The sequence below is a fragment of the Victivallis vadensis genome, from assembly GCF_003096415.1.
GTDB classification, from domain to species: domain Bacteria; phylum Verrucomicrobiota; class Lentisphaeria; order Victivallales; family Victivallaceae; genus Victivallis; species Victivallis vadensis.
This window is the reverse complement of record NZ_QEKH01000003.1, coordinates 57672-173014: the sequence shown is the minus strand read 5'-3', so window position 1 is coordinate 173014 and position 115343 is coordinate 57672. Positions and strand designations below refer to the sequence as shown.

General features: G+C 59.2%; 91 protein-coding genes and 1 CRISPR repeat array (2 of these 92 cut by a window edge). Of the genes, 46 read left to right on the top strand and 45 right to left on the bottom strand.

What is annotated here, in order from left to right:
- The 7 genes in view from C8D82_RS03005 to nrdD are tightly spaced (at most 17 nt apart) and all read left to right on the top strand, a layout consistent with a single transcriptional unit that may run on beyond the window.
- Positions 1-123: the final stretch of a leucine-rich repeat domain-containing protein gene (locus C8D82_RS03005; protein ID WP_116882788.1), read on the top strand. It extends 477 nt beyond the left edge of the window; the window shows 123 of its 600 coding nt (coding positions 478-600); the start codon falls outside the window, past its left edge; the stop codon is at positions 121-123.
- Complete coding sequence (locus C8D82_RS03000; RefSeq protein WP_207776056.1) at positions 120-833, top strand: leucine-rich repeat domain-containing protein; 714 nt, start codon at positions 120-122, stop codon at positions 831-833. The genes C8D82_RS03005 and C8D82_RS03000 overlap by 4 nt, the downstream gene beginning before the upstream one ends.
- 17 nt (positions 834-850) lie before the next feature.
- Positions 851-1402 (top strand): hypothetical protein, encoded by a 552-nt coding sequence (locus tag C8D82_RS02995; RefSeq protein ID WP_116882786.1) that lies wholly within the window; start codon positions 851-853, stop codon positions 1400-1402.
- A gap of 1 nt (position 1403) precedes the next feature.
- Complete coding sequence (locus tag C8D82_RS02990; RefSeq protein ID WP_116882785.1) at positions 1404-1898, top strand: hypothetical protein; 495 nt, start codon at positions 1404-1406, stop codon at positions 1896-1898.
- Complete coding sequence (locus C8D82_RS02985; protein WP_116882784.1) at positions 1898-2347, top strand: hypothetical protein; 450 nt, start codon at positions 1898-1900, stop codon at positions 2345-2347. The genes C8D82_RS02990 and C8D82_RS02985 overlap by 1 nt, the downstream gene beginning before the upstream one ends.
- Positions 2344-2793, top strand: a complete 450-nt coding sequence (locus C8D82_RS02980; protein WP_116882783.1) for a hypothetical protein — start codon at positions 2344-2346, stop codon at positions 2791-2793. The genes C8D82_RS02985 and C8D82_RS02980 overlap by 4 nt, the downstream gene beginning before the upstream one ends.
- Complete coding sequence (nrdD, locus tag C8D82_RS22260) at positions 2786-2911, top strand: anaerobic ribonucleoside-triphosphate reductase (RefSeq protein WP_116882782.1); 126 nt, start codon at positions 2786-2788, stop codon at positions 2909-2911. The genes C8D82_RS02980 and nrdD overlap by 8 nt, the downstream gene beginning before the upstream one ends.
- A 344-nt stretch (positions 2912-3255) precedes the next feature.
- Positions 3256-4145: direct repeats of the CRISPR family, unit length 30 nt; unit sequence GTTTCTAATCCACTACGGTTGGAGGGGGAC.
- 129 nt (positions 4146-4274) lie between these two features.
- Here nrdD and cas2 read toward each other — a convergent pair.
- The 10 genes from cas2 to C8D82_RS20990 form a co-directional block, all read right to left on the bottom strand.
- Entirely contained in the window at positions 4275-4535 is a 261-nt protein-coding gene (gene cas2, locus C8D82_RS02970) for a CRISPR-associated endonuclease Cas2 (protein WP_116882781.1), read from the bottom strand.
- A gap of 1 nt (position 4536) precedes the next feature.
- Positions 4537-5580 (bottom strand): type I-B CRISPR-associated endonuclease Cas1b, encoded by a 1044-nt coding sequence (gene cas1b / locus C8D82_RS02965; RefSeq protein WP_165832798.1) that lies wholly within the window; start codon positions 5578-5580, stop codon positions 4537-4539.
- On the bottom strand, positions 5577-6068 hold the full coding sequence (cas4, locus tag C8D82_RS02960) for a CRISPR-associated protein Cas4 (RefSeq protein WP_116882779.1): 492 nt from the start codon (positions 6066-6068) through the stop codon (positions 5577-5579). Before cas4 ends, cas1b begins: the two co-directional genes overlap by 4 nt.
- An 8-nt stretch (positions 6069-6076) precedes the next feature.
- Complete coding sequence (locus tag C8D82_RS02955; protein ID WP_116882778.1) at positions 6077-8458, bottom strand: CRISPR-associated endonuclease Cas3''; 2382 nt, start codon at positions 8456-8458, stop codon at positions 6077-6079.
- A 3-nt stretch (positions 8459-8461) separates the two neighbouring features.
- Positions 8462-9181, bottom strand: a complete 720-nt coding sequence (locus tag C8D82_RS02950) for a type I-E CRISPR-associated protein Cas5/CasD (RefSeq protein WP_116882777.1) — start codon at positions 9179-9181, stop codon at positions 8462-8464.
- Positions 9178-10140, bottom strand: coding sequence for a type I CRISPR-associated protein Cas7 (locus tag C8D82_RS02945; protein ID WP_116882776.1), 963 nt, complete (start codon positions 10138-10140; stop codon positions 9178-9180). The genes C8D82_RS02950 and C8D82_RS02945 overlap by 4 nt, the downstream gene beginning before the upstream one ends.
- Positions 10133-12094 carry a hypothetical protein gene (locus C8D82_RS02940; RefSeq protein ID WP_116882775.1) on the bottom strand — a complete coding sequence of 654 codons (1962 nt, stop codon included), beginning with the start codon at positions 12092-12094 and terminating at the stop codon, positions 10133-10135. The genes C8D82_RS02945 and C8D82_RS02940 overlap by 8 nt, the downstream gene beginning before the upstream one ends.
- A 1-nt stretch (position 12095) precedes the next feature.
- Positions 12096-12920: a CRISPR-associated endoribonuclease Cas6 gene (locus C8D82_RS02935; protein WP_116882774.1), complete on the bottom strand. Its 825-nt coding sequence runs from the start codon at positions 12918-12920 to the stop codon at positions 12096-12098.
- Between the two features lie 226 nt (positions 12921-13146).
- Positions 13147-14241: an SPFH domain-containing protein gene (locus C8D82_RS02930; protein WP_116882773.1), complete on the bottom strand. Its 1095-nt coding sequence runs from the start codon at positions 14239-14241 to the stop codon at positions 13147-13149.
- Between the two features lie 8 nt (positions 14242-14249).
- Positions 14250-15050: an alpha/beta hydrolase gene (locus C8D82_RS20990; RefSeq protein ID WP_165832797.1), complete on the bottom strand. Its 801-nt coding sequence runs from the start codon at positions 15048-15050 to the stop codon at positions 14250-14252.
- A gap of 129 nt (positions 15051-15179) precedes the next feature.
- Between C8D82_RS20990 and C8D82_RS02920 the strand changes: the two genes are divergently transcribed.
- The 3 genes from C8D82_RS02920 to C8D82_RS02910 all read left to right on the top strand — a co-directional run bounded on the left by C8D82_RS02920 (position 15180) and on the right by C8D82_RS02910 (position 18819).
- Positions 15180-16283 carry a TFIIB-type zinc ribbon-containing protein gene (locus C8D82_RS02920; RefSeq protein WP_165832796.1) on the top strand — a complete coding sequence of 368 codons (1104 nt, stop codon included), beginning with the start codon at positions 15180-15182 and terminating at the stop codon, positions 16281-16283.
- Positions 16284-16391: 108 nt separating this feature from the next.
- Positions 16392-16958 (top strand): ribosome recycling factor, encoded by a 567-nt coding sequence (gene frr / locus C8D82_RS02915; protein ID WP_116882770.1) that lies wholly within the window; start codon positions 16392-16394, stop codon positions 16956-16958.
- Between the two features lies 1 nt (position 16959).
- A complete protein-coding gene (locus C8D82_RS02910; protein ID WP_116882769.1) occupies positions 16960-18819 on the top strand; it encodes a glycosyltransferase family 39 protein in 1860 nt (619 codons plus the stop codon).
- Position 18820: 1 nt separating this feature from the next.
- Here the strand turns inward: C8D82_RS02910 and C8D82_RS02905 are convergent, their stop codons facing one another.
- Positions 18821-19423: a MarC family protein gene (locus C8D82_RS02905; RefSeq protein WP_116882768.1), complete on the bottom strand. Its 603-nt coding sequence runs from the start codon at positions 19421-19423 to the stop codon at positions 18821-18823.
- 12 nt (positions 19424-19435) lie between these two features.
- Positions 19436-19570, bottom strand: coding sequence for a hypothetical protein (locus C8D82_RS22050; protein ID WP_261798409.1), 135 nt, complete (start codon positions 19568-19570; stop codon positions 19436-19438).
- A gap of 318 nt (positions 19571-19888) precedes the next feature.
- Between C8D82_RS22050 and C8D82_RS02895 the strand changes: the two genes are divergently transcribed.
- From C8D82_RS02895 to C8D82_RS02880, 4 genes are all read left to right on the top strand, one after another.
- Positions 19889-20935, top strand: a complete 1047-nt coding sequence (locus C8D82_RS02895; RefSeq protein ID WP_165832795.1) for a LacI family DNA-binding transcriptional regulator — start codon at positions 19889-19891, stop codon at positions 20933-20935.
- A gap of 364 nt (positions 20936-21299) precedes the next feature.
- Positions 21300-21752: a type II secretion system protein gene (locus C8D82_RS02890; RefSeq protein WP_116882765.1), complete on the top strand. Its 453-nt coding sequence runs from the start codon at positions 21300-21302 to the stop codon at positions 21750-21752.
- Positions 21753-22145 (top strand): hypothetical protein, encoded by a 393-nt coding sequence (locus C8D82_RS02885; RefSeq protein ID WP_116882764.1) that lies wholly within the window; start codon positions 21753-21755, stop codon positions 22143-22145. It abuts the gene before it with no gap.
- Positions 22146-22159: 14 nt separating this feature from the next.
- Complete coding sequence (locus C8D82_RS02880; protein ID WP_116882763.1) at positions 22160-24634, top strand: glycoside hydrolase family 71/99 protein; 2475 nt, start codon at positions 22160-22162, stop codon at positions 24632-24634.
- Between the two features lie 42 nt (positions 24635-24676).
- On the opposite strand, the gene C8D82_RS02875 is transcribed toward C8D82_RS02880, so the two are convergent.
- The 6 genes from C8D82_RS02875 to C8D82_RS02850 form a co-directional block, all read right to left on the bottom strand.
- Positions 24677-25513, bottom strand: coding sequence for a pyridoxamine kinase (locus C8D82_RS02875; RefSeq protein WP_116882762.1), 837 nt, complete (start codon positions 25511-25513; stop codon positions 24677-24679).
- A 77-nt stretch (positions 25514-25590) separates the two neighbouring features.
- The gene (locus C8D82_RS02870; protein ID WP_116882761.1) at positions 25591-26466 is read right to left on the bottom strand and encodes a hypothetical protein; all 876 of its coding nucleotides are present in this window, start codon (positions 26464-26466) and stop codon (positions 25591-25593) included.
- A 103-nt stretch (positions 26467-26569) separates the two neighbouring features.
- Entirely contained in the window at positions 26570-27640 is a 1071-nt protein-coding gene (gene corA / locus C8D82_RS02865; protein WP_116882760.1) for a magnesium/cobalt transporter CorA, read from the bottom strand.
- A 70-nt stretch (positions 27641-27710) separates the two neighbouring features.
- Positions 27711-30740 carry a DOMON domain-containing protein gene (locus C8D82_RS02860; protein ID WP_116882759.1) on the bottom strand — a complete coding sequence of 1010 codons (3030 nt, stop codon included), beginning with the start codon at positions 30738-30740 and terminating at the stop codon, positions 27711-27713.
- Between the two features lie 10 nt (positions 30741-30750).
- Complete coding sequence (locus C8D82_RS22255) at positions 30751-31542, bottom strand: DUF1559 family PulG-like putative transporter (RefSeq protein ID WP_390621908.1); 792 nt, start codon at positions 31540-31542, stop codon at positions 30751-30753.
- Between the two features lie 457 nt (positions 31543-31999).
- Entirely contained in the window at positions 32000-33073 is a 1074-nt protein-coding gene (locus C8D82_RS02850; RefSeq protein WP_116882757.1) for a substrate-binding domain-containing protein, read from the bottom strand.
- Between the two features lie 178 nt (positions 33074-33251).
- Between C8D82_RS02850 and C8D82_RS02845 the strand changes: the two genes are divergently transcribed.
- From C8D82_RS02845 to C8D82_RS02835, 3 genes are all read left to right on the top strand, one after another.
- Positions 33252-34430 (top strand): MFS transporter, encoded by a 1179-nt coding sequence (locus C8D82_RS02845; RefSeq protein WP_116882756.1) that lies wholly within the window; start codon positions 33252-33254, stop codon positions 34428-34430.
- Between the two features lie 76 nt (positions 34431-34506).
- Positions 34507-35298, top strand: coding sequence for a TIGR00282 family metallophosphoesterase (locus C8D82_RS02840; protein WP_116882755.1), 792 nt, complete (start codon positions 34507-34509; stop codon positions 35296-35298).
- A 29-nt stretch (positions 35299-35327) separates the two neighbouring features.
- Entirely contained in the window at positions 35328-36527 is a 1200-nt protein-coding gene (locus tag C8D82_RS02835; RefSeq protein ID WP_116882754.1) for a bifunctional 3,4-dihydroxy-2-butanone-4-phosphate synthase/GTP cyclohydrolase II, read from the top strand.
- Positions 36528-36638: 111 nt separating this feature from the next.
- Here C8D82_RS02835 and C8D82_RS02830 read toward each other — a convergent pair whose 3' ends face one another.
- The 3 genes from C8D82_RS02830 to C8D82_RS02820 form a co-directional block, all read right to left on the bottom strand.
- A complete protein-coding gene (locus tag C8D82_RS02830; RefSeq protein WP_116882753.1) occupies positions 36639-37256 on the bottom strand; it encodes a flavodoxin family protein in 618 nt (205 codons plus the stop codon).
- A gap of 138 nt (positions 37257-37394) precedes the next feature.
- Positions 37395-40508 carry an efflux RND transporter permease subunit gene (locus C8D82_RS02825; RefSeq protein ID WP_116882752.1) on the bottom strand — a complete coding sequence of 1038 codons (3114 nt, stop codon included), beginning with the start codon at positions 40506-40508 and terminating at the stop codon, positions 37395-37397.
- Entirely contained in the window at positions 40505-41725 is a 1221-nt protein-coding gene (locus C8D82_RS02820; protein WP_116882751.1) for an efflux RND transporter periplasmic adaptor subunit, read from the bottom strand. Before C8D82_RS02820 ends, C8D82_RS02825 begins: the two co-directional genes overlap by 4 nt.
- 358 nt (positions 41726-42083) lie before the next feature.
- Between C8D82_RS02820 and C8D82_RS02815 the strand changes: the two genes are divergently transcribed.
- The 8 genes from C8D82_RS02815 (at position 42084) to C8D82_RS02775 (ending at position 50639) form a co-directional block, all read left to right on the top strand.
- Positions 42084-43436 carry an RsmB/NOP family class I SAM-dependent RNA methyltransferase gene (locus C8D82_RS02815; RefSeq protein WP_165832794.1) on the top strand — a complete coding sequence of 451 codons (1353 nt, stop codon included), beginning with the start codon at positions 42084-42086 and terminating at the stop codon, positions 43434-43436.
- Positions 43423-43896: a tRNA (cytidine(34)-2'-O)-methyltransferase gene (locus C8D82_RS02810; protein WP_116882749.1), complete on the top strand. Its 474-nt coding sequence runs from the start codon at positions 43423-43425 to the stop codon at positions 43894-43896. The genes C8D82_RS02815 and C8D82_RS02810 overlap by 14 nt, the downstream gene beginning before the upstream one ends.
- Complete coding sequence (locus C8D82_RS02805; RefSeq protein WP_116882748.1) at positions 43893-44186, top strand: hypothetical protein; 294 nt, start codon at positions 43893-43895, stop codon at positions 44184-44186. Before C8D82_RS02810 ends, C8D82_RS02805 begins: the two co-directional genes overlap by 4 nt.
- A 268-nt stretch (positions 44187-44454) precedes the next feature.
- The gene (locus C8D82_RS02800; protein ID WP_116882747.1) at positions 44455-45522 is read left to right on the top strand and encodes a GntR family transcriptional regulator; all 1068 of its coding nucleotides are present in this window, start codon (positions 44455-44457) and stop codon (positions 45520-45522) included.
- 624 nt (positions 45523-46146) lie between these two features.
- Positions 46147-46929 carry a prepilin-type N-terminal cleavage/methylation domain-containing protein gene (locus tag C8D82_RS02795; protein WP_116882746.1) on the top strand — a complete coding sequence of 261 codons (783 nt, stop codon included), beginning with the start codon at positions 46147-46149 and terminating at the stop codon, positions 46927-46929.
- Between the two features lie 31 nt (positions 46930-46960).
- Complete coding sequence (locus tag C8D82_RS21510; RefSeq protein WP_207776054.1) at positions 46961-49222, top strand: glycosyl hydrolase family 28-related protein; 2262 nt, start codon at positions 46961-46963, stop codon at positions 49220-49222.
- Between the two features lie 164 nt (positions 49223-49386).
- Complete coding sequence (locus tag C8D82_RS20520) at positions 49387-49602, top strand: hypothetical protein (protein ID WP_133245032.1); 216 nt, start codon at positions 49387-49389, stop codon at positions 49600-49602.
- A gap of 65 nt (positions 49603-49667) precedes the next feature.
- Positions 49668-50639 (top strand): CNNM domain-containing protein, encoded by a 972-nt coding sequence (locus tag C8D82_RS02775; protein ID WP_133245031.1) that lies wholly within the window; start codon positions 49668-49670, stop codon positions 50637-50639.
- Positions 50640-50650: 11 nt separating this feature from the next.
- On the opposite strand, the gene C8D82_RS02770 is transcribed toward C8D82_RS02775, so the two are convergent.
- The 3 genes from C8D82_RS02770 to C8D82_RS02760 are packed head-to-tail and all read right to left on the bottom strand — an operon-like array spanning position 50651 to position 55725.
- Entirely contained in the window at positions 50651-51820 is a 1170-nt protein-coding gene (locus C8D82_RS02770) for a sialate O-acetylesterase (RefSeq protein ID WP_116882743.1), read from the bottom strand.
- A 27-nt stretch (positions 51821-51847) separates the two neighbouring features.
- Entirely contained in the window at positions 51848-52309 is a 462-nt protein-coding gene (locus tag C8D82_RS02765) for a hypothetical protein (protein ID WP_116882742.1), read from the bottom strand.
- A 17-nt stretch (positions 52310-52326) separates the two neighbouring features.
- Entirely contained in the window at positions 52327-55725 is a 3399-nt protein-coding gene (locus C8D82_RS02760) for a sugar-binding protein (protein ID WP_116882741.1), read from the bottom strand.
- 49 nt (positions 55726-55774) lie between these two features.
- Between C8D82_RS02760 and C8D82_RS02755 the strand changes: the two genes are divergently transcribed.
- The 3 genes from C8D82_RS02755 to C8D82_RS02745 all read left to right on the top strand — a co-directional run bounded on the left by C8D82_RS02755 (position 55775) and on the right by C8D82_RS02745 (position 59467).
- On the top strand, positions 55775-56545 hold the full coding sequence (locus C8D82_RS02755; RefSeq protein WP_116882740.1) for a LacI family DNA-binding transcriptional regulator: 771 nt from the start codon (positions 55775-55777) through the stop codon (positions 56543-56545).
- On the top strand, positions 56542-57300 hold the full coding sequence (locus tag C8D82_RS02750; RefSeq protein WP_116882739.1) for a type II secretion system protein: 759 nt from the start codon (positions 56542-56544) through the stop codon (positions 57298-57300). The genes C8D82_RS02755 and C8D82_RS02750 overlap by 4 nt, the downstream gene beginning before the upstream one ends.
- 94 nt (positions 57301-57394) lie before the next feature.
- On the top strand, positions 57395-59467 hold the full coding sequence (locus tag C8D82_RS02745; RefSeq protein ID WP_116882738.1) for a hypothetical protein: 2073 nt from the start codon (positions 57395-57397) through the stop codon (positions 59465-59467).
- 110 nt (positions 59468-59577) lie between these two features.
- Here the strand turns inward: C8D82_RS02745 and C8D82_RS02740 are convergent, their stop codons facing one another.
- On the bottom strand, positions 59578-60015 hold the full coding sequence (locus tag C8D82_RS02740) for a 23S rRNA (pseudouridine(1915)-N(3))-methyltransferase RlmH (RefSeq protein ID WP_116882849.1): 438 nt from the start codon (positions 60013-60015) through the stop codon (positions 59578-59580).
- Positions 60005-61081 (bottom strand): tRNA 2-thiouridine(34) synthase MnmA, encoded by a 1077-nt coding sequence (mnmA, locus tag C8D82_RS02735; protein ID WP_116882737.1) that lies wholly within the window; start codon positions 61079-61081, stop codon positions 60005-60007. Before mnmA ends, C8D82_RS02740 begins: the two co-directional genes overlap by 11 nt.
- Before the next feature lie 128 nt (positions 61082-61209).
- On the opposite strand from mnmA, the gene C8D82_RS02730 reads away from it, so the two are divergent.
- The 5 genes from C8D82_RS02730 (at position 61210) to C8D82_RS02710 (ending at position 70292) form a co-directional block, all read left to right on the top strand.
- Positions 61210-63717, top strand: a complete 2508-nt coding sequence (locus C8D82_RS02730) for an ATP-dependent Clp protease ATP-binding subunit (RefSeq protein WP_116882736.1) — start codon at positions 61210-61212, stop codon at positions 63715-63717.
- Between the two features lie 327 nt (positions 63718-64044).
- Positions 64045-65085 carry a substrate-binding domain-containing protein gene (locus C8D82_RS02725; protein WP_165832793.1) on the top strand — a complete coding sequence of 347 codons (1041 nt, stop codon included), beginning with the start codon at positions 64045-64047 and terminating at the stop codon, positions 65083-65085.
- Positions 65061-65876 (top strand): prepilin-type N-terminal cleavage/methylation domain-containing protein, encoded by an 816-nt coding sequence (locus tag C8D82_RS02720; RefSeq protein ID WP_116882734.1) that lies wholly within the window; start codon positions 65061-65063, stop codon positions 65874-65876. The genes C8D82_RS02725 and C8D82_RS02720 overlap by 25 nt, the downstream gene beginning before the upstream one ends.
- A complete protein-coding gene (locus C8D82_RS02715) occupies positions 65876-67906 on the top strand; it encodes a hypothetical protein (RefSeq protein WP_116882733.1) in 2031 nt (676 codons plus the stop codon). Before C8D82_RS02720 ends, C8D82_RS02715 begins: the two co-directional genes overlap by 1 nt.
- A gap of 91 nt (positions 67907-67997) precedes the next feature.
- Entirely contained in the window at positions 67998-70292 is a 2295-nt protein-coding gene (locus tag C8D82_RS02710; RefSeq protein WP_116882732.1) for a sodium:solute symporter family protein, read from the top strand.
- 92 nt (positions 70293-70384) lie between these two features.
- Here the strand turns inward: C8D82_RS02710 and C8D82_RS02705 are convergent, their stop codons facing one another.
- Entirely contained in the window at positions 70385-71305 is a 921-nt protein-coding gene (locus C8D82_RS02705) for a helix-turn-helix domain-containing protein (RefSeq protein ID WP_116882731.1), read from the bottom strand.
- A gap of 132 nt (positions 71306-71437) precedes the next feature.
- Here C8D82_RS02705 and C8D82_RS02700 point away from each other — a divergent pair, with 132 nt between their 5' ends.
- Together C8D82_RS02700 and dgoD are read left to right on the top strand one after the other, a co-directional pair.
- Positions 71438-72181: an SDR family NAD(P)-dependent oxidoreductase gene (locus C8D82_RS02700; RefSeq protein ID WP_116882730.1), complete on the top strand. Its 744-nt coding sequence runs from the start codon at positions 71438-71440 to the stop codon at positions 72179-72181.
- Positions 72182-72197: 16 nt separating this feature from the next.
- Complete coding sequence (gene dgoD, locus C8D82_RS02695) at positions 72198-73370, top strand: galactonate dehydratase (protein WP_116882729.1); 1173 nt, start codon at positions 72198-72200, stop codon at positions 73368-73370.
- Between the two features lie 66 nt (positions 73371-73436).
- Here dgoD and C8D82_RS02690 read toward each other — a convergent pair whose 3' ends face one another.
- Together C8D82_RS02690 and tkt are read right to left on the bottom strand one after the other, a co-directional pair.
- Positions 73437-74363 carry a DUF6159 family protein gene (locus C8D82_RS02690; RefSeq protein ID WP_116882728.1) on the bottom strand — a complete coding sequence of 309 codons (927 nt, stop codon included), beginning with the start codon at positions 74361-74363 and terminating at the stop codon, positions 73437-73439.
- Positions 74364-74483: 120 nt separating this feature from the next.
- The gene (gene tkt, locus C8D82_RS02685; protein ID WP_116882727.1) at positions 74484-76568 is read right to left on the bottom strand and encodes a transketolase; all 2085 of its coding nucleotides are present in this window, start codon (positions 76566-76568) and stop codon (positions 74484-74486) included.
- Between the two features lie 126 nt (positions 76569-76694).
- Between tkt and ruvB the strand changes: the two genes are divergently transcribed.
- The 5 genes from ruvB (at position 76695) to C8D82_RS02660 (ending at position 82953) form a co-directional block, all read left to right on the top strand.
- Positions 76695-77720 carry a Holliday junction branch migration DNA helicase RuvB gene (gene ruvB / locus C8D82_RS02680; protein WP_116882726.1) on the top strand — a complete coding sequence of 342 codons (1026 nt, stop codon included), beginning with the start codon at positions 76695-76697 and terminating at the stop codon, positions 77718-77720.
- A gap of 190 nt (positions 77721-77910) precedes the next feature.
- On the top strand, positions 77911-78630 hold the full coding sequence (locus C8D82_RS02675; RefSeq protein WP_133245029.1) for a zinc ribbon domain-containing protein: 720 nt from the start codon (positions 77911-77913) through the stop codon (positions 78628-78630).
- Positions 78631-78636: 6 nt separating this feature from the next.
- On the top strand, positions 78637-79902 hold the full coding sequence (locus C8D82_RS02670; protein WP_116882724.1) for an AlbA family DNA-binding domain-containing protein: 1266 nt from the start codon (positions 78637-78639) through the stop codon (positions 79900-79902).
- A 7-nt stretch (positions 79903-79909) separates the two neighbouring features.
- Positions 79910-82015 carry an ATP-dependent DNA helicase gene (locus tag C8D82_RS02665; protein ID WP_165832792.1) on the top strand — a complete coding sequence of 702 codons (2106 nt, stop codon included), beginning with the start codon at positions 79910-79912 and terminating at the stop codon, positions 82013-82015.
- Between the two features lie 41 nt (positions 82016-82056).
- Positions 82057-82953 carry a hypothetical protein gene (locus C8D82_RS02660; RefSeq protein ID WP_116882722.1) on the top strand — a complete coding sequence of 299 codons (897 nt, stop codon included), beginning with the start codon at positions 82057-82059 and terminating at the stop codon, positions 82951-82953.
- On the opposite strand, the gene C8D82_RS02655 is transcribed toward C8D82_RS02660, so the two are convergent.
- From C8D82_RS02655 to C8D82_RS02640, 4 genes are read right to left on the bottom strand one after another with little or no spacing between them, the layout of a single operon-like run.
- The gene (locus C8D82_RS02655) at positions 82937-83941 is read right to left on the bottom strand and encodes a glycosyltransferase family protein (RefSeq protein ID WP_116882721.1); all 1005 of its coding nucleotides are present in this window, start codon (positions 83939-83941) and stop codon (positions 82937-82939) included. The two genes, C8D82_RS02660 and C8D82_RS02655, sit on opposite strands and share 17 nt — an antisense overlap.
- Complete coding sequence (locus tag C8D82_RS02650) at positions 83938-85038, bottom strand: DegT/DnrJ/EryC1/StrS family aminotransferase (protein WP_116882720.1); 1101 nt, start codon at positions 85036-85038, stop codon at positions 83938-83940. Before C8D82_RS02650 ends, C8D82_RS02655 begins: the two co-directional genes overlap by 4 nt.
- Positions 85035-85487 (bottom strand): sugar 3,4-ketoisomerase, encoded by a 453-nt coding sequence (locus tag C8D82_RS02645; RefSeq protein WP_207776053.1) that lies wholly within the window; start codon positions 85485-85487, stop codon positions 85035-85037. Before C8D82_RS02645 ends, C8D82_RS02650 begins: the two co-directional genes overlap by 4 nt.
- Positions 85484-86317 carry a TIGR04325 family methyltransferase gene (locus C8D82_RS02640; RefSeq protein WP_165832791.1) on the bottom strand — a complete coding sequence of 278 codons (834 nt, stop codon included), beginning with the start codon at positions 86315-86317 and terminating at the stop codon, positions 85484-85486. The genes C8D82_RS02645 and C8D82_RS02640 overlap by 4 nt, the downstream gene beginning before the upstream one ends.
- Before the next feature lie 250 nt (positions 86318-86567).
- On the opposite strand from C8D82_RS02640, the gene C8D82_RS02635 reads away from it, so the two are divergent.
- Genes C8D82_RS02635 through wecB form a run of 3 tightly spaced genes read left to right on the top strand, consistent with a single transcriptional unit; the run spans position 86568 to position 89296 of the window.
- Positions 86568-87518 (top strand): Gfo/Idh/MocA family protein, encoded by a 951-nt coding sequence (locus C8D82_RS02635; protein ID WP_116882718.1) that lies wholly within the window; start codon positions 86568-86570, stop codon positions 87516-87518.
- Between the two features lie 12 nt (positions 87519-87530).
- Positions 87531-88184: an acyltransferase gene (locus tag C8D82_RS02630; protein WP_116882717.1), complete on the top strand. Its 654-nt coding sequence runs from the start codon at positions 87531-87533 to the stop codon at positions 88182-88184.
- On the top strand, positions 88181-89296 hold the full coding sequence (wecB, locus tag C8D82_RS02625; RefSeq protein WP_116882716.1) for a non-hydrolyzing UDP-N-acetylglucosamine 2-epimerase: 1116 nt from the start codon (positions 88181-88183) through the stop codon (positions 89294-89296). The genes C8D82_RS02630 and wecB overlap by 4 nt, the downstream gene beginning before the upstream one ends.
- 3 nt (positions 89297-89299) lie before the next feature.
- On the opposite strand, the gene C8D82_RS20985 is transcribed toward wecB, so the two are convergent.
- From C8D82_RS20985 to C8D82_RS02610, 3 genes are all read right to left on the bottom strand, one after another.
- Positions 89300-90025 (bottom strand): glycosyltransferase family 4 protein, encoded by a 726-nt coding sequence (locus C8D82_RS20985; protein ID WP_165832790.1) that lies wholly within the window; start codon positions 90023-90025, stop codon positions 89300-89302.
- A 474-nt stretch (positions 90026-90499) separates the two neighbouring features.
- Entirely contained in the window at positions 90500-91129 is a 630-nt protein-coding gene (locus C8D82_RS02615) for an FkbM family methyltransferase (RefSeq protein WP_116882714.1), read from the bottom strand.
- The gene (locus C8D82_RS02610) at positions 91126-92463 is read right to left on the bottom strand and encodes a flippase (protein WP_165832789.1); all 1338 of its coding nucleotides are present in this window, start codon (positions 92461-92463) and stop codon (positions 91126-91128) included. Before C8D82_RS02610 ends, C8D82_RS02615 begins: the two co-directional genes overlap by 4 nt.
- 376 nt (positions 92464-92839) lie before the next feature.
- Here C8D82_RS02610 and C8D82_RS02605 point away from each other — a divergent pair, with 376 nt between their 5' ends.
- Positions 92840-94951 (top strand): polyribonucleotide nucleotidyltransferase, encoded by a 2112-nt coding sequence (locus tag C8D82_RS02605; protein WP_116882712.1) that lies wholly within the window; start codon positions 92840-92842, stop codon positions 94949-94951.
- A gap of 114 nt (positions 94952-95065) precedes the next feature.
- On the opposite strand, the gene C8D82_RS02600 is transcribed toward C8D82_RS02605, so the two are convergent.
- A complete protein-coding gene (locus C8D82_RS02600) occupies positions 95066-96661 on the bottom strand; it encodes a hypothetical protein (RefSeq protein WP_116882711.1) in 1596 nt (531 codons plus the stop codon).
- A 555-nt stretch (positions 96662-97216) separates the two neighbouring features.
- Between C8D82_RS02600 and C8D82_RS20515 the strand changes: the two genes are divergently transcribed.
- Both C8D82_RS20515 and C8D82_RS20980 read left to right on the top strand, forming a co-directional pair.
- Positions 97217-97489, top strand: coding sequence for a hypothetical protein (locus C8D82_RS20515; protein WP_133245028.1), 273 nt, complete (start codon positions 97217-97219; stop codon positions 97487-97489).
- A 110-nt stretch (positions 97490-97599) separates the two neighbouring features.
- Entirely contained in the window at positions 97600-97779 is a 180-nt protein-coding gene (locus C8D82_RS20980; RefSeq protein WP_116882710.1) for a hypothetical protein, read from the top strand.
- An 84-nt stretch (positions 97780-97863) separates the two neighbouring features.
- Here the strand turns inward: C8D82_RS20980 and C8D82_RS02590 are convergent, their stop codons facing one another.
- From C8D82_RS02590 to C8D82_RS02555, 8 genes are all read right to left on the bottom strand, one after another.
- Positions 97864-98835, bottom strand: coding sequence for an alpha/beta hydrolase (locus tag C8D82_RS02590; protein WP_206212454.1), 972 nt, complete (start codon positions 98833-98835; stop codon positions 97864-97866).
- Positions 98836-98992: 157 nt separating this feature from the next.
- The gene (locus tag C8D82_RS02585; protein WP_133245027.1) at positions 98993-100825 is read right to left on the bottom strand and encodes a hypothetical protein; all 1833 of its coding nucleotides are present in this window, start codon (positions 100823-100825) and stop codon (positions 98993-98995) included.
- A 5-nt stretch (positions 100826-100830) separates the two neighbouring features.
- Positions 100831-103524: a hypothetical protein gene (locus C8D82_RS02580; RefSeq protein WP_165832788.1), complete on the bottom strand. Its 2694-nt coding sequence runs from the start codon at positions 103522-103524 to the stop codon at positions 100831-100833.
- 569 nt (positions 103525-104093) lie between these two features.
- Complete coding sequence (locus C8D82_RS02575; protein ID WP_133245025.1) at positions 104094-106931, bottom strand: beta-galactosidase; 2838 nt, start codon at positions 106929-106931, stop codon at positions 104094-104096.
- A 112-nt stretch (positions 106932-107043) separates the two neighbouring features.
- Positions 107044-107841, bottom strand: a complete 798-nt coding sequence (locus C8D82_RS02570; protein WP_116882705.1) for a DUF1559 family PulG-like putative transporter — start codon at positions 107839-107841, stop codon at positions 107044-107046.
- A 19-nt stretch (positions 107842-107860) separates the two neighbouring features.
- Complete coding sequence (locus C8D82_RS02565) at positions 107861-111820, bottom strand: DOMON domain-containing protein (protein WP_133245024.1); 3960 nt, start codon at positions 111818-111820, stop codon at positions 107861-107863.
- A 28-nt stretch (positions 111821-111848) separates the two neighbouring features.
- Positions 111849-115277, bottom strand: coding sequence for a hypothetical protein (locus C8D82_RS02560; protein ID WP_116882703.1), 3429 nt, complete (start codon positions 115275-115277; stop codon positions 111849-111851).
- Positions 115278-115343: the 3' portion of a prepilin-type N-terminal cleavage/methylation domain-containing protein gene (locus C8D82_RS02555; RefSeq protein ID WP_116882702.1), read on the bottom strand. It continues 1014 nt past the right edge of the window; the window shows 66 of its 1080 coding nt (coding positions 1015-1080); its start codon lies off the right edge, out of view — the gene reads right to left on this strand; its stop codon occupies positions 115278-115280.

Below are 115343 nucleotides of genomic sequence, written 5' to 3'. Positions count from 1 at the left end.
GACAGTGCGTTTGAGAGCTGCATCAACTTAACCGACATCTACTGCGGCTTTGCGGAGGGTGCGGTGTCCGGCGCACCATGGGGCGCACCGGATACCACTACAATACATTACGGAGCGGCATGATGAGCGTTTCAGAAAAATTAACGGCAATCGCCGATCAAATCAGGGCTCACTACGGCATCAGCGGCAGCATGAGCATTGCAGACATGATCCGGGTAATGAATGCCGGTAAATCCCTGGTCGAACGAACTGCGGCTTCGGTCACGATTCCGAGCAGCGTCACCAGCATCGGAAAGTATGCGTTTTGGGGCTGTAGCAGCTTGACCTCGATCACGATTCCGGCCAGCGTCACCAGTATCGGATACGGCGCGTTTTCCGATTGTGCCGCGTTGACCTCGGTCACACTACCGGGCAGCGTCACCAGTATCGGGCCCGTTGCGTTTAGGGGCTGTACCGGCTTGACCTCGATCACGATTCCGAATAGCGTCACCAGCATCGGAAGTTATGCGTTTGACAATTGTGCCGCTTTGACTTCAGTCACGATACCGAACGGCGTCACCAGTATCGAATCCGGCGCGTTCTTCCGCTGTAGCGCGTTGACTTCGATCACGATTCCAAGTAGCGTCACCAGTATTGAAAGCAGTGCGTTTTCCGGCTGTACCAATCTACCCAGTATCACGATACCGGCCAGCGTCACCAGTATCGGGTACTTGGCGTTTCACAACTGTACCAACTTAACCGACATCTACTGCGGCTTTGCGGAGGGTGCAGTGTCCGGCGCACCGTGGGGCGCACCGGATACCACTACAATACATTACAACGCGACCACATAATTCAGGAGCAGACAATCATGGCAGAAGAAACCGACCTCATCGAAGAACTCGACACCGACATCGTCAGGCGCACGCTGGTGGATTCCACCGCCGGCGGCGCGGAGCTGGACATCAGAACCCCGTATGTGATCCGGGAGGTTCCGGTCCCGACCCGGATGCGGATTCCGCTCTACGTCGCGGGCGAACTCAAATCCGCCGAAGAGCTGGCCGAACTCGGACTGACCGTCCGCGAATACACCCGGCTCGAAGTCGAAACCGCTCAGTATGCCGCCGTGTACGCCGCGAACCCGACGCTGGCCGAACGGGTGCGCCAGTACTCCGCGCTGCTTGATGCCCACGGCCTTGCCGCGACCGCCACCAGCGACGAAATCTCCGCCGCGATCATGGGGGACGAAACCAAGACCGATGCGGAAAAAACCGCCGCCGGAGCCGCGCTGCTGACGCTGATCCACGACATCGAAATCAACTATCAGGAGACCGGAGAGCCGGGGCTTGACGCCTGGGCGGCATTGCCGAAGCTGATCAAGTACCTGCCCGTCACCGCCGAAACTCCGGAACAGGGGGCGTGACATGTTCACCGTTTTCGACCTGAAGGACAGTACACCGCTCGCCCCGGATGAACTCCGGGCGGTCCGGCGCGTGCTCGAAGACTACTGCCGCACCGCCGCCGGAGCCTGGCTGCGCGGTTTTCCGCATCGTCGCTTCGAGCTGCGCTGGTGTCCGGCCATAACCGACGACGTGCTCGGCGCGTTTACGCTTCTGCACCCGTGGACGATCTACCTGAAGCCCCCGGATACGGAAGCAACCGGCAGACTGCGCGATTACGCCCGGATCAGCTGGGCCGAAATCATCACCCCGACCGTGATTCACGAACTGCGCCATGCGTGGCAGTTCCGGCGCAATCCGCTGCTCTATGCGGTCTGCTGCCTGCCGCTGCTGCGGGAGATCACATTGGAGCGCGACGCGGGCAGAACCGGCAGTGAAGCCGAAAGCATTGTCGAAAGCACAACCGGCTGGCACACCGGCCGGGAATTTGAAAGGAGGCGGAAAGCGCAGGACAAATAATGGGGTACGATTATACTGCGGAACACATTGAAACGCTCCTGGATCACTGCCGCGAAGTCGGCATCCTGACCGCGCCGGGCTTTTGGGACGCCCCGGTCGAAACGCTTCGAGGTTATTACAATGGAATAGGCCCCGACGCCTGGAGCAGCCGGCTGCGCCGCCTGACGACGTTTCTGCTGCGCCCGTTTGAACTCGCAGCCCTGCCGCACGATTACGAGTACGCGACCGCGCCGCGGACCTATCTGGCGTTCACAATCGCCAACTTGCGATTCGCAGCCAACGCCATGCTGGAGGCTTACCACCGCCACCCGGTGCGCCTCCCGCTGAACCGGGAACAAATACAGGAGGCCAGGCGATTTGCCGCGATGGCCGGTTGCGGTCTGCTGCTCGCGACAGTGTGCCAGCTTTTCGGCTGGCAGGGATATAAAAATACGAAAGTAGAGGTATGAAAATGCGCAAACTGTTTTTCACTTTTGCCGCCGCCGCGGCAGCCCTGTTTTTGGTCGCCGGTTGCGCTTCAACGCACAGCACGATCACGGAATACGACGCTGCAGGAAACATCGTTAAAAAGACCGAAAGCTCCGAAAGCGTGATCCATACCGTCACGAAATCGACGCAAAACAAGACCGTCGTGATGTGGGAGGACGGCTGGGCGGCGTACATCTCCGCCAGCTCCGGAACCACCGAAGATCCCACCCCGCACGGTAAGCTGTTCGCCGGGAAGACCAACAAGGGCGCGATCAGCATCCTGCCGAATCAGCAGGGACTGCCCGGCATCGCCCGGATCGTTCAGGCGACCAAGAGCGATCTTTCCGCCGACCTCTCCGGCGTCAGCTCCAGCAGCTCCGAAATCCAGACCAGGGACAGGGAGGCGAAGGAGGCCGCCAATGAGTAAATGTGGGGAAAAATGTGAAGTTTACAGTCGCGTCTGCGGCTACTTCCGCCCGGTGAGCAACTGGAACAAAGGGAAGAAAGAGGAATTTAAAGAGCGTCGTCATTTTAAGGTAGAATAGCCCGGTCGCCTAAGCGCGCGGCGTTGACGCTTGACGCGGCAGGTCCGGGCTATGAGCGAAGCCGCCTGCCGCCTCCCTTAGCCTGCCGATCCCGGCCGCAGGGTTATCAATGCCACCGGGAAAAAGAAAAGGTTTGCGCAGCACTCCGGCCGCGCAAACCGTCTTTTTTTTACTTGACAAATAGCTCTCGCCTATACCTTATATATAAGAACCGAATAGCCACACAGTCCGACCATTTTTTATAATCGGTTTGCACACTCAATACCGACTACTGCGCAAACCAATTTTCACGCCGCGCGCAAACCGAGTTGCATACTATAATTGGACAAACAGCGTCACCAGTTGTTTCTAATCCACTACGGTTGGAGGGGGACTCGTCCGGAAACCCCATTAAACGCTCGCATTCGCGGTTTCTAATCCACTACGGTTGGAGGGGGACTTCTCACATCGGTTACTTCCAGCCAAATACGGGCAGGTTTCTAATCCACTACGGTTGGAGGGGGACGGGTAAATCCGGCTGCCGAAACAGCAGCTTCACCGGGGTTTCTAATCCACTACGGTTGGAGGGGGACACCTCGATTTGCTTGAACTCAATCACCCATACCCAGTTTCTAATCCACTACGGTTGGAGGGGGACCCATGAGCGCGACGGATTGGCGTAACGGATCATTATGGTTTCTAATCCACTACGGTTGGAGGGGGACGGAGCAGCCGCTCCAATTGTGCCTGACGCACAAGCACGTTTCTAATCCACTACGGTTGGAGGGGGACCGCCGCTACCGGCGATAACAATATTCTTGAAAGAGTGTTTCTAATCCACTACGGTTGGAGGGGGACACCTCCTGCTTGAGATATTCAATCGCTGCTGCAACGGGTTTCTAATCCACTACGGTTGGAGGGGGACACACAGCCTTCCGGCCCGAACGAATCAAACAATTTACGTTTCTAATCCACTACGGTTGGAGGGGGACCCGCGCTCGACAAGCCCGCGGATCTGAATATTGAAGGTTTCTAATCCACTACGGTTGGAGGGGGACTCACGATGCGTTCGACGTGCTGAAGATGGCCTATTTGTTTCTAATCCACTACGGTTGGAGGGGGACCGATCCGGCGCCAGCTTGCCTTGCAGCGCGCGAATGGTTTCTAATCCACTACGGTTGGAGGGGGACGACAGCATGGATGATGCGCTTGACCTCCGCGCGGAGTTTCTAATCCACTACGGTTGGAGGGGGACCCCGTGATGTTTTAATATAGCACACTGTCTTTTTGAGGTCAAATTATTTAGTTTTCAAACAGCTCGAGTACCTTTTCGTGGATTTCCACCTGTCGGTATTCAATCGTGCAACAGACTTTCCGCCAATGCTTAAAGAATATTTGAGATATTCCCTTTGGCTGAACCTTGTTCTTCACGACACAAGAATTTTTCGTTTTCAATGGAATAAAATGTGATGTGACTATTTTCAGCCCGGGTTTCTTCCAGAATATGTTTGATCTTTGCGTACTGCGCTACGGTTACAGTACCTTCAAAGACTGAATTCTGGTTCCAGAACAGGTACTTCTTCAACTGCTTGTGCAGTTTGACGCAGTTGTCGTGTTCCGTGTCATATACAATGATCACATACATATCAGTATCCTATCCGGTACGGAAGGTATTCGCGGCCTTCCAGCAGAAAATTGATCAGTTTATAGCAATCCAGACGCAAAAGCTGCCGATACGAGACGGAACGGTTGAGCGGCGCGTAATGAACCGTCCTGCGCAGTTCCTGATCCCACTCCTGAAGAATCCGCCGCCTCGCGTCATCGGTCAACAGAAAACCGTTGCTGTGTTTCCGAAAATCCCGGTCTCCGATCGCTCTGGAATCCAGCAACCGAAAAATCATCCGATCCACCAGCAACGGCTTGAACGGCTCCACCAGATCCAGCGCCAGCGAGAAGCGACGGGTCTGCGGAGTGTGCAAATAAGAGATTCCCGGATAAAGAGCCGTCCGATACAATTCACTGACACACGCCGTGTAAAGCAGGCTGTTCAAAAACGAAATCAGCGCATTCAACGGATTGTCCGGCGGATGATAGACCCGTTTAAAGTGCTCCGCCGTTTTTCCCAGCCAGACCGGCCATGATTGATAATAAAGCTTTCGCACATTGCCCTCCAGTCCCATCAGGCCTTCCGGCGTATCCTGTTCCGCCAGTTTCTGTTCCAGCTCCTTTACCGCGGCGATCGACTTCTCCAGCCCGCCTTTCCGACGCTGATAGTATTGCAGCACCGAAAGAATATTGTGAAACACCGCCTCCAGCAGATTCCGGCAGATCATCAACCGCTCTTCCGGATTCCGGTAGGCTTCCCCCTGACGGATCACCAGATCGCCGCTGAGCTGTTCCGCATGCGGCAGAAGCGTACCGGTATGATGACCGTACCAGTTGAAGAAATGAACCGGAACTTTTTTACAGTTCAGAAAATTGATCAGCTTCGTATTCACCGAGAGTTCTCCGAATACGTATACGGCGTCAATACTCTCCACCGGCAGCGCCTGAACTGCATCAGCTTTTCCCTCCTCCAGCGCTTCGGCCTCCACTTCCGGATCCTCCGTTTCCGGCAGATTCACCCGTTCAAACCGCAAAGTATTGTCACGCCGCCGCAACCGGCCCGACCGGGTCAGATAGAGATTCATACGAAACAGATCTCCTCGTATGCACATTTTTGGCAGAAAGACCGCCGGACGGCAGCCGGAACCGATCCCGTCACCACCTCTTCGCAATCGGCGAGATCCTGCTTCACCATCTGTTCCGCCGCTTCATCCCAGGGAACCACTACTGTTTCACGGCGGCGCGGATAATGGATCACCGCCTCACGAGCCTGAATCCCGTGGCTGTTCAGCCAAGCCAGATAATAGCGGACCTGTGCCTCATCGCCGCCTCCCGGCGCCCTGCCCCGCTTGGTTTCATGGATCACCCCGTCTTTGAAATCAGCCCAGTCCAGCACACCGGCCTCACCGATCGGAATCTCCTTTTCCTGCCGGGTAAACGTTTCTTCACCCAACAACATACCGAGCTGAACCAGGTCGTTTTCCAGCTCCGGACGGATTCCGTGCCGGAAAAGCCACAGTTTGCGGCGGCACACATGCAGATAATTCAATTCCTTTCCGGTAAATTCCATCATCCTTACCTCTACCAGACCATCGAATCCACGCGAAACACTTCAATCGGCTCCGGGTAGTCGATCCAGCCGCATGGCACCAAACCGAGTTCGCTTCTGATCCGGTCAGCCGGTGCGACGGTCCGGTCGGTTTGCAGCGTGAGAAAACGCTTCCGATCCTCACCGGTACTGGTTTGCGACTTGATCCGGCGGTTCAGTTCACTCAACTCATCGTAAACCTCCTGTGATTCGACGACAATGATTTCCGAAGCCTTTTCGGAGTCGAAAAGCTCCGCGATGAACTGCGCTTTTTCAAAGGTCGCTCCGAGCGACTGCATTCCCACAACGTCAATCCGGAACAGCTGTTCCAGCAATCCGGCAGCGGTCAGCCCGGCAAAAACTTCCCGCTGAAACTCCGACAGGCTCGCAGCCAGCTCAGAATCATGCAGAAATCGCTCTCCCCATTCCTTGAAAAAATCGATTTCCAAATCCAGAAACTTCAATTCCTGTTTGAAAATGGCGTCAAACGGTTTCTGTCTCAGGCGGATGCTGTAATTTTTTCGAACCTCGATCAACTGCTCGAACGAGGTATCTCCGTTGGAGCAGACCAGTGCAAACACGCCGACTTCGCACGGCGTTTCCCGGCCGTTGCGGCCAACCCGCCCGCCGCGCTGCATCGTCGCGGCCAATCCCTGATAATCGATAAACGCGGCGTCGAAGTCGAGGTCTACGCCGACTTCGATCATCTGGGTACTGACCAGCGTCACCGGCCGGTGTCGCATCGCGTCGCGGCAGGCGGTGATCAGATCGCGTCGCAGCAGCGGCGGCACCAATCCGTCCAGCCAGACCATGATGCGCCCGGTTCCGGGAGTTTTCAGCTCCTCCAACTGCCGCCACGGGTTGTACGCCTGTTGAAAACGCTGCCGCAACGGCCAGCTTCCCTCCCCGATCAGGTTGACCACAACCAGCAGATTCCGGTCGGATTCCTGCTGAAACGCCTCTATTTCAGTTTCCAATTCCTGAAGCGTCAAAAAGCCCATCGAGCGATAGAGCCGCCGGTTGTCGATTTCGGCGGCGCGGTAAATTGGAGCGGTCGCCTCCGGCGGAATCCGGCAGGAATCCTCCAGATCCCAGAACTGGAAAGATTCCAGCGGGGTCGCCGAACCGAGGATGAATCTGCACCGGGCCAACCGCGCATACTCCCGCGCGATGCGGAAGAAGAACGGCAGAATCACCTGAGGCAACTTGTGGAACTCGTCGAGAATCACCACCGCATCACGCAGTCCAAGTCCCCGGATACAGCGGTTGCGGTTCGGATGGCACATCGCCAGCAACACCTGATTGAACGTGGTCACATTGTACGGCATCTGAAACGGATGTTCTTCGATGGCAAGAGCTTCGACATCACTGCCGTTGCCGCGGCGATCCTCCGGGGGCGTTTGAGCGTTGCCAATCTCGGTTTTATCGCGCCGGCGGGAGTTCCAGATCTGCGCCCGGCAGTCGGGAAAGTACTCCTCGAACACCTGATCCGCGATCGACAGTTGCGGAACCGCAAAAACAATCCGGCTCAATCCCTCACGCTGCCGCAGCAGTTCCGCCCCGCACAGCATCGCCTCGGTTTTACCAAGTCCGGTCGGCGCATCGATGAAATAGAAAACGCCCTCCTTTTCAACCGTCTGCAAAAACTCCCGCCGCAAACAGGAGCGGAGCCGGTTGACCGGCGTTTCCGCCCCCTTGAATTCCCGGGCCGGGCGCTGCTTGAACTCCTCCGCCGGAAACCGCGCCCGCCATTCGCGTACCTCCACCGGCTTGCCCGACTGGCGGGCTGCCGAAGCGTGGTCCAGCAGACAGAGCCGTCCCAGCAGCGAACGACAGTGCAGATAGATTTTAAGCCGTTCCTCCGGCGAAACCGCCCGTTTCAGCCCCGTCTTGAATTGGAAGCGTTCCCGTGAAGCAGGCGGCGCCATTCTCCGGAACTTCTCCCATGCCCGCAGCAATACCTCCGCCGGAACTTCCGGCAGCAGTGACGCGATGCCGTATTCCGGGTCAAGGATGAATTCCCCGACCTGCCGGTCCACGGCCACCAGAGACAGGCCATTCAGGGAATCCGTGTTGAGCTCCTGCAAGTCAGTATGATGGGCTGCCCCGGCGTGAAGCGCGATCAGCGCCCACTTCTCCTTTTCCGCGCCATTCAGCTCCAACAATACGAGCGCGGCAAAAAGCCCGCCCGCCGCCGCATGACGATGCGGAGACTCCCGGCTGTTCCCGAGAATGTACGCCTGCCACGCGGCAGTCGCCTTGCCAAGATCATGACAGGCGCACAGAACCCGTTCCTCCGGAGTTTCAGCGGCGAGCATCACTTCGGCCAGATGCTCGCGCAGGTCGGAATCCCTGCCGTGACTGTAAAGTTTCACCTTCTACTCCCCGGCCCTCACCCAGCCGCGCACCAGCGGTTCGGCCGCGATCACGCCGGGCTGGTCCGGCGTCGGATAAATCCAGTAGCCGTCACTGCGAATCCGCTCGAAACACGAGCCGGGATTCACGATATGCCGCGAAAACGGTGTAGCTTCCCCCAATGCGCCGCCGTCGGTACGGAACGCCCAGAACGGGGACTCCGGCACCGCGTCTTCGATCCGCACATTCCGCACGATCGCCCGACAGAACGACGCGCCAAGACAGAGCGGGAACGCCGGTTTCCGCAACGCCGCCGCCACCCGTTCCGCCTCATACGCCGGAAGCGCCACCGCGACCTCATACGCCGGATCAAGAATCACCTGCTGCTGGAGACGCAGGTTGTCGCTGCGGTTGATCTCTTTGCAGCCGTTGATATTCCACGGCACACGTTTCGGAAATTTTCCGATCCAGCGGCACGCGACATGAAAATCGTTGGTCTCCTCCCAAGCCAGCAATTCCGGAGAAACCGGCCACGGCAGGCCGGCTTTGTCCCAGTTTTTCAACTGCTTCGCATCCGGCTTTTCAGCCGCCTGCGACCGGGGCGAGGCGAAACCGAGCGCCGCGCCGATGACTCCCGCCAGATTGCCGGGAGCCGGCCCCAGGCAGGAGTACGAGCCCATCGACTCGTAGACGTTGCGCCACATCGCCATCTCTCCGGCGAGTTCAAAGATCAGAATACTCATGCCTCCGCTCCCGGCAGCGCCACCGGGAAGTTGGCCGCCCGATGTTTCACAAACACATTGCTTTCGGAACAGCCCCAGCCGGAAAGGAAATCCGGCAGAACTTTCTCCAGAGCAGTGACCGCGCCGGAATGCGTGTTGATCCGTTTTTCCTCAAGCCGGTCGTAAAGCGATGCCGGATTCGCATAACTGACCTCCCCCTCCGGCATCCAGCCCAGCACGAACTGCGCGAACTGCGACCGCTGGGTGAACGACGGATAGCGGTCGCTCGAATAAGCCCGCCACATGCCGTTGACCAGCGCCTCGAACCACCTGGCCGCCCCGCCTTTTTCCCAGTCGATCAGCTTGCTCGCGGAAGCGTTGACCCGCAGCATGTTGAGGTTGATCTCCCACAAGGCGAGAAAGAAGCCGTATTCCAGGGAGTCGACGGTAGCAGACCCGGCGGAATCCTTGACTTTGTTCTGCTTGTCCAGAGTCGGGAAAGCATTGTTGCGGCCGAGCGAATAGATTTCACAATCATGGAACGTGACCGGCCGGAACAGCGTATTGGCCGCATTCGTCACATTGAAGTTCTCGCCCTTGATCGCATGCACATATCCGAAAAGCGGCAGGTCGAGGGTGTTGTTCAGCGCGTCTTTCATATCCGGCTTGGAGATTCCGGCGGCTTCACGAATCTTTTTGAGGCGCAGATCAAAATTGCACGGATTGCCCGCCTCATCTTCTTTTTCATAAAAAACTGTCTCCGCGGCGTGAGGCAGATTCTCCGCCGCCGCATACGCCTTCAAACCGCGGCGCACATGGTGCTTGATATGGACGTCACTGGTAAATACCTGCCCGGTTTCATCGTTCATGCGTAGCGTACTGCTGTACGGATCGAGATTCGGGCGGGCCTGAATGGCTTCAAAACCGAACAGAATGTAGGCGTTGCCGGTTGCGGGAAGAGTGGACTGGATCTTAATCATGTTTCACCTCGTTATTGTCATCGGATTTCTTTTCAAAATAGGTCATACCGGAAATAAGGCCGCTGTTGAAGGAATCCCGGCGGCTTTCCGGTTCCAGGGACTTCAGGAACGGCAGCAGCCGACAGTTGAAAAGCTGTTCCTTATCAAGATTCATCAGCAGGCCGATTCCCTTGTTGAACACGTTTTGCAGCTCCCGGCCACGAAGCCGCGACGGATGCCGTCCCTGCGTCGCGGAAAAACGCCGTCCTTCCTGCTGTACCGACCAGCACAGCTCATTCAGCAACATCCCGGCCAGGGCGCCTCGCACGAAGATCGGGAACTCCGAATCCGGCACGCCCGCCCACGCCTGCCGGATAAAATTGTCCAGTTTGCTTTTCTGCTTGTCGCGCAGCAGGCCATACGCCTCGCCGATCAGCTCCGCTCCCGAAGGCACTGTTGTACTCATAGGGCCGAACACTCCTCTGCTAATAAGGTTAAATTGTTCTATCCGAACCAATTCCTGTTGAAATTCATTGGTAAGCAGCTTCGCGGGCTCCTCCCGCGCGGTCATGATCAAATGCTGCAATCGCAACAGCTTGCCGATCACCCGGAAGTAACGGCGGGCACCCAATTTGTCGATCAGCGCCTCGCCGGACTGGCTTCTCGCAAACCGTTGAAAATTCGCAAACACCTCCCGCGCCGAAATCGGCTGCCGCTGCAACGCTCTGGTAAAAACCTCTGTCCAATACCGGTAGACACTCGGCGTATCGCCGGTCTGGCCGGTCAGGGCCGCTTTCATATAATCCACGACCGTATTTTCCAAATTGGATTGCAGCAACTCCGCATTCAGCACCTGCAGATATTCCAGTGAAACATCCGGGAAAATCTGCTGGATGATCCGCTTCTTCTTGGTGCTCCCCTCCAGATTGGTCAGAAAAACCGTCGCGGAGTAAGGAGTCGGAATGATTTCCGGGCGCAGCGCCTTGAGTTCCTCGCGTTCCTCCTCACTCTTTCCGCCATTTTTCTTCGCGTCAAAATAGAGGTTCTTTTTCTCGTTTTCCTTATCAATGAACTCTTTAAGCTCACTGTACGTCAGTTCACCCTCCGGCAGAAAAATCAGAGTCGACGTATCAGGCGACGGGGCAACCTTGCGCCGGTATTGCAGTTTTTTGCTCCACAGATCAAGCACATCCGCCCGGGTGTTCTCCGGGGCAACGCCCATCAGGCGCAAATACTCCGAACGACGGATCGCGTCAAGTTTGTACTCTTTTCCGAACGCATTGCGCCCCAAACCGCTGCCGGTCTGAAACTCCTCGGCGATCAACTCCAACTCAGACGTTGCCGGAGCCGTGAGAAACCCCATCAGCTCCCGGGAATGGACTACATCAATTCCCAGCGCCTCCAACGGAAGCGTCCCTTCCGTATCCTTATTCAGCCAGTGAACCAGAAAACGCCCGTCACTGAGCCGGCAGACCACAATCAGCGGCCATTTCTGCGGTGGCGCTTTAAATTTATGCCAAGATGTCGGCAGTTTTTTTGTAGCCCGATTCTCCATCAGCGCTTCAAATGCCGGAATCTCGCTGCGCAACTTTTCCGCCGCAGCAGAATCGAACCCGGCCAGCCAATCGATAAACCCTCTGGAATACCGCAGGTAGATCGCGGATTTTGCGACGCCTCCGAAATTCGGAGAACCGTCGGAAAAATAGATGGAACTGCCGCTGTAAATCACAGCCTCTTCCAACGCAGCTTCACTCACATAAAGGCCCTGCCAACTGCCGTTCAGCTTGTTGCTGCCGTCCGCCGCGTCGTTATAATGAAGAAAATCCGGCGGCACCACACCTTCCCGAACCACCTCCCAGTTGACGATTCCCTCCCCGATCGAGGGTTCCGCGAGATAAACCTCCACTTCCGCCGGGCCGCCGTCGAGATCGTACAATCCCTGCGTCAATGTTTCGTCGATTCGTTTCAAAAGCATACTATCGCCCTCCACAGACCAGTCCGAATCCCATCGAATTCATGCTCCCAACGCCGGTTTCCCAGACCAGACGGTGGACGGCTTCCGGGGCGGTGATGCGCAAAGGAGCGCGGAAAGCGCGCACGTTGATTCCCCTGATCCGGGTCAGCCGCGTCCGGTATGCCCTCCCCTCCATCAGCGGCAGAAATTCCACCTGTATCGGCAGAGCAGCCACCGCGGAGGCATCCAGCCCGCCGATCGACATCAGATTCTCGAAGATATCGAGACGGATTTCACGCAGGCGCAGCAGCTTATGGCGGAGATTTCCGGCGATCAGGTCGGCGCAGGAGGGAATCCCCGGCTCCGAATCGTCCGGCATCCGAAAATAATTTTTCCCGTCCTTCTGATAACGACACACGATGAAATCGGCCTGTCCGAACGGCCGGTAGGTCATGGTCGGCCGGAAATCCGGTGTCGGAACCATTCGGATCTCCTCCAATCGGAACCGCAGCCCCCTTACATTCAGTTCCTTCTGTTTCTGAAGGGCTTCCGCCATGCCGTAGACCAGCTCCGGCCAGATCGATGCGAACCGCATCCAGATCCGGGAACCGAATTTCAGGGCGCGCGTCCCGTCCGGCAGTTCCGCGGCGACCGGCTTCGGATCGCTGTTGAACAGAGAAAATACAAAGAGCTTCAGACGGCTGCGATGGTTTCCGTCGTGAAGCTCTTCGGCCAGTTTCGGTTGTGATCGGCTCAGCGCCTGATACAGTGCAGAGGCGAGTTCATGATGGCAGTCACGGGCAAGAAGCCCGTCACCCACAGGAGAAAGCTGCAATTCGATTTGCATAAACGATCTCTTTCTGTTGAAAATACACTAAAGAAATTGATTATGCAACACATTACTATTATCTCTGCAAAATACAAGCACCTTTCTTATAAAATATCAAAAATTTTATAAATTATTTGATTTCATATACTATTATTAAATTATAAATCTTATTTATATAATCAATTTCAAATATTACTGAAATCTCATCGGCAAAAGATTTTCGCGAGAACCCGCCCGATTACGATCAGGGCAACGGCGGCGGCATCGCCGCGAAAACCGGAGCCAGCGCCGGAACCGTTCCGGCGGCCTGCCAGCCGGACATTCCCTGCGCCCAGACCAGCGTATCGGCTTTGACCTGCCCGGCAAGCACGGCGGCTTTCAACTGCTCCTGCGTATAGGGGCCGGTTGAAGCGCCGTTGATCGCGGCGAAATAGGCCGGAGCGGCGGGCAGCGGCGGCGGCACCGCCTGCGGAGCCTGCTGCGGCGGCTGGACGGAGGCATTGATCGCACCGCCGAGATTCGCGCCGACAAACATTCCGGTCATATTGCCCGCGCCGCCCGGATTGTCGGCGGCGGCTCGCATCGCGTCGGCGGCCTGCATCCGGGTGTACTGATCCATTACACCGCCGAGCGCACCGAGGCTGGAACGCTTGTCCATCGCCTGATTGACCTCGTCCGGCAGCGAAATGCTCTCCACCGTGAAACTCAGCAGCTCGAAGCCGAGCGCCGCAAAGTCCGGCTCCAGGTTCGCCCTGACCCGGTCGCCGATTTCGGTATAGTTCGCGGCGAGGTCCAGCGCCGGAATTTTCAGCTCGCCCAGCGCATCCGAACAGGCCGAAACCACCTTCGTCTTCATCTGCCCCTCGATCGCGTCGCCGGTGAAATCCGCCTGCGCTCCGACAAACCGGGTCAGCAGTTCGTCGCGCAGGCTGACCTTGTACGCATAGTTGCCGCGCGCCCGCAGCCGCACGATGCCGAAATCGGCGTCGCGCATCATCACCGGCGTTGCGGTTCCCCACTTGCGGTCGAGCTGCTCGGTGGTGCGGATGAAATAGACCTCCGCCTTGAACGGCGAATTGAAGTTGTACGGCAAACTCAGCAGCGTGGTCAGAATCGGCAGGTTCTTCGTCTCCAGCGTGTAGGTGCCGGGGCCGAACTTGTCGGCGATTTTGCCCTCATTCACGAACACCGCCGCCTGCCCGGGGCGGACGATCAGCTTCGCGCCGTATTTGATTTCATTGTTGAACCGCTCGAAACGGTGCACCAGCACAGCCGGATTTTCGTTCGGATACTCGATCACGTCGATGAACTGACCGCGGAAAAGATTAAACAGTCCCATACCTTCGATTATTCCTTTTCGTGTTTGGCCCGCGTCAGAAACTCACGCAGATTGTTCCAATATTCCCGCCCGGCGACCAGGAGGATGTTATTGTGCCCGGCCCCTCCGACATTGTAAAAGCTCTTCGGCGCGGCAGCCGCATCGGCCAGCTTCCGGCCGTGGCGCTGCGGAATGACCTGATCCCGGTCGCCGTGAATGATCAGCAGCGGCTGGTTGATCCGCCCGATCCGGTCGAGATTCGGGAAACGGTCGCCCGGCAGCCAGTCCAGCCCGGCCACCGCGAACGTGCTGGTGAACGGCGCTTCCAGCACCAGCGCCAGCGCCCGGCGCCGCGTCGCCAGCCACACGGCGGGGCCGGTTCCGACGGAACGGCCGTAGATCACGATCGACTCCGGCGGGATCTGCTTTTCAACGGTCAGGAACCGCCAGCAGCGTTCGATGTCGCGGTACGCCGCCGCTTCCGACGGAGTGCCGGAACTTTCGCCGTATCCTTCGTAGTCGTACGCGAGAATTCCGTACCCCTCTGCATGGTAAGCCGAAAGCCGGTAGGCGATCGACGACAGGTCCTCGGCGTTGCCGTGGCTGTAAAGCAAGGTGACGCCCCCCTCAGGGGCCGGCAGATAGCGCGCGCCGATATGCCCCGCCTCCTCCGGCAGTTCCAGCCGGAAGCAGCCGGGAATGGAGGCGCGCTGCGGAGGCGGCTGGAAAATGACCCGGTCCACGCATCCCGGCAGCAGCAGCAAGGCGCCAACCAGCCCGGCCGAGAGCAATACGGCACAGCCGAGTGCTTTCCGTTTTCCGTGTTTCATGTCGTCATCCCCTCCGTACAAACCCTGATGCCTGCAAAAAGTTATTATAACGGCAAATAATCGTTTGTCAATCGATGAAACCGGTATTATATTCACAAAACCTGAAAAAAACAGCCAGAGGGAAACGGTATGAGTTCTTCGGAAAACACTCCGCCGCCGGTCAACTGTCCGAATTGCGGCCATCCGCTCGCGTTCGACCCGGCACACGGCAAGCTCTCCTGCGCCAGTTGCGGCCAGACTTTCGAGTCGGGCGAACCGGCAGAGGACGGCGCCCAGTTCCACCGCCACGACTTCCGCGCGGAGTTGGCCAGGCTCGACAGCGAATCCGAAAGCGCCGAAGTGCTGACTTTGACCTGCCCCGGCTGTGCCGCCGAAATCGTGCTGCCGCCCAATGTGACCGCCGCCCGCTGCCCCTACTGCGCGACGCCGGTGAACGGAGCGGCGCAGAGCAGCCGCAAACTCCGCCCGGCTTCGCTGCTCCCCTTCCGGATCACCGAAGAACAGGCACGAATGGAATATGACAAATGGCTCAAAAGCCGCTGGTTCCTGCCGGGCGCGGTGCTGAAGGCGTCCCATCTGACCGGCATCTCCGGGAATTACCTGCCTTTCTGGATCTATGACTTCGACACGCAGACCAGCTACACCGGCATGCGCGGCGATTACTATTACGTAACCGTTTCCTACACCGCACAGGAGAACGGCAAGACCGTCACCAGAACCCGGCAGGAGCGGCGCACGCGCTGGTGGCCCGCCGCCGGAACCGTCTCCAACGGCTTCCGCAACCGGCTGATCACGGCGACCCGGTCGGCGCCGGCCGAGCTGCTGGACGAGCTTGAACCGTGGGATCTCGAAGCGCTGGAACCTTACGGCGACGAATATATCCGAGGCTTCCAGATGGAGAGCTACTCCGTGCCGCTGGCCGACGGCTTCGACATCGCCGCCCAACGGGCCGAACCGGAAATCGAAGCGGCCATCCGCCGCGACATCGGAGGCGACGAACAGCGGATCTGCTCTGCCGACGTCAACTACCGGGATATCCGGTTCCGCCACGTGCTGCTGCCGGTCTGGCTGGCCGGCTACCGCTACCGCGAAAAAAACTACATTTTCACCGTCAACGCCCGCACCGGAGAGGTTCAGGGCGAGAGGCCGTGGAGCGCGTGGAAGATCACCCTTCTGGCTGCGGCAATCGCGCTGATCGCGGGCGGAGTCGCGTTCTTCCTGATGAACCGGTGAAATTTTCCGCCGAAATCCGTGGAAACCGCTTGCATTTTCACCGGATTCCGGCTATTTTACCATTCTGTGGAATTCAGACAGAACCATACCATCAGGAGGATAACACAAATGCAGCTCGATCCCGAAAACCTGCTCGACAGTCTCGAAGAGCATATGATGAAGACCGAAGACGCGCTGAAGAACAGCTTCGCCGCGATCCGCACCGGCAAGGCTTCCCCGGCGCTCGTCGAAGGCATCACGGTCGAATATTACGGCACCCAGACCCGTCTGCGCGACATCGCGGGCATCACCGCGCCGGAACCGCGTCTGCTGGTGATCCAGCCGTGGGACGCTTCGGCGGTTTCCGCGATTGAAAAGGCGATCCTCGCCTCCAACGTCGGCATCACCCCGATGAGCGACGGCCGCACCCTGAAGCTGCCGATTCCGGAGCTCAGCCAAGACCGTCGCGCCGCGCTGGTCAAACAGGCGAAATCCGAAGTCGAAGACGCCAAGGTCGCGCTGCGCAACATCCGCCGCGAAGGCAACGACGCCGCCAAAAAAGCGCAGAAGGACGGCCTGCTGACCGAAGACGAGCACAAGAAGATGCTCGAAGACATCCAGAAATTGACCGACCGGTACATCGCCGGGCTGGACAAGGAATTCTCGGCCAAGGAAAAGGAGCTGATGACCGTCTGATATGGTCAACGCCAAGTGCAAGAACCGAAACGCCGCCGCTTCCTGGAACCGGCGGCGTTTTTTTCGGAACCTGCTGCTGATCGCCGCCGGGGCGCTGCTGCTCCGGCTCGCCGTCTCATGGGAACTGGGCGCGGTCAACGGCGGGCGGAACAGCGTATTCGCTCCTTCCTCCCTGAGCGATCTTGCCACCTATATGAAGCTCGCCCGCGATATGGCGGGCTTCCGCTATGAAGGGGTTTTCTACTACCAGCCTTTCTATTACGCGGTCTTTCTTCCCGCCGTCTATCTGGTTTCAGCGGGTTCCGTCTGGGCGGTGATCTTCGTGCAGTCGCTGCTGGGGGCGGCCACTTCGCTGCTGGCCGGGCTGGCGGGCGGACGGCTGTTCGGCAGAACGGGTGGATACGTTGCCGCCATACTGGTGGCGATTTCCACGCCCTTGCTGCTCTACACCCCGTTCCATCAGAATGAAACGCTGCAAACCTTCAATATCCTGCTGCTCTTTTACCTGACCTTGCGGGCGTGCGACCGCTGGACGCTGCCGCGCTGGGGCTGCGTCGGGCTGGTTGCGGGCGTTGCGATCCTGACGCGGGGCAATATCTGGTTTCTGGTGCCGGGCGTCGCCGCGGCGATGATCCTGTCGGGAATCCGGCTCCGGCGCTCCTTTCTCCGGCAAGCCGGCGCGTTCGCACTGTTTTTCCTGCTGCTGCTCGCGGTGCAGCTGCCGTTCGCAATCCACAATACCCGGCTGACCGGGAAACTCACCGGCCCCTCGACCGCCGCCGATGCGGTGCTCGGGCTGGGCAATTCGGTGGAGGCTCCGGCCGGCGGACGCAATCCAGGGCTTCCCGCCGGGCCGATGGAGTACCCGGAGGCGTACCACCGCATGATGCAGCGCGCCTCGGAAGGGGTCTCCGTCCCGGCCCAGATGTGGGAGTGGATGTGTTCTTCCCCCGGCTCGTTTTTCGAGCTTCAATTCCGCAAACTGCTGCTCTTCTGGGATTACCGGGAGATTCCGAACAACGTGTCGCTGTACGGCGAAGGGCAATTCAGCCTGATCCTGCGCTGTCTGCTGCCGGGGCGCAGCGCCGTGCCGATCGCGCTCGGCATCGCCGGACTGCTGGTCTTCGCCGGAAGGCTCCGGCGGAAGCGGCAGACCGGATTGCTGCTGCTCTACTATTTCATCTGCGCCTACTGGGCGGCGGCGGCGCTGTTCTACATCCTGTCGCGCTTCCGGGCGCCGGTGCTGCCTCTGGTCGCGGTGGCGGGCGGCGGCTACGTCGGATGGATGTTCCGCCGCTGGAAGCGGAATCCCGGAGGCCGCCGCAAACTGCTGCTCTACGGCGGTGCGGCATTGCTGGCGGGCTTCTGGCTCACCAGTTCAAGCTACGATTTCTACCGCGAGAACCTCGAAGCCGGAATCATGCGGCTGGTCCGTCCCGACGGCACGCTCGTGACCGGCGGCGGCAAGCCGGATGAACGGTTCGACTACGGCCCGTTCACCTTCGGCGGCTGGTCGGAGGCGGTGCTGGAGCCGGGCGGCACCCTCGCCAAAAAATTCGTCACTCCGGCAACGGCAGGAGAGCTGGAATGGACCATCCTGACGCTCGTGCCGGGCAGCGTGACCTTCCGGGTCAACAATGGCCCCGAACAGACGCTCGACGCGCCGGAGCGGGGCCTTAACAAGCTCAAATTTCCGGTCGCGCTGTCCGACGGAGTCGTGCGGCTCGATTTCACGCGGGTCAACGGCGAACATCATCTGCTGTACGACAGCCAGCGCGACTACCGCCGCAGCAGCTTCGGAGCTTCCCCCCTGCCCGGCGAATGGATCATGCGGCTCCTGACTCCGCCCGCCCATCCCTGAGCTACTTGGACAGAAAAGCGTATTTGATCCCGGCGATGATCATCTCGACGGCCATCGTGGTCAGCAGCAGCCCCATCAGCGACTCCAGCGCGGAAAGCGCCTTGGCGCCGAGGAACTTTCCGGCATAGCGGCCGCTCAGCAGGATCGCCGTGCAGATCGCCCACGCGGCGGCCAGCGCCCCGGCGGCTTCGAGCGTGTGCATGAAACCGCCCCTGCCGCCGACCAGAATCGCGGTGGACATCGCCGCCGGACCGGCGAACAGCGGAATCGCCAGCGGCACGATAAAGGGTTCGCTTTCCGGCGCGGACTTCTTTTCGCCGCTGCCCGATGCGGAGCCGAACACCAGCTTGATCGCGATCATGAAAAGAATAATCCCGCCCGCCAGCTCCAGCGACGCCTGCGTAATCCGCAGCGCCTTCAGAATTTCGCCGCCGCAGAATACGAACAGCAGCAGGATCGCCAGCGCGATCAGGCACTCCCGCAACACGATGAACCGGTAACGCTCCGGCGGCTGCCGGTCCAGCTCGGCGATGAACACCGGCAGATTACCCAGTGGATTCATCACCAGAAAAAACAGAATCAGCATCGATGAAAACGTGTCCATATCTCCTCCTCGTTATTTCAGGAACAACAGGTCGAATAATTCGCGTCCCGCCGCCCGGTCGAGCGGATAATAACCTTTGTCATGCAGAATCGCCCGATGCGGTTCCACACCGGACTTCGCCGCCGACAGCCGGGTATAGTCATACACGCACCGGGTATGCCAATCCGGCGGGAATCCTCCCCGGAATAGAATTCCATCATCCTCCAATTGATGCGATCGATCAGATGTTCCATAATCAGCCTCCTCGAATGATACTGTACCGGTAACATATCACCATCCGGAAAAGTTGCAAGTCCGCCGCAATGCCGCTTTATTTTCACACACCTCCGAAAAGAGGCAGGAATCTTCATCGCGCCACAAAAATATACTCTTTTTTTGCTTTCGCTCTTGACTTTCGGCTTTCGTTTTGCTATAATTAATCATATCGATATGCGATATGTTTTTTTAACCTTATCCGGGGGAATCATGATCCAGGCGAATTACAAGCACGAACAACTGGCGGAAGTACTGCGCGAGGAAATTTTCTCCGGCGCATTCGCCGGAGGCCGGTTCCACACGGTCAAGGCGATGATGGAGCGTTTTCAGGTCAGTCAGGCTACCCTGACACGGGCGCTCCAGCCGCTTTATGAGGAAGGGCTGATCTACAGCGTCAGCGGCAAAGGCACCTTCGTCGCCAGAGAGCTGAAAAACCGGGCATCCTCCGTTCCGGGTACAATCTACTGTATCGCCGCCTATGAGGAGATGTTCGATCCGGCCCGGACTTCCCCGGACTGGTGTTTCACCCAGCTGATGGTCAAAGGAATCGTTTCCGCTGCACGGAAGCACGACATGACGGTCAACATCGCGCCGATGGCGACGACGCTCGACGCTTTCAAATGCATTGCGGTTCCCGGCAGTTCCATGTGCATCTTCCTGAACTATAACACCTGCGAACAGCTCGTGGAATACGCAGTCAAAAAGCAGATCCCGTATTCCCTTTACATCAACGACCCGATTCACCGGAAACTCAATCTCGTCTTCTGCGACGTCGGCAAAGCCACGGAGGACGCGGTGGAATACCTGATCGGGCGCGGCCGCCGCAATATCATTTTTCTCGGCGACTGCCCGGATTCGGCGCGTCACCGCGGCTACCGCCGCGCCCTGCGCAGGCACGGCATCCCTTACAGAAGCGATTACTGCTGGTTCAATTACCGCGCCCTCCCCGATCCCATCCGCCTCGAAGTCGAGCAGAAAATCGATCATTTTCCCGAAGTGACCGCCATCATGGCGACCTCCGACCTGCGCGCGGTCGGCGCCTGGAATGCCGTGAAGAACCGCCCGCAAAAGCCCGCGCTCATCAGCATGGACAATATGTGGAAGTATTACAATTTTCCCACTCCGCTGACCACCATGGACATGCATCTGGAACAGGCGGGCGAAGCCCTGTTGGAAAACCTGCTCAAAAAAGCCCGGGACGGAAGAGACCGTCAACAGACAATCCCGTATTCCCTGTCACAAGGAGAAACCGCATAATGAAAGAACAAGCCGGAGAAAGAATATGAACAGAAATTCACATCACTCAACTCTTTCCTCCATCCGCCGGGCGGCAAGGTGCCGCTGCCGAATAACGGGATGTGCGTCGTCACTGCGTTCCTCCTGCTTATCCCGTTGGGAAGCGCTGCTCCCCCGGCCCCTCGTTTTCTCATCTGTTCCCGCTCTGCGTAAAAGAGAGGGGTTCGGGGGAGAGAAAGCGGCGACTTGCGCCGTGTCTCTCCCCGTACCAACTAATCCGAACATCTCTCTCATTCTTCGCAACTTCTTACGCCTCCGCCAACGCTCTGCAAGCGGCAAGTCGGAGCAAAAACGTGAAATCATCTTTCCGCAAAAAAGCGGGAAGATGATTTCACGTTATTGCGAATCTTCTTCCCCCGCCGAGCGACCGCGGCCCCGCCTGTCGACCGTCCCGTACCTGGCACCGGCACCTTGCCGGACGCAGGGGGCGCGGGGGGCGGCGGACACGCCCCCCGCATACCGCCGCTTAAGGCCGACCGTCGCAAGATTTACGCTGATTGAACTGCTCGTGGTGATAGCTATCATCGCGATACTGGCGGGAATGCTGCTGCCGGCGCTGAATAAGGCGCGGGAGAAAGCGCGGCTGGCCTCCTGCACCTCCTCGCTGAAACAGCTCGGAGTGGAATTCCGGCTTTACGAGCAGGACAACGACAGTTTCCTGCCTCCGGCATACCGGACCACGCCGAACCGGTGGTGGTTCAGCTACCTGAATATTTACAACGGGCTGCCGGAGGACAGCGGCTATGTGAAAGGCAAACTGTATACAGTCCAGTCGTAAGTGTCCGCCGCCTTCGTGGAGGACAGCGGCTATGTGAAAGGCAAACTCTACCAGTGTCCGGCGGCGGCGGACGGCAACCTCGGCTTCGCGCTGCCGAAGATCGCGGGGAATCCGCCGTACTCGCGGGGCTACGCGTGGAACTACTACGCCAGCTGGAACCACAACACCAAGACTCCCCTGCCCGAAAACAGGACCACGACAGTGCGTCGCACGCACACGGTCGTGGTGTACGACAGCAACTGGTATGCGAACGATGTGTACAGCAAGCCGGTGGCGGGGTGGCATGACCTGCGCGCAAACCTGCTCTTTTACGACGGAAGCGTCGGCGGCGCTCACCAGACGCTGCTGAATGATTGGGCGGCTTCCCATCAGGAATACTGGCGTCCCAGATAACCGGAGGAATTGCAATGATGAAAAAGATACTGCTGCTGGCCTGCCTTTCGACACTCCTGTCTGCCGGGACGATGGATCTGCCGCCCGCGGAAAGCTGGAAAAAGCTCGGTGACGGCACCCGGCTGGAAACCGAAGGAAACATCTGGCGGATTCAACCCGGAACCGGCCGGGAGAACGGGATATGGAGCAGCCATGCCCTGACGCTTTCCCGCGCGAAATACCGGGTTTCTTTCCGCTACCGGCTCGGCGGGGGCGTGCTGCACTTTATCGTCAAACACGGCGACAACACCTATTCGCTGCTGGAAAAACGTTTGCCCGCAACCGGAGGCGAATGGAAGGAGTTTCAGGCGGAGATGACGGAAGATCGCCCGGGGACGCACGGCTCGCTCTGGTTTCTCTGCCCCCGGCCGGTTGAAGTCACGGAACTGAATTTCGAGCGCATTCCCTCCGAGGCGGAAGCCGCGCTGAAACGCCGTCTTGCTCCGGCGCCGGTTGAACAGCGGGAGCCGGAAACGCCCGAAACGGTTCCCGATCTGCGCGATACGTTCCTGATCGCGCAGGAGTGGCACTCCTGGTTCTACGCGGATACGACGGAAAAGGGCGGCGACGCGTTTTTCCGGGTCTGGGGTTATCAGGACGGACGCAGCGAATACCGCAACAGTTCCGGTCCGTTGTGGCGGCGGGCCGGGGCGGACCTGACCTATCCGTATCTGGGCTTCTATTCCGCCGGAAATACCGAGGTGATCCGCTGGCAGCTGCGGTGCATGAAGAACAGCAGACTGGACGGCGTGCTGATGCAGCTCTACCCCGACCCGGAAAGCGGCCGGAAATTCCTGAACCTCGAACACTTCGAGAACTGCCTGAAGCTGGCCCGGCAGGAGGGGTTCCGGCTCGGAATCCACGACGAGATCCAGTTCATGCCGAAATCGGCCAAAGAGATTTCCGCCTTTATCGAGCGCGCTTCCTCGGTGCTGGCGCTGGCCGGAAAATATCCCGAAGCCTTCCTGCGCCGGAACGAGAAAATCCTCTACCAGTACGAAGCGTGGAACCTGCCGTATTCCGCCGCCGAACACCAGCAGATCATGGAAGCGGTGGAGCGGAAAAGCGGAGAAAAAATCTACTGGATGGTCTCCGGACCTGCGGAAAAAATGGTGCAGGTCGAGGCGCTCGGCTGCCTGAAGCTCCCGGCCAATACCTGGAGCCACTGCCGCAAAGAGACCACCCGCGCCTACGGCACCGGCGGGGACCGCTGGGAGGCGGATTCCGAACTGCCCGACGACACGCTCTACTGGGACAAATGGCGCGAAAGCCTGCGCAAAAGCAAACAACTGGTCGCCGAAGCGAACCGGAAACGTAAAAACAAACTCGAACAGGCGGTCTGGATCTACCCCGGCTTCAACAACGCGGGGCGCTGGTCCAAACTTCCGGAGGTGATGCCGGACCGTTCCTTCGACCGCGACGCCTTCTTCCTGAAGGCGATCCGGATCGCGCAGCAGGAAGTGGCCCCGGCAATCGTGAACCTCTCCAGCTGGAACGACCGCGAGGAAAAGACCGCGCTGGAACCTTCGTGGAGCAATGAGAACGCCGATCCCTTCGCCTCGGTGCGGTTGCTCGCAAAGATGAAAGGAGCCCGTTTCACCGAACCGCCGCTGCCGCCGAAGGAGTACGTCGATCCGTGGATGTGGAGCATTCTGTACGGCATCGACCGCACCCCGCCGCGCATCACCGGGCTCCGGCTGCATATCTCTGAAGCGAATATGGCGGTCGACGCAGTCGACGACCTGAGCGGAGTCGACCGCATCGAAGTCAGCGCGGCGCCGACCGCTTACGTCAAACTCGACGGAGAAGAAGCCGCGGCTTTCGGTTGCACTTTCGGAGCCGGAGCGGACGGCACGCTGAAGCAGGACCGTTTCCTCCCCTTCACGCTCACCCTGCCCGCCCGGCCGGAAGGATACGGGCCGCTCTTCCTCGGCATCAAATACCGCGCGCCGGAGGGGGCGAAGATCACCGCCGTGCTGCGCTATCCCCGCAACACGGAATACGGCATCTTCCGCTCCAACGGCGAAAAGGCTTCCTCCATTCCCGCCGGTCCCGTACTGCACGGCATGGGAGCTTCCCGCTGGCATGCGGTGAAGCTGCACAATTTCCGGAGCAAACCGGGAAGTTCCGGCAAAATCGAGATTCACCTGAAACTTTCCGGCGGCGCGGAAGCCGCGCTGGAGCAACTGGCGCTCTACCCGGAAGCGATCGCGAACGAAACCTCCCGCGGCTTCGCACTGCCTGCGGCGGGAAAGGAGTTCAGGACGTTCGTGGTGGGCTTCCCTGATAAACTGCTGCCGCGCAACTTCACCGGGATACCGTTCGCGCTGCAGGCGGTGGACGCCGAAGGCAACCGCTCCCGGCTCCAGTTCTTCGACCTGACGCAGGAGGATATGAGCTCCAGCCTCGGCGGCCGCAGCGTGGAGTGCGACGGCTATTTCTGGAGATGAATCCCCGACGCGTTCCGCCCCCTGCCCGCAAAGCGTGAAGCCTCATTGCTCCAGGCGCTTCAGCAGGTTCGGGACAGCCCGCTCAAATTCGACGCCGTACCAGACATGGCCGGGCGAATTCATCGTGCATTCGATGCAGTCGACCGTATAGTCCGCCGCGAGCGCCAACGCTTTTTCGAGCGGAAATCCGCGCATCAGCGCCCCCACCGCCGCGGAGGAGAAGATATCGCCGGTCCCGTGGAACGAGGCATCGAGGCGGCGGTGGAAATAGCTGAAAAACTCATCCCGCCGGGCATCATATCCCATCACGCCGAGTTCGCCGGGGGCGAAGCTCACTCCGGTCAGCACCGCCTGCTTCGCGCCAAGTCCGGCGAGACGCTTCAGCAGCTCCCGGATATAGGCTTCGTCATAGCCCTCGCCCCGGTACGGACGGTCCAGCAGAAACGCCGCCTCCGTCAGATTCGGCACGATCACGTCGGCCCGGCCGCAGAGTCCGGCCATCTCCCGGGCGAACTGCGGCGTAAATCCCGGATAGAGCTTGCCGTTATCGGCCATCACCGGGTCGATGAAGACCAGATTCTCCGGGGTCCTGAAGCCGTCGATGAATTCCGACACCAGCTTCAACTGCTCGAATGAGCCGAGATAGCCGGTGTAGATCGCGTCGAAACCGATCTTTTCCCGTTTCCAATGCGCGGCGACCGGCTCGATATCGCAGGTGAGATCGCGGAACGTGAAGCCCCGGAACATCGTATGGGTGGAAAGCACCGCCGTCGGCAGCACCGCGCACTCCACGCCCATCGCGGAAATGACCGGCAGCGCCACCGTCAGCGAACACTTGCCGACGCAGGAAATATCCTGAATGGTCACGATTCGTTTCATCGTACTCCTCCACTTTCGTAAATAAAGTAAAAACGGCCATCCCCATGCAGGGAACGGCCGCCGGATCGTTCGGACGGTTATTTATACTGAATCACCACCGCGCTGGGAATGCCGTAGGAATTCCCCTGCCTGCCGTCATGGGCCGGAATTTCAACGGTTCCGGCGGGAAACTCCCGGGAATAGATCGAGTCTTTATGTTTCGCGGCGCCGACGCTCCACACCGCCTTGCCTTCCTCTTTGGTCCACCCTTCCGGGATGGAAGGCGTGCCGCGATCCTGAACCAGCAAATAGAGTTTCGCCGGCTTCTTCAGAGTGAAGGAGTAGCCGGTGCCGGGCTGGTTTGAAACTCCGCGCGGAACGGAAATCAGCGGCAGGTCCTTCAGGAACTCCGGAAACTCGACGAACACGAAGCTGCCCCCGACGCACCGCATCCGGTTCTTCGGCAGCATGCGGCTTTCCGTCGCGGGGGAAGATACCGTTTCCTTCTCTTTCGCCGTAATCACGAGGGCGTTGGGAACGCCGAAGTTGTTCCCCTGTTTGCCGTCATGAGCGGGCACTTCCACCTTGCCCGGCGCATCCAGTTCCTTCACATAGACGGAATCCGTATAGTTGTTCGCCCAGCATACGGTCGCGGGAACCTTGGTCCAGCCTTCCGGAACGGTGGTCTTGCCGCGATCCTGCACCAGCAAATAGACCTTGGCCGGCCCGTCGACCGAAACCGAATAAGCGGCTCCCGGCTGGGTGGCCGAACCGCGCGGAGCCGAAACCAGCGTTTCACCCGCCAGATCGGCCGGCAATGCGGTTACCGGGAATCCCGCCCTGACAACGCGGTTTTTCCCATACAGCTTGAATTCGCTTGCCTTGGCATTGCCGGTCAGCTCGGAAACCTGAACTTCAGCGGCTCCCGCCGTCAGGACTGCCGCGACAATTCCCAAAATTCCGATTGTTTTCATAAAGACACCTCCATTGCGTGATTACAGATATGGATTCTGCGAATCCTCCTCAAAAAACGGTACGTATGTTATCAATATACGCCGGAATCAGGAAAAAATCAAATCAGAGCCATTTCTTCCACCGGAACGCGGCCAGCATCAGCAGTGCCGCGGCCGCGCAGAAGCCCCAGAAACCGTAGTATCCCCACCGCATTTTCAGCTCCGGCATGAATTCAAAGTTCATGCCGTAGATTCCGGCGGCGAACGTCAGCGGAATGAAAATCGTCGCGATCACGGTCAAAGTGCGCATCACATCATTCATCTTCTGGCTCAATACGGCCAGATGAAGCTCCAGCACGCCGGAAAGATTCTCCCGGTAGGATTCGATCGTATCCATCACACTGCGCAGATGGTCCCGCAAATCGTTCAGATAAGGAGTCAGCGACTCATCCCAGAGATCGTCGCCGTCGCGCTGCAGCGTATCGAGAACCTCGCGCAGAGGCGAAATGAAACGCCGCAGCAGAATCAGCTGATTCTTGCCGCTGCGGACGCTGGACGGCAGATCGCGCCGCTCATTCGAGTCGAGCGCTTCGGTATCCAGCGGCTCCAGAAGGTCGCGCAGATGGTCCAGGATCACGATATAGTGGTCGACGACCGTATCCATCAGGGCGTAAGCCAGATAATCCGTCCCGGCCCTGCGGAGCCGCCCGATGTTCTTCATGAGCCGCTGCCGGACCGCATCGAACAGATCCCCTTCAACCTCCTGAAACGTGAGCAGATAATTCCGGCCGTGGATCATGCTGAGCTGTTCGATGTTCAGGTGGTCCTCTTTGGGGGCGAGCCGGATCATCTTCAGGACGTAGAACATATAATCCTCTCCGAGCTCGGCTTTGGGACGCTGGCCGGTATTGAGGATATCTTCGAGAAAAAGCGGGTTGATCCCGAATATTTCGCCGATCCGCCTGATCAGTTCGGAATCGTGCAGTCCGTTGATGTTCAGCCAGAGCCGGCAGTCCTCCTGCAGCAGTCCCGGAATCTCATCCGCGCTCCGCAACGGAATCCGCCGGACTTCCTCCTGGTTGTAGCAGAAAGCCTCCAGCGAAACGTTCTTCATTTTACGCTTGCCGGTGAAAACCAGCGAACCGGGCATCATGCCGGTTTTCCTGGGTTTGGTTCCGATGTAAAGATTCTGCATATTTCTCCTCCGATTTCAATATAGCACCCGGATTCAGAAATGCAACATGTCCCCGGCCGGAGCCGTGAATTCACGGCCCGACCACCACCGGATATTTTCCGGCATCCTTCCCCGAACCAATCCCCGGAGCAGCGGCAATCCATCCCTTGCGCGCTTCGCCGTCATTGTCGTTGACCAGCAGATTGAACCGGATGCCCTCACGCAGCTTCGTCCGGTCGAGACCGAGCGCGGCCAGCGGAATCGCCGCCCGGTAATGCGTAACTGTCCCGCGCCGTTCCGCTTCCAGCCGCATCGCGGCAGCAGCAGCGGTCCGGTCGAAACCATTCGGCACACTCCATGCGAAGCATTTACTCCCGCCGGAGTCGGACAGCGAAAGCCCCAGCTCCCATAACCCCTGCTGCCCCGGAACCGCCAGCGCGAATTGCACACCGTCCCCCTGCCACATATCGCTCCTCCAAAAGGGCTGACAGTGCCGGTCGTCGGTCACGTCCACCCGCAACAGCAGTTCCCGGTCCGACGCATCCAGCCGGACTTCAGCGCTCAGGTCCCCGGGGCCGCTCCAGACCAGCGCGGTTTTCGTCGGGTCGGCGTCGAAGAGCGATACCGTCTGATTTTTCCGGTTCAAATCGAAACGCGCTGGTAGCGGCAGTGCTCCGACGACCGGCTGTTCGAGACGATCCCGATATCCAAGCTCCGGAATCCGGCATTCGACCGCAACCGTCTCCGTTTCCCCGAGCTTCGGCAGGAAATCGCCTCCGACCGACAGTTGCGTTTTCCAGACGCACCTCTTTCCCGGCCCCAACACCAGTTCCACTTGGTCGTTTTCGGTTCGCAATCCGGCGGGCGGCAGCAACGTCAACTTCGCGTTGACCGGGCGGGAAACCGGTGAGACCAGTTCGATTTCCAGCGGCAATGTCCGCCCCGAAACCGCGACCGGCGGCGGAATAATCCGCATCACGCCTCCGGCAACCTCAACCCGGTCCGCACCGGCCAGCCGCAGGAAAGCCGGAGTCCGTTCGAGCGGAAGCAGCAGCCGGTCGCCGAGCCGTTCCGCCGGAACCGCGTTGCCCATCAGGTCGATCAACTCGGCCCGAACGGCGTCCGAGTCGACCAGCAACCGCTTGCCGGCGCTGCGGAACTCCTCGTTCCAGCCGCACAATACACGTTCAGTCCCGTTGCGGAATTCAAACAGCATCCCGCCGTCCGCCACCGGAATCTGCCGCACGAACCCGTGGCCCCGCAGCAGGCCCGCCAGCGTGTTGAACGCCACATAGACCGCCTTGGGCCGGAAGTCGGAGGTCATCATCCCGTAATTGTGCTCTCCGTCGCGCGGATCGTCGCCTTTGTTGCGCAGATTGTACCAGTTGTAGCCGACTGCTCCCCGGCTCCATGCGAACACCAGCTTTTTGGCAAGCGTGACCGCCTGCTCCCGTTCGCCGACGCCGGCCGAAGTGATCGCGGTTTCATTGGCATACCACGGCACGGCGACTCCGGCCCGCTTCCGCATCGGCAGGAACAGGCCGTCCACCAGCTGCCGGTATTGCGGAAAAGTGCCGTGCTCATGGTAGGCGTGCAGATCGAAAAGCCCACGGCCGCGCTTCAGGGTCTCCTCCTGAAAATCCTCCCGTTTTTTCGAGCCGTGCGCCGCCATCGTCGCAAAACCGCCGGAAAGAACCGTCGCTCCGGGAATTTCCCGGTCAGCCTCCTCGCGCACGATTCTCATCAGCTCCACATACTCGGGAACATCGAAGGACGCAAACCCGGCAAGGTCCGGTTCGTTCCAGACCTCCCACAGACGGATTTTTCCCCGGTAGCGCCGGAACGCATCCCGCACGAACGAACGCCACGCGCCGTAATCCGGCAGATTGCCTTTCACGACCGCCCATTTCGGCGGCTTGCCGAGGATCGCCTCAAATTCGACGCCCCGTTGCGCGAATGTTTCAACCAGTTCATCGTACAGTGTGTAATCGCGCTTCCCCTTCTCCGGCTCGATCTGCCACCACTCGAAATCGATCCGCACCACTCCGGCTCCGGCCAGCGCCGCCGCCTCGGCTTCGCGGCGGTGAACCTCACGGTCCCGGGTCCAATTCGGATGGCTGCAGACGCCGAAAATGAATCCCCGCCCCGCCCCGGCTGTCGGTCCGGCAGGCTCCATCACCGCAAACGAACTGTTCCACACCGAAGAATCACCGGGATTTTCCGAATCGGAGAACCGGCATTCCAGATAGCGGATGCCCCGGCGGCCGAGCTTTTCCGGCCAGACGAACGGCCGGGTTTCTCCGGCGGCCAACACCAGTGGGAACCGCTTTCGCACCGCCATGCCGTCGAAATCCCGCAGCGTCAGTTCCGCATTCAGCCGGACCGCGGAAACGGAACGGTTGTGAAACGACAGAACCGGTCCCTGCCTCTCCGGCGGAATCAGGTGGAACGGATCGGTTCCCTTCAGCGTGACCGCGACCGCCCGGCTCAACGGCACCGAAGACACGAATTCCCCCCGTATCGAATCGATCCACAGCTTTCCGTCCCCCTCCCCCGCCTTGAAATCACCGCTGGCCCCGAGGAATTTCACCGGGAAATCCAGCCTGCCGTCGCCATTGCCGCCCCAGCTCAGCACCGGCTTTTGCGAACGCTCCAACTCGAACACCAGATTGCAGACGCCGTCCCGGTCCCAGTCGGTCCGCTTCGCGTACTGGAACACCTCGCCGGTCGCATCCGCCAGCCGCAGGTTGAACCATTCCGGCGGCTCCGGACTCCCGGCGGTCAGCTTCACCACAATACGGGCTGAAGTAAATTCCGGCAGCGGGACCGGCTTTCGGCAACTCCACTCCCAGTATCCCGCATTCGCGCGCCGCCACTCCACCTGCAGCGCGCCGCGCTCCGCGGCATGGATCAATTTCTGTCCCCGTTCCCCGGCCTTGTTCAGCACGATATCCGGGAAACCGTCCCGGAAATCCGCCACCGTCACCGTCTGCCGTACCGGCACCGTCGCCGCTTCTCCCGCCCGGTTGAGCGACAGCGGCGGAAATCCCGGCCCGGTAAAATCCACGGCGGCGTTGAGCGTGATCCCACAGACCGCCGGGATAAGCAACCAATAGTTCATCACGATCCTCTTACCGTTTGACTTCATGACCGAATACATCGTCGGAATTTCCCTTCCAGTACAAATAAGGATGTCCCGCCACATGGCCGTCGAGAAACACCGCATTGCCGCCTCCCCGGTGGCGCGGCGGAATCTGGGCGGTCGATGAAAAAGTCCACTCGGTGCACTTCGGACACAGGAAGCCGATGCTGGTGTTTTTATACTGATAGTGGTAACTGTCGGCGATCTGGATCAGCCCCGACGCATTTCTCACCCGCCCCAATTTGGGCGCACAACCATAAGAGGCCCGGTTCGGATGCTTATCGGCCGCGACATTTTCGAACAGCGCATAGCCGCCCGAAGCGGAAATCTCGTTGTCGTTCACGCTCGGACAGCGCAATACGCCGTCCTTCACCACCCCACTCGGTTCCCAGTGCCACACCTTCGGCGGCGGCAGGTACCCGCCATTGACCAGCAGATTGGTCCACCAGTTGTTATCATTGTTCACGCCCCAGGTGGCGCCGAGGTTCAGCGGCGTCAGGAAATCGTCGTTGTTCCCGGCGTACATCTGCTCCGCCTGCCCGATCTGCCGCAGGTTGCTCAGGCAGCTCGACGCCCGGGCGCTCTCCCGCGCCTTGTTCAGCGCGGGCAGCAGCATTCCGGCCAGAATGGCGATCATTGCAATCACTACCAGCAGCTCAATCAACGTAAAACTGCAGCGGGATAGTCTCCAACGGAGGATTTCGCTCCTGTCGGAGCGACCAGCGCTTTCGCCGCTGGACCACGACCGGCAAGGTGCCGGTGCCGGGTACGGGACGGTCAACAGGCGGGGCCGCGGTCGGTCGGCGGGGAAGGAAGATCCGCAAAAACGTGAAGTTGTCTTCCCGCTTTTTTGCGGAAAGGCAACTTCACGTTTTTGCTCCGACTTGCCGCTCGCAGAGCGTTGACGGAGGCGTAAGAGGTTGCGAAGAATGAGAGAGATGTTCGGATTAGTTGGTACGGGGAGAGACACGGCGCAAGTCGCCGCTTTCTCTCCCCCGAACCCCTCTCTTTTGCGCAGAGCGGGAATAGATGAGGAAGCGAGGGGCCGGGGGAGCAGAGCTCCCCAGCGGGATAAGTAGGAGGAACGAAGTGACGACGCACATCCCGTTACTTGGCAGCGGCACCTTGCCGCCTCTCTTTTACGCAGAGCGGCATACAGAGACTGATTGCATATTTTACAAGTAATATTCACCAATAACTCGATCAATGTAAATTTATTTTTCATAAGCCGTCTCCTTTTATTTTCTTTTCCATACGGTGGATTCTCCGATAAACAGCGGCACCTGCCGCGGCAACAACGCAGGCTCATCCGTCCACGCCGTTTTGCCGGGATCGAACATCCAGTCGAGCAGCCGGTCCAGTTCCCGCGCCATGTCCGGCATTTCAACACAGGTGATCGACGGGGCGAAAAAACGGGCGTTCCCGCCGTCGCCGATCGCGACCAGCCCGATGTCGCGTCCGGGCAGTTTCCCCGCATCCAGCAGGGCGCGCGCCACGCCATAGGCAATGTTTTCATTGGTGCAGAATACCGCCTGCGCCGTAAATTCACCGGTCAGGCGGGCACGCATCAGTTCATACGCGCTCTGCGCCGGGTCCTCGTAGGCGCGGACCGGCTCGTTGTGCAATATGCCGGTGTAATCCAATTCGCGCATCCCATTCAGCCACGCCCCGATCCGGCGGGTGGTCTCCACATCGCACGGCTGCGTGTTGATACAATCGATCCGGTTGAAACCGAGCGACTTCAGATGTTCCAGCAGCGGGCGCACACAGCTCGCGTCGAACATCGCCAGCCGGGGAATCCCCAGCCCGGTCAGGTCGAAATCCACCGTGGTCAGTCCGTGTTTCCGGCTTCGGAACAATTCCCGCGCGGCGGGGTCAAGTTCTTCGGCGCTGCCGAACAGGAACACTCCGTCGAAATTGTTCAGCGTCTCCCGGATCACCGGCTCATTCCAATGGACGAAATTCACCGGGCGAAACAGGCCGCGCCGCCGCTCCGTCGCCCGCTCCAGCTGCACCCGGCAACGCTGGAAATAGTTGCTGGCGAAGGCTGGAAACAGCATTGCGACCGTCGGCTCCGGCGCCGGTCCCGCCGCTTCCCGGCGGGCGCATACGGCGATCCGGCCGTTTTCCATCCGGCGGCACAGGCCGTCGGCCAGCAGCTTTTCAACCGCCTTGCGCGCCACGATATGGCTGACGCCGAACTCCTCCGCCAGTTTCCGGGAGGACGGAATTTCAGTCAGCAGATAGTCGCCATACGAAATCCGCTCCGCCAGCAATTCCGCCGTTTTCAGGTATTGCGGTTTGTTTCCCACGCCTGATTCCTTTCGATATTACAATAGCACATTTTGTGCTACATCTATATTATACCAAAGAAAGAAGCGGTTGTCAAGAGGCAAAAGCGGAAAACCGGACATTTTTCTTCGGATTTCTTGATACTCGCGCGGCGGCGGGATATATTAATGAAATCACAACAGGAAAGTCCGAACCACCATGAACCGCCGAACCCTTGCGATCTGGCAGCTCTCCATGCTGACCGCGATCCACTTCACCGTCGATATGCTCTCCGGTATGCTGCCGGGATTCCTGCCGCGCCTGCTGGAAAAATACACCCTTTCCATCGGCACCGGCACGCTGCTGCTGACCCTCTGCGCCTTCAGCTCCAACGGCGTACAGCTCTGGGCCGGAACACTCCGCAAAACCGCGACCAGGCCGCTGCTGGTTCAGGTCGGGCTGGTGCTCGGCTGCGCGATCTGCCTGGTCGGACTGGTGCCGGCCGGACCGGGAGCGATGTGGCTCCTGACGCTGATCGTGCTGGTGCTCGGCGTCGGCGTGGCGTTGGTCCATCCCGAGGGGCTGCGCGGCGTCTGCGCGATCGATCCAGGCACCGTGACGCCGGCAGTCGCCACCTCCATTTTCATGCTCTCCGGCTTCCTCGGCTACGCAACCGGTCCGTTGCTGGGCGGCGTGCTGCTGGAATGCTTCGGTTTCCACGGCCTCTACCTGATGCTGATTCCGGTGGCTCTCCTGCTCGTCGGCGTCTCCAAGGCGCGGGTCCGGCTCGCCAAGGACCGGCCGCAGGCGGCGCGCGGCAAGGCGGCGGCCATCCCGCACTCCACGCTGACCTTCTGGGAGCTCTTCGTGGTCGCGACGTTGATCAACACCGGCTGCGTGATCATTCAGGGACTGCTGCCGACCTATCTGAATCTCTTCGGCTTTTCGCTCGGTTTCGGCGGCCTCAGCGCAATGCTGTTCGGCGCGGGCGCGGGGCTCGGCGCGCTCGGTACCAGCTTCCTGATCAAAAAGTTTGAAACCATCCGGTGCATCCAGCTCGAAATCCTCGCCGGGGTGCCGCTGCTGATCCTCTACCTCTGCGCCGCCCCGTCCGGCTGGGCGGCGGCGCTGATCCCGCTGGCGGGAGTGCTGGTCGGAGCCGGCTTTCCGCAGCTGGTGGTATTGGCGCGCACCGCCCCCGGCGGCCCCGCGCTCGGCACGCGCATGGGGCTGGTGGTCGGCGGCACCTGGGGCATCGCCGGACTGTTGCTGCTGCTCGTCGGCGTCGCGGCGGACCGGTTCGGACTGCGCGCCGCGATGTTCGCCAGCCCGTTCTCATTCTTGTGCGTACTGCTGATGACCCGTTTTTTGCAGATGAAAAAACACCGGAACGGCTGAAGGACTGGAATAATTCCCGATCCGGCGATATGTTATAGAGAATGCAATCGCAGCAACGAAGAGGAATCCCGAATTCATGAATATGCTTTTTATCGGCGACGTCGTCGGCAAGGGAGGCCGCGAAGCGGTCAAACAGCTCGTGCCGGAACTGCGCCGGGAATTCAACTGTCAGTTTGTGGTGATCAACGGCGAAAACTCGGCGGCGGGCTCCGGCCTGACTTCCGGATGCGTCCGCGACCTGCTCGCCGTCGCCGACGTGGTGACCAGCGGCGACCACACCTGGGACCAGAAGGGCTTCGACGCCGAAATCGGCGCTTTCCGCCAGATGATCCGTCCCGCCAACTTCTCCGTAAAGCAGCCGGGACGCGGCTGGGGCGTCTTTCCCAACCCCGGCGGCGGCGAAGTGGCGGTGATCAGTCTGCTCGGCAAGGTGTTCATGCGCGACTCCGCCTACTGCCCCTTTGAAACCGCGGACCGGATTCTCAATGAGGAACTGCCGAAAAGCGTGAGCACCATTCTGGTCGATTTCCACGCCGAGGCGACCAGCGAAAAGCTGGCGATGGGGTACTTCCTCGACGGGCGGGTCACCGCCGTGATCGGCACGCACACCCACGTGCAGACCGCCGACAGCCGGGTACTCCCCGGCGGAACCGCCTATTTGACCGACGCCGGGATGGTCGGAGCCTCCACCAGTGTGCTCGGCCGCGAGGTCGGGGCGGTGCTGTACAAATTCACCACCGGACTGCCGAACCGGCTGCCGGTGGTCGAAAACGGCCCGATCCGGCTCGACGGCGCGGTGATCGGCTACGACTACCGCACCGGCCGCGCCAACGCGATCACGCCGATTTCTCGTGAAATCAATATTTGAACAGTTCATATACAACAGGAATTGATACGATGAGCGAATTTGTTTTCGATCCGGTAGAGGATCTGGTCGCCGACCTGCGGCAGGGCAAAATGGTGATCGTCACCGACGATGAGCACCGTGAAAACGAGGGCGACCTCGTGCTGCCCGCCGCCCACGTGACCCCGGAAGCGATCACTTTCATGGCGACCTACGGGCGCGGGCTGATCTGCGCGCCGCTGTCGGCGGAACGCGCCTCCGAACTCAACCTCTCCACGCCCGCCTCGCTGACCGATCCTTTCGGCACCGCCTTCACCCAGAGCGTCGACGCCAAGCGCGGCACCACCACCGGCATTTCGGCTTTCGACCGGGCAACGACGGTCAAGGCGCTGATCGACCCGGCGACCTCGCCCGCCGACTTCGTATCGCCGGGGCATTTGTTCCCGCTGATCGCGCGGCCGGGCGGCGTGCTGCGCCGGGCGGGACACACCGAAGCGGCGGTCGACCTCGCCCGCCTCGCCGGACTCACTCCGGCCGGCGTGATCTGCGAAATCATGAGCGACGACGGCACGATGGCCCGGCTGCCGCAGCTGGATGAATTCCGCAAAAAACACGGCCTGAAATGGGGAACGGTGGCCGACCTGATCGCCTACCGCCGCCGCCATGAGCAACTGATCATCCGCGGCGCCAGCGCCCGGCTGCCCACCGTGTTCGGCGAATTCCGGATCACCCCGTACCGGACCAAGGTGGACTCCTTCGAGCATATCGCCCTCGTTTACGGCGACGTGAAAGACAAGGAGAATGTGCTCGTGCGCGTGCACAGCGAATGCCTGACCGGCGACGTATTCGGCAGCTGCCGCTGCGACTGCGGCGACCAGCTCCACGCCGCGATGCGCCAGATCGTCGAAAACGGCTCCGGCGTGCTGGTCTATCTGCGCCAGGAGGGACGCGGCATCGGCATCTTCAACAAGATCCACGCCTACCAGCTTCAGGATGAAGGGTGCGACACGGTCGATGCGAATGTAAAACTCGGCTTCGCCCCCGACCTGCGCGAATACGGGATCGGCGTGCAGATTCTGCTCGACCTCGGAGTGAAATCGGTCCGGCTGCTGACCAACAACCCCAAGAAGCTGGTCGGCCTTTCCGGCTACGGCCTGAAGCTCGCGGAACGGGTTCCGCTGGTGATTGAGCCGTGCGCCGAAAACGAATTCTATTTGCGCACCAAAAAAGAGCGCATGGGACACCTGATTTAGAGTTTATCCCTGAATAAGTTCTAAATCAGGCCTGAACAGCATCGCGTCCGGAGGCTTTGCCCGTCCGGACGCTTTTTTTTCAACCGGGAGCACGGTTGCTCCCGGCGCTCCTTATGAGATGAAATTCGTGCTGACCCGCGGCTCCTGCTGCGGCAGCGGGACTCCGCCCTGCGACAGGGACTTCAGCAGATGGGCCATATTGTTGCCGAGCGTCCGCATCGTCTGCAATCCCTCCAGATCCCGGCGAACCTCGTCCGGCGTAAAGCCGTGCGTCGAATTCCAATACTGCGACGACACCACCGGCATCTGGCAGATCGTGAAGTATTTGTTCAAGCGGTCGAACGCGGCGCTCGCTCCGCCGCGCCGGCAGTTCACCGCACACGCCGCCGGCTTATGCAGAAAGCATTCCGTCGCGGAAAAGAACACCCGGTCGAGAATCGCGCACAAACTTCCCGGAGGTCCGGCGTAATAGACCGGAGCGCCGATCACCAGTCCGTCGCTCTCCTTCATTTTCGTCACAAAGTCGGTGTAGAGTTTCTCTTTGAACACGCAGCCGTTTCCGGTCTCCCGGCATTTCCAGCAGCTGATGCAGCCCTGTACGGCCCGGTTGCCGATCCAGAAAATCTCCGATTCGACGCCGTTGTTCTTCAGCGCTCCGGCCACCTCCGAAAGCGCCGTAAAAGTACAACCCTCCCTGTGAGGGCTCCCGTTGACCAGCAGAACTTTCATTTCAACCTCCTGAAATTACGCAATTACGGTTCCGTAGTAATATACATCGTCCGAATCAAATATCAAAAGTACGGCCCCCCTCCCCGCGAAGCAGGAGAAAATTCCCGTCCATGCCGCATCATGCCGGCGCGCCGGCGGTCAGCTCCGTTCTTCCCCGGTTTGCGTTTTCTTTTTGGAGCAGAGAGTTTCCGCCACCAGATAGACCGCCGGAACGAAGAACAATGTAATCACCGTCGAGCTGGTCAGGCCGCCGATCACCGCGCGCGCCATCGGCGCCTGCGTCTCGCCGCCGTCCCCCAGCCCGAGCGCCAGCGGGAAGAGCCCGAGCACCGTGGTCAGCGTGGTCATCAGGATCGGCCGCAACCGCCGTTTACCCGCTTCCCTGACCGCTTTTTCCAGCGGCATCCCCTCCTCGTTGCGCAACAGGTTCGCGGTATCCACCAGCAGGATCGCGTTGTTCACCACGATGCCCGCGAGCATGATCACGCCGATGAAGGATTGCAGATTGAACGTCGTCCGGGTCAGGAAGAGCGCCAGCACCACACCGATCGCCGCCAGCGGCACACTGAACATCACCACCAGCGGGTCGCGCAGCGATTCAAACTGGCAGGCCATCACCATATACACCAGCGCCAGCGCCAGCGAAAACGCGAACATCAGCTCGCGAAACGACTCCTGCTGGTCTTCGTAATCGCCGGAAAACAGCAGCGTAAAGCCCGGCGGCATCGGAATATCCTCCAATTTCGCCTGAATATCCTGCACGACCGAACCGAGGTCGCGGTCCTGGATATTGCCGCCGACGGTCAGCACGCGTTCCTGATTCTTGCGTTCGATGTTGACCGGTCCCTTGACCCGTTCGTAATTGATCAGGTTGCGCAGCACCACAAGTTCCCCCTTGTCGTTGCGCATGGAGAGGTCGAGAATCTGGTCGAGGCCCAGCAGATCCGCATCCTTGACCTTCACCAGAATCGTGTATTCGTCGCCGTTTTCACGGAACTCGCCCGCTTCGGAACCGGCGAGAATGGTGCGCAGCGCATCCGCAATCTCCTTGACCGGCACACCGAGGTCGTTGGCCTTGTCGCGGTCGATCACCAGCCGGTCCTCCGGCACGCCGAGGTCACGGGAGAGCTTCACGTCGGTGATGCCCGGCACGGAGGCCATCGCGTCGCTGACCCGCGCCGCCAGCGCGGCGGCGGTATCGAAATCAAAACCGCGCAGCTCCACCGCAACCCCTTCGCCGGAACCGGCCCCCATCATCCGCGAGAAGATCCCCTGCCCGGCCCGCACCCGGCAGACCGCGCCCGGAATCACCTTCAGCCGCCGGTCAAGCTCGGCGGTGATCTGCTGGTCGGAACGCCTGCGCTGCGTCCTCGGCACCAGCCGGATGTTGTAGTTCGCCTTGTGTCCGCCCGAACTGCGCCAGCTCGAACTGCCCGCGAAGGTCACCCAGCCGCGCATATCTTTGCCGCATACCTCGCGGATGATGTTTTCGGTCATGATCACCACATCGTTCACGGCTTCGGGGCTGGTGCCGACCTCCATTTCCAGAAAGACACGCACCTCGCCTTCGTCCGCCTTGGGCATCAGTTCGGTGCCGATCAGCGGAATCAGCAGCAGCGACGCGCCGACCAGCGCCACCGAAATCCCGATGAACAGCCAGCGGAACCGGATCACCGCATCCAGCGCATCGGAATAACAGCCGACCAGCCACCGCAGGAAATACTCCGGGATCTCCATGATCCGGTGCCACAGCGACGGCTTGCCGGCCGGCGGCGCCACCGGGCGCAGCAGCCGCGACGCCATCATCGGCACCAGCGTGATCGCGGTGAACAGCGAGCAGCCCAGCGAAAAGGAGACCACCGCCGAAAACTGCTTGAACATCACGCCGGCCATCCCCTCCATGAAGAGCAGCGGCAGGAACACCGCCAGCGTGGTCAGCGTGCTGGCGGTCAGCGCGGCCACCACTTCGCTGGTCCCCTTCACCGCCGCCTCGTGCGGATGCATGCCCTCGTCGCGCAGCCGGGTGATGTTTTCCAGCACCACGATCGAATTGTCCACCAGCATGCCGACGCCGAGCGCAAGGCCGCCGAGCGTCATCAGATTCAGGGTGTAGCCGCAGAAGTAGACCAACGCGAAGGTCGCGATGATCGACATCGGGATGCTGATCGAAATCACGATCGTACTGCCGATGTTGCGCAAAAAAAACAGCAGCACCACCACCGCCAGCAGCCCGCCGGAAAAAGCGGAATCCGCCACACCGCTGATCGCGCGTTCGATGAAATCCGCCGTATTGATGATCGCCTGAAGCTGCACCTGCGAACCGAATTCCTCGTTGACCCTTTCCATTTCCTTCAAAACGCCGTTGGCCACCTGCACGGTGTTGGAGCCGGACTGCTTGTAAACCTGCATCATGATGCCCGGCTTGCCGTTCACCCGCACATACCGGGTCAGTTTTTCATGGGTGTCGACCACTTCGGCGACGTCGCCGACTTTGATCAGTTCGCCGTTCTTTCCGGTCGCGATCACGGTATTGCGGATCTGGTCGATGTCGGTGAAGATGCCGGGGGTCCGCACACGGATTTCGAGCCGGTCCTCGCGCAGGTTTCCGGCGGGGGTGGTTACGTTGGCCTCCTTGAGCTTGGAGAGCACATTTTCCAGCGAAGTATCCAGCTTGCGCGCCTTGTCCACGTCGAACAGCACTTGAATCTCGCGCACCAGCCCGCCGTTGATCTCAGCCGAGGCCACGCCGTTGATCCGCTCCAGCCGGTACTGAATCTGGTCCTCGACCAGTTGTCGCGCATCCATCAGGTCGATGTTCGTCGCCACGCCGATGCGCAGGATCGGGGAACTCGCGGAGTCGAATTTGTACAGGATCGGCCGGTCCGCGTCATCCGGCAGGCTCGGCACCACCCGGTCAAGGCGGTCACGCACGTCGGCCACCGCCGATTCGAGGTCGGTCCCCCAGTTGAAGGAGACGGTCACGTTGCTGGAACCTTCGCCGGAGGTGGAGGTGATCTCCTTCACCCCGGAGACGGCGGAGAGCGAACGTTCGATCCGCTTGGAAATCAGCTCCTCGACCTCCTCCGGGCTGGCGTCCTCGTAGGTGGTGATGATGGTTACGCCCGGATAGGTGATGTCCGGCATCAGGTCGACCGGCAGGTAACTCAGCGCCACGCCGCCCAGAATCAGCACGATGCAGGAGATCATCGAAATGAAGATCGGGCGTTTTACCGAAAACTCCGGGATGTTCATAACCGTGCCGTCTCCTGCTCCCCGGCCTCCGCATCATCCGGTTTGCGGATCTGGAAGTCCGCCGGAATCCGGATATCCACACCGTCGGTCAGCAGATGGTTGCCGAGCGTGATCACCGGGAAATTCAGCTTCGGGGAAAGAATTTCAGTAAAGGCGCGGGTTGCGATTCCGGTTTCCACCGGCACGAACACCGCTTTACCGTCCCTGGCGGAAAGCTTGAACACTCCCGTCTTGTCGTTCCGCTTTATGACCGCGTTGCGCGGCACCACCTGCGCGCCGGGATGGAACGCGAATTCCATCTGCACACGCACATACATGCCCGGCTTCAGACGCAGGTCCTTATTCGGCACCTCGATCTGCACAGCGGCCTGCCGGGTGTTGTCCTGCAACACCTGCGCAATCCGTGAAATTTTCCCCTCGAACACCTCGCCCGGATAGGCGTCGGTGGAGAGCCGGGCGACCTGTCCGATTTTCAGCGACGGGTAGTCGCGCTCAATCGCATAGATCACCGCATAGAGCCGGTCCAGCTCCGCGACCGTGAGCAGCGCCTGGTTGGCCGCCATCAGCGTGCCTTCATCCACTTCGCGGGAGGCGACATAGCGGTGCATATCCCCGCCGCCCCAGTCGGCGGTGACGGTGCAGTCGTTCAGCTTGAGCCGGGCGTTGTCGAGAATCGCCTGCCGCCGCTTGACTTCGGCCTCGCTTTTCGCATAAGCGGCGGCCTGGGCCTGATAGGCGGTTTCGGCGGATTCATACTGGGCGGCGGTGCCGACGTTCTTTTCGGTCAGAATCTTCTGGCGCTCGTATTCGCGGCGGCGCAGGTCGAGCATCACGCGCGCTTCGGAGAGTTCCGCCCTGGCGACGTCGAGATCCGCCGCAGTCTGGTCCACCACCTGCTTGTACTCCGTATCCTCGATCCGCGCGATCACCGCGCCGCCCGGAACCGGGTCGCCGATATCGAAGTTCAGCTCCTCCAGCCTGCCGCTGACCTTCGGGGCGACCTCAAAGCTGGACCACGGCTTCAGAGTGCCGGTGAACGTCTTCACATCGCGCATGTCCTTTGTTTCGGGCAATACGGCTTCCACGGCGATGGCCGCGGCTTTCTTTTTCGCCTTGCCGGTGTTCTCCGAATTCTGTTCTTCGATCCGCTGCCAGACCAGCCATCCGATTCCGGCCACAGCCGCCAGAATCACCAGCCACCCGATCACCTTCTTCATTTCAGAACCATCCCCCTGCCTGTATCAATGATCTGTACGTACAAATTATGGAAATTAGCGTTTTTCACCCTTTTTTTCAAGTCAACATCATAAAAAAAACAGTAGAATAACGGAAAAAAGCCATCAACTACACCATGGCAACGCGCCGGAGCGGCGTTTTATTATCACTGAACACGAGAAAGTCCGATTTTTTCAGGAAAATTCAATCTCACATGCCCGCATTTCAGATTCCTCTCCCGACACGTTGCGAAAGAGCGGAGATTTCCGGCAAGATTTCCGCTTGCGGCACTGTAAAAAACGTCCCTTTGGAGTTATGTTATATTGAATGTACCCAGCAACTTCAAAGGAACAGATTATTTTGGAACTCAATCTCAATAAATTCCGGTCGCAGCTGAAATCCGCCAACCTCGCGGCGCGCACCGTCCTGCAGGCGGTGTTCGGCTCCGGGAAACCGGCCGACCGCGTGCTCTCCGCGTGGCTGCGCGAAAACCGGCAGTGCGGCTCCCGCGACCGCCAGTTCATCGGCGAAGCGGTCTACGCGATGCTCCGCTACTGGGGATTGCTGCGCAAATTCCTGCCCGCCGAACGGCTCGTTGAAATCGAACGCGGTGAAATCCGACTGGCCCGCCTCGAACTCGACGCGCTGCTCTTCGCCGCGCTTTACCTCGATTACCGGAATCTGCCCGCCGCCGACGCGATCGCCAGAGAGCTCGGCTTCCCGTGGCCGAAACCGGACCGGGAAGCCCGGAATCAACTGCTCGCCCGCGCCGGGGCGCTCGGGAAAATCTTCGGCGTCGATGCCGTTTTTGCCGACGGCGACCTGCTGCCGCAGTGGATCGCAACGCACCTGCCCGAAGGTTTGGACCGTGAACGTTTTCTGGCCGATCTCGCGGCCCGGCCGCCGATGTGGCTCAGGATGCAGACCGCCGAAACCGACCATCTGGTCGCCGACCTCTCCGCTGCGGGGCTGTCCGTCAGCCGCCACGGCAAAATCGCCGACGCGGTTGCCGTGACCGGGCGGGTCAACCTTTTCACGCTGGACGCGTTCCGCAACGGTCTCTTTGAAGTGCAGGACCTCGCCAGCCAGTGCATCGGCCTCGCCGCCGCCCCCAAGTCCGGCGAACGGTGGCTGGACGCCTGTGCCGGCGCCGGCGGCAAGACGCTGCAGCTCGCCGCGCTGATGAACCGCACCGGCACGGTGGTCGCCACCGACATCCGCAGCTATAAACTCGACGACCTGCGCACCCGCGCCCGGCGGGCGGGCTTTCCGAACATCCGGACCCGCGAATGGGACGGCAAGCCCTATCAGGGGAAACAGGCCGCCAGATTCGACGGCGTGCTGGTCGATGCGCCGTGCAGCTGCTCCGGCGTATGGCGGCGCAACCCGGACGGACGCTGGACGCTGAAGGCGGAGGAACTGACCGACATCACCCGGGTCCAGTTCGAAGTCCTGACCGCGGCGGCTCCGGCGGTGAAACCGGGCGGCGTACTGATCTACGCGACCTGTTCACTGTTCCCGGAGGAAAACGGCGGTGTGCTGGAGCGTTTCCTCGCGGCCCATCCCGAATACACGCTTGAGGATTTCCCGAATCCGCTCACCGGCGAACCGACCGGCGGCACGCTGCAGGTTTTCAGCTACGACGGCGATTGCGATTCGATGTTCGTCGCCCGGATGCGGCGGCAGGAGGCGCTGGAAGATGCTGCCCTTTAACATCGTGCTCGTCGCGCCGGAAATCCCGCAGAATACCGGTACGATCGGCCGCCTCTGCGTCTCCACCGAAACCCGGCTCCACCTGGTCAGGCCGCTCGGTTTTTCACTGGAGGATAAATATGTGAAACGCGCCGGCATGGACTACTGGCCGCACCTTGACCTCACCATCTATGAGAACTGGGAGGAGTTTCTGAAAAAGAATCCCGAAGCGAATCTCCTGTTCATCTCCACAAAAGGAGAGACCTGCTTCTGGGATGCGCAATACCGTCCCGGCGACTATCTGGTGTTCGGCCGGGAGTCGAGCGGGCTGCCGCCGGAATTTTACGACCGTTACCGTTCCCGGCTTTACCGGATTCCGATGAACGGCCGGTTCCACCGCAGTCTCAACCTCGCCAACGCGGCCAGCATCGTGCTGTACGAGGCGCTCCGCGTCAACCGTGAAGGAGTATTCCATCCATGAACAACCCGGTCAAACTGATCGTCTATGCCATCCTCGGCCTGGTCGCCCTCGGAATCGTGATCGTATTGATTCCGGTTCTGATCGCAGTCGGAATCGTGCTGATGATCCTGCAAAGCTTTTTCGGCGTGAAGGTCGCGAAATTCCAGTGGGGGAATTTCCAGAGCCGGAAGCGCCCTGCCCCGTCTCCCGATCCCGAGCCGGAGGTCCCGGCCAGTGAAGCGGTGATCGACGCCGAGGTGGTCGACCTCCCCGACGAACCGGCCGCCCGCCTCAAAGACGACGAACGGTAATCCTGTTTTCCGGCGGGAGATGACTTCTGTTACGGAGGGGCGGCAGCCGTCGCGCCCGCCGCCTCTTTTCTCCCATCCCGCACACGGATAAATCATGTCCGCCTGCCGGAAGCCGGCCGCTTCCCTTTCCCCCGCCATCGGAGAGATTCAAACCGGACATTTTTCATTTTTCTTTCCAAAAATTCTTTTTCCCTATTGACAAAGCGTTTCGAGTTTGGTATAATACTAGTATCATTATTAACATAAAATGTAAAAAAGACCGGCCTCCATGAGCATTCGGGAAGAGATCACGCACCATTTCCGGGAAGGAATCCAGACCGGCAGATATCTGCCGGGCGCCCCGCTGCCCTCCTCCCAGACGATCGCCGAGCAGTTCCGCACCACGCCGCCCAATGTGCAGCGGGCGTTGACGCTGCTGGTTGAGGAGGGGCTGATCGTGCGCGAACCGCGGATCGGCACTTTCGTCCGGGAAAAGCGGCGGCAGTTGACCGGGGTTGCGATCTACCTGCCCGACTTCGCCCACGGCGGCATCTTCCCTTTCCGCCGTCTCTATTTGCGGATGCTCGAAACGGAGCTGATCCGGCGCGGACTCCATTGCCGCATCGTGGTGGACAACGCCGGCGGCAATGGCCTGCAGGAACTGCGCCGGCTCGCCCGGAGCGGAGCCGTCCAGGCGGTCGCCTTCGTCGACCTGTGCAAGGAAAACATCGCCGAGCTGATCAAGCTGCCGATTCCGGCGGTCGGACTCTCCACCAATCCCGCGGTGCCGCATGTGGAGATCAATTACGGGCGGTTCCTGAAACCTCTGGCCCGCGCTTTCCGGCAGGCGGGATGCCGCCGGGTCGCGGCGATCACCTCGCTGGACCCGGAATTCATCCGCAACCAGCCCGGCAACCACGGACTGCCGTGGATCCGCAGCATGGTCGAGCCGCGCTTCGCCGAAACGGGAATTTCGCTGATCCACAATCTCACATTCGATCATTTGATCGATTTTCCGCCAGATCAGTACGATACGCTGGCCTACCGGGAGTTTATGGAGGTCCGGGCCCTGCCGGAACAGCCGGACGGGCTGCTGATCTATCCCGACAGCCTGCTGCCCGGCGTGATGACCGCCATGGTGAAGTGCGGAGTCGATCCGGTCCGCGATTACCGGCTGGTCGCCATCCATCGCAACCGGGAGTTTCCGCGGCTCTTTCCCGGCCCCTGCCTCTGGCTGGAACTCAGCGTGGAACAGATGGTGCATGAAACCGTTGAATTGATTTTCCGGCGTTATCAGGGGGAGGACATCCGAAAAACAGTAATTGAACATCGGCTGGTACCAAGTTCCGGGGCGTAAGCGGCAAGGTGCCGCTGCCGGGGGCGCACGCCAATGCCCCTCCGGGGGGGACGTGCGGCGGGCGGCAAGGTGCCGCGGCCGAGTGCGCACGCCAATGCCCCTCCGGGGGGCGTGCGGCGGCTGGCACTGGCGAGCTTTGGTTGGTCAGCAAAGCCCCTCTGGCGTAGTGAGCGCAGCGAACGTTGAAGAGTTGACGGGCGCAGCCCGACAAGTAAGGCCCGCTAGGGCCGCCCGCGAATGGAAGTGCTTGGCAAGTCAACGGGAGGTCCGAGGCGAGCGGGGAGGTCCGGACGGGCGATCGTGCACGCCGCAGGCGGGCAGGCCTTGAAAAGGCCCTCCGGAGCCATCCGCATAAGACGTAACGCCCGGTTTGTTGCCTGTAATGGCATGGAAAGGTAGCTAAACGTATGAGTGACTGCATGATCACGTGCGACTGGAAAGCGGAGCTGAAGCTTACTCCCGCAGAGCGGGAGCAAGCCCTTCAGGCTCCGCACTCCAAAGACGCTTCGCGTCGGGGGAAATCAATGAAAATATTTTACAAGTCAACGTGTTGCCCGCAATGGTCTTAAAAACAATCGATTTACAGCGGAGGTGAAAATGAGTGACAAGCGAAAGGATAAACAAATGCGACAAGTGAAACGCACCCGGCACATTGACATGCCCGGTATGATGCGCCGGAATTTTACTCTCATTGAGCTGCTCGTGGTGATAGCGATTATTGCGATTCTGGCGGCGATGCTGCTGCCCGCGCTGAACAAGGCGCGGGATAAGGCGCGCGCAATCAAATGCCTGAATAACCAGAAACAGTTCGGCACGGCTTTCATCTCCTATGCCGACTCGAACGACGGCCAGATTCCGTGCGCGTCCTTTTCCGGCAACGCCTCGCCTTACTGGATGCACAACCTGGTCGAAACCGGACTGCTGCCCGGCCGGGTCGACGCCGGAGACAATATTTCGGTCTCCGCGCAGGGAATCTGGAACTGTCCCGCCAACGGCGAACAAACCCGCTACTTCGGCAGCAAGGCGCTCCGCGCGGAGATGAGCTACGGCGCCAACGGCTTCGCCTCTTTCAACAAGAATACGGGAACCAATAACTTTGAGACCTACGACGGATTCCTCGGCGCCAAGATTTCGCAGATCAAATCGCCTTCCACCAAATATGCGATGATGGATGCGAGCAGCTACCGCCTCGACTATCACACCAACAGTGGCAAGGTTCAGGAGACCGACACCGCCGGAACCTGGCCGAACGGCGTCGAGTTCGTCGATTACCGCCACAGCAACGGCGTCAACATCCTTTACTCCGACGGACATGCCGCCGCGAACATCGGCATCGTCTACGGCGGGCACCCGTTCCGCAACACCTACTGGCGGGCCCGCAAGACTCCCGGAACTTCCGACAACTGAATTTAAATCACCTCAAGGAGAAATTCACCAGATGAAACGATTGCTTGCTTTACTGATGTTCGCCGCATTCGCGGCGACCGCCGCCGTCCCGCTGCCGGAGCTGAACTGGGTTCCGGGCAGCGACTGGCTCAATGTGAAAAGTTTCGGGGCGAAAGGCGACGGGACCACCGATGACACCGCCGCGCTTCAAAAGGCGTTCGACGCGGTTCAGGACGGAACCGTAATCTACTTCCCGCCCGGCGTCTATCCGGTCAGTTCCGAACTCGTCATCATCAAAAAGCCTCCGTTCAAGGGCAAGGAAAAGCGGCTGCTCGGCACCGGCATCTACGGCCACGGCCGCAACACCGTGCTGCGCTGGCAGGGGAAAGCGGACGGCACCATCCTGCGTGACCGGGGCATGCTCCACTGCCGGATGATCGGCCTCACCTTCGACGGAAACGGCAAGGCGGCCGCCGGACTCAACCACGACAACGACAACAAGTTTGAAACCCACCTCTATTACGCGTTCTGCGAATTCCGCAATTTCTCGAAGTTCGGCGTCCTCTCCGAAAAGAACAGCATCGACGGCCTTTCGACCGCCGAAATCGCATTCGAGCACACCATCTTCGACAACTGCGGCACCGCGATCAGCTTCACCTCCTTCAACGACTACAACTACACCTTCGACGGCTGCCGCTTCACCAATAACAAGGCGGTCGCGGTCGAGTGCGTCAACGGCAACTTCTACGTCCGCAACAGCCGCTTTGAGAACAACGGCACCGACGTGGTCGCCAATCCGGAACACGCCTCCAGCATCCGCCGCTCCGTGTCGGTCAACGCCGGAACTTTTCTGAAATTCGGCAACTCGGTCAGTCCGATGACGGTCGAAAACTGCTATGTCGCCGACTGGCGAGACGCGGCGGCGATCACCTCTTTCGGCGCGCCGCTGACCCTCTTCGACAATACCTTCCGCCACGCCGACGCACAAAAAGCTCCGCTGCAGGCGAACCGCAACCAGTTCCTGCTGCTGGCCGCCAACACGCTGCTGGGCCCGTCCCGGCTCACCGCCGGAGAATCGCCCCGCGCCATCACCGTTCCCCTGCCGGAAGGCGCGCTCCCGCTCAATGCCGACACTGATTTCATTCCGGCGGAAGTGAAACTGCCGACCGCACTCTTTGACGCGAAAACCCAATTCGGCGCCAGAGGCGACGGCCGCGCCGACGACACCGAAGCGATCCAGAAGGCGCTCGACGCCGCCAGAAAGCACGGCAACGGCGCAATCGCCTACCTGCCGCGCGGCATCTACCGCACCACCCGTCCGCTTGAACTCACCGGCAGCGGTTTCGGCCTCGGCGGCAGCGGTCTGTATTCGGAGATTCTCTTTGCGGGCAAGCCCGAAGAGAACGCAATCAACGTCCGTCCCTCCGGCGAACTGCTGCTGGACAACTTCGCGGTGAACCGGTACGGCCTGAAGTTCAATGCCGACCGCACCGTTTCCGGCTTCGGCGGCACCGGCGCGGACATCCGGCAGTTCCCGTCGGAAACCGGTTCCCGCGTGACCTACCACAGCGTTTACGTACGCGGCAAGTATTCGCACATGCCTTTCCTGCTCGGGTTCCGGCTGGAAAACCTCACCGCCCGCGACACCGTGATCCTCGACAATGTCGAGGGGAACATCCACGCAATCAACTCCGGCGCGGCCACGATTTTCGCCCCGGTCAGCTACGAGGGAACCGTCTGGATCAAAGGCAAAGCCTCCGGCGGCATTTTCGGAATCATGACCCGCCTTGCCACACTGTCGGAGTACAGCATCCATCTGGAAAACAGCAGTTCCCTGATCGCCAGCGATTTCTACATCGAACAGGCGATTGCGCGCACCATCACGCTCAAAGGCGGCGACGCAGACGCGCCGGGGCGGGTCACGCTCGGACTCGCCAAGCTGGACATCAACCGCGACGGCAACGCCTCGATGGCCGACGAACTGGTCGCGATCGACCGCTACAACGGCGAAATCAACTTCATCGCGTCGCAGCTTTACCCGCCCAGGTATCCGGCGAAATTCACCGTCGCCGGGGATAAGGCCAGACTCGGCATTTTCAGCAGCTTCTTCTATGTGAAGAGCTTCCGGCTGGTTCCGGAGAACCTGCCGCTCGAACTGCTCGCGACCGGCGGCAGCAGTGAATTCAACAAGGCGGCGCTGACGCTTCCCGGGGCCGCCCACAACCCGGCCGCCGCGGTCAACGCGCTGCTCGACCTCCGCCGCCTCGGCAGGCTCGACTGGCAGTTGAACTATCCCGCCCTGCTTGCCAGATAATCCTCCTTTCTCCCGGAGTTATGCTCCGGGAGAAACCATGCGATTTGCATTTCCGCAACTCGTATGCTATATTTTTTTATATGAGCGAAACCTTATATCGATTATGTCTTTGCCTGCTGCTTGCGACGGCTGCTTTTTTCTGCCTGAACACCGCAGCCGCCCCCGTGTCTTTGCCGGACGAGCCGGAGGAATCCCTCGAAACGGTGTTTTCCGAACGGTTCCACGACGAAGTTTCCCGGACTTTCGCACACTCCCCCGAACCGGTTGAAATCGAGTTTTCACCGATCCCCGGCCTTGCGGCGTTCCAGTTGCAAAGCGTCCGGATTCCCGTTGAACTTCCCGTGAGCGGCTACCGCTTTCCGATCCCGCTGCGTCGCTGAAAAGATCCGTTTTTCTTTTGAAATTCAGATTTTTTTTCAACAACAACAGGATTGAATGGTTTTATATGACTCTTCTTATCGTCAGCATCGCCGTGGCGATGTCCGTTTCGTTTCTCTGCTCGGTCATGGAGGCTGCGCTGCTCAGCATAACCCCGAGCAAAATTGCCCTGATCGCCGAAAAACGCCCCCGGATCGGCAGCATCTGCCGCCGTTTCAAGGAGGATATCGAAAAACCGATCGCCGTGATCCTGATCCTGAACACCGCCGCCCACACCTTCGGCGCGGCCATCGCGGGCGCCCAGTTCGACAAGCTCTTCGGCAGCAGCTACATCTGGCTGTTTTCGCTGATCTTCACCGTGCTGATGGTGCAGTACACCGAAATCCTGCCGAAAACGCTCGGCGTGCGGTTCAACCGCCACGTGATCGCCGGTACGGCCAATACGCTGCGCGTACTGGTCTGGCTGCTCTCGCCGGTGATCGCGCTGGTGCACCTGATCAACCGCCCGTTCGAGCCGGCGGAAAACAAGAGTGAAGAGGAAAACGACGAAACCATCCGCGAGATCGGCGCGCTTGCCGCCCACGCCCGCGAAACCCACCAGCTCTCCTCGACGCAGGAACAGATCATCCGCAACGCGCCGGAACTGGCGGATCAGGTTGTCACCGAACTGATGACGCCGATGGATAAAATCCGCATGCTCTCCGACACGATGAGCCGCGACGAAGTGCTCAGCCGCATCGCTCAGGAGCGCCACTCCCGCTATCCGGTCTGCCGGAACGGCAACCCGGGGGAGATCGTCGGCAGCCTGACCGCCCGCGACCTGCTTTTCCACACCGGAGAGTGGCGGCAGTTGATCCGGCCGGTCCACTACGTCAACTCCGGGGTTTCTTTGCTGGAGTTGCTTGAAAATGTAGACGGGCTGGATTCCAGGCTGCTGCTGGTCCGGGATTCCGGCAACCGGATCGCCGGGATGCTGACCTCCAACGACATCCTGCTGCACCTGGCCGGAAAACGCTTCCCGGTCCGTCAGGTGGCGTAGCCCGCAAGCGGTTACCGGCGGTTGGTTTTGTAGCGCAAAGCCAACCGCACTCCGTAAAAACAGCGCGGCGGGCCGGCCTGATCTTTTATTCGACCGGATACGGTATGGCGACGTGCGGGTGGCGGGCGTTTCCCGACATGTGATCGTGCCGCAGCCGCGCGACGTCCAACCGCGCTTGTCGTGATTTCACCGGTATATTTCTTTTCCATCCAGTTCCGCCTTCCTTTTGTATCCGTACCGCCCTCGAATCTTTCTGCTTCCTTATCAAATTTAAATGGAGCAGCGGGAACTCCACAGCGATTGACTAAATTAGGATTTGCCAGCTTATGCCAGCCGAACCTGACGGAAACCGGCTCGGGAACCAGAGGAGATGCAATGATAAGCCTTTCATGGTCAATTGTCCCCTCCGCCTGATGAAATATTCCATCTTTTCCGGCGATTTCAAGATGATTCAACGGTTTGCCATCCCGGGACTTGAGTCCATTCGGATCGGCAAACTCCACGACAACGTGTTCCACCTCGAAAATTGCCCGTTGCGCCATTGGCGAAAAACCGGCAGAATCTCCTTCAAATTCCCGTGCCTGGATCACTCCGGCAATCCGTGTTGCCAACGGACGCTTGTCTTTCGGATGAATATCCGCAGGATCTCCAAGATCAGAGGTCACCACCAATGCCGCATTGCGGTCCGTTTTCACAAAACATTGCTGCGCCCGGCGCAATTCAGGGATAATGCCGGGATCTTCCCCCCAATAATCGAAGGGCGGTAACTGAACGATATAAAACCGCAGTTGAGGATTATGGAAAAGTTTTCTCCACCCGCCAGTCAACGCACGCAGTTTTTCCGCATATAACATTCCCTCTGTATGATTTCCTTCCCCCTGATACCAGATCACTCCCCGGAACTGAAACGGCGTAACCGGCCAGACCATCGCATTGAAAACCAGGGCCGGCAGTCGATTCAATCTGCCCTGATACGTTCCCCGGGGCCAACTTGTCATACGTGCGATTTCAGCTTCGGCCCATTCCGCAGTCTTGCGCAAAGCGGGAACGGACCGAAACGCAGGCGGATATGTCCAAACCTCAATCCGGGTGCCGCTCATACTGTTGTCAATGATTCCGACGGGAACATCGAGGTTCCGCTGCAGTTCTTCCGCCAGGAGAAGCGGAAGCGCTCCCATCATCGGCGCATTATCCGGCCGAACAGTCTGTCATGATTTCACCAGCAATTCACGCGGTTCCCGACTCCACGCCGGTTCAATCTTCAACATCCGAATTGACCGGTTCTTCTGCCGGGCGGCTATTTCGGTTCCGCCTGCCGCATCTTTCACGCGGAAGTACATATTCGATTGGCCGCTGCAGAGCCAGACGTCCCCAACCAATACATCATAAAATTCAAGACGTGTATTTCCCTGCACCGACAGAGTACGCCCCTCCCGGCAGGCTTCCAACGGTTCAAGCCGAATCTGCCAATTGCGATTTGAATCGACAACAGTCTGTCTGCGCTGTCCGGCAAATTCAACGGTAATCTGCTCCCCGGCATCCCCACGCCCGGCCAGACGTAACGGCACATCCCGCTGCAATACCATGAAATCAGAAAAAACGGGCGGCATTTCCACAGCGGCCGAAGCGATCCCCGCTCCCAGCAATATCAGGACTCTCCAGACTTTCATATCATCCATCCGTTTTTCTATTCAACAACCATCACATACGGAAATAATTCCGGCTGTTTATACTCGGCCAGCCCCGACGCGATACGCATAAAGCTCTCGCGCCCGCCTCCGTCGTTGTCGTTCACCACCAGATTGAAACGGAATCCGCTTTGCGCCGTTTCTGGGGTAATCCCCAATGCCCGGAATGGAAGCTTCGCCTGATACGTGGTGACCGTTCCTTTCCGTTCTGCAATCAGGCGGAACTGTTTCGCAACCACGGCGGGAGCAAAGCCGTAAGCGGCCCGCCATATGAACACCTCACTCGTTCCGTCCTCCAGCCGGGACAGGCCGATTTCCCAGAAACCGCGCTGGTTCGGGAACGCCAGCCCGATCTGCACATTGTCCCCCTGCCAGACTGCCGCGCCGCGAAAAGGCTGCACATGAATATCATCGCGCACTGCAACCGAAAGCTCCAGCGCCTCCGCATCCGCCGCCAGCCGAATTTCGGCGGACAGATCCTCCGGCCCTTTCCAGACCAGATGCGACATCGCCGGGTCGTTGCGGAAAAAACTTTGCACCTGCCCGACCCGGTCAAGCCGGAAATCAGGCTTGCGATCCGGTCTGTCCGCGGCAGGAATCGCCACCGCCGCCCGAACCGTCAGGCTCTCCTCGCCTTTCCACGGCGTGCCGGAAACCGCATACCGCAGCCGGATCACCGCCGGTTCTTGCCCGGCGGCACGGAAAGTTCGGCCTGTAACGGCCACACAATTCCAACGCCGCTTTTCTCCCGCTTCCAGCCGGAAGCGGCGCAAAGTCTCCCCCTGAAACTCCAGCCCGGCCGGAGCAGTGAGCGCCACTTCAAAATCGGCAGCCGTACCCAACGGGTTCTCCAGCAGCACCGTCACCGGATACTCCCTGCCCGGCACCGCCAGACCGCCCCCCGCCAACTGGACCGGACACCCGGCGATTTCACTTTTGTGCGCCTCAATCAACCGGAGCGTCGCCGGTTCCGGGCCGATTTCAAACAACAGAAGCCCGTTTACAAGCGGCAGCGGTTCGATATTGCCCATCAGGTCGATCCGTTCGGCGCGGCGGGCGTCGGTCCGCACCGCGACCGGGCGGCAGCCATAACCGGAGTTTTCACTCCACCCCGGCAGCAGAAGCGTGTTTCCGCTCCGAAAGGTGAAAAGCCATAAATTCTTCGCGCCGGCAACCTGTTCCTGACGCAGAAACTCCGCCCCGGAGAACGTCCCGGCCAGCATATTGTAGACCGCATAGACCGGTTTCGGCAGGAAGTCGTGGGTCAACATGCCGTAATTGTGTTCGCCGTCCGTCCTGCTGTACCCGTCGTCGCGAAGATCGTACCAGTTGTAGCCGATCGAACCCCGGCTCCACGCATGGAACAGCTTTTTGAACAGCGTCTCGGCCTGTTTGCGTTCCCCTCCCTCGGTGGACGTAAGGGCGGTTTCGTTGGCGTACCACGGTTCCGTCACGCCGAGTTTCCGGCGCATCGGCAGCAGATTCAGGTCGACCAGCTGCGCGAAGTACGGAAAATCGCCGTGACCGTGAAACGCATGCACCTGATAACTGCCGCGGCCTTCCGCCAGAATCCGCTTCTGCCGATCCGGATCGGCAAGCATCTGCGGCAACGTGACGCTGGTTGCGAAACCGCCGGTCAGCACGACCGCTTCGGGCGCGGCCTGCTTGATTTCAGTATAGGCGTTTTTCAGCATCTCCACATACCGGTCGGAACCGAACGGAGCGAAGCCGGGCAGATCCGGTTCGTTCCAGACCTCCCAGAAACGGATGCGGTTCCGATAACGTTCCACCGTGCGGCGCACGAAAGCCCGCCACGCATCCTGTCTCGGAAACCGCTCCCGGTCCCGCGCCCAGAGCGGCGAATAAGCGAGAATCGCATTCAGCTCAATCCCCCGTTTGCCGAACGCTTCGACGATATGGTCGAACAGCGAATAGTTCCAGATGCCCGGCTCAGGCTGGATCAGGTTCCACTCCGTATCATCGCGCATCACTTTGGCGCCGCAAAGCCCGGCTGCTTCGGCCTCCAGTTCCCTGACACGTTTTCCCCACCGCTCCGGGTGCGAACAGACCCCGAACAGGAATCCTTCGGCCCGCCCCGGCGTCGGCCCGGCCGGTTTCAGGTAGGCGAAACTGTTTGAAACCTGCCGTTTTTCCTCCGGGACCGATCGATCGCTCAGCGTGCAACGTATTCGATGCCAGCCGAACCTCTCCGGCTTCCAGTCGAGCGGCAGGCACCGCCGTTCCCCCGGAAGCAGCCGGAGCGTTTTCTCCAACACCTTGCACCTGCCGTGGTAATCCATGATTTCCAATCCGGCGGCCAGTTCAACCGGCCGGTCCGTAAGCGTATTGGTAAAAGTGACGGCCAGCGCCCTTTCCTCTCCCAGCTTCAGAACCCGCACCCCGTTGCCGGTTTCCACCCGGAACCGCACCGCCTCCGCCGGAGTCAGTTCCCGGCTCAACTCCGCCTGTTCCAAAGTCACCCGCGCCTGACGCGACGGCAGGAAAAGTTTCAGGCACTCCACCGAAACCAGCCCGGAAAATTCCCGCAGCGCTTCCCGCAATGGGAAACGCAACTCATTCTCCCCCTGCTTCAACCGCTGTTTCGGCAGCAGCCGGACTTTTCCGGTCGAATCGCGCAGCTCCGGGGCGAACTGCGCCTCCCCCGAATCCAGCCGGACCCGGAACCGCATCTCGCGGGGACGGCCGAATGTCTCAAGCTGCAATCCCCGATCGCGCAATATCACAATCTCGGCGGCGGCGTCGACCGTCAGCGAATCGGCCTCCTCAACAGCGTGCACCCTCCCCCGGTAAGCCTGAAGCTGCCACAATTCATCCTCACCGAACGAACGCCACACTTCCCGTGCCGGGAATCGGAGATGACGCCCCGCCTCAAAAGTCAGTCTGCCCGGCTCAATCGCTCCCACGCCGCTCCCCGCAGCGAAATCGAATCCCAGTCCCGCCACTTCCAACGGCAGCTCCGGCCTGCCGTTTCCGCCCCAGCAGTCGGAAAAATTATCCGCACTCACATCGAAAGACAACGCTCCATTCTTTTCTCCCGGCCTCTGCTTCCATTGGAACATTTCCCCTTTTTGATCGCGCAGCCGCAGGTTGATCGAACGGAGAGCGGCCGGTTCCGACAAATTCCGGTATTTCAACCGGAAAATCCCCTCTCCTTTCCCCGGAACCGGCACCGGTTCCGCCAGAAACAGTTCCGCGTATCCCGCCCGTTGCCCGTCCCAGCGCAAAACGGTTCCGCCATCCGCAGCCCGAGCCGCCGACTGCCCTCTTTCTTCCGCCTGGTACATCCATGTTTTCGCGACGCCGAAATCCGCCAACTCCGCCGCCCAAAGCGAAAAGCACAGCGTCATCCCCAACCAGAAACCGAACCGATATTTCATAATCAGAAGCTTTCGATTTTACCGTTGACCGCGATCTTCGTGAACCCGTATGCGCACCCTCGGCACTGAATGCCAGTTCAGTCTGGAACAATATTCCGAGTCGCTTCTCTACAAACTTCTCGCCGACCGGGAGGCCCCCACCATCTGGATCTCGCCGGAACAAAATGAAATTCAGGCGATGAAAAAACTCTCTGATCTGGAATGCTCCGTCATCGCGGTCAACCGTTGCGTCTCCTACCCGGGAATCCACTCCGTATCGGTCGACCATACCGCAGTGGGACGATTTGCCGCCGGTGAACTGGTCCGGGCCGGGCATCGCCGCGTCTGTTCCGTCTATCTTGAATCCGAACAGGCGTTTTATCGGAAAGTCGAAGCCGGATTCACCGCCCGGATCACGGAAGAAAACTTGCCGCTGGAGCTTGGAGAGGCGTTGGTTCCCCAGACTGACTGGCACCGGGAAGCCGCGACTGTCTTCCGAAAGCGGCTTTCCGTAGGTGAACGGGTGTTTTTCGTGCATACGACTGCTCTGGTTCCGCTTCTGCTCGAGGAATTTGCCGCTTCCGGCCTGAAACCCGGCAGGGATGTTTTTCTGCTTGTCTACGGCGACAGCTTCGATTTTGAAAACAACGGCGTCAGCGCCCTGCGCCAGCCCGGTATGCAGTTGGGGATCATCGCCGGAAAAATCGCGCTGCGGCAGGAAAACAAACCGGAATATCTGCTCACCGATCTCGAACTTATGAAGCGCGGTTCTCTTTATCCAACGGAAATAACGCACCAGCCACGGTATGCCACAACTTCTCAAGAAGGAATCCTGTCATGAAAAGAATCATCAAACCAGTCCCCCGGAATTTCAACCTCTCAACTCTGCGGTTTCCGCATGTTTCCCGGAGCGGCATCGTCTTTCAGCGTCCTGCAGTCCGCCGATATTTTACACTAATTGAATTACTGGTTGTGATAGCAATCATCGCTATCCTCGCCTCGATGCTGCTTCCCGTTCTGAACAAAGCGCGCGATAAGGCGGCGGAAGTCCGTTGCGCCGCCTCGCTGAAACAACTGACACAATTCTGTTTGATGTACGCAGATGAGCACAACGGCAGAGTACAGGTTAAAATCTGGTACGATCAGCCCGGCTTCCTGAAGTTCTTCGGGGTGAAAATGCACACTCAACTTCCGCGGGGCATCTACTGCCCCAAGTCTCCGGCGCTCCGCAAGAAAATCCCGACGATCGAATCCAGCTACGGGATGAATGCCGACGGCAATCGCAGCAACGCCTCCTACGGTTTCGACGGCAGCCGCGTCGCTGACGATGAACCCAATCACTATATGCTTCAGCGGGTCCGCAATCCCTCCATGCGGTTCATGCTGGCGGACGGCAATGACTGGTGGCTTGCCTTTAACCGGACCCTGGCCCATTCCTCTGATGAAGCCGCCAATATGCAGGCAGCCTACCGGCACAGCAACGACAGCCTCAACGCCGGTTTCTGGGACGGACATGTGGAACGCCGGGATTACCGGCGCTTTCAATACGATCTCTCCGACGAGAACAAGCAACTCTGGTGTACGTACAGCAGATGAACCTCCACAAGGCAAAAAACAATCCCGGGACTTTCAGCAGCCGTCCCGGGGAGCGAGCCATTCACTCCGATTGGAATAAACAGGAATTTTTCAAATGACACTCAGATTCGCACTGCTTTTCTCTCTGCTCCTCAGTTCCCGGCTTGTTGCCGGCGAAGCTTCCATCACGATAAATGCCGCAAAAGATCGCGGGCCGGTCCGTCAGGCGGTCTTCGGTCAGAACTTCGAGTGCGGCGACAGCCGGGGACTTTTCAGCCTGCCGGCGGACGCTCCCGAACCGCGAGCGCTGGAAGTAACTTACGCTCAGGGATACTGGGACCCGGTCGGCCGAAAGCCGGCTCAGGACGTCGTCGATACCATGAAACGCTTTCCATTCGGAGCACTCCGTTATCCGGGCGGTTGTCTTGCCCACAATTTCCGCTGGAAGGAAAGCATCGGTCCGGTCGAACAACGCGGCAGCAAAATCTGGGAGTTCGGCCTTGACGAATATCTCCGGCTCTGCGAAGCGCTGAACTGCGAGCCCCAAATCATCGTCACCGACTACGGCCTTGCCTGTGACGAGATTCCCCGCGACGCAGCGGATCTGGTGGAATATCTCAATATGCCCGCCACACCGCAATATCCCTGGGCGCAGCGGCGCGCCGCCAACGGCCGTCCGGAGCCTTACCACGTCAAATATTTCGAGATCGGCAACGAATCCATCCACGGCAATCACGCCAACAAACCATTTCGCCGTTATACGCCGGAGCAATACGTCAAATACTTCAACGCCACTGTCGGCGCAATGAAAAAGGTGGATCCTTCCATCCTCGCCGGTTACGTGATGGATGATGCCGGCGGAAGCTGGGATCCGATCGTGGCGCGCGGCTGTGCCGCGGCCGCCGATTTTGCAATCGTGCACAGTTACTATCCTCAGGTGGATTCGATGCCGCCGCAAACCGCTTTCAACACCGCGATGGCCGGAGGCGAACAATTCAGCCACCGCCTGGAAGCCTATCGCAAACTGATCCGCCTCGGAGGCAAAGAGTTGCCGCTCGCCCTCACCGAATTCAACTTCAGTTCCACCTCCCCGAAACCGGACGCCTACCGCTTCAGCTTTTTCGCCGGGCTGGCGAATGCCGAAACCTGGTGCAGACTGCTCCAGCCCGAGGAGAATATCCTGCTGGCCAACTACTGGTACTTGCTGAACGGCATGTACGGCGTCATAACCACCATCCCGGGTAAGATACCGGAAAATTACACGGGGAAACCAACCGGCTTCAAAGCGGCAGCCCGCTTTTTCGAGACGCTCCGGGAATTCACTTTGGATACGCTGGTCGCCTGTTCCGTCTCCGGTTCCCCCCGACTGGAAGCTCCCGCCGCTCCCGGCGTGCTGCCCTCCTACGGCGACCGATATGTAGACGGCGGCGGCGACGGTCTTGAAGTATCGCTTGCTCCGTACAATCCCGCCCCGTTCCGAAAGTTTCCCGAGCTTGCCTTTTCCGGTTCTCATCAGGACGGCACGGTCGCCGTGGAACTCAACCGATTCAATCAGGAAGCCTATCCCGCATTCGTCACAGTCAACCGCCCTGCGTCACTGCCGGAAGGCGAAGCATGGAAGGTGGAGGTTTCCTGTGAAGCGCGTTTCCTCCCCGCTTCCGGCAATACCGGCACCGGCACTCTCGGGCTCGGCCTCATGGATGCGCGCGGCTGGAACGCGACCCATTGCGCGGCTGCCGTTTACGGAGTAAATTCTGCAAAAGAGTGGACTCCATTCACCCGGACGCTTCAAATGCTCGATGATTCCAGCCAACTGTCACTATTGATCCGCTTCCAGCATATCAGCGGAGCGCTCTCGGGGAGACTCGAATTCCGCAACCTTAAAATCAAGGCGTACCCGGCGGGTCATTTTCCCGCCTATCCCGCCCTCTCCGCTTTCGCGTCCACGTCGGCGGACGGCAGGCGTCTCGGCTTACTTGTCTTCAACCGGAGCTATGAGCAGGAAATTCCCGTAACACTGAAGCTGGAAGATTTTCCGGCCACCCGTGTCAAAATCGTCTCCCTGTATCAGGAGAAAATCGAATCGGTCGCCGATTTCACTCCGGAACGTCGTGAGGAAAGCGTCATGGGAAACGAGTTCCGCTGTAAGCTCCCGCCGCACTCAATGACGGCCTTCGAATTCAACTGAGCCTCCCAGACGCCAACAGCGGGATATATCAGGGGAGGACGAATACAACCGCTCCCCCGGTCCCCCTTTGCCGCCCTGCTCTACTGGGCCGGCGCGGAATCGATGACGGTTCAGGGGTTGTGATAGCTGCCGCCGTGCAGGATGTTCACCGCGCGGAAGAGCTGCTCAAACAGCAACAGCCGCGCGAGTTCATGCGTAAAAGTGAGCCTGGAGAGCGACCAGAGCAGATCCGCCTTCGCCCGGATTTCAGGCGCGAGGCCGTAGGGGCCGCCGATCACGAACACCACCTTGCGGTCGAATTTCCCCAGCACTTCGGCAAATTTCACGCTGGTGAACTCCTTGCCCTCCTCGGAGAGCGCGACCAGCGCCGCGCCACGATCCCGCTCCAGCGCTTTCAGGATCGCCTGCCCCTCCTTCGCCACATTGGAGTCGGGCAGCTCCTGCACTTCGAGCTTCGCATACGGACCGAGCCACTTCGCAAATTCGTCGCAGCGCGCCTGAATCGCCCGGTCCTTCAGGCGGCCGACCACCAGCACCTTAATCAGCATGGCCGATCACGCCTCCTCCCAGCAGCAGGTCGCCGCGATAGAAAACCGCCGCCTGTCCCGGCGTCACCGCCCGCTGCGGAATCGCGGGAAACACCGCCGCCCCGCCCGCGCCGTCCGGCTCCACCCGGCACGGCACCGCCCGGGAACGGTAGCGGATCTGCACTTCCAGCTCCCCCGACAGATCCGGCGCCCGGCCGGACTGCCACGAAACCCGTTCCACGGTAAAGCGCGACGCGAGCAGCCGCTCCGGTTCGGTTTCCAGCCGGATATCGCCCGATTCGGGATCGATTCCGGCCACGTAGGCAGGCACGCCCAGCGCGACATTCAGCCCCTTGCGCTGGCCGATCGTGAACTCATGCACGCCGTTGTGCCGCCCGACGATCCGCCCCTGATACCGGAACAGTCCGGGACGGCGCGGCAGTTTTTCCAGCCGCCGCAGCGTCTCGCCGAAACTCTCGCCGGGCACCTGAAAGCAGGCATCCTGACTGTCCGGCTTGTCGGAGGTCACAAGGCCGTATTCGGCGGCGATACGCCGCACCTCGCCCTTGTCCATCGCGCCGACCGGAAAGCGCACCATCGACAAAATCGCCTGGTCGAGCCGGTACAGGAAATAGCTCTGGTCCTTTTTCAGGTCGTCCCCCCGGCGCAGCTCATAGACGCCGCCGTGTTCGGAGAGCTTCGCATAGTGGCCGGTCAGCACCTTCGCGGCCCCGACCGAACGGGCGAATTCGACCAGTTTGCCGAATTTGATCCGGTAATTGCACTCGCAGCAGGGATTCGGAGTGCGCCCGCGGGCATACTCCTGCGCCGCCGGACGCAGCACCTTACATTCAAATTCCGGGAAGAGTTCCAGATAGTGATGTTCGATGCCGAGCTTCGCGCAGATCGATTCCACCGCAGCCTCGTCGTTTTTCGACGCGCACAGCTGCGCCGCCGAAAATTCCGGGTCGGGATGTTTCAGCCGGAGCGTCACTCCGATCACTTCACACCCCGCCTGCTGCGCCAGCACCGCCGCCACCGAGGAATCCACCCCCCCGGAAAGCGCCACTATCACCTTCTCTTTCATCCCAAAATCCTCACTGAAACAGTCGACATTTTTATAATATGTCCCCTGCCCTGCCACATTTCAATAGTTGACAAGTTTGTTTTCTGCATTATATTACCTTAATTAAGGAAGAGAGGAGGATTTTCATCATGGCAAAATCTGAAGAAAACAACGGTTTCGGCAACCTTACGCCGCGCGCAAGGCAAATATTGCTGCTGGCACGGCAGGAGGCGGAGCGTTTCAATCACGACTATATCGGCACCGAGCATCTGCTGCTCGGCATTCTCGCGCTGAACGAAGGAGTCGCGGTCAGCGTGCTCAAGTCACTCGGACTCAATCTGCAGCAGCTCCGGCTGGAGGTGGAGAAGAGCTGCGGAGTGGGCGGAGCCACCCAGACCGCCGGCCCGATGCCGCTTTCGCCCCGGCTGAAGCGGGTGCTGGTTTTCGCCGCGCAGGAGGCGCAGGCGATGAACTACAACTTCATCGGCACCGAGCACCTGCTGCTGGCGATCCTGAAAGAGGGAGAAAGCCAGGCGGCCCGGATTCTGCAGAACCTCAACGTGAATCTTGACGAGGTCCGGCAGACCATCATCAAGACGCTCGATTCGGACTACCTGCCCGAGGGTGAGGAGGAGTCCGACTCCGCAGTTCCGCCGAGTTCCGGCGGCAATGCGCCGCAGGGGGGGACGCAGGGGAGCGGCACGGACGCGCTGCCCGCGCTCAACGCCTTCGGGCGCAACCTGACCGAACTCGCCGCCAAGGGCGAACTCGACCCGGTGATCGGCCGCGCCGATGAAATCGAGCGGGTGATCCAGGTGCTCTGCCGCCGCACCAAGAACAATCCGGTGCTGATCGGCGAAGCGGGCGTCGGCAAGACCGCGATCCTCGAAGGGCTCGCCGAGGCGATCGTCGCCAAGCGGGTGCCGGACCTGCTCGCGGATAAGATGATTTACGCGATCGACCTGCCGCTGATGGTGGCCGGCACCAAATACCGCGGCCAGTTCGAGGAGCGGATCAAGGCGGTGATCGATGAGGTCCGCAACTCGAAAAAGGTGATTTTGTTCATCGACGAGCTGCACACCATCGTCGGGGCCGGCGGCGCCGAAGGCGCGATGGATGCGGCCAACATCATCAAGCCCGCGCTGTCGCGCGGCGAACTGCAGTGCGTCGGCGCGACCACCCTCGACGAATACCGCAAGGGGATCGAAAAGGACGCGGCGCTGGAGCGGCGGTTCCAGCCGGTGATGGTCAATCCGCCGAGCATCGAGGATTCGATCAAAATCCTCGACGGACTCAAGGAGACCTACGAAAAGCACCACCATGTCGAATACGGCCCCGGCGCGCTCGAAGCGGCGGTCCGGCTCTCCGACCGGTACATCTCCGGGCGATTCCTGCCGGACAAGGCGATCGACGTGATGGATGAAGCAGGGGCGCGCGCCCGGATCAGCAGCGTAGTCCCGCCGCCGGACACCGCTTCGATCGAAGCCGACATCGAAGCGGCCAAGTCGAAGAAGGAAGCCGCGATCGTCGAGCAGAATTTCGAGGCCGCCGCCAAATGGCGCGACGTCGAACGCGAACTCAAACACCGCATCGAGGACCTGCGCGCCAACTGGAAGAAGGAGTGCGCCGACACCCGGACGCTGATCACGAAAAGCGACATCGCCGCCGTGGTCGCCAAGCTCACCGGCGTGCCGCTGCAGCAGATGGAAGAGGGCGAAAGCGCCAAGTTGCTGCGCATGGAGGAGGAGCTGAAGAAATCGGTGATCGGGCAGGACAACGCGGTCGGGATCATCTCCCGCGCGCTGCGGCGCAGCCGCGCCGACCTGAAGAACCCGGCCCGTCCGATCGGTTCGTTCATCTTCCTCGGCCCGACCGGCGTCGGCAAGACGCTGCTGGCGAAGGCGCTGGCGGAGTTCATGTTCGGCGACGCGGATGCGCTGATCCAGGTGGATATGTCCGAATATATGGAGAAATTCAACGTCTCCCGCCTGGTCGGTTCACCTCCCGGCTACGTCGGCCACGGCGAGGGCGGCGAACTGACTGAAAAGGTCCGCCGCCGCCCCTACTCGGTGGTGCTGTTCGACGAGATCGAAAAGGCCCACCCGGATGTGATGCACATGCTGCTGCAGATCCTTGAGGAAGGGCGCATCACCGATACGCTCGGCCGCCGGATCGACTTCCGCAACACGATCATCATCATGACCAGCAACGTCGGCGCGGAACAGCTCAGCAAGGGAGCGGCTCCGCTCGGTTTCGGCGGCGACGCCGCCTCGGGAAACCAGAAGAGCGATGAAAAGCTGCTGGGAATCGCGAAGAAGTTCTTCAAGCCGGAATTCATCAACCGGGTCGACGACATCATCGTGTTCCGCAAGCTGGACAAGACCGACCTGCTGTCGATCGTGGATATCGAGCTGGGCAAGCTGCGCGAGCGCCTGCTCGGCCGGAAGCTGGAGCTTCACATTTCCGACGAGGTCCGCGAATACCTGATCGCCAAGGGATACGAGCCTGAATTCGGCGCGCGTCCGCTGCGGCGCGCGGTAGAGCGGTACATCGAAGACCCGCTCGCCGAGGAGCTGCTGCGCGGCACCTTCGACGAGGCCAAAGGGGTCAAGGTCGAACTCGACCAGCAGAAAGTGCTGTTCTTCCCGGAAAAGTGACAACTATCGGCGAAATATGAGGCCCGCGTTTCCATGAAGCGCGGGCCTTTCTGCATCTCAGCCCGGCCCGTAGAACATGGCATCTTCCCCCGCGCCCGCCTGTCGTGCCAGAATCCGGCACATCATATCGTACTTCATCGATTCCGCAGGAAGCGATACGCTTTTTCACTGTTCATTCGGAAGTTCCGCGAGAACGCCATGAAAAAAATATTTTTTTGAAAAAGAATATTGACAATAGAGCGATACACTTTCATAATTATTATAAACAGAATCATACAGGGAAATACAATGACGAGAGCAGAATTTTTTCAAAGGCAGCTTGGGGCCTTGCTGAAAGACCTTCCGGCCGGAACCAGACTGCCTCCGGTGCGCACTTTGCTGAAAGAGTACCATATCAGCCTGACCACGTTCAATAAAGCCGTAAAACACTTCAAGGACGCCGGCCGGCTTCGGGCGATTCATGGTTCGGGGATTTACGTTGACAAACTCCCGGAGAAAATCGGCGGGGAACCGGTGGAGGTCGTCAATATTCTTTTCTTCGGTTATCGAAGCTCGCTTACTTCCGAAGGTTTTATCCGCAGTTTAAGCAACTTGCTCGGCCTGCAGCTCAGTTTGGCCGGAATGAGTGCAACTTTTACGCTTTTTCCTCCGGAAGCCTCATTGGAGGCCGTAAAGCAGAAACTGAAAAAGATGCGGCCGCAGGCGGTAATCACCATCAATATGTACAATCCGGGAATCACGCAATATCTGCGGTCCCGCGGAATTCCGTATATTTGCATCACGCCGGCACATCCCGCCGATCAGGAATATTCACTTTACCTTGATGACGCCTCCATCATGAAACAGATTCTGGATTACCTGACGAAACTGGGCCATCGGCACATCTGCTACATCCACGGCGTCAGTACGCAGTGGTATCTGCGCTGGGAACATATCCGGGAACGGGAATTTTACCGGTGCTGCACCATGCACAACATCGTACCGAACCTGAATCTAGTTCGTTTCGGCAACTTTTCACCGGAGGGAAGCGCCGCGGCAATCCGGGAAATCCTGAATCAGGGCTGCAAGTTCACTGCCGTAATCGCGGATGATCACATCGTTTCAGGCGTCTACCGGGAACTGGCCCGCGCCGGCCTGCGCATCCCGGAAGATGTCTCCGTCATCGGCATCAATGACCTGGAACTTGCATGCCATTTGCTGCCGCCGCTCACGACAGTGCGGAATTCCACGGAAGAGCTGGCGCGGCTGGCCGTCGCCGGCCTGGTACGCCGGATCGCCGGCGAAACGGACTTCACCATACCGCCCCTGCCCGTTGAACTGATTGTGCGCGACTCCGCCACGAAATGCAGTTCCATACAGAGCGGCTGATTTTTAATAACACGGAAGCAGAATTCAGCAGCAATGAAAATACGGCAACATCAAAAAAGAAAGGTATCACCATGATTATTCCACCGGCCGGCCGCACTTTCCGCACCATACAGGACAATTTATTCACATTGATTGAGTTGCTTATCGTAATAGCGATAATCGCCATTCTTGCCTCTATGCTGCTGCCCGCGCTGAACAAGGCTCGGGAAGCGGCTCAGGCGACGAAGTGCCTCAACAACCTGAAACAAAACAGCCAGATATTCGCGATGTATTCCACAGCTTATAATGATTTCATCTTTCAGTGGGGCTGGGACAGCGGGGATAAATGGTTTTACATTCAGGGCATGCGTGACCACCTGAACGGAACAAAGCAGAAAGTCGCGGACCGTCCATTGACAAGCTGCCCCAAATCCGTCCCCGTCAACCAGCCCGAATGGAACCTCGCCTACGGCATGACCTGCGGCTATCCGACAGTGGAAGGTGAAGTGACGCCGAACTGGGCAGATTTCTATCTCAAAACCAATCGCGTCAAAATGCCCACACGCTACGTGCTTCTGGCGGATTCCGGAGTCAACCTCAATGCAAACCGGCAGGATTACCGCCTGGAGCGCAACAGCACTTATGCCGGAGCGGGCGGAGCCGTCACATACCGCCACGGCCGCAAGGCGAATATGCTCTATCTGGATGGCCACGGAGGAACAACCATGGACAACAACGCGCTTCAAAACCTGAAAGATTATATGAAATTCACCTATATTTTCAATGAAAACGGTATCAAGGAGCTCCTGTAATGGTAAAAAATTTTCACTTCTTAAACATGCTGAAACAGCTCCTGATCCTGGCCGGAACCGTCGCCGGGACAGAGCTTTACGCCGCGGATTGGTCCGGATGGCGGGATAACACCGGTTCCGGCAGGGTGATCTGGGGAAACGGCTTCGAAAACAGGACCGCCAATCCCTTCAGGCTCGGCTGTTACTCAATTGAACCGCACAGCGGCCTGAACGGCGGCGGCGCCCTGTGCCTGACCCGACATAAACCGGAAGATTATTTCTTTCAGGAAATCACGCTGGAAAATGTGGCCCCCGGAGAACTTTATCAGCTCCGTCTCCATGTCCGGGGTGAAAACCTGAGTCAATGGAAAATCATGAGCTTCGCCGGTCTGGAATTCAAGGGCGACAAAGATAAATGGATTTCCGGCAGTTACATCGGGGGTGAAGTCGAACAAGAAGATTTCCGCAGGTATACGCTTGATTTCACCATCCCCGCAAATGCGAAGAAAACCAATATGGTTCTATTCATGTCCCGCGGCGTTACCGGAAAATTATTTTTTGATGACGTGGAAGTCGTCTCTCGCGGCTCTCAGTTCACAGCCATTCCGCTGAAGCCTTCCACAGCCCTGACGATCCGGCCGGATGAAAAAGATTTCCGTTTTCAGATCGATCCCGCCGCGCCGGCCGAAGCCGAAGCGATCGTCTCCGTCACCCAAAACGGCAAAACCAGCGATATCAGACTCGGACTTGACCGCAGAAAACAACTCACCGGGAAATGGCCGCAACTGTCTCCCGGCCCCGTTGATGTGGAGATCAACGTAATCAATGCGGCCGGACGGCTCCGCCTGGGAGCCACCCGCTTCGCGTTCCAAAAAGCCCGCCGCTCCCCTCTCCCCGCCGGCAGTTGTCTGATCGATGACCGCGGCAGAGCCGTCGTGAACGGCAAACCTTTCATGCCGGTCGGAGTATTCACCGACCGCATTGACCGGGAAATGCTGCGACGGCTCCGGGACAACGGCTTCAACTGCCTCATCAGTTACAGCTCACTGCAACGGAGCGGCGAAGCCGAGACTCGCAGGCAGCTCGACCTGATGCAGCAATATGGCATCAAAGCCATTTTCTCACTGAAAGACCAGCCGGACAACGTCACGTCCTGGCAGATCCGTGAATGGGAAGGCGCTTCAGGAGGGCTTGCGGTTGCAGTCAAAGCGGTCTCCTCCCTGCGGAACCATCCGGCATTGCTCGCCTGGTATATCTGCGACGAAGCAGTCCGGCTGCATGTTCCCGCCATTCAAAAAATGCGTGAAGTCATTGCCGCAGCGGACCCTTATCACCCGACATATTCCCTGACGAACATGTGGGCCAATTTTCCCTATTACGGCCTTACCGGAGATATTGCCGGAGTCGATCCTTATCCGGTCAAGGCCAAGGGAAAAACCCAGAGCATCGAGGAGGTCACCACGGCACTGCAGGCCGCCTCGCTCAGTTCGCAGCCCATCTGGATAACGCTTCAGGCATTCAACCGGGGGATCTATTCGGAACGCCCCTGGAATGCGGCCGCCCTGGACCGTACCCGCGCCCCTTCCCGGGAGGAAATGCGTGCGATGTGCCTGTTAAGCGTTATCTACGGCGCCAAAGGTTTTCTGTTTTACTCCTATATGGATGCGGCCCAGCGTTATGAAGCCGCGCGCCCCGGTTCTTCCGCCGCGGAATTGCAAAAGCTCTACCATTGCGCCGGAGAATTGAAACGGCTCGAACCGTTCATTCTGGAAGCGGAATCCCGGGCCGTCCCTCAATCCGGTCCCGTCAATCCGACAATACACTGCCGTTATTTCCGGCTGCCGACCGGAGAAGTACGGATCGTGATTGTTGCCGACAATGCGACGCCGGGGAAAGCGGTTTTCCGATTCAACGGAACCGGGAAATTGATTTCCAGGTTCGGTTTGACCCACCCGCTGCCGGACGGCAGTTACGAATTCAGTTCCGCCCGGATCGATTCCGATATTCTGGAAAGCGTCCCTGCGGACGACGGCAGACCGGCCGGCAACTGATACCGCCCTTTTCATCTTCCGGAAAATTCCGGCGGTTTTCGACAACCGCCTCCGGAGGAAGAATGTCTTTTCGCAACCGGAAAGTATTATCATGAGTTGGATTGACTGGATTATTCTTCTGCTTCCGTTGATGTTCGTTATCTACATGGGTCATCGTTCCCGCCGTTACGTCAAGGGAGTCGCCGACTTTCTGGCGGCGGGACGGATCTGCGGCCGTTACGTGATCTGCGTTGCCGATGTGGTCGGCGCATTGGCGGTCGTCACGCTGGTGGCGCAGGTCGAAGCCAATTACCAGACGGGTTTTGCCCTTACCTTCTGGAACCAGCTGCTTGCCCCGCTCGGCATCGTCATGGCTCTGACCGGCTATTGCACTTATCGTTACCGGGAAACCCGGGCCATGTCGCTGGGGCAGTTTCTGGAAATGCGGTACAGCCGCAACTTCCGCATTTTCGCTTCCGCACTGCGTACTTTCTCCGAGACGATCTGCAACATGATCGTGCCGGCGGTATCGGCCCGTTTTTTCATCTGCCTGCTCGGCCTGCCTTTTCAGGTGAAGCTTTTCGGCTTTGAAATCTCCACTTTTGCGCTGATCGTGATCGGGGTGCTGACGCTGGCGCTTTTCATCATCTGGTGCGGCGGCACGGTGGCGCTGATCATCACCGACGCACTGCAGGCGATCCTGAGTTATCCGATTCTTACGGTGCTGGTGATTTTTGTACTGTGCAACTTTTCCTGGTTCGACCAGATCGCCCCGGTCATGGCCGACCGGATTCCCGGCGAAAGTTTCCTGAATCCTTATGACATACAGTCTCTGCGCGATTTCAATCTGTTCGCCTTGATCGTCACGCTGATGAGCAGCATCCTCAACCGGGCCAGCTGGATCGGCGCCGGAGCCACGGCCGCGGGGCGTACTCCGCACGAACAGAAAATGGCCGGCGTACTCGGAGCATGGCGCAACGGTTTTGCCATCATCTTCTATTTCCTGATGGGGGCGGTGGTCATCACCGTGCTCACGCACGCGGATTTTTCTGCGAAGGCGAGGGAAATCCGCCGGAATCTTTCCGGCCGGGCCGCGGAGGAGGTGATCGACGATGCCGGACTCCGGCGGAAATACATCGCGGCGGCGGAGGCATTGCCGGAAACGCATCATGAAATCGGCGTGGACGAGCCTTATTCCCAACTCCGCAATCCGGATACTCCCTATCTGGATACGGCGCTTTCGGTACTCCGCGAAGGGGAAAACGGCAATGCAAAATTTCAGGAATTCCGGACTTTGTATTTTCAGCAGATGCTGCCGATAACGATCCGTCATGTGCTGCCGGTCGGCCTCATCGGGCTTTTTGCGCTGCTGATGATCATGCTGATGCTCTCCACCGACGACAGCCGTATTTTCAGCGGCGCCCTGACCCTGGTTCAGGATGTGATCCTGCCGGTTTACGGCAAGGCGCTTCCGCCACGGACGCATCTTCTGGCGCTGCGCCTTGCGGCAGTCGGAATCGGCGTGATTTTCTTTCTGGGGTCTTTCTGCATGGCTCAGCTGGATTACATCAACCTTTTCTGCGTGATCACCACCAGCATCTGGCTGGGCGGCGCGGGGCCGGTGATGATCGGAGGGCTGTATTCCCGTTTCGGCAATACGGCGGGAGCCTACGCGTCTCTGATTGTCGGAACCGTGGTTTCCGGCGGAGGAATCCTCATGCAGCGGAACTGGGCCGATTCCATTTATCCGTGGCTCGAACGGGTGGGATGGCAGGAAAACATCGGCGCCGTTCTGGAGGCGGTTTCGGGACCTTTCCACCCTTACGTCGTCTGGCGGATGGATGCCATAAAATTTCCGATCAACTCCAACGAACTTTTTTTCATTGCAATGTTGCTCGGCATCGCGGCTTACTGCGCCGTTTCCCTGCTGACTTTCAAGGAAAAGTTCAATCTGGACCGGATGCTTCACCGCGGCATTTACAGTGACGGAGGAGAAAGCCGGAAAACGGAGCCGAATTTCCGATCTGTTTTTTCCAGGCTGATCGGCATTGACGAAAATTACACCCGGGGCGACAAAGTAATCGCCTGGAGTGTATTCGCCTATTCCTTCGTCTATTCCTTCGTCGTGATGTTCGCCGGTGTATTCGTCTGGAATGCGATCCGCCCGTGGCCCATGCTGTGGTGGAGCTGGTATTTCTTCATCTTCAACCTGATTGTGCCGGGAATCGTGGCCTGTATTTCAACCGTATGGTTCATGATCGGCGGGATCGTCGATCTGCGCAGGATGCTCCGGGACCTGGCCGCGCGCACCGACAACCCGCTTGACGACGGACGCGTGGAAGGACACGTATCCCTGGCGGATATCAAAGAGTTCAAAATGCGGGAAGAATCCGGAAAGAGGCGATGACGCTTCAAACGGCGTGCCGGACACTCTGCCGATTCATGATGAAAAACGCCTCAGTTTCCATGCCGTCCGTAAAAACGGCATGACTTCTTCCTTCACACCCGGCGGGCGTTCGGCGGGAGGGCGCGGGCGCGTTCGAGCAGGTGGCCGGGAGCGTGTTTCCGGCGGTATTCGAGCGGCGTCATCCCGTAATGCTTCCGGAACACCTTCGCGAAATAGGCGCAATCCCCCAGCCGGACGAAAGCGGCGATATCCGCCGCCGTATAGCTGGTTTCCCGCAGCCGCCTCGCCGCCTCCTCCAGCTTCAGCTTCAGCACGAATCGCGCCGGGCTCACCTCGAAGTGCCGCCCCCAGCAGCGGAAAAACGAGCGGAGCGACAGGCCGTGCCTGTGCGCCAGCTCCTCATAGTCGATCTCATGGCGGAACGACTGTTTCAGGTACGACGCGATCGCCAGGATATCATCCCGGTGGAACTCCTGCCGATCCGGCGGCGCATTGCGTTCCAGCAGCAGTTCGCAAAGCAGTTCGTAGGCGGTCAGGTCCAGCCGGTCCAACGCGTTGCGCTCCATCGTATGCCCGAGCAGCTCCGTGAACCGGCGGATCAGAATCTCCAATTCCGGCGTCAGCCTGAACTCCCGGAAGAACTCCCCGTCCGGCGGGAAACCTCCCGTTTCCCGCAACGCCGCCAGCGTTTCCGGCGCATAGCTGAAATGCACCGCGTTCCGCGGCTGCACGTAGCTGTACCGCAAGTGGTGGAACGGATGCTTGAAAAACACATGCGGAAACCTCGTCCGGTAAATTCTACCGTCGATCTCGTCCACCGCCTCCGGCTCGGCGGAGGAGAGCCGCAGGCAGATTTCGATCCGGTCCGTGAAATAAAAATCGTTGACCGCCTTGCACTCCTCCACCGTCGCCCCCGCCCAGCATACCGGATAGGGAAAGCGCATCAGGCGCGGCCCATCCGTCGATAATTCAAATGACATCGTTTCCTCCCGGTCGTATCCGTTTACAAACATACCGCATTCCCGCGCAAATGCAAATCATATTGGCATAAAATTACCGTCCACTTTGGCAGAAGGTTCCTACGGATTTTTCCCGAAGTGTGGTATACTGACAGCAGGACCAACCAACAATGGAGGCATCAGCTTATGGAAAACCTGAAAGACCGCGTCGCCCTCGTCACCGGTTCCTCGCAGGGAATCGGCCGGGTGATCGCCCGGGAGCTCGCAACGGCCGGCTGCCGTGTGATTGTAAACTGCCGCAACGGGCACGACAAAGCCGAAGCCGTCGCTGCCGGACTCCGCGCCGACGGCGGAATGGCGGAAGTATACTGTTGCGACGTCTCCGACGAAGCGGCCGTCAATGCGATGTTCGCCGAACTCGGCCCCGTCGACATCCTCGTCAACAACGCCCGGCTCGATCCGTGGCAGCGCAAGCCGGAAATGAGCGAAGGCGAATGGTTCGACCGCGTGATGCGGGTCAACCTGAAGGGCGCTTTCCTCTGTTCGGAAGCGTTCTTCCGGCAGGCGCAGCCGCGCCGCTGGGGACGGATCGTGAACATCGCCTCGGTGCGCAGCTTCCGCCCGGCGGAGATGCACATGATCGCCTACGGCGTCTCCAAGCTCGGAATGCACGCGCTGACCCGCGCTTTCGCCCACAACGGCGCGCCTTTCAACATCACCGCCAACACCGTCTGTCCCGGCATGGTGATCACCGAGAACATCGACAAACGCCTGACGCCGGAAAAATATGCCGAGGAATCCGCCGCGATTCCGCTCGGGCGCGGCGCAACCGGCGAGGAAATCGCCGACGCGGTGCTTTTCCCGATCCGCAACGGTTACGTGACCGGCGAAACCATCAACATCAACGGCGGCATGTACTACGCACCGTAACAGAAAGCGGACAAAGATGAAAATCACCAGAGTCAGGACTTATCTGTGCAACTGCTTCCGTACCAACTGGGTATTCGTGAAGCTCGAAACCGATTCCGGCATCCACGGCTGGGGCGAGGCGACGCTCGAATACAAGGAGCCGACCGTCGCCGCCGCCATTCACGACCTCGAATATTACCTGATCGGCAGCGATCCGGCCAATGTGGAGAAGTTCCGGCACGACTGCTACCGCGACGCCTACTGGCGCGGCGGCCCGGTGCTGATGAGCGCGCTCGCGGGCGTTGAGATGGCGCTGTGGGACATCAAAGGCAAGGCGCTCGGAGTGCCGGTGTATGAACTCCTCGGCGGCAAGGTGCGCGACGCGGTGCCGGTCTACGTGAACGGCTGGTTCTCCCCGGCCAAAACGCCGGAGGAGTTTGCGGAAAAGGCGGTTGAAGTCCGCCGCTGCCGTTATCCCGGCTGCAAATGGGACCCCTTCGGCAAGGCGTGGCAGGAAATCGGCAAAAAGGAGCTGGAGAACGCCATCGAATGCGTTCGGCAGGTCTCGGAGGCGGCTGGCGGCGATGTGAAGCTGCTGATCGAGGGACACGGGCGCTTCAACATTCCGACCGCGGTGAAGATCGGCAGGCGGTTGGAGGAGTTCGACATCTACTGGTTCGAAGAGCCGCTGCCTCCGGACGACCTGCCGGGGATGCGCGAAGTCAAAGAGCGCGTCCGCATACCGCTCGCCGCCGGGGAACGGCTCTACAACCGCTATGAATACCGGCAGTTTTTCGACCTCAATTGCGCCGACTACATCCAGCCGGACGTCTCCCATGCGGGCGGACTGCTGGAGATGCGGTTTCTCGGCGCGGAAGCGGAAGCCCGCCACCTCGGCTTCTGCCCGCACAATCCCTCCGGCCCGGTCGCCAACGCGGCGACGCTGCAGCTGGCGGCATGTGTGCCGAACTTCATCCAACTGGAAATGATGATGACCGACGTGCCGTTCCGCGCCGAAATCTGCGACGAGGAGCTGACGCTGCGCAACGGCGAAATGGTGATCCCGACGCGTCCCGGCCTCGGGATCGACCTCGATGAAAAGGAACTGCTCAAGCATCCTTTCGTGCCGACGCAGCTGCGCCACTACCGCGGCGACCTGACCGCCATCCGCCCGCCCGACGCGGTCCGGTATTACCAACTGGAATTCTGAATACTCCCGTGCAGCCTACATGGGAGCTGGGATTTCGCTCCGAAAGGAGCGAAATCCCCGAGAGGTTTACTTTTTCATCTTGAACGCGCCGGCGATCTCATCTTCGGAGAAGTCCGCGCCCACCACATCGTATTGCGCATACAAATAAAGTGATGCCCGGTAGACCTGCTCCGCCACCATCACCAGATAACCGAGGACGAAGAGCCCGACCAGTCCGATGAACCAGACGACCGCACTGCCGATCATCACTGCCGGCACGCCGCCGGTCATCACGTTCACAGCGATCAACAGCGCGGTCAGCAACACCAGCAGTATTGTTCCCATGCCGGTGATGATCCGCAAACCGACGAATCCGGCGAGGGATTCCCCCCAGGTCTTTTTGATTGCAACGGCGGACAGCTTCAATGCCTGAAACGGATTGTCCAGCGCCGGATCGCACACCAGCGCCGGAATTGCGAAGGCCGAAGCCACCGCCCAGACCACGCCGATCAGCCTGATGATCAGTTTGCCGAGCAATCCGGCCCGTTCCGAAAGCATCGACAGGATCACGCCGACCGTCGAAGCCAGCAGCGACCACAGGAAGATCGCCTTGAAACGGCTCAGCGCATATCCGAAGCCGCGCCCGATCCTTACCGGTTCGCCGTAAATGCCGCGGATGATTTCACTGTAGAATGCGACGTTGCAGAAATTCGTCAACACCATCGTGACCAGATAGAACACCGCGAAAATCGCGACGCTGACAATCTGAACCAGCATCCCCGGTTCCTCCTCGGCGGATTCAGCGGATTCGGCGGCCGCCGCCATTGACTGCATCATTTCCGGATTGCTGCCGATAACCAGATAGGCCACCGTGCCGATGCCCGCGATGATCAGCAGGATCAGCGCGAACATCGCAAAAGCCGAAATCAGCGGAAAAATCAGCAGCTTACGCTCCTGATTGATCACCGCCAGCGACTTGCGAAAGATACTCCAACTGCGTGCCAATCTTCTCATACCATGCCCCTCCCTGTTGAAATATGAAAGAAAAAAGGACGCCCAACCCTACCGTCACCGGCCGGTTCGACGTCCTGAAGACACTGAATGATGCAGTGGTAGCGGAACTCGATACCCCCTTTACTTATGATCGTGCTCGCAGCCGCAATCGCCGCAGCCGCAGTCATCGTCCTCACAGCCGCAGCCGCAGCCGCAATCGTCGTCCTCCTCGGAGCAGATGAAGTGATCCTTGATCCGCTCGATCACCCCTTCCGGCGTGAAACCGAACTCTTTGGCCAGTACCTTGTACGGAGCCGACGCGCCGAAGTGGTCGAGGCCGATCGCCAGACCGTCGCGGCCGATGAAGCGGTGCCAGCCGAAGGTGCTGCCCGCCTCGATCGACACGTAGCACATACAGTCCGGCGGCAGCACCGAATCCTGATAGTCGTAATCCTGTTCGAGGAACAGCTCCTGACTCGGCATCGACACGATCCGCACGCCGACCCCGCTTTCGCGCAGGATCTTCGCCGCTTCCAGCGCGAGGTTCACTTCGGAACCGGTCGCGATAAAGACGATATCGGTCTCCTCATCGTCGCTGATTACGTAAGCTCCTTTGGAGACATCGACCTTCTTCGCGGTTTCCGCGTCGAAGGGAGTGAGATCCTGCCGGGTCAGCAGCAGCGCCACCGGGCCGTCTGCCTGCAATGCCGCCGCCCACGCCTGCGCCGTTTCGTGCGCTTCGGCCGGGCGGATCACGGTCAGCCCCGGAATGCTCCGCAGCATCGCGATCTGTTCGATCGGCTCGTGGGTCGGACCGTCTTCACCGACATAGAAGCTGTCGTGGGTGAACACGTAGATTTCATGCAGATGCTGCAGCGCGGCGAGGCGGATCGCCGGCTTCATATAATCGCTGAACACGAAGAAGGTCGAGGTATACGGGATCGCGGTGCCGTTCAGCGCCATGCCGTTGCCCGCCAGACCCATCGCGAATTCACGCACGCCGAAGTGCACATTGCGTCCCGCGTAATTGTCGCGCGAGAAATCCCCGCCGTCCTTCACGTTGCTCTTGGTCGACGGAGCGAGGTCCGCCGCGCCGCCGAAAAGCGCCGGAACCAGTTCCGCCGCCTTCTGCAGCACCGCGCCGGAAGTGGCACGCGTGGCGACCGGCTTCGACACGTCGATCACCTTGAGCAATTCGTCCTGGATATTCTCCGGAACCGTGCGGTTCAGGAAGGAGTAGATCAGCTTCGCCCGTTCGGAATCGGCTTCGAGGAACGCCTCAAACCGTTTCTCCCAGTCCGCGGCCTGCGCTTCCAGTTCTTCCGCGCGGGCGTGGCAGAACTCCTTCACCTCCTGCGGAACCGTGAACGGCTCAGCAGGCATATTCAGGTGTTTGCGCAGCGCCTCGACCTCTTCCGCGCCGAGCGGCTCGCCGTGAGCGCTCGCCTTTCCCTCTTTGTTCGGCGCGCCGAAGCCGATTCTGGTCTTGCCGATGATCAGGGTCGGACGGCCGTCGGATTCGACCGCCTGCGCCAGCGCCGCGTCGCACTTCGCGATGTCGTTGGCGTTGTCCACCTTGATTACACGCCAGTTGTAGGCGGCGAACCGGGCAGCGACATCCTCGCCGAACGCGAGGTCGGTGCTGCCTTCGATTGAAATCGAGTTGTCGTCGTAAAAGACGACCAGTTCATCCAGCGCGAGCGTGCCGGCCAGGGAAGCCGCTTCGCCGGTGCACCCTTCCATCATGCAGCCGTCGCCGGAGATCACGAAAATCTTATGATTCATCAGGCCGGTTTTGTCCAGCCCGGTACGCGCCGCAAAATTGCGGTTCGCGATCGCCATGCCGACCGCCGACGCGAAGCCGCTGCCCAGCGGGCCGGTGGTCACATCAACGCCGTCGGTGTGCCCGTATTCCGGATGGCCCGGCGTCTGGCTGCCCCACTGGCGGAACTCCCTGATGTCGTCGATGGAAAGGCCGAATTCAAAGAGATGCAGCAGCGAATAAAGCAACATGGAACCGTGTCCGGCGGAAAGCACGAAACGGTCGCGCCCGATCCATGCCGGATTCTTCGGATTGACGCGCAGGTACTTGCTCCACAGCGTCACCGCGAAATCCGCGCAGCCGAGCGGCATGCCGGGATGGCCCGACTTCGCTTTCTGGACCGCGTCGGCAGAAAGCATTCTGACGGTATTGGCAGCGAGCTGCGCTTTGGCTGAATCGAACATAATCTCTTAAAATCCTTTCTTTTTGATACCGGAATACTGGCAATTTCGGCAAACCGGAGCTATTTTCTTATACGGTATTCAATTTAACACAACAAGCACCGAAAAACAAGTGCTTTCTCGAGAAATATGACAGAGCGTTTCATCACTTCGACCCTGAACAAGAAAGATCCGGCGCGCGAAACCTCGCTCCGACCGCCGAAATTCGCAGATTTCCCCGGGCAGGACCGGGTCAAGGAGCAGCTGGAACTGTTCGTTCACGCCGCCAAGGCCCGCGAGGAGGCGCTCGACCACATCCTGCTGTGCGGCCCGCCGGGGCTCGGCAAGACCACGCTGGCTTACATCATCGCCAACGAGCGCGGCACCAATCTCAAAAGTTCGAGCGGTCCCGCGATCGAAAAGCCCGGTGATCTCGCCGGGCTGCTGACCGCGCTGGAGCCGGGCGACGTGCTTTTCATCGACGAAATCCACCGTCTCAATTCGACGGTCGAGGAATATTTGTACAGTGCGATGGAGGATTTCTTCATCGACATCATGATCGAACAGGGGGCGGGGGCGCGCTCGGTCCGCCTGACCGTACCGCACTTCACGCTGATCGGCGCGACCACCCGGCAGGGGATGATCTCCGCCCCGTTGCGTTCCCGCTTCGGGCTGAACATCCGGCTCGACTACTACGATGCGGAGAGCCTGAGCCGCATCCTGAAGCGTTCCGCCGGAATCCTCGACATCGACATCGACGACGACGGCGCGCGGCAGATCGCCGGGCGCTGCCGGGGAACCCCGCGCATCGCGAACAACCTGCTCCGCCGCGCCCGCGACTATGCGCAGGTGCGGGCGGATTCCGTAATCACCGGCAAGGTGGCGGAGGAGGCGCTGGAGATGCTGCAGATCGACCACGACGGCCTCGACGAAATGGACATCCGGATCCTCGAAACGATCATCGCCAGCTTCGGCGGCGGCCCGGTCGGACTCAAGAACATCGCGGTGTCGATCGGCGAAGAGGAGGATTCGATCGAGGACGTATATGAACCATTTCTGATCCAGAAAGGATATCTGGTACGCACCCCCAAGGGGCGCGTCGCGACTCCGAAAGCGTGGGACAAGGTCGGGATGAAGCCGCTACGTGGTTCCGACCGTCAGCCGGAGCTGTTTTAGAGCTTATAACTGATAAAGAAAGGTTATGACGCCGCGCCGAAATTTCAGCTGCGAAGTCTGAAAAAATCGGCGATCATGGAATTATCGATGATTTTTACGGACAAGCGGATGGATTTTCGCCGCAAGTCAGAACGTTTTGGCTTATCAATTGATAAGCTCTTAACCATTCAACCAAAGAGGGGTGATCGACATGCCGGCAAGATGGGTACAGGCGTTGTTGGAGGTGCAGGCGACGGACCTGCGGATTCGGGATCTGGAAACGCGCATGTCGCTGCTGCCCGGCGAACTCACCAAGCTCAAGGAAAAGCGCGACAAGGTGGCCGCCGGCACCGCCGCGGCTGCTGACGCCGCACGCAAAATCGAGCGTGCGATCAAGGCCAATGAGTCCGAAATCGCCCGGCTGACCGAGGAGAGCAAAAAGCTCCAGCAGCAGTCCGCGATGGTCAAGAAGAACACCGAATACCAGGCGATGCTCAACACCATCGCGCTGAACAAGAACAAAATCGGCGACCTTGAAGGCAAAGTGCTCGAACTAATGGACCAGTTCGAGGCGGCCAAGGTCAACTGCCGCAAGGTCAAGACCGCCAACGACGCGACCATCCAGACCATCCGCGGCGAATTCGAGGAGCTGGTCGCCTTCGCCGGGGAAGTCAAGGAGGAGATCAAAAAACTCCGCGAGAGCCGTCCCGGCATGATCCGCTTTGTGGACAATGACACTCTCGGGCGCTACAACGCGCTGCTCGGCGGCAAGAACGGCGGCACACCGCTGGTCAAGGTTGAAAACGGCATCTGCGGCAGCTGCCACTTGCGGGTTTCGCCGCAGGTGATGAACGATATCTCCAAAGGAGCGGTCACCTATTGCGCGAACTGCCAGCATCTGCTCTACGACGACGAGGCCCAGCCGGAATAAGCGCAAATGGACAAGACGCCGGAAAAATCCTCCAATGACCTGCGCGAGCTGGTTTACCGCGGAGTGGAGTCCGATGAACTGGACTACAAGGCCGCGCTGAACTGGACGGGCATGTCCCGCGCCGCCCGCGCCAAGATCGTCCGGCACTGCATCGCGCTGGCCAACACCAAGGGCGGCTACATCGTGGTCGGCGTCGGGGAGGACGCCTCCGGCCATCCGTCGGTCTATCAGGGGCTGACGCCCGAGCAGGCGCACGGTTTCGATCCTTCTACGGCGGGGCCTTTCATCAACCGTTACGTCGAACCGCCGATCGACTTCACGATCGAGCGCCCGGTGATCGACGGCAAGCGGTACGCGATCTTCGTGGTCCGCCCGTTCAAAAAACTGCCGCACGTCTGCACCGCCAGTATTGAAAACGAACTCCAGACCGGAGTGTTTTACATCCGCACCACCGACGCGTCGAGCCGCCCCGCCTACCGGGCGATCGAAATGCAGGCCCTGATTCAGCGTTCGCTGCGCAACCAGCGCGAGGAGCTGGGCCGGATGCTGCGCGGCATCCTGTACGAAAACCGTTCCGGGCTGCAGGAATCCGCCACCACACAGTTCGCGGATACGATCGCCAGCGCGCAGGTTTTCTTCCGCCGCCGCAAATCGCCTCCGCCGGGGATGCCGTCGCTGCTGCTCAATCTGTCGGTGGAACCGCCGACCTACAATCCGGAAGCCTTCACTCTGAGCCATATCCGCCGCGCGGTGGACAACGCGTGGACATTGCTGGCGGGTTCGGAGTTCATCCGGTTCGGCGACCTCTCCAAAGCCTACCTGACCAATGTGTCGCTGCGTTCGCTGCCGGAAAAGCAGCTCAAGATGTGGCAGGTTTTCAAAACCGGGCTGTTCCACTACATCGAATATCTGGAGGCGCCCGATCGCCGCGTCAGCTATGAGAATCTGGTCAAGGCGCTGGCGGAAGCGGTGTCGTTTCTCGGCAAACTTTATGCGGAACTGGGCTATGCCGAAGAACTGCTGACCATCCGGCTGACCATTTCCGGGACTGAAAACTTCAGTTTGCGGCCGAACGCCGACAGCGATGAGGAATTCCGCTGCCGGATACCGGAGGTCCGCATCGAAATGCGCCGCAGCGCCGCCGACCTCGCGACCGGTTTTGAAACCCACGCCCAGCGGCTGATCCGCGAATGCTGCGAACGGTTCAACCTGCCCGAACACTATCTGCAGAATCTGCCCCGGCTGATCCATGCCCATCTGGAGAGACGGTGACGCTGCGATGATCAAACCGATTGACGTGCCTTTCGAGCCGGAGGATGCCCCGGCCGCTTCCGCGACGGAACTCGACATTTCCTGCGAATTCGACGCCGCCGAGTTCGAGGAGCTTCCTCATGAGCTTGAAAGCGGAAACGCCCCGCCGCTGCTGCGTCCCGCCTGTGAGGAGTTTTTCGCCCCCGGCGGACCGCTCAAGCAGGCGGCGGAATACGGCGGCCGCCCCTATGAGTTCCGGCCGCAGCAGCTGGAGATGTCCACCGCGATCGCCGACGCGCTGACCGCGGGGGAAAACCTCTGCATCGAAGCTCCGACCGGAGTAGGCAAGAGCTTCGCCTATCTGGTGCCGCTGATCTACCGGGCGGTCCACTCGGGGCGTCCCGCCGTGGTCAGCACCGAAACCATCAATCTGCAGGAGCAGTTGATCGACAAAGACCTGCCGCTGCTGAAGCAGTTGACCGGCATCAACTTCAAGGCGGCGCTGGCCAAGGGGCGGCACAACTACCTGTGCCGCCGCCGGTTCGCGATGCTGAGCGGCGAACAGCGCGACACGCTGCTGCCCGCCGCCGGGCTGGCGGTGGATGTGACGCGGCTCGGCAAATGGATGCAGCGGACCACCGACGGCGAACGCGATTCGATCGACTTCCGGCTCGAACCGACCGTCTGGAGCATGGTGTGCAGCGAGGGGATCAACTGCCTCGGCCCCAAATGCGAATTTTTCCGCAACTGCTTCTACTACAAGGCGCGGCAGGCGTGGGAAGATGCCGACATCGTGGTCGCGAATCACGCGCTCTTTTTCACCGACCTCGGGATGCGGCTGGCCTCCGGCGGCAACGGCGCCGCCGGTTCGCTGCTGCCCAACTACGGCGCGGTGCTGATCGACGAAGCGCACACGCTCGAGGACAACGCGGCCGAACACCTCGGGCTGCACCTCTCCCGGATCGGCATCGTTTCCACGCTGAACCGGCTCTACAACCCGGAAGCGGCGCGCGGGCTGCTGATGCGCAAGGGAGCCGATCCGGAGCTGCGCGGCATCGTCGCCGACGCGCGGGACGAAGCCTACGGCTTCTTCAAGCACTTCGAGGATTTTCTGGCCGACCACCGGGAAACCGCGCTGGAGATCCAGCAGCCCGACCGTTTCCCGGACCGGCTGTCCCCCCATTTGCTGAAGCTCTCCAAGCTGCTGACCGACTACCTCGACGACATCGACGACGCCTCGTTCCGCACCGAACTTGACGCGCAACTGGTCCGCTGCCGGGAGTTCCTCAACGGCATCGACCACTTCACCCACAAGACGCTGCCGGACGCGGTTTACTACGCCGAAAGCGACCGCAATTCGATTTCGCTGCACGCGGCGCCGCTGAACGTCGCCGATATTCTGGCCGACGTGCTGTTCAACCAGGATTTTCCGGTGATGCTGTGCAGCGCGACGCTGACGGTGCGCCGGTCCTTCGACTATTTCGTGAACCGGACCGGCTTCTGCAACGGCCGCACGCTGCTGCTGGATTCGCCGTTCGGCTCCGACCAGGCGCACATCTACATTTCGCGCGGCATGCCCGATCCGAAGGATGACAACTTCAATGCGGCGCTGGCCGATGAGATTCCCCGTTTCGTGGAGGTCACGCAGGGGAAGGCTTTCGTGCTCTTCACCAGTTATGGAACGCTGCGGTACTGCGCCGACGCGCTGCGCGGTTACTTTCAGGAGAAAGGGTGGCAACTGCTGATTCAGGGCGAGAACCTGACCCGCACCGGATTGCTCCGCGAATTCAAGGAGGACGTGAATTCGGTGCTGTTCGGCACCGACAGCTTCTGGACCGGCGTGGATGTGCCGGGCGAAGCGTTGAGCAACGTGATCGTCACGAAGCTGCCCTTCGCGGTGCCGAGCCACCCGCTGATCGCGGCGCGCATGGCCCGGATCGAGCGGCAGGGCAAAAGCTCCTTTGCCGAATACAGTCTGCCGGAGGCGGTGCTGAAATTCCGGCAGGGAGCGGGACGGCTGATCCGCAGCCGCAGCGACCGCGGCATCATCGTGCTGCTGGACAAGCGGGTGATCTCCAAGAACTACGGCCGGATTTTCCTCGATTCACTGCCCTACAAATTTGAAATCGTCTGAAAAGGATGGTATACTTTCATACCACGAAAGGAGAGTTTTCCATGAAAAAAGCCTGTATGCTCGGAATTGTTTCGCTCGCCGCCGTTCAGCTGACGGCGGAGGTGATTGTCACTCCCGCCGACTGGAAAATCGGCCGGGACGCCAAAGACCCGGTCGTGACTGAGGAGAGCTTCTCCGCGACCGCCAACGGCCCGGATACGATCCTGACCCTCAAATCCTTTCAGCCCTTCCCGGCGGCGGAAAACGATCTGCTGACCTTCTCGATGCGCTTCCCGAAAGGGAAAAAGACCACACTCCAATTTTTCTGGATGAACGACCGGGACCGCAAGCTGTCGGAGGCCAAGTCGCTCCGCCGGACGATTGTCGGCACCGGCGAGCTGGAAACCTGCGTGATTCCGCTGGCCGGCCGCACCGGTTGGGAGGGTACGATCACCGGCCTGCGCCTCGACCCGGCAGCGCTGCCGAAAGGGACTGAGGCGGAGTTTTCCATCGGGGAATTCAAACTGACCGGCCTTGCCGGCGGCCTGCCGATCCCGGCGGCCTGCTGGTTCCGCGGCAGCAACTATGCGAACCACCGGATCGAGGGCGATACGGTCACCGGCGATTATACCGGTAAAAACGACCCGCAGACGCTCGCGAACCTCCCCTGCCCGATTCCGGCGGACCGCCTGAAAAGCGTCAGTTTCGAGCTGAGCCTCCCGAAAGGCGCGAGTTCCTCCGGCCAGCTTTTCTGGTGTTCGGAGAACCAGAAGGCGTTCAACGAGAAGAACGCCGTCCGCTACCGGATTCCGGCCGACGGCGAATTTCACGAAGTCAGAATCGACCTGTCCGGCAATCCGAACTGGTCCGGCAATATCGTCGGCCTGCGCCTCGACACCGCGGACAAATCCGCCCCCGCGGGCCAATTCCGGTTCAGGAACTTTACAGTGAAGCAGTAGGGGCGCCGACACCGCGGCACCACATCAGATTGTGGTGCCGCAAACCGGAAAGCACTCCCCGGAAGATGGAGAACCCGGTCCGGTTCGCCCGCATCGCCAGCGGAAACTCCTCCCGCGGGAAACGGCGCATCAGCAATTCGCGCGTTTCCAGCCACTTCCGGCCGTAACCGCCATACAGATAGTCACGCAGCTCTCCCGGCATCCGGGTGCCATAGCTGCCGAGATTGTGGCAAAGCACCCCGGACATCAGAAAACGGCATCCCTGATAATGGTAGAAAAGCAACGGCTCCCCGGAAGGATTCCAGGAACCGTCCTCAGCTTTGCGCCAGTCGAGGGTCATCCAGTTCCACGGGCCGACATCGGCGCCGGCATGTTGCGAAACTGCGACATCCGCCGATAAGGAGGGCCATTCATTCAGGTATTTCTGATCCGCGAACCGTTCCGGTTCCACCCGGTCGAAACACCAGTCGATGCACTGACGCCTCCAGCGTTCCAGCAGCCGGAAACACTCCGGAGTGCGCCGGTAGATCTGATAAGCCACATTATAAATGCCGAACCGTTCGCGCCAGCGCAGTGATTCCGGGAAACGGTGCGGGCAGATCAGGATGGATCTCTCTCCGAGTTCACGGTAGAGCGGTTCCGGATCGCGGTAGAAAAACAAGTCGGCATCAAGATAATTCAACGTTTCCGCCTCCGGGAAGCGCCGAAATAGAAAGAGCGGCAGCACCGGACTGAGCGTGAAACAGTACTCCGCCCGGCTCCGTCCGGGGCGGCAGGCGGCAAATTCCGGATCGGCTTCCTCGATTTCGGAGAGCCGAACCGGCACCAGCCGGGCATCCCCCCACTCCTGCAGCAGCCGATAGGCCTCCTCATCCAGCGCGGCCGCATACAATACGAAATCGGGAACAGAACGCAGCAGCGAACGGAACAGGGTAAGACCGGTCACCAGATAGTTCCGGTCAAAACAAGTGCAGAAACGATACTTCATGCGCCGAAAAACTCCCGGATCGCCTCAATCACGAAATCCGCTTCCTCCTCCGTCAGCTCCGGATACATCGGCAAGCTCAGAATCCGCGGCAGCAGACGCTCCGTTTCCGGCAGTTCTGTGCGGGAGGCGGCGGCGAACGCCTGCTGTTCCGCCAGACTCTTCGGATAGTGGACCGCCGTACCGATCCCCCGGTCTGCCAGAAACTTCCGCAATTCCTCACGGCATTCGCACCCGATCACATACTGATGAAACACCATCCGGCTTTGCGGCCGCTCCAGCGGCAGCTCCAGCGGCAGGCCGGTCAGCCCGGCGGTGTAACGGGCAGCCAGAAACCGGCGCTTTTCATTGTCCTTGTCCAGATGCGGCAATTTCACGCGCAGGATCGCGGCCTGCAATTCATCAAGGCGGCTGTTCAGGCCGAATTCCGAGCTGTCGAACCGTTCGCTCCAGCCGTACTGCCGGAGCGCCTCAAGTTCACTGCAACATGCAGCATCCGCACAGGTCACCAATCCCCCGTCCCCGACCGCACCCAGATTTTTAGTCGGATAGAAGCTGAAGGAGCCGAAAACACCGAAAACGCCCGCCCGCCTGCCGTGCAATTGCGCTCCATGCGCCTGGGCGCAATCCTCCACGACAGCCGCACCGTACTCCGCCGCAGCCGGAATGATTTCGTCGAGCGCCGCCATCTGGCCGTACAGATGAACCGGCACCACCGCACGGATATCCGCAAAAAACCGGAACGCCTCCCGCAGCGAAACAACCGACATCGTCCGATATTGATCCAGATCAACCAGTACCGGCGTCAATCCGGCGCGCAGAACCGCCATGCCGGTCGCCGACGCGGTCAGCGCGGGAACCGCCACCCGGCTTTTTTCCGGCAGACGCAACGCCCGCAATGCCAGCTCCAGCGCATCGGTTCCGTTGGCGACTCCGACCGCACCGGCACAACCGCACCATGCGGCGAACTCCTCTTCAAAGGCGCGCACCTCGTTCCCCAGAATATACCAGCCTCCGGCGAATACTTTCCGGATGGCCTCCTCCATCTCGGCGGAATGGGCGCCGTAGAATCTTCCCGGAGCGCATTGCGGAATCTTCATTTCCTCTCCCCGACCCATTTCAGAAATCCGTCATAATCACGGATATAATCCGATTCATCATAATAGTCATCCGCCAATACCAGCAATACGCAACCGCCGGAGAAACTGTGCATGGTATGCCACAATCCGGGTCCGAGAATCACTCCGACATTGTCGCGCCACATCAGGATATCCTGTTTGTTCCGCCCGTCATCCAGCGACAGGGTAAAACAGCCGCTCAGGCAGAAAATCACCTGCCGCAGCTTGCGGTGAGCGTGTTTTCCCCGGATACTCGAACCGCTTTCCAGATTGGTGATATAATAGAGCCGGCGCGGCTCGAACGGGAGCTGCCGCCCGAATTCGGCGATGCACAACGCCCCGTCGCGCTCGTCGACGATCCGGGGCAATTCCAGATAGCCGGAATGCTTCACGATAATTTCCGGGTAGTTCTTCACTGATTCCTCCATCATACTCCTCGGCAGGCATGTTTCCGGCGTTGCCACAGGAAACCGTGATAACGGATCGGCTCCTTCTCACCCCGGAGCCGGATGCTGAACGGATAACTCTCAAAGCGGGTTACCAGTTCAAATTCAGGTTCCAATTCCCGCATAAGCCGCCTTTCTCCGATAAAATGAACCGGATACCGTGCCGCATAAAGACTTGCCGGAACGGTCTGCAACGCGATTCGGCAGCGATCCGAGCCGGAAATCAACGGCGTGCGATCAATCAGCAACCAGGCGGCCTGCGACGCAATCGCCTGCTGTAATATTTCGTGATAATCCGGCAGATATTGCAAGACACTGGAAAAGAGAATCACATTCGGCCTGCATTCCGACAAGGCCGTCCGGAAATCCCGGTGGAAACGAATACATTCCGGCATAGGCAACCGCTTGCCGCAGTCCACAAAATGAGGCTGTTCCACAATATTCCAGACAAGCTCTTTCAATTCCGCGAGCATGCAGCGGTTCTGAAAGAAAACACTGCCGAGAGAACCGCCGAAGTCCACCACCCGCAGTTTACCTTCTTCCCTGGCGGCGGCCAGCAGCAGACACGCCGCCAGCGGATAATTGGGTTCCTCCTGAAAAAACAGCCGGGAATCCCGTTCAAAAACAGCGTTGCCGGCAAGCACTTGCCGGGTGGCATCGGCAACTTTTTCCAGAATGTCGGCAGCCTGATAGCCGGAACCCATTTGCTCCGCACTTTTCCAGTCGGGGAAATTCCCCGCATACCGTACTCCGTTGCGCTCCCGCCACCAGCGCAACAGAACTGGCGGCACATATTCCCGGAATATTCTTTTCACCGTTTCCATCTTTCATCAAGCGAGATATTTTTCATGTTGTTATCCCGGTGTGTTTTTCCTGTTTTCCTAATACAATACTATCTGTCAAACAAAAATCAATGTAGCCATCCGGTCAAAGGCTTGTAATTTTACTACAAACAGCATATATTTCCAAATAAAAAATAATTCAGCCGGCGGGGCGCTGACAGGATGAAATGCGCGGCGGCCCCGAAAGGCCTCCGGGATCCGACGGAGCATAAGGAGAATTCTGATGAAAACCATAGCACTGGTGGGATGCGGACGCATCTCACGCCGACATATCGAAGCCATTCAGGCAACAGAAGGAGTCGAGATCGCAGCCGTTTGCGATATCCTTCCGGAACGTGCCAGAAAATGCGCGGAGGAGCTTTCCGTGCCCTGGACTACGGATTTCCGCAAACTGCCTCCTGTGGATTTCGCCGCCGTACTGACTCCTTCGGGCAATCATCCGGAACACGCTGCCGCCATTGCCGAATCTACCGGAGTCGGCGGCATTCTCTGCGAAAAGCCGATTTCACTGACGATGCGGGAGGCGTACCACCTGTTCAGCCGGATCGACCGGACCGGGAAACGGCTGCTGCCGATCTACCAGAATCGTTACAATCCATTGGTTATCCTGCTGAAAGAGCTGGTCGACAGCGGCCGGCTCGGAAAACTTTACCAGTTTATCTGCAATGTGTTGTGGAACAGAGATAACGACTATTTCTCCATCGACTGGCATGGCACGCGCGAATTCGACGGCGGCGTACTCTATACTCAGGCCAGCCATTACGTTGACCTGCTGCATTACCTCTTCGGAGAGATTGCCGAAAGCAAGGGGATAGGCGGCTGCCGGCGCAATCTGGAAGTGTTCGACGCGGTTTCTGCAACGATGCGCTTCCGGAACGGCATTGTCGGCTCGCTGAATGCAACCGTGGATGTTTTCGAGAAAAACTATCAGACCGAGTTCACCCTGATCGCAGAAAACGGGACGATCCGCCTCTCCGGCACCAATCTGAACCGGATTGATTTCTGGAACGTCCGCGATCTTGCCCGGCCGGATATGGATTTTACGCTGGACCATATCTACGGGAAGGGACATGACCAGCTCTACCGCTATCTTGCCGAAGAGCGCTGGGAGATGTTTCCCTCCCGTGAAGACGTGCTCAGCGGTATTCGCCTGATGGAAATGCTCTCATACTGACAGGAAAAGGCCATGAACTTTTACCAACATCCGACCGCCGTCATTGATCCGGGGGCCAGCATCGGCGCCGGCTCGAAGGTCTGGCACTTCGCCCACGTCTGCTCCGGAGCAGAAATCGGGAAAGATTGCATTCTGGGGCAGAACACTTTCATTGCTGACAACGTCCGGCTCGGCGATCACGTCAAAGTGCAGAACAATGTATCGATCTATGCCGGAACCATTGTTGAAGACGATGTGTTTCTCGGCCCCTCAGCCGTCCTGACCAACGTGACGAACCCGCGTTCACAGATCAACCGCCACGCCCTTTATGAATCCATTCTTCTCCGCCGCGGCGCCACAGTCGGAGCCAATGCCACGATCGTCTGCGGTGTTACGATCGGCCGTTATGCCTTCATTGCAGCCGGAAGCACCGTTACACGGGATGTGCCGGATTATGCGCTGGTCGCCGGATGCCCCGCCCGTTTTTCGGGCTGGATGAGCCGTCATGGACATCGCATGGAGCCGGACAGTTCCGGGTTGATGACCTGTCCGGAAAGCGGTTTGCGTTATCGGGTCATCGATGGGCATTGCCGCTGCCTTGATCTGGATGAGGAAGCGCCGCTTCCTGCGGAATTGGGCAATGCGGAATACAGCTATCGCCATTTCCGCCGGGAGCACAGGCCATGAAACTTCTGACGATCGTCGGGGCCCGTCCCCAGTTCATCAAGGCCGCCATGGTCAGCCGGGCGATTCTGCGTCGCAACGCCATGTCCGGGAGTACGCTGATTACGGAGCAGATTCTCCATACCGGTCAGCATTACGATCCCGATATGAGCGAAATCTTTTTCCGTCAGCTTGAGATTCCAGAACCGTCATTCCGGCTGAATTGCGGCGGTATGACCCACGCTGAAATGACCGGCACCATGTTGATCGAGATCGAAAAAATCCTGTTGAGCGAACTTCCGGACGCACTGCTGGTTTATGGCGATACCAACTCGACTCTGGCCGGAGCGCTGGCGGCCGCCAAGTTGCATATCCCCGTCATCCATGTGGAAGCGGGGCTGCGCAGTTTCAATCAGGCGATGCCGGAAGAGTTGAACCGGATTCTGACCGACCATGCCTCCAGTCTGCTGCTTTACCCGACCCGCTCCGCCCTGTTGAATCTTCAGCGGGAAGGTCTGGCCGACCGGGCATGTGAGGTCGGCGATGTGATGTACGATGCCGCATTGTGCTTCGGAGGATTGGCTGAACAGTATTCCGGAGTACTTGGGCGGTTCAATCTGCGTTCCGGCAATTTCCGGCTGGCCACGGTTCATCGGGCGGAAAACACAGACGATCCATTGCGTCTGGCCGCCATTTTTACCGCGCTGCAGGAGTTGGCGTCGCCGGAATTTCCGCTGATTCTCCCGTTGCACCCGCGTACCCGCATCCGGCTGGAAAATGCCGGAATCGCTTCGCAGTTGCGGAAAACCCCCGGATTGCTGCTGTCGGAGCCACTCTCTTTTCTGGATATGGTCAAACTTGAGAAACATGCTTCATGTATTCTGACCGATTCCGGCGGTATTCAGAAAGAGGCGGCGTTTCATTGCGTGCCCTGCATTACTTTGCGGAACGAAACAGAGTGGGATGAAACTGTCGTGAGCGGCTGGAACCATCTGACCGGCGCCGACACCGCCGCCATTCTCTCGGCAGTCCGTGAAGCGAAGTCACCGGCGACTCCATTGCAGGCCTACGGAACCGGGGACGCTGCGGAAAAAACAGTGACCGCGATTCTTGAACATTTCGGCGGCACGAACTGATTCTCACCGCCGCCGCGCCAGGCTTTCGCCATAGTCCTGAAGCCGCCGCATCGCAATCGCTTTCCAACTGAACCGGGTAAGCATCTTTTCCGTGCCGTGTTCGCCCAATGTGCGGCGCAGCTCCGGATCGGCCAAAGTCTGCAGGGCCTCCGCCAGACTGACCGGATCGTTTTCGCGATAGGTCAATCCGTTCCCCTCATACCGCTCATGCGCCAGCACCCGATCGCTGACCACAATCGGCGTTCCGGTGGCGGCGGCATCCAACATGCTTGTGGACTCCTGCCGGGGCCAGACGGCAATATCGGCAGCGCGGTAAAAATCCGGCAGCTTGGAACTTTCCACAAACGGCAATACCGTACACCCCTCGACTCCGGCCAAATGCCGGATTGCCTCTTCCGAGCCATTGCCGATAAAGAATCCCCGGCAATTCACACCGCGCTGACGGGCAATCCGCACCGCTTCAGCCAATACGAACGGATTCTTTCCTTCATTGAAGCGCCCGGAGTAAAGAACCAGCAATTCCGAGTCCGTCACCCCCAACTCCCGCCGTTTGGCGGCACCCGCAACCGGATCCGGGTAAAACAAACGGGTGTCGACCCCCAATTCACACAATACATTGCAGGTATCCGGCACTCCGAAAAAGCGTCGGTTGATTTCAAAACCATCAATTGTGGCGGCATAGTTTTTTTCACAGAAATTGCGGTAGAAAATACCGCCGATCCATGGCATCCAATAATTCCATTTGATCCTGCGCAGCAAGCTCATCCCGCCTCGTGCAGGAGAAAATACCGAATTGACCACATGATTTCCACTGAAAAAACACGCCTTGTGAAATTTGCAGAAAAGCGCCGCCTGGATATTATAAGGGGCAAGCAGGTCAAAAGTCTGTACAATATCCGGCTTGATCTTCTTCAATGTGGCAGATAGATTGCGAAAACTGTACTTGTAGGGCCATGCACAGATCGGCAGCCGGATCAGGGTATAATTATCGTGTGGCTTCCAGCAGCATTCCGTCAATGGCGGCCCATTGAACTTTTCGTAAATATCACAATAGTCCGGGCTGTCAAAATACGGCTGCGCATTGGAAGTTACCAGAAAGACCTCATGCCCGGCCATTGAATATTCATGTGCCAATGACGCATCTGCATATCCCATTCTCTCGGAAAACCAACGGTTCAAAATTACGATTCTCATAATGCAGTTTCAAATTCCCAAACAGTTGCCATCCCGATAGAAAACGGTAGTTTCATCATAATTATTGTGAATAGGCGCAGCCCCGCTGATTTCAAGTTTTCGGAATCCGGCAAATTGCATTCGCTCGAAAATCGGTCGATATTCACTGCGAAAACTGTCATCAAGAATCATAACCCCGTCTGAAGTCAGTGCTTCCAGTGCCGTTGCCGCAGCTTCTTCGCGACGGATACCGTCAACCAAAACCAAATGATAACGCTTCCCGGTATTTAAAATGGTCGCTTCATATTCCGGCCCATCCGGAGCCCATATTACCTGCGCGTTATCAGGCAAACGCGGAGAAATTTTATCGAACCAAGCACGATTGTGCTCGCAACTTACAATATTCCCGACACGTCCAGCCCAATAAAGCGTTCCATTTCCGCACCCAAATTCAAACATCTGCATTGCCGGCGACAAGCGTTTGGAGAGAAATTCGACAAACGGATAGCCCAGCCATGGCACTGGTTGACCGGATAGATCAACAGCCTGCCGTTCCTGAAAGCTCCGAAACCAGCCGGTATCGTGCAAATATCCATCTTTTCCCTGGGCCCACATTCCGCGAAATCGATTATAACAGAACCGTTTCAGCCAACTATTCATATTTCTCTCCGGTTTATTTCTTTCCACCCGCGTCTGATCCACAGTGGATTCAGCGCCCGAACCAAAAGCCGGAATAATCCACGGGTCGGTGTAAAACAGCATGGCAGTCCATAAACAATCACCCCACCGGACAATACCGCAGCAACGGCGGCGCCCACCTCTCCCAACCGCGAGATCAGAATATAATTCATTCCAATATTAAAAGCAAACCCGATCCAGGCGAAAAGCATTGAATAACGCTGCAGATTCTGATTGAGCAGATAACCGCCCGACGCAACCCCCATGGAGCAGAACAACACGCGCCATAGACCGATCAGGAACACCGGTACTGCCGGAGCGTAAGCCGCCCCGTAAACCACCGTGATCAGTCCGGCCGCCAGCATCGGCAGAACGGAAAGCGTCAGGCCGACATAAAACATCAGTGAAAGAAATCCCAACAGCCGCACGCGATAGGTTTCTCTGGAACAGCCGACCGCCTGAATGACCGCCGGCAGAAATGAATTTCCCAGAATGGTCGGAATCACATAGAGCAGCTCCACCAGCCGCATCGCCACGGAGTAACAGCCAACCGCCGCATCTCCCTGCATATATCTCAGCATCAATTGATCGATCCGCAAATATCCCATGCCTGCGATCGAAGTGAGCAAATACGGCCAGGAGTCGGTCAGAATGGCGCGTGCAATGCGAGAGTCAAACCGCCAGTTGCGGCAATCCCCCTCCCGCGATTGGAAAAAGACAAGATAGATGAGAAACATCAGAACCATATAGAATGCTTCGATCCCGGCGAACCAGTACAAGGCTGCCCCCTGCCCGGCCGCCCAGATTTTACAACCGGAAACCACCAGCAGGGCGATGATCTGGGAGAGGGCGATATACTTGCTCCGCACCTTCGACTGAAAGTAAAATTCAATTACCTGAAAAGCGGAACAGCAGTATCCGGCGCCGATAATCGCAATCAGCCCTCCTCCGGCGGGATGAAAAAACAGGGAGAATGCCAGCAGCGTCAGCATAATGCCGGTCCCGGCCAGACGCAATCCAAAGGTTGTCCCCAGAAGCCGGTCAGACTGTTCGGGATGCCTGACCAGTTCCCGGAGGACGATCTGATCGAGGCCGAGCGTGGAAATCACGGAAAAAATCGCGACATAACTGATCGCATAATTCAGCAGCCCATACTGCGTCGGCCCCAGGCTGCGCGCGACATAGACTCCTACGGAAAAACCGACGGCCAGCCTTATGACCTTCTCCGCCATCAACCATAAAGTGTTCGCCCCGTAGCGGCGCACGCCGTCATGATGAAACGCGCGTTTCAAAAACTCTTTTGCAGCATTCAACATTTGGAAACGATTCTTTCTTGACCGCGCCGTAAACTTCCGCATTCTAAAATACTCCTCCCGTCAAACTGTTTCAAGGTGGCGGAGGAAAAATCGGTATCTTTCTTAAAAAATCATGATGTACTCCGTTCAATACTTGTTTTTTCCGGTTCCACGGGGTATATTATTTTAATTTTATGGAAAAAGGCGATTCCGGGATTGACTTGATTGGTGGAATTCGGTCGCTATCAGCGTCCGGGCAGGATTGTCCGGGAGCTGATACCGGGATTCCGCGAGTCATGCGGAACACGGCGGCGGGAATTTTCCCGTTCCGTTTTCAGCCGTCCGGAGTCGTTCTTTTCCTGAATCAAACATTCGTTTTGAAAGGACGAACAACATCATGGCTGAAGAAAAAATCGTTTTTCAGTTCGACGGCGAACGCACCATGGAAATTTCCACCGGTAAAGTCGCCAAACTCGCCAACGGCTCCTGTCTGGTCCGCCTCGGCGACACCATTGTCCTGACCGCCGCCTGCTCCGGCGCGCCGCGCGAAGGCACCGACTTTTTCCCGCTGCAGGTCGATTACCGCGAAAAGTATTCCGCGGCGGGCAAGTTCCCCGGCGGCTACATCAAGCGCGAAGGCCGTCCCTCCACCAAGGAGATCCTGACCTGCCGCATGATCGACCGCCCCATCCGGCCGCTCTTCCCCGACTACTTCTTCGATGAAGTGCAGATTTCCAGCGTTCTGCTGTCCGCCGACGGCGTGAATGAGCCGGATGTGCTCGCGATGGTCGGCGCCTCCGCCAGTCTGATGCTCTCCGACCTGCCGTTCCAAGGGCCGATCGGCGCGGTGCGCGTCGGTCTTGTCGACGGTCAGTTCGTGATCAACCCGACCCGCGCCCAGATGGAGCAGAGCAAGCTCGAACTCATCTACGCCGGCCGGCCCGACCAGGTCATCATGATCGAAGGCGAAGCCGATTTCGTCAGCGAAGCGCAGATGAAGGAGGCGATGTACCTCGCCAACGAGGCAGTGAAAAAACAGTGTGACGCGCAGATCGAGCTGGCGAAAAAGGCCGGCCGCGCCAAAAAGGAATATAAGCTCTATCCGGTTCCGGAAGCCCTGATGAAGGGCATCGAAGCCTTCTGCGCCGACCGCATCGAAGCGGTCTGCACCATCCCGGGCAAGGAAGACCGCATGGTCGCGATGGATGCGCTGCGCGACGACGCCCGCAAGGCGCTGCGCGAACAGTTCGCCGATATGAGCGACACCCAGTTCGGCCTTGAGACCGCGAAGGGCTTCGACGACCTGGTTCGCACCGTCACCCGTAACGTGATTCTGCAGAAGCAGTTCCGTCCGGACGGCCGTTCGACCACCGAAATCCGGCCGCTCTCCGCCGAAGTCGGCGTGCTCCCCGTGGTTCACGGCAGCGCGCTCTTCTCGCGCGGCGAAACCCAGGCGCTGGTGCTCGCGACCCTCGGCAACGAAAAGGACGCGCAGGAAGCCGACGACCTGACCAGCGAAACCGGCATCACCAAGAAGCGTTTCTATCTGCACTACAATTTCCCGAATTTCAGCGTCGGCGAAGTCGGCCGCATCACCGGCCCCGGCCGTCGTGAAATCGGTCACGGCAATCTCGCGGAGCGTTCGGTCTCCAAGGTCGTGCCGAAGGATTTTCCGTACGTGGTTCGCTGCGTCTCCGAAATCATGAGCTCCAACGGTTCGACCTCGATGGCTTCCGTCTGCGGCGCGACTCTCGCGCTGATGGATGCGGGCGTGCCGATCTCCGCCCCGGTGGCCGGCATCAGCTGCGGCCTCGTGACCGGGGACAACGGCGAGCGGCTGCTGCTCACCGACATCATCGGTGCGGAAGACCACTTCGGCGATATGGACTTCAAGGTCTGCGGCACCCGTGACGGCATCACCGGCTTCCAGCTCGACCTGAAGCTGCCCGGCATTCCGATCGACCTGCTCTGCGAAGGCATGGAGCGCAACCGGATCGCCCGGATGAAGATCCTCGACGTGATGGAGGCGTGCATCGCCAAGCCGCGCGAAGAGATCAGCAGCCGTGCGCCGCGTCTCGAAGTGATCCAGATCAATCCGGAAAAGATCGGCGCCCTGATCGGCCCCGGCGGCAAGAACATCCGCGCGATCACCGAAGAAACCGGCACCAGCATCGATATCGACGACGACGGCAACGTGAAGATCATGGCCCCGGACAAGGAGCACCTCGAAGCCGCTAAGGAACGCATCCTCGGCAGCACCGCGGAAGCCGAAATCGGCAAGATCTACCGCGGCAAGGTCGTGACCGTTCGCGATTTCGGCGCGTTCGTCGAAATCCTGCCGGGCGTGGACGGTCTGCTCCACATCTCCGAGATGGCGGACTACCGCGTCAACAAAGTCACCGATATCTGCGAAGAAGGCCAGTTCGTGACGGTCAAGGTGATCGACATCGATCCTTCCGGCAAGATCCGGCTGAGCCGCAAGGCCGCCCTGAAGGAACTGGACGAATAGTTCCGCCCTCTGGAAACACCAAACGCCCGACGGAAATCCGCCGGGCGTTTTTTTGCGGTCAAGTACCGCCATCCGGGATTTCGCTCCTGCTGAAACGAAGTTCCGGCCGCTTCTCTAAAATGTCAGTATGAGCGGCGCAAAGCCGGGTACGGTCAGTGTTACTTCGCCGGAATCCCAGTCGGAGTGAATCAGCGGCGAATCGATCAACGGGTAATCCGCACTTACCGGAATCCCGTCCTGCCAGCGGGAGCCGTCGGCCCGCAGCTCCATCGCTCCGCACTGCTTCGAAACATAAGTCAGCCGCAGATGGTCGCGATCGAGGCACCAGGTATTCTCCTGAATTTCCGCCTGAAATTCCGCAAAGCTCTGATAGCGGGAGGCCTCCGCCACTTCGCAGATCACACCGTTCACAGTTCCGTCGCATACGATTTCGCGGTCCTGGTACTCGTAACCGCCGGTCCACCGCCACGGAGTCGTCAGGATCAAAGCCGCATACGCGCCGGGCGTCGAAACGAAGATGATTTCAGGGGTTTCCACCACATCCAGAAACTCCATTTTCGGCAGGTACGCATGAATGTAGCGGCACGGCTGATCCGCCGGAATATGATACAGCGCCAGCACCGCCGAACGGTTCTGGAAGAATTGGGCGCAGCCGCATCCCGCATCGCCGGTCCAGCACCCGTGGCCGTCGGCATTGCCGGGATGATGACTGAAAATCCGGCTGCGGGTGGAACCGCCGCGCAAGGTCATATCCCAGTCATGCTGGCCGTCGCTGACTTCGGGACGGCGCTCCTGCCGGACGATCGAACCGATCACATAATCGGCGCTGCGCAGCGTGTACTGCGCCCTGCCCTCGCCGCTCTCGCGGATCACCGCTTCGCCGTCCGGCTTCCAAAGCGCGACCGCGGCCACCTCCGGCAGCGGCTCAAACTTCGACAGCACCGCATCGACCAGACATTCCCGGATCAGCTCGGGGCAGCCCACGCCGCCGTAAAGATAGCCGAGCGCATACATTCCGGCGGCGGCATGGTCCAGCGCCTCGGCGGTGCCGATCCGCCCCTGCGCTCCGCCGCAGCAGCCGTCCGGCGATTTCTGGAAAAATCCGGCCAGCAGAAGATTCATCATATTCCCGGCCAGGCGGGAAAGCTCCTCATCCTGCGCATGATCAAAACAGAGCAACAGACTCTGCCAGATCGAAACCAGACAGCGCGAAGAATCCGCCTCACCCCGGCCGCGACGGGCGCGCGAACGGATAAATTCCTTCAGGAACGCCGCATCCTCAGCGGCAAGCTCCGCGCCGGAACGGTTCCCGAACGCCGGAAATACCGCATCCGGAAACTGTTTTCCCGCCACCAGCCGTGCCGCGCGAAACCGCACCAGCTGATTCTCGGCGGGATTGGTGCTGGAAAAATCAAACTGCGTAAAAAAGCGGCGCACCGCCGCCACAGTATCTTCTTCGAGCCGTTCCCGGTAGCGGGCCAGCGCCAGCGCGATCTTCTGGGCGGTGAAATCCGACTCCTCGCGCAACGGCTGCCCGTCCGGATGAGGGCGGTCGAACCAGCCGGAAAGATGGCGAAGCCCGGCGTTGGCGGCCCGCTCCTCGCCGAGTTCAAATTTCACGATCGGTTCGGCCCGGCGCTGAATGCCGTAGGCCTCGTTCGCGACGATCAAATCGAAAAGCTGTTTTCTGCGGGATGCAATAGACTCCATGATGCTGCTCTTCCTGTTTCAAAAAACTTACTTTCAGCCCGCTTTCAGGCGGACCTTATTCAATAATAGACCGGAAAATCGGGAGTGTCAAGCGGGATATCGCAAATAGTTCGGATTTCCGTTAAAATTTTCCATTCCCCTCCATCATGCAGCCCATACCGGAATTGCGCTCCAGACCGGAATAAGAAGTGGATTTTTTCAATCGGGGTACTGACATTTCGGACTTTCCGGTTCATAATTGGAACAACGCGATTTGATATCGTTATCAAATCAACAGGAACCCGAAAGGAGAACCGAACGGGCGTCCAGTTTTTTTACAACAGGAATTGAGTGCGATATCGAATATTAAAAATAATTCGTTCCAAAGGGTTTGCATTATCACAAAACACGAAAAGGCCTGTACTGTGTTCTCCTGAACCGGATGTTATTTCCCGTCATTGCCCGATACCGGAAAACCGTTGCGTGTCACAGAAGGAAGCAAGAAATGAAAAAGAAAGCTTTGACCATGCCTCCCCATGACGGGAAAACTCAACACCAACCAATACGGAGGTAGCAATGAAGCAGAAACGACGTGTACGAGGAACTGGACGGGTATATAAAGAAAATGGAGTCTACTTGCTCCAGTATACGACGAAGGATCACAAACGCAAGGCAATGATCCTGCGGGATGAAAGCGGAGCGAAAATCACGGAGGAACGACGTGCGGAAGCCGCCGCTCGTGATTTTCTGGAACGTAAAATAAAAAGGATTGATAGTCATGAAAAAAATTTATCTTCTCTTTACCGCTTTGGCGGCAGTCGGTACGTTGACCGGATGCGGTGTTTTTGAAGAATTCGGAAATGAGGCGAATGGAACGCCCTCGCCTTGTGGAACGGCGGCGATCTTGCCGAACTCTGCGGTGTCCGGGTCAAAGGCCCCGGCGGAGAGTACAGCGGCCAGTGGAACGCCCCGGCCCGCGCCTCTTTCCCGGTGCCGGAGCTTTCCGCCGCACCGAGCGCCTCCGTGGCGCCGGCGTGCTCGAACTGACGATCCACTGGCGGGATGGACGGCGGGAAGTGCGCAGCTTCGACTTCAGCCGCCCAACCATGCTTGAAACGGAGCTGGATTTCATCGGCTGATCCCGGTGTGACCGGCATGCAATACCGGGATTTCGCTCCTGCCGGAACGAAATCCCCATTATCTCTGATTTTCTCCAGAGGAATTCATTGCCGGAAAGCATTCCGCAACGCATCACAGGCTACAGAAACCGCGAGACGCGCCGGAGCGGATTCCGCCAACGCATTCAGCATCATGAAGTCATGGATCGTGCCGTTGCAGCGCAACGCCGTGACTTCGACGCCGGCTTCCATCAATTTCTGGGCGTATGCCTCCCCTTCGTCACGCAGCACGTCATTCTGGGCCGTGATGACCAGAGCCGGAGGCAACCCCGCCAAATCCTTCAGCGAAGCACGCAACGGCGACGCGGTGATTTCATTGCGGGAACGGCGGTCCGGCGCGTAAGCGTTCCAGAACCACTTCATCGCCCGGCGGGTCAGCCACGGCCCTTCCGCAAACTTCCGGTAGGAATCGGTGTCGAATTTCGCATTCGTAACCGGATAGAACAGAGCCTGGAAAATGATTTTCGGCCCTTTCTTCGCCTTGCTGATCAGGGTCATCGCTGCGGCCATATTGCCGCCGACACTGTCGCCCGCGACCGCGATCCGCTCCGGATCGAGTTTCAGCTCACCGGCGTGGACGGCCAGATATTGCAACACCGCGAAAGCCTGTTTGAGCGGGACCGGGTATTCCGCCTCCGGGGACGGTGTATATTCGACAAACGCCACCGCTGCGCCGGTTCCGGCGCAAAGCTCCCGGACCAGCCGGTCGTGGGTATCGCGGTTGCCGAGAATCCAGCCTCCGCCGTGAAAATAACAGATCAGCGGCAGCGTTCCTCCGGCTTTTTCGGGCCGGACCAGCCGTACGCCGACCGAACCGCTCCCCAGCGGAATTTTCAAATCTTCGGATTCGACGGCCGGGGCCTTGATCTTGCCGGACTGGGCATCCAGCAATACCTGGCGCGCATCCGGAATCGCCAGCTTGTACAGCGGCGGCCCGCCCTGCTTTTCCAGTGCTTTGACGAATTTGCGAGTGTCCGCGGTCAACCACGGCGTTTCCGATGACGGTTTGCTTTTCATGACAGATTCTCCTCTTTTTATTTCCCGCATTTGGGGAACTCCTCATCTGTCATTAATAAAACACAAAAACCAATTATTGCAAATTATAAACCAGTGGATACATCGCTATCCCGGAAACAGGAATCGAAAGATTTTCATCATATGCCGGAAAAATATCTTACCGTTCAGGAGCAAGATACCAGAATTTTTCTTCCATTTCTTCCAGGATTCGCTCCAGGACTTCTCTCTGAATCTGTGGCATACCAGAGATCCAGGGAAATAAATTTGGATTCTGTTTAAATTGCTTGCGGTATTCCAGATAACATGCTTCCACAACACGCCGGTAACTCTCCGGAGTATCGGGGGAGAGTTGCCTGATACGCCACGCAAATTCCAGTACCATCGCATATTTCCGGATCGCCTGCTGCGGCGAGCGTTTCGCCATTTCAAGGGTTGAAACAGCGCCTTCCGGATCCGCTTCGAATAACTTCCGGTCATATAGCGGGCAGGCGAGATTCTCAAACTTCCTGCGTTGTTTCATCGTTTCTGCGTGCCCATATTGGTTCACATAACGTTCAACTGCCTCAATTCCCATCCGAACCCCCTTTCTGACCGCCAGCTTGTAAGATTCAAAATCCACATAAAGCTGCTCTGCCAGATAAATACGCTCAATCAGGCCGAGATAGTAATAGAGTTCACACAGATTTGCCGGCTCTGTCCCTTTCAGACGCGTCATACCGGCTTTCCAGAAAAATTCCCGAACTTCCTCCGCCAGATTCATCTCCGCCAGCCACTCCGCCTCTGTGGGGTTTCGGTTGCCCACATATTCCCGTTCCCTGTTGAATTCTTTCGGAAAAGGCCGGGCAAACAACGGGAAATACGAATCCGAAGCAAAATACGATTGGCCTTTCGTATTGCGCTCATAACGCCGCATTTCTTCCAGACGTTCCTGTTGATATTGAAGGTATTCAGCCGGATCTTCCGGACTTTTCTCCCAGCCGAGCCTGAGATGTGCAGCGCGATACCTCTGATTGTCCGGGGCCAGAGCAATCGCAGCCTCCAAAGCCTCCCGCGCTTCCTGATATCTGCTGGAACAGAGCCTCAGATAGGTTTCATAGTAGCGTTTCGCTTCTTCCTGCTGTTCATGTTCGGCAACTGCTGCTTTCGTTCTGGCTCCAGCTTGGATTGCACGATTTTTCTCCTCGACAACTTTCAGTGCTTTCTGCTGAATCACAGGGATCAGTTTGCGCACGCTCTCAGGAATATCCTCAAACACATTCTCCGCATGGATTTTTTCCAAAACTTTGCCATTCCGGTCAATCAGCCGCACGGTACAATGTGTGATTTCCGGGCGTTTTCCCGGCGTAAATTCCAATCCGATCAGGCAGGCAGACGGAGTCAACGGGAAATGTTCCCGGGAAATTTCCCGCTCCCGGTTGACTTGTTCCAAATGATTCCGTTCCAGAACAACAATCCATTCGGCTTTTCCCATGGCTTGTTCCAAAGCAGAGGCAAACTCGTCGATTTTCCCCTGATAGCGCTGCGGCACCCCTGAATCCACGATCCGGACAATCCCCAGGGTCAGCGTCGCCGGGCGGATTTGACCGGTCATGCTTTTTCGCAGTCGGGCAACGGTGGCAACGGCAGCCTGTTCCGTATTGTCGGGCAACGGGAAATCCGCCATCCTATAGCTGTTCCGGACATTGAAGATGATCACACGTTTCGCCGCAGCATTAGCCGGTTCAAACGCCACTAAGATATCCGCATGCGGAATTTGCCGAATCAACTCGGAACTGTTCCAGGCCGCCAACTTCCGCTCCTTAAGAATCAGCCGGATCTTATCGCGCTCCAGCAACTCGAAATTCTCTTCCGCACTCAACTGGGCATACACCAGATCCACAAGTGCGGAATCCCCCACAATCGCCACTTTGGGCAGTTCTTCGGCGACAGCCGAACTCCAAAGTCCGGCTGACACAACAATCACCAACAGTTGTTTCACAGAATGCTTCATGCCGCTCACCTGGGAGTCAACAACTGAATTTTTCCCTCCGGCAAAACCAGCCAGAAGGATTTTCCGTCTTTTGCCGGATAGGCGTCCGCCGGCGAGGCATTGAACTGTCGCGGCACCAGCACTGGCGGTGACTGTTCAATATGATCGAGATCAATCAGCACCATCTGTTCTCTCGGCTGGAGCATCCGATTCCCCTGCAGAACAAATGCCAGTGCACGCGCAGGAATCCCCGCATAAGAGTAATTGAACTTCAGGCGCCATTGATACGGAAGCAAATCCTGCTCTTTTACGCCCGTGGAACTGCAATCGAAAACCGCCACACGCTGCAATTTTCCGGATTTCAGATTATAAGTTAAATAACGGCAATCCATTCCGGGAATATAGAGTGTTTCATCACCCACAATCGTTCTGTTTCCGCCAAGGGTTTCATCGGAAATTTCAGAAGCCTCCATGGTATTCGGATCCATCTCATACAATACGGAGTCTCCAAACAGCAGCAGCCGCCCGCGAAAAGGGTTGCTCCTCAGCAGAAAACGTGAGAACGGGTCGCGTGCATCGAAACTGTTCTGTTCTTCCTCCCGGCCGGTATCGAAAAGGACTTCCCGGTTATCTCCGGACAAATCGCAACGAACCAGCATGGAATTCGTATTGTTTGCGGAATTCAGTGCAATATAGAGTTTGCCGCCGAGCAACGCGACTGACCTCAGGCCATTGTGTGGAAAGTCCGTAAGAGTCCATGCTTTTTTCCCCTTCAAATCAAAAACATGAACCCTTTCCTTCGGAATTCCGGGACGAAACACATTGCCATCCGGGCGGAAACCGTCTCCCTCTTTTTCTCTCATCCAGACGGCATAATCCCCTTCCACATCAAACATGCCGCAAGTATCCACAATCCCCCTGCCGAAACGGCCGGCACGCTCCAGATCCACTTTAGACGAGGCACAACAATCCAGTTGTCTGCTTTCCGGATTGAACCGGTACAGTGTTATCAACTGCTGCCGTTCCCGGAACCCCACCAGATAGATCATCCCTCCCCGCATAATGGAATTCAGAATTACGCCCCGGTCACCCCACGGAACCGGGGTTGAAAGTTCAACCTTTGAATTGAATCTCTCAATCAGCTCCCGCCGTTCCTTTGCATCATGCTGCAGGAAATAATCATCTCCCTCCCAAGCCATGTTGTTGAAAATGGCCTGCAGTTCCTTACCGGCTGCTGAAGTCAGATAGAAATCCATGCGCTCCCTGATCACCGGCAGGAATTTTTCCACTTGCCGGGGCGGTACTCTCCCCAAACCGCGTAATTCATATAATTCCCGTCCTGACGGCAGGAAATCCGTATCATCGCCGAATACTTCAGCCGCAATCGCCTTAAATTTCTTCTGCACAATTGAAAAATTCCCCCCTTTTATTTTCGATTTATTATTCACCACAGCCAGATAGGGGGCTTCCCTGCCGTAGATTTCCTTTACCTGCCGGCAATATTCCCGGAATAATTTCAGTGATTCATCGGGACGGTATTCCACTTTATCCTGTTCTCTGTGAAGTTGCCAGAAGCAGCCGAGCTGGCGGATCAGTTTGGATTTTGAACGCTGCGCGGCTTCAATCTGCTCGTAGAGTATCCGCCGCTCCGGAACAGCCGTCTGCGTATTTGTCGAAAAACTTTCACTCAGAATGAATTGGCCGATCGGCGGAATTCCGCGCTGCCGTTCCGGAGTATCCTCCACCGTCAGAAAGGCATCGGCAGCCCGGATCTCTTCCGCAATCACTTCGGACAGGCCGTCATAGTAATCCTGAAGCGAATAGTAGTTATGTTCTCTCAGCCCCACATTTTCCAATTCCCGGAAATACGCCTGCAGTTCGGGGACGGTACGCAGCCCGCGCTCCGGGTCATACTTCAGCCCGAAACGTGCCCGATACCACAACCGGTACTCCCGGCGCGCCTCCGCCGCCAATGTCTTGATCGCGTCCCAATCGATATCGGGAAGTTTCCTGTTCTTGCCGAATCTGGGAAAAGTATTGCATTGCAATGAGAGTGCGACCAAACCGGTGGGATCCATTTTCGGTATTGCATGCCGAAGCCTCATTTCACGCATCCCGCTCAACCATTTTCTGGCCATGGAGAACGCATGGTCGGAGGAATACGCAGAATTTGCAACAGCCTGTTCGCCACCGCTTCTCTGGGTTAATTCCCCTCCCCAGGAATAATAGGGATATTTTTTGATCGCCGCCGCCCATAGATCGAACCAGCGGTCGGAAAAAATGTGCAGCCTCCCCAATTGATCCCGGTAACCCGACAGAGTATTCGGATACGATTGCCGTTCCGGTGATTTTTCCGCTCCGTTCCGTTTTAAAAACAGTTTCAGACCAGCGTCAAACTCCTTCAGTTGCACCGCGGTTTCCTGCGTAACCGGTACTTCCTTCGTATAAGCGACAAACATCCGTCGGCCGAAAAAAGAAGCCGCCTCCAGATAGAAACCGTTTTTCTTTCCCTCGCGCAGCCTCACCACCCAGCTATTGAGCCGAATCGGGAAACAGTACCGGAAAAAGCCTCCTTCAGCACAGCTTTTCTCCGGCTCATGCCGATCGATCACCAGACATGACGGCTCTTTCAACCAGTACTCCTCCAGCCCTGCCGAAAGAAGTTCCGGCGCGTTTCCTCCGCCGGTACCCGAAGTCAGCCGATGCGGTTCTTCAATCACCACACTCCAGAAGTATCCGCTCTGTTCCGCAGTTGCGGCCTTGCGTATGCGTTCCAGAACCCGCTGCGCCGTTTCGACAGGCTCCCGGCCGGGGGAAAATTCGGCGGCGAGATAGGAGTGACGGAGATTCAGAACCGCCACCAGCCGCTCTTTGGCCGCCACGATCAGAAAATCCGCCTCCGGCAGCGGATACGCGGCAATTTTCGGATCATACAAGGCGGAAACCTCCGGAGCATCCTTCCACTCCGCCAGGACGATATCCTGTTCCGCTTCCAGCCGGGAACGAATTTCCCGGACAGTCTCCTCTTCCCCCACCACTGCCACCCGAACCGCTGCTGCCATGACAAAGTTTGTCGCAACCAGCAGCATCGCCGCCGCCATAATCCATTTCAATCCCACACCTGACCTCCCGGAGTTTCACTGAAGAATAAGACGTGACCAGGATAAAAAAACTTAGCCTTATTTCCGCTTATTCCAAACAATATTCCCATTTTTCCGAAATGCCAGCTTGTTGCAATAAAAAAGGCTCCGAAATTCGGAGCCGGCGGAATCAGAACTTCCGTTATCGGTCATTTACCGACGAAATATTCGTCAAGCCATCGGTTGGCCGCGACGATGCCGGAGATGAAGTCATGATAGGGCCGCCCCTCATTGTCCACCACACCCCAGCCCTGCCCTTCGCTGTCCGCCAGGTTCTGATAGCCGAAGTTGACCATCCCGACGACGAAGGGAAAGGTTTCGACGACCTGTTTCACCACCTTGCCGTAGCCCTCGCCGCGTTCCTTCTGGGTCAGCAGCTGCGCCGACGGCGACGCCATGCGCACATCCAGCGCCTGAACGCCCCATTCGGTCAGCATCACCGGCTTGCCCGTGACCCGGTGCGCCTTCCGGATTTCGGCCAGCTGACGGCCGGTGTATGTCGCATCCTTCCAGACCCACATCGGGTAGGAGTTCCATGCGATCAGGTCGTAATCCTTCCACGCTTCCAGCATCGCCTCGGTCGACGCGCCCATGAAACGGTTGCTGCCGATGAGTTTATCCGGCATGAATTCACGCATTGTCTTAAGCACGTAACCGGCATAAACCTTGACCGTATGCACCGCAAAATCGTCAAAATCCTTGCGCATGCGCCCCTTCCTGCCGTCGCGTTCATCTCCGCCGAGGCGGCGGCCGATCTGCGCCAGCGCGGCGGCGGCGGTCGGATCGGCCATGAAAGGAACTTTGCCCAGCGGGTCCGGCTTTTTCACCAGCACCTCCTCAAAGCTCCCGAGATACTCCGCTTCCGCCTTGCCGAACCACGCCAGATTCAGCATTTGCAGGTCGTTCCGGTAGCGTTCGCGCAGCCAGCGGACAAATTCCCGGCCGCACGCCTCCGAATAAACGAAACCCGAGGAAGAACGCCCCGCGAGATTTCCTTCCAGATGCGCTTCGTTGTTCACGAAAAATCCGATGCAGGCCGGATCGCGGTTCCACCGTTTTCCCGCTTCCGCCGCCCGGCGGCGCAACCTGCTTTTCCAGTTTTCGTCGAACGGGTCCGCAAGTCCCGGCAGCGGCTGCCCTTGCCGGTTCACCAGAGCCGGGCCGCCGTCGCCGCACCCCAGATAGGTGAAATAGACCATTCCACGCCGCGCTCCCGCCGCGAAGGCGGCATCTGCGGTGGCCGCGACCGCCAGTCCGTTGAAGCCGAGCCGCTGCGCCAGAGCGGCCGCATCGTCGCCCCACTCCTTTTCGGAGGAATAGGCCCGCCGCGCCCAGTCGGAATATCCGTAATTTTCGCAGATGCGTGCCACCGTCTGGATGCCGTTGAAAAAGAACGGCTTGCCGGATGGAGTTTTCAGCCACCAGCGGCCGTTTTCCTGAACCGTGCCCCATTTCCCCGGTTCCGGCGCGACCTTGAGCCGTTCGCAGGCCGGAGCATAAGCGGGAACTGCCGCATAGTCGGGACGCCGGACCTCGGGAAGCCATGCGGCGGGACGCCTGACCGGATAAATATCCAACCCCTTGAGCCGCACCGGCTCCCCGATCGGGCGGACTTTGACCGCATCTCCTGAAACATTCCGCCACGCTCCATCCGAAACCACCACGCACCGCCGGGAATCCTCCTCCCAACCGAGCGCGACCAGCCCGCGCGCCCCGCCTGGGGCGATCTCGATTTCGACCTCGTTTTCTCCGGCTTTCAACACGCCGTCGAGCGGCCACTCGGCGGCGACGGGCCAGCCGTTTCCGGCGTGCATCGTCCAGACGCCGGAGTTGTTGAACTTCCCCCGGCCAAGCTCGCGGCCGTTGACCCACAGCGTAAAGGAAGGAGCGGCCAGCGCCATGATCCAGCCTTTCCGGGGAGCGTCTTCGATATGGAAGGTGCGCTTCAGCCTGCCCGATTCCTCCAGCCACTGCGGACGGACCAGCGGAGCAAAGGCGGCAGGCTCCCGCAGCAGGCGGATCTCGCCGAATTCCACCGCGACGGAACTCTCCGGCTCGCCGAGAAAGCCGATTTCAAATGAGGAAGCGGTCGCCGCCTCGCCGCTTCGCCAGGTATCGCCGCCCATGATCTCCGCCAGCGCGAGCTTCTCCTTCCGCCACTTTCCGACCACCGGAGGCAGCCGGAGGGTACGCCGTTTTCCGTTCCACTCCCGGACGGTGATGCCCGGATTGACCGACTTTATTTTAGAGCCTTCCGGCAGGAAGTAGTCGAATTCCAGCCATGTATCCGCGAGCGGCGCCTCGATGCGGAAGGTCAGCGCCAGCGCATTGCCTTTCGCGTCAAACCGGAACACCTTCTCCTTCTCCCCCGGTAAAGTGGGAGCCGTTCGCTTTTGTGTGAAGCCTCCCGGAGGCCAGACGCCCGCGAAACCGGGCAGCCCGGTGACGGCATTCCAGGCTCCTTGTGTTTCCGGCGTCAGAGGAATGGAATAAATACCTTCCCGGTCCCGGCTGCCGGCACCCACTGCAAATCCGCCGATTTCCAGCGCAATCGGTCCGCCGGAAGCGAGTACACCCAATTCAAGAGCTTCCGCATACTTGCCGCCGTCGCGCCGTATCGCGGCGGTTTCCGGCCCGTCCAGCGGCCATCGTACGACGGTCCAGCGCCCTTTGACCGGAACCAGATCCGCCGCAACATGTTTTTTGCCCCGCACCCGCACGCCGGGACGCAGCCGGGTCACCCGCGAATCCGCCGGAAGATAGTAGGAAAACTCAAACCAGCCGTGTTCAAGTTTCAATTCCACGCCATCCAGTTTCACGGCATAAGCCAATGCCTTGTCGGAAGGCCTGGAGTCGAAACGCCACACCTTCGTTTTATCCGCACTCTCTCGTGCCGCCGGTTCCTGTATCCGCACCGGCGTACCGCCGGATGGAGTCCACGCAATCCGGGCCGGCGGCGCACCGGCTCCGGGAAGCCATTCGCGCACGGTCCCTTCTCCCGACGCACCGGCCGCCGGCAATGACAAAAGACAGAACAAAACCGCCCATTTTCCTGAAATTGAAATCGACACTTTTTATGCCCCCGATTGTTTTCGTCTGTTATTTGTCGTTCATCCTGGAACTTTCGGGCCAGATGAACACATATTCCTGTGAAAGTTTTCCCCAGCTCAATCCCATCCGGATCGTACCGGCATGCCCGTCCGCAAAACAGACGTTGGACCTACGGTTATGGCGGTAAACCTGCGGATAACGGGCTGCCGCGACCTGCGTCAGTTCACTTCCCAGCACCAGCATCTCCCGGCCGTCCAGAGCATATACCGTCAACGACGGCCGTTTCATCCGGATAAGCCGCCGGGGTGTGTACTGCTCCGCTCCTCCGGTCCAGCTGTTCAATGCTCCCGCAATTGTTGCGACCGCCGTATAAGTGACCCAGGTGGGCCTGCCGGCGATCCGGTAATTCTCCTTATCCGAACGCGGAGTGCCGGAAGCCGTCGTATAAGAACCGTTCTCCTTGTATTCGCTGTTGAATCCCTCGTCCGGCCTGGCTCCCGGACACCGGAACAGCGCCGCGTTGTTGGCAAGATAAAGGTGTGCGAGGCGCTGATGCCACCGCGTCAGCGGCCGGTCGCCGCCGAATGTTCCCGGGTACTCGCCTACCGGCAGATAGTCACGGTAATCCCCCGCATAAAACAGATTGGCGCTGCCGATCTGTTTCAGATTGGCGCTGCAGGAAGCCGTGTGCGCCCTTTCCCGCGCCTTGTTCAGCGCAGGAAGCAGCATCGCCGCGAGAATGGCGATGATCGCTATTACAACGAGCAACTCAATAAGGGTAAACCGGCAGCGCGGGGCCGCGATAGATCCGGCAGGAGATGTAACATGGATCAGATTCTTTTTCATATAACCATCCTTTCGTTGATCAGTTCAAGATGCACCAGCCGAAGAAGTCGATATTCTTGCCGCCTTCAATTCCGCCGAAATACTCCATGACGCGCAGGCGTTTCCCGCCGTCATTATCATTGACCAGCAATGCCATGCGGAACAGTTCCCCCTTTTGCGGCCTGATTCCGAGCCGATGGAACGGAATTTCAAAATGGTAATGCGTCACTCCGTCGCGGCGCGCAACCGTCAGCGGCAGCCCGGCCTTTCCGACTTCCGTTTCCACCGGGGAATGATGACACCAGGCGATCGGCTCGCCATCCGGCCCATCCGAAAAAGTAAATTCCCGGTGCGCTCCGCTGCGATCGGCCAAACCGACCTGAATGGAATCGTTGCTCCAATTCATGGCCTGCCGGAAAGGGGTGCAGTGATTCTGGTCGCGCACATCAATATCGAATACCAGAGCCGTCGCGGTCCGGCTCAACCGGATTTCCGCGGAGAGGTCCTCTTTACCGCTCCAGCGCGGCGTAGTCGGATCGAACGCCAGTTCGGTCAGGACCGCCTCCGAATCCAGCCGGACCGGATACGCCTGACCGCGCATGCCGACCGGAAGCGCCATACAGGCCTGCAATTTCAGATTTCCCCGGTAAAGTATCCTGCTTTCCGTATTTTTCAGTTCCACCGCCACCGGGAGCGTAAACGGACCGGGTTTGACGGAAGCCGGAGAGAGTGTCGCCAGCCTGACTTTCCGTCCGGCCGCGGCGGAAAGCGTTCCGGTCACCTTTTCCCCGTTGCACGACAAGGCGTACTGAATCTTTTCCTGATAAGGATTGCAAAGTTCCAGCTCAACCGGGCGTTTCTCTCCGGGCGCATACACCGGATTTCCCGCAATTCTCACCAGTTCGCCTACCGAGGATACAGCCCCCTCCGGAGCACGCAGGTAAAACGGCAGTTGCGGCGTATTCACATAAACAATCCCCCTGACCGGCTCAAGTACGTTCTCATTGCCGAAAATATCCACCATACGCACCGGCGCCGTGCTTTTCAGGCAGAAACTGAAAACCGCGCCATCTTGTTTCGGCCATGCGGCGAACACCTCCTCGCCGCCGCCACGGAACCGGTAGCTTTCCAGCCGCGGATCAAGTCCGCCCCCCGGAGCCGGCACGGTATTGGCCAGTTGCCGCACCAGCTCATTGTAGGCGACACAGGAAGGCTTGGGCTGGTTGTCCACCGTGATCAGTCCGAAAGAATCGTCGGCATTGATATATTTATCCCAGTAGTCCTGCACCATGAACCAGACGTAGAATTCCATTCCGACCGCGCGGGAATAGGCCATTTTCCGGACCAGTACGCCTGCCTGCCGGTAAAACAGCTCCGGTTTCCCGTGATAGGAGCGGTAGCCGGTTTCGGTATTGGCGAACCGTTTTGTGCCTCCGGTCAGGCGAATCACCTCCTGTGTATATTTCCGGTAGTTCGACAGTCCGTCATGGGCGTGAAACAACGCGATATCGTAACTGGCGGCATTGTCCACGTAGGTTTCCCTGATGAAGCCGGGACGCGCTTTCGGATGCGCACCGATCACCAGCCCGCCGGTTCCGACCGCCACCTCCGGCGCCCGTTCCTTCAGAATCGGATACAGCAGCCGCAGGCCCTCCATATAAGCTTCGTTCGGCATCCGCCAACCCAGATTCGGTTCGTTGAACCACTCGAACCACTTGATCCGCGGCATTGAGGCGACGAATTCCGCGACGCGGCCGATATGTTCCCGAAAGAGGGCGGGATCGCAGTTGTGCGGTCGAATCACCCCCGCAGGCGATTTCCCGCTTCCGGCCGTCCACGCCGGTATGCCTCCGGCATAGTCCAGGCAGATGTCCAGCCCCGCTTCCGTATGGGGCCGCCACATTCGCCGGAATGCCTCATAACCGGCAGTGCTGCCGCGTTCCCGCTCGGCCCGGTTGCCGGAAAAACCGCCCCGGATCATATCCGCGCCGAGCAACTTCATCCACTCCACATGAAAACCTGCTTCATAAGGAGCGGTGTTGATCTCCTGATCCTCCAGCCCGAACCACATCGGCAGTTTGTTGATGCGGCTTCCATTCGGCCGCATCACGCCGAGCCAGCCCTGATATACGTGTTTCACGCGGCCGTTGCCGACGGTCAACTCCACCGCATATCCCCCCTTCCGGGAAAATGTTCCGAGATCGAAATCCACGCGGCCGAAACCGAATTTACCCAGTTCCAGCGTCGCCCGGCGGGAAACCAGTTCCTTGCGGTCCATATCGAACACCTTGAGTTCAAAACTGCCGTTCACGCTCTCCGGCAGAGCATTGCGGACCCGGAAAGTCATGCCGGCCGGCTCACCGACATCGAAGCAGAGCTTCCGGTAATCGGGATGCACTTCAAGTTGCCGCTCCGGCCGGGAAACGTCAGCCTCGCAGAAAAGGTCGTCGATCAGGACACGTCCCGCCGCCGGTTCGTCATTGCGGTAGGCAATCCGCGAGAGCCGTACCGGGAAGGCGATCTTGCGGAATTCCGGAATCGTTTTTTCATTGAGTTCAAGCCGGTAGTCCCGCCAGCCTTCCCCGCCGATCCGCACTTCGGAAGTCGTGAACGTGCGGTCGAAGCGGTCCAGGAAAGCAAAGCTCACGCCGCCCGCATGTCCTGCGGCATCGGCGGAAAAGAGCACGGCCGATGGCGCCATCGGCATCTGGTAAATGCTGTTTTTGCTGAACCGGGCCTCGCCTCCCGGCCTGGCCGTATCGAAACAGAGGGCACCGGCCCAGCCGTCCTCCCGGCGGGAATCCGGCACCGAACCGAAACTGAAGTCAAACGGATGCGTCGCTCCCGGCCTTCCCCCCTCGCCCGGCCCTCCCAGCCAGCTGGAGATATCCGCAAAATCATCGAGCAGAAGCCTTCCCGGCGTCGCCGGAACCGCCGGCGGCGGCATCGCCGGCAGGAACATCGTCATATCGGTGAGCTTGCTCCACGGCTTCATATCGGCGGCTCCGACCCGGTTTGCCTGACGCCAGCCTGAATCATCGAACTCCGGCAGCCGCCAGTTTTCCGGCGCTTCGGCACTGGACAGGACGTTCCCGTTGCTGGCCAGCGGAATCACGGTGCCGTTCTTCAACATGATTTCACCCCGGAATATCACGCCGGCGGGAGGCCGGCCGTTGCGCACGTCGAATGCGATCACGTTTCTTCCCGCCTTGAGCCGCGATCCCAGGTTGAATCGTCTGGCGCGCCATCCGTGCCGCCTGGCGATCACCGTGCCATTGACGGAAATATCCGCCTCGTCGTCACAGGCGATCCAGACCGGGGCGGAAGCCGCGTCATCTTCCAGCTCCAGATTGACCCGGAAATACCGGTGCGTATTGTTCTGAGGCTTCTCCTCGTGCCAGTACCAGAAAGAGGGCTGTTCTTCCGGAACCGCTTCACCACCCTGCAACGGCCCGATATTGACCAGCCTGCCCCACGGCTTCATCGCCGCAGGGCCGAGCCGGAATGTCCGTTTCCATTCCCGGTCGTCATAACCGCCGCCGGTCCAGTCGCCGGACGCCTCCCGGCTGCAGCGCATATCGCGCGAACTGACCAGCGGAAAAACACCGCCGTTTTCCAACACCGCCATCCCGCGGAAAATCACGCCGGCCAATCCGATCCGGTTTTCAGCTTTCACGGCAATTACATTCCGGCCCGGCCGCAGCAGCTTGGCCAGTTCGTATTTCTTCGGTGGAATCCCCTGCCGGGAAGTAAGAAGGGTGCCATTCACATAAATTGTTCCGAGATCATCCACGGCGAACCACACCGGAGCCGCCTTCACTCTGCCCGGCAGCTCGAACGCGTAACGAAAATACCGGGTGCAGTGTTCCTCCGGCCGCGCTTCCATCCACATCCAGCCGGAAGACGGCATGGAAACGTTTTCTCCGGCCGCGATGATGCTTCCGCACCACGGGATTGCGGCAAACAGCAGCATGGAAGCATACGAGATTCTCTGAACCATGGAAAATTCCCTTTCATTTTTCCGTATTTCAACGGACGATTTTCGCCCAGCCGAAAAGATTGCTGTTTTTAGAGGGCTGGATGCCGCTGTTCCACTCCATGAACCGCATGTGCCGTCCCTTGTCATTGTCGTTGACCAGATAAGCGATGCGGAACACCTCTCCGGCGGTTCCTTTCAGACCGACCAGCGCGGCGGGGATCTCGAAGTGATAGAACGTCCTGTCCCCCTGCCGTTTCACGCTTGCGGGAACCTGCCACGCGGCGCCGTTGCCGTTGTCGCGGGGCCGGAGATGGTTCCAGACGGTCGCCCCGCCTTTACCGTTGCCGGAAACAGTGAACTCATAATGGTCCCCCGCCAAAGTGCCGATTCCGACCTGAATGCAGTCGTTCTGCCAGACATAGGCGTCTTTGCCCGGCGCGCTGTGGTCGTCATCGGTAACGACGGCGTCGAACACCAGCGTCGCACCGCGGCGGCCGAGCCGGATTTCGGCACTGAGGTCCTCCGGCCCCGACCAGCGCGGCGAGTTGGGATCGAACATCATTTCGCGCACCTGATCCGCCCGGTCAAGAATGACTTTCGCGCCCGCCTTTTCACTGACCGGCAGCGCGACGAAGCTGTCCAATGCGATCGAACCGTCGAAAAGTTTCGCGCCGCCGGCCCCGGTCAGCCTGAGCTTGCAGTCGAAGGGGGCGGCGCCGAATTGCGCATCCGTCGGAATCGCCGCAGGCACCCGGAATCGGACCGCTTCGCCGGAGCGCAGTTTGCCGCTGCGTTCGCTTCCTCCGGCAATCAGCGTATAGGAGAACGGCTCCCGGTACGGATTGACCAGTTCCAGTTCCACCGTTCCCATTTCACCGGGGGCGAACACCGGAACTCCAACGACCTGAAGCGGAGCATCCACCGCCCCCAGCGCCCCTTCGGGAGCGCGCAAATAGAACGGCAGCGCGCCGCTGTCCACAAAAGCGATTCCGCCGGCCGGACGGATCACGGTCTCATTCCCGAAAATATCGGTCCGCACAATCGGCGCACTGCTGCGCAACGCAAAGGAAAACGCGCTTCCCTGCGGCCAGCAGACGAATATCTCCTCGCCGCCGCGGGTGAAGCGGTAATTCCGCAGCCGTTTGTCCAGCTCCACCGGTTCCGCCGGCTCCGTGTCGGCGAGCTGGCGGATCAGCTCGTTGTACGCGAGAAAGGAGGGTTTGGGCTGGTTGTCCACCGTCACAAGACCGAAGGAGTCGTCGGCATTGATATACTTGTCGCCGTAGTCATGCAGCATGAACCAGATGTAGAACTCCGAATTGCGGCTCTTGGTCAGGGTGATCTTCTTGACCAGTTCGGCCGCCTGAAGCCGGAACATATCCGGGTGGGTGTAATAGGAGCGCGCCCCCGCCTCCGAGTTGCCGAACGGCTTCCGCACTCCCGCCTCCGCCAGCCAGCCGTCGAGCGTTTCGAGGCTCTTCACATGAGCGGCGTATCCCTCGTGGCCGTGGTAACAGGCGACATCGTAGAACTCCTGATTTTCCTGATACATCCGTCTGGCGAAATCCTTTTTGGCGCGGGCGTGATTGATCACCACGCCGCCGGTGGCGACCTTCACCTGCGGGGCATACTGTTTGAAGATCGGGTAGAAAATGCGCTGCGAAGCGAGATACTCATCGGTGTTCCGCTCGCGGAAGTAACCGAGGTTCGGCTCATTGAACCACTCGAAGTAACGGATTCCCGGATTGCGCCCCATGAATTTCGCCAGCCGGGTCATGTGTCGGGAAAAGGCTTCCCGGTCGGAGGCGAAAAACTTCTTTCCGGTCCAGCCGGGCACCTCCCCGGCATAGGAAAAGACCAGATCGATCCCCGCGTCGAAGTGGGGCTGGTACATTTTCCGGTACTGCTCATAGCCGAAGTCGGTGAAAGGCACCTCCTCAAGCTGGCGCCCGATCGCATTTCCCCGGATGATGTCGATGCCGAGCATCTTCATCCAGCCGATATGAAGCTCCTCCTCGTACCGGAAATTGCGCAGCCCCTGATCCTCGACGCCGAACCACATCGGCTTGGTGTTGAGGCGTTTGTTGTTCGGCTCGAATACGCCGAACCAGCCGGTGAAACGCTGTTCGGCCAACGGATTGCGCACCGTCACCTCCGTCCGGTAGGAACCTTTTTTCGGGAAGCGCCCCACATCGAAGGCGATCCGTCCCAGCCCGTAAGCCCCGACTTTCAGTTTCCTGCGGTCGGAGAAGAGCTTGCGGTCCGCAATGTCGTAGACGTCGATCGACACCGTATTCTCGACCGGACGATGCCAGTTGTTGCGGATGCGGTACTCCTGCCGGACGGGGCGGTTCACGCCGTGCGCCAGCCCCCGGTATTCCGGGTGAACCGTGATCGCGCCGGTGCCGTCGGACTGGTCGACCACGAAGCAGAGATCGTCCAGCAGCACCCTGCCCTTCCCCGGCTTGCCTCCGACGAACCACAACCCGCGGATCGACACCGGAAAGACCAGCGCGTCGAAATTCTCCACCGTTTTCGCGTTGAGTTCCAGCCGGTAACGCTTCCACGCATTTCCCGACAATTTCACCGGAAGCGTCTTGAATTTCGTCTTGTCGGAACGGTCCATCAGTTCAAACAACACTTCGCACTCGTACCCCTGCGGATTCGCGTCGAACTCGATCGCCTCCGCGACGGCGGGACTTTTATAAACGGCGTTCTTTTCAAAGAAGATCCGGCCGCCGGGACGGATGAAGTCGTAGTCGATCATGCCGCTGCCGCCGTCGTCGCGCGACGGCTCCGGTCCCGCGCCGAATCCGAGCTGGTAGGGCAGCACATTATGTCCGGGGCGCATCCCGGAGTGAAGCCACCCCATCCAGCTTGAACAGTCGGAGAAGTCATCGAGCATCAGCCTGCCTTTCTTCTCCGGCGGCACCGGTTCCGGTTTCGCCGCGCCCGCCACCAGAAACGGCGAAACATCGACCAGCTTGTTCCACGGCGAAAGATTCGCGCCGCCGAACCGTTTCGCACTCTTCCAGCCGGAATCGTCAAACGCCGGTTCCTCCCAATTCGCGGGCAGCTCTGCGGAACATTTCCAGTCCGCGCCGGTATTGACTTCAATCACCCCCTTCGCGGTGAAAATTTCAAAACGGCAGAGCAGCCCGGCCTCCCCCCGGCCGTTCCGCGCCCGTACCGCGATCACATTCTTCCCTTGACGAATGAATTTCGTCACGTCGTACCGGTTGAACTTCAGCCAGCCCGGAAACGGCTTTTCCGGTTGGCCGTTGACCCGGATTTCCGCTCCGTCGTCGGCCAGCACCAGCAGTTGCGCCGACTTGACCGGAGCGTCCACCTCAAAGGTTTTCCGAAAGGCGCGGACCGAGTTGTCCTGCGGTTTTTCCGGATACCAGATCCAGCCGGGCGCTCCCGCCATCCCCATGCAGGCCAGTCCCAGAAGCATTGCGATTGCCGAAAATTTCATTTACAGAGTGCTCCAGATATAGTCCGTATTCAAGGTATCCCACGGAGCGCGCGCAATCCGCGCCGA

Coding starts and splice junctions, on each gene's coding strand:
- C8D82_RS03000 (WP_207776056.1), top strand. CDS start 120: ATGATGAGCGTTTCAGAAAAATTAACGGCAATCGCCGATCAAATCAGG.
- C8D82_RS02995 (WP_116882786.1), top strand. CDS start 851: ATGGCAGAAGAAACCGACCTCATCGAAGAACTCGACACCGACATCGTC.
- C8D82_RS02990 (WP_116882785.1), top strand. CDS start 1,404: ATGTTCACCGTTTTCGACCTGAAGGACAGTACACCGCTCGCCCCGGAT.
- C8D82_RS02985 (WP_116882784.1), top strand. CDS start 1,898: ATGGGGTACGATTATACTGCGGAACACATTGAAACGCTCCTGGATCAC.
- C8D82_RS02980 (WP_116882783.1), top strand. CDS start 2,344: ATGAAAATGCGCAAACTGTTTTTCACTTTTGCCGCCGCCGCGGCAGCC.
- nrdD (WP_116882782.1), top strand. CDS start 2,786: ATGAGTAAATGTGGGGAAAAATGTGAAGTTTACAGTCGCGTCTGCGGC.
- cas2 (WP_116882781.1), bottom strand. CDS start 4,535: ATGTATGTGATCATTGTATATGACACGGAACACGACAACTGCGTCAAA.
- cas1b (WP_165832798.1), bottom strand. CDS start 5,580: ATGAATCTCTATCTGACCCGGTCGGGCCGGTTGCGGCGGCGTGACAAT.
- cas4 (WP_116882779.1), bottom strand. CDS start 6,068: ATGATGGAATTTACCGGAAAGGAATTGAATTATCTGCATGTGTGCCGC.
- C8D82_RS02950 (WP_116882777.1), bottom strand. CDS start 9,181: ATGAGTATTCTGATCTTTGAACTCGCCGGAGAGATGGCGATGTGGCGC.
- C8D82_RS02945 (WP_116882776.1), bottom strand. CDS start 10,140: ATGATTAAGATCCAGTCCACTCTTCCCGCAACCGGCAACGCCTACATT.
- C8D82_RS02940 (WP_116882775.1), bottom strand. CDS start 12,094: ATGCTTTTGAAACGAATCGACGAAACATTGACGCAGGGATTGTACGAT.
- C8D82_RS02935 (WP_116882774.1), bottom strand. CDS start 12,920: ATGCAAATCGAATTGCAGCTTTCTCCTGTGGGTGACGGGCTTCTTGCC.
- C8D82_RS02930 (WP_116882773.1), bottom strand. CDS start 14,241: ATGGGACTGTTTAATCTTTTCCGCGGTCAGTTCATCGACGTGATCGAG.
- C8D82_RS20990 (WP_165832797.1), bottom strand. CDS start 15,050: ATGAAACACGGAAAACGGAAAGCACTCGGCTGTGCCGTATTGCTCTCG.
- C8D82_RS02920 (WP_165832796.1), top strand. CDS start 15,180: ATGAGTTCTTCGGAAAACACTCCGCCGCCGGTCAACTGTCCGAATTGC.
- frr (WP_116882770.1), top strand. CDS start 16,392: ATGCAGCTCGATCCCGAAAACCTGCTCGACAGTCTCGAAGAGCATATG.
- C8D82_RS02910 (WP_116882769.1), top strand. CDS start 16,960: ATGGTCAACGCCAAGTGCAAGAACCGAAACGCCGCCGCTTCCTGGAAC.
- C8D82_RS02905 (WP_116882768.1), bottom strand. CDS start 19,423: ATGGACACGTTTTCATCGATGCTGATTCTGTTTTTTCTGGTGATGAAT.
- C8D82_RS02895 (WP_165832795.1), top strand. CDS start 19,889: ATGATCCAGGCGAATTACAAGCACGAACAACTGGCGGAAGTACTGCGC.
- C8D82_RS02890 (WP_116882765.1), top strand. CDS start 21,300: ATGATTTCACGTTATTGCGAATCTTCTTCCCCCGCCGAGCGACCGCGG.
- C8D82_RS02880 (WP_116882763.1), top strand. CDS start 22,160: ATGATGAAAAAGATACTGCTGCTGGCCTGCCTTTCGACACTCCTGTCT.
- C8D82_RS02875 (WP_116882762.1), bottom strand. CDS start 25,513: ATGAAACGAATCGTGACCATTCAGGATATTTCCTGCGTCGGCAAGTGT.
- C8D82_RS02870 (WP_116882761.1), bottom strand. CDS start 26,466: ATGAAAACAATCGGAATTTTGGGAATTGTCGCGGCAGTCCTGACGGCG.
- corA (WP_116882760.1), bottom strand. CDS start 27,640: ATGCAGAATCTTTACATCGGAACCAAACCCAGGAAAACCGGCATGATG.
- C8D82_RS02860 (WP_116882759.1), bottom strand. CDS start 30,740: ATGAACTATTGGTTGCTTATCCCGGCGGTCTGTGGGATCACGCTCAAC.
- C8D82_RS02845 (WP_116882756.1), top strand. CDS start 33,252: ATGAACCGCCGAACCCTTGCGATCTGGCAGCTCTCCATGCTGACCGCG.
- C8D82_RS02840 (WP_116882755.1), top strand. CDS start 34,507: ATGAATATGCTTTTTATCGGCGACGTCGTCGGCAAGGGAGGCCGCGAA.
- C8D82_RS02835 (WP_116882754.1), top strand. CDS start 35,328: ATGAGCGAATTTGTTTTCGATCCGGTAGAGGATCTGGTCGCCGACCTG.
- C8D82_RS02830 (WP_116882753.1), bottom strand. CDS start 37,256: ATGAAAGTTCTGCTGGTCAACGGGAGCCCTCACAGGGAGGGTTGTACT.
- C8D82_RS02825 (WP_116882752.1), bottom strand. CDS start 40,508: ATGAACATCCCGGAGTTTTCGGTAAAACGCCCGATCTTCATTTCGATG.
- C8D82_RS02820 (WP_116882751.1), bottom strand. CDS start 41,725: ATGAAGAAGGTGATCGGGTGGCTGGTGATTCTGGCGGCTGTGGCCGGA.
- C8D82_RS02810 (WP_116882749.1), top strand. CDS start 43,423: ATGCTGCCCTTTAACATCGTGCTCGTCGCGCCGGAAATCCCGCAGAAT.
- C8D82_RS02805 (WP_116882748.1), top strand. CDS start 43,893: ATGAACAACCCGGTCAAACTGATCGTCTATGCCATCCTCGGCCTGGTC.
- C8D82_RS02800 (WP_116882747.1), top strand. CDS start 44,455: ATGAGCATTCGGGAAGAGATCACGCACCATTTCCGGGAAGGAATCCAG.
- C8D82_RS02795 (WP_116882746.1), top strand. CDS start 46,147: ATGCGACAAGTGAAACGCACCCGGCACATTGACATGCCCGGTATGATG.
- C8D82_RS21510 (WP_207776054.1), top strand. CDS start 46,961: ATGAAACGATTGCTTGCTTTACTGATGTTCGCCGCATTCGCGGCGACC.
- C8D82_RS02775 (WP_133245031.1), top strand. CDS start 49,668: ATGACTCTTCTTATCGTCAGCATCGCCGTGGCGATGTCCGTTTCGTTT.
- C8D82_RS02770 (WP_116882743.1), bottom strand. CDS start 51,820: ATGATGGGAGCGCTTCCGCTTCTCCTGGCGGAAGAACTGCAGCGGAAC.
- C8D82_RS02765 (WP_116882742.1), bottom strand. CDS start 52,309: ATGAAAGTCTGGAGAGTCCTGATATTGCTGGGAGCGGGGATCGCTTCG.
- C8D82_RS02760 (WP_116882741.1), bottom strand. CDS start 55,725: ATGAAATATCGGTTCGGTTTCTGGTTGGGGATGACGCTGTGCTTTTCG.
- C8D82_RS02755 (WP_116882740.1), top strand. CDS start 55,775: ATGCGCACCCTCGGCACTGAATGCCAGTTCAGTCTGGAACAATATTCC.
- C8D82_RS02750 (WP_116882739.1), top strand. CDS start 56,542: ATGAAAAGAATCATCAAACCAGTCCCCCGGAATTTCAACCTCTCAACT.
- C8D82_RS02745 (WP_116882738.1), top strand. CDS start 57,395: ATGACACTCAGATTCGCACTGCTTTTCTCTCTGCTCCTCAGTTCCCGG.
- C8D82_RS02740 (WP_116882849.1), bottom strand. CDS start 60,015: ATGCTGATTAAGGTGCTGGTGGTCGGCCGCCTGAAGGACCGGGCGATT.
- mnmA (WP_116882737.1), bottom strand. CDS start 61,081: ATGAAAGAGAAGGTGATAGTGGCGCTTTCCGGGGGGGTGGATTCCTCG.
- C8D82_RS02730 (WP_116882736.1), top strand. CDS start 61,210: ATGGCAAAATCTGAAGAAAACAACGGTTTCGGCAACCTTACGCCGCGC.
- C8D82_RS02720 (WP_116882734.1), top strand. CDS start 65,061: ATGCAGTTCCATACAGAGCGGCTGATTTTTAATAACACGGAAGCAGAA.
- C8D82_RS02715 (WP_116882733.1), top strand. CDS start 65,876: ATGGTAAAAAATTTTCACTTCTTAAACATGCTGAAACAGCTCCTGATC.
- C8D82_RS02710 (WP_116882732.1), top strand. CDS start 67,998: ATGAGTTGGATTGACTGGATTATTCTTCTGCTTCCGTTGATGTTCGTT.
- C8D82_RS02705 (WP_116882731.1), bottom strand. CDS start 71,305: ATGTTTGTAAACGGATACGACCGGGAGGAAACGATGTCATTTGAATTA.
- C8D82_RS02700 (WP_116882730.1), top strand. CDS start 71,438: ATGGAAAACCTGAAAGACCGCGTCGCCCTCGTCACCGGTTCCTCGCAG.
- dgoD (WP_116882729.1), top strand. CDS start 72,198: ATGAAAATCACCAGAGTCAGGACTTATCTGTGCAACTGCTTCCGTACC.
- C8D82_RS02690 (WP_116882728.1), bottom strand. CDS start 74,363: ATGAGAAGATTGGCACGCAGTTGGAGTATCTTTCGCAAGTCGCTGGCG.
- tkt (WP_116882727.1), bottom strand. CDS start 76,568: ATGTTCGATTCAGCCAAAGCGCAGCTCGCTGCCAATACCGTCAGAATG.
- ruvB (WP_116882726.1), top strand. CDS start 76,695: ATGACAGAGCGTTTCATCACTTCGACCCTGAACAAGAAAGATCCGGCG.
- C8D82_RS02675 (WP_133245029.1), top strand. CDS start 77,911: ATGCCGGCAAGATGGGTACAGGCGTTGTTGGAGGTGCAGGCGACGGAC.
- C8D82_RS02670 (WP_116882724.1), top strand. CDS start 78,637: ATGGACAAGACGCCGGAAAAATCCTCCAATGACCTGCGCGAGCTGGTT.
- C8D82_RS02665 (WP_165832792.1), top strand. CDS start 79,910: ATGATCAAACCGATTGACGTGCCTTTCGAGCCGGAGGATGCCCCGGCC.
- C8D82_RS02660 (WP_116882722.1), top strand. CDS start 82,057: ATGAAAAAAGCCTGTATGCTCGGAATTGTTTCGCTCGCCGCCGTTCAG.
- C8D82_RS02655 (WP_116882721.1), bottom strand. CDS start 83,941: ATGAAGTATCGTTTCTGCACTTGTTTTGACCGGAACTATCTGGTGACC.
- C8D82_RS02650 (WP_116882720.1), bottom strand. CDS start 85,038: ATGAAGATTCCGCAATGCGCTCCGGGAAGATTCTACGGCGCCCATTCC.
- C8D82_RS02645 (WP_207776053.1), bottom strand. CDS start 85,487: ATGATGGAGGAATCAGTGAAGAACTACCCGGAAATTATCGTGAAGCAT.
- C8D82_RS02635 (WP_116882718.1), top strand. CDS start 86,568: ATGAAAACCATAGCACTGGTGGGATGCGGACGCATCTCACGCCGACAT.
- C8D82_RS02630 (WP_116882717.1), top strand. CDS start 87,531: ATGAACTTTTACCAACATCCGACCGCCGTCATTGATCCGGGGGCCAGC.
- wecB (WP_116882716.1), top strand. CDS start 88,181: ATGAAACTTCTGACGATCGTCGGGGCCCGTCCCCAGTTCATCAAGGCC.
- C8D82_RS20985 (WP_165832790.1), bottom strand. CDS start 90,025: ATGCCATGGATCGGCGGTATTTTCTACCGCAATTTCTGTGAAAAAAAC.
- C8D82_RS02615 (WP_116882714.1), bottom strand. CDS start 91,129: ATGAATAGTTGGCTGAAACGGTTCTGTTATAATCGATTTCGCGGAATG.
- C8D82_RS02610 (WP_165832789.1), bottom strand. CDS start 92,463: ATGTTGAATGCTGCAAAAGAGTTTTTGAAACGCGCGTTTCATCATGAC.
- C8D82_RS02605 (WP_116882712.1), top strand. CDS start 92,840: ATGGCTGAAGAAAAAATCGTTTTTCAGTTCGACGGCGAACGCACCATG.
- C8D82_RS02600 (WP_116882711.1), bottom strand. CDS start 96,661: ATGGAGTCTATTGCATCCCGCAGAAAACAGCTTTTCGATTTGATCGTC.
- C8D82_RS20515 (WP_133245028.1), top strand. CDS start 97,217: ATGAAGCAGAAACGACGTGTACGAGGAACTGGACGGGTATATAAAGAA.
- C8D82_RS02590 (WP_206212454.1), bottom strand. CDS start 98,835: ATGAAAAGCAAACCGTCATCGGAAACGCCGTGGTTGACCGCGGACACT.
- C8D82_RS02585 (WP_133245027.1), bottom strand. CDS start 100,825: ATGAAGCATTCTGTGAAACAACTGTTGGTGATTGTTGTGTCAGCCGGA.
- C8D82_RS02570 (WP_116882705.1), bottom strand. CDS start 107,841: ATGAAAAAGAATCTGATCCATGTTACATCTCCTGCCGGATCTATCGCG.
- C8D82_RS02565 (WP_133245024.1), bottom strand. CDS start 111,820: ATGGTTCAGAGAATCTCGTATGCTTCCATGCTGCTGTTTGCCGCAATC.
- C8D82_RS02560 (WP_116882703.1), bottom strand. CDS start 115,277: ATGAAATTTTCGGCAATCGCAATGCTTCTGGGACTGGCCTGCATGGGG.